Source organism: Amycolatopsis sp. NPDC101161, from assembly GCF_044768185.1.
GTDB lineage: Bacteria > Actinomycetota > Actinomycetes > Mycobacteriales > Pseudonocardiaceae > Amycolatopsis.
The window spans coordinates 1,331,090-1,442,806 of sequence record NZ_JBIWPI010000002.1 but is presented as its reverse complement, the minus strand read 5'-3'; the positions used below and the strand labels follow the sequence as shown (position 1 = coordinate 1,442,806).

General features: G+C 70.6%; 111 protein-coding genes and 3 tRNA genes (2 of these 114 only partly in view). 77 read left to right on the top strand and 37 right to left on the bottom strand.

Going from position 1 to position 111,717, the window contains the following annotated elements:
• The 6 genes from ACIRSS_RS18100 to ACIRSS_RS18075 form a co-directional block, all read right to left on the bottom strand.
• Positions 1-1,523, bottom strand: partial view of an FtsK/SpoIIIE domain-containing protein gene (locus tag ACIRSS_RS18100; protein ID WP_400896158.1) — the 5' portion only. It extends 739 nt beyond the left edge of the window; only the first 1,523 of its 2,262 coding nucleotides appear in the window; it begins with the start codon at positions 1,521-1,523; its stop codon lies off the left edge, out of view.
• Positions 1,523-2,425 carry a hypothetical protein gene (locus tag ACIRSS_RS18095; RefSeq protein WP_400896156.1) on the bottom strand — a complete coding sequence of 301 codons (903 nt, stop codon included), beginning with the start codon at positions 2,423-2,425 and terminating at the stop codon, positions 1,523-1,525. The genes ACIRSS_RS18100 and ACIRSS_RS18095 overlap by 1 nt, the downstream gene beginning before the upstream one ends.
• Positions 2,425-2,628 (bottom strand): hypothetical protein, encoded by a 204-nt coding sequence (locus ACIRSS_RS18090; protein ID WP_400896154.1) that lies wholly within the window; start codon positions 2,626-2,628, stop codon positions 2,425-2,427. The genes ACIRSS_RS18095 and ACIRSS_RS18090 overlap by 1 nt, the downstream gene beginning before the upstream one ends.
• Positions 2,628-2,945 (bottom strand): hypothetical protein, encoded by a 318-nt coding sequence (locus tag ACIRSS_RS18085; protein WP_400896152.1) that lies wholly within the window; start codon positions 2,943-2,945, stop codon positions 2,628-2,630. The genes ACIRSS_RS18090 and ACIRSS_RS18085 overlap by 1 nt, the downstream gene beginning before the upstream one ends.
• Before the next feature lies 1 nt (position 2,946).
• Positions 2,947-3,177, bottom strand: coding sequence for a hypothetical protein (locus ACIRSS_RS18080; RefSeq protein ID WP_400896150.1), 231 nt, complete (start codon positions 3,175-3,177; stop codon positions 2,947-2,949).
• Between the two features lie 122 nt (positions 3,178-3,299).
• The gene (locus ACIRSS_RS18075; protein WP_400896148.1) at positions 3,300-3,593 is read right to left on the bottom strand and encodes a hypothetical protein; all 294 of its coding nucleotides are present in this window, start codon (positions 3,591-3,593) and stop codon (positions 3,300-3,302) included.
• 195 nt (positions 3,594-3,788) lie between these two features.
• On the opposite strand from ACIRSS_RS18075, the gene ACIRSS_RS18070 reads away from it, so the two are divergent.
• Together ACIRSS_RS18070 and ACIRSS_RS18065 are read left to right on the top strand one after the other, a co-directional pair.
• Positions 3,789-4,649 carry a GntR family transcriptional regulator gene (locus tag ACIRSS_RS18070; RefSeq protein WP_400896146.1) on the top strand — a complete coding sequence of 287 codons (861 nt, stop codon included), beginning with the start codon at positions 3,789-3,791 and terminating at the stop codon, positions 4,647-4,649.
• Entirely contained in the window at positions 4,646-5,584 is a 939-nt protein-coding gene (locus ACIRSS_RS18065; RefSeq protein WP_400896144.1) for an NAD(P)-dependent oxidoreductase, read from the top strand. Before ACIRSS_RS18070 ends, ACIRSS_RS18065 begins: the two co-directional genes overlap by 4 nt.
• Before the next feature lie 58 nt (positions 5,585-5,642).
• Here the strand turns inward: ACIRSS_RS18065 and ACIRSS_RS18060 are convergent, their stop codons facing one another.
• Positions 5,643-6,509, bottom strand: a complete 867-nt coding sequence (locus tag ACIRSS_RS18060; protein ID WP_400896142.1) for a hypothetical protein — start codon at positions 6,507-6,509, stop codon at positions 5,643-5,645.
• 389 nt (positions 6,510-6,898) lie between these two features.
• Between ACIRSS_RS18060 and ACIRSS_RS18055 the strand changes: the two genes are divergently transcribed.
• A complete protein-coding gene (locus tag ACIRSS_RS18055) occupies positions 6,899-8,107 on the top strand; it encodes a DUF262 domain-containing protein (protein ID WP_400896140.1) in 1,209 nt (402 codons plus the stop codon).
• A gap of 8 nt (positions 8,108-8,115) precedes the next feature.
• Positions 8,116-8,724 carry a hypothetical protein gene (locus ACIRSS_RS18050; protein WP_400896138.1) on the top strand — a complete coding sequence of 203 codons (609 nt, stop codon included), beginning with the start codon at positions 8,116-8,118 and terminating at the stop codon, positions 8,722-8,724.
• 278 nt (positions 8,725-9,002) lie between these two features.
• On the opposite strand, the gene ACIRSS_RS18045 is transcribed toward ACIRSS_RS18050, so the two are convergent.
• Entirely contained in the window at positions 9,003-9,464 is a 462-nt protein-coding gene (locus ACIRSS_RS18045) for a hypothetical protein (protein WP_400896137.1), read from the bottom strand.
• A gap of 155 nt (positions 9,465-9,619) precedes the next feature.
• Here ACIRSS_RS18045 and ACIRSS_RS18040 point away from each other — a divergent pair, with 155 nt between their 5' ends.
• The 4 genes from ACIRSS_RS18040 to ACIRSS_RS18025 all read left to right on the top strand — a co-directional run bounded on the left by ACIRSS_RS18040 (position 9,620) and on the right by ACIRSS_RS18025 (position 13,579).
• Positions 9,620-10,267, top strand: a complete 648-nt coding sequence (locus tag ACIRSS_RS18040) for a hypothetical protein (protein WP_400896135.1) — start codon at positions 9,620-9,622, stop codon at positions 10,265-10,267.
• The gene (locus ACIRSS_RS18035; protein ID WP_400896133.1) at positions 10,264-12,039 is read left to right on the top strand and encodes a hypothetical protein; all 1,776 of its coding nucleotides are present in this window, start codon (positions 10,264-10,266) and stop codon (positions 12,037-12,039) included. Before ACIRSS_RS18040 ends, ACIRSS_RS18035 begins: the two co-directional genes overlap by 4 nt.
• A 9-nt stretch (positions 12,040-12,048) precedes the next feature.
• Entirely contained in the window at positions 12,049-12,717 is a 669-nt protein-coding gene (locus ACIRSS_RS18030) for an SEFIR domain-containing protein (protein ID WP_400896131.1), read from the top strand.
• Positions 12,718-13,318: 601 nt separating this feature from the next.
• Entirely contained in the window at positions 13,319-13,579 is a 261-nt protein-coding gene (locus tag ACIRSS_RS18025; protein WP_400896129.1) for a hypothetical protein, read from the top strand.
• A gap of 1 nt (position 13,580) precedes the next feature.
• On the opposite strand, the gene ACIRSS_RS18020 is transcribed toward ACIRSS_RS18025, so the two are convergent.
• Positions 13,581-14,732, bottom strand: a complete 1,152-nt coding sequence (locus ACIRSS_RS18020) for a pentapeptide repeat-containing protein (RefSeq protein ID WP_400896127.1) — start codon at positions 14,730-14,732, stop codon at positions 13,581-13,583.
• Positions 14,733-14,871: 139 nt separating this feature from the next.
• On the opposite strand from ACIRSS_RS18020, the gene ACIRSS_RS18015 reads away from it, so the two are divergent.
• The 12 genes from ACIRSS_RS18015 to ACIRSS_RS17960 all read left to right on the top strand — a co-directional run bounded on the left by ACIRSS_RS18015 (position 14,872) and on the right by ACIRSS_RS17960 (position 23,174).
• Positions 14,872-15,693: a lysostaphin resistance A-like protein gene (locus ACIRSS_RS18015; RefSeq protein WP_400896125.1), complete on the top strand. Its 822-nt coding sequence runs from the start codon at positions 14,872-14,874 to the stop codon at positions 15,691-15,693.
• Positions 15,690-16,856 (top strand): sensor histidine kinase, encoded by a 1,167-nt coding sequence (locus tag ACIRSS_RS18010; protein WP_400896123.1) that lies wholly within the window; start codon positions 15,690-15,692, stop codon positions 16,854-16,856. Before ACIRSS_RS18015 ends, ACIRSS_RS18010 begins: the two co-directional genes overlap by 4 nt.
• Complete coding sequence (locus ACIRSS_RS18005) at positions 16,853-17,497, top strand: response regulator (RefSeq protein ID WP_400896121.1); 645 nt, start codon at positions 16,853-16,855, stop codon at positions 17,495-17,497. Before ACIRSS_RS18010 ends, ACIRSS_RS18005 begins: the two co-directional genes overlap by 4 nt.
• Positions 17,498-17,760: 263 nt before the next feature.
• Positions 17,761-17,843 (top strand) — tRNA-Tyr (locus tag ACIRSS_RS18000).
• Between the two features lie 44 nt (positions 17,844-17,887).
• Positions 17,888-17,959: transfer RNA gene (locus ACIRSS_RS17995), tRNA-Glu, on the top strand.
• Between the two features lie 2 nt (positions 17,960-17,961).
• Positions 17,962-18,038 (top strand) — tRNA-His (locus tag ACIRSS_RS17990).
• A gap of 131 nt (positions 18,039-18,169) precedes the next feature.
• Positions 18,170-19,033: an alpha/beta fold hydrolase gene (locus ACIRSS_RS17985; RefSeq protein WP_400896119.1), complete on the top strand. Its 864-nt coding sequence runs from the start codon at positions 18,170-18,172 to the stop codon at positions 19,031-19,033.
• 103 nt (positions 19,034-19,136) lie between these two features.
• Positions 19,137-20,540: an MFS transporter gene (locus ACIRSS_RS17980; RefSeq protein ID WP_400896117.1), complete on the top strand. Its 1,404-nt coding sequence runs from the start codon at positions 19,137-19,139 to the stop codon at positions 20,538-20,540.
• A gap of 14 nt (positions 20,541-20,554) precedes the next feature.
• On the top strand, positions 20,555-21,181 hold the full coding sequence (locus ACIRSS_RS17975; protein ID WP_400896115.1) for a TetR/AcrR family transcriptional regulator: 627 nt from the start codon (positions 20,555-20,557) through the stop codon (positions 21,179-21,181).
• Positions 21,182-21,349: 168 nt separating this feature from the next.
• Positions 21,350-22,381, top strand: a complete 1,032-nt coding sequence (locus ACIRSS_RS17970) for an SEFIR domain-containing protein (protein WP_400896113.1) — start codon at positions 21,350-21,352, stop codon at positions 22,379-22,381.
• Between the two features lie 39 nt (positions 22,382-22,420).
• Positions 22,421-22,636, top strand: a complete 216-nt coding sequence (locus tag ACIRSS_RS17965) for a hypothetical protein (protein WP_400896111.1) — start codon at positions 22,421-22,423, stop codon at positions 22,634-22,636.
• Between the two features lie 271 nt (positions 22,637-22,907).
• The gene (locus ACIRSS_RS17960; protein WP_400896109.1) at positions 22,908-23,174 is read left to right on the top strand and encodes a hypothetical protein; all 267 of its coding nucleotides are present in this window, start codon (positions 22,908-22,910) and stop codon (positions 23,172-23,174) included.
• On the opposite strand, the gene ACIRSS_RS17955 is transcribed toward ACIRSS_RS17960, so the two are convergent.
• On the bottom strand, positions 23,175-25,367 hold the full coding sequence (locus ACIRSS_RS17955; RefSeq protein WP_400896107.1) for an NB-ARC domain-containing protein: 2,193 nt from the start codon (positions 25,365-25,367) through the stop codon (positions 23,175-23,177). It abuts the gene before it with no gap.
• A 38-nt stretch (positions 25,368-25,405) separates the two neighbouring features.
• On the opposite strand from ACIRSS_RS17955, the gene ACIRSS_RS17950 reads away from it, so the two are divergent.
• The 12 genes from ACIRSS_RS17950 (at position 25,406) to ACIRSS_RS17895 (ending at position 39,816) form a co-directional block, all read left to right on the top strand.
• Positions 25,406-26,716 carry a hypothetical protein gene (locus tag ACIRSS_RS17950; protein WP_400896105.1) on the top strand — a complete coding sequence of 437 codons (1,311 nt, stop codon included), beginning with the start codon at positions 25,406-25,408 and terminating at the stop codon, positions 26,714-26,716.
• Between the two features lie 380 nt (positions 26,717-27,096).
• Positions 27,097-27,675, top strand: coding sequence for a TerD family protein (locus ACIRSS_RS17945; protein WP_400896103.1), 579 nt, complete (start codon positions 27,097-27,099; stop codon positions 27,673-27,675).
• Between the two features lie 46 nt (positions 27,676-27,721).
• Positions 27,722-28,813, top strand: a complete 1,092-nt coding sequence (locus ACIRSS_RS17940; protein ID WP_400896101.1) for a DUF475 domain-containing protein — start codon at positions 27,722-27,724, stop codon at positions 28,811-28,813.
• Positions 28,814-28,850: 37 nt separating this feature from the next.
• On the top strand, positions 28,851-29,426 hold the full coding sequence (locus ACIRSS_RS17935; RefSeq protein WP_400896099.1) for a TerD family protein: 576 nt from the start codon (positions 28,851-28,853) through the stop codon (positions 29,424-29,426).
• A gap of 35 nt (positions 29,427-29,461) precedes the next feature.
• The gene (locus tag ACIRSS_RS17930; RefSeq protein ID WP_400896097.1) at positions 29,462-30,682 is read left to right on the top strand and encodes a toxic anion resistance protein; all 1,221 of its coding nucleotides are present in this window, start codon (positions 29,462-29,464) and stop codon (positions 30,680-30,682) included.
• A gap of 4 nt (positions 30,683-30,686) precedes the next feature.
• A complete protein-coding gene (locus tag ACIRSS_RS17925) occupies positions 30,687-31,139 on the top strand; it encodes a hypothetical protein (RefSeq protein ID WP_400896095.1) in 453 nt (150 codons plus the stop codon).
• On the top strand, positions 31,139-31,690 hold the full coding sequence (locus tag ACIRSS_RS17920; RefSeq protein ID WP_400896093.1) for a TerD family protein: 552 nt from the start codon (positions 31,139-31,141) through the stop codon (positions 31,688-31,690). The genes ACIRSS_RS17925 and ACIRSS_RS17920 overlap by 1 nt, the downstream gene beginning before the upstream one ends.
• Positions 31,687-32,565, top strand: coding sequence for a hypothetical protein (locus tag ACIRSS_RS17915; protein WP_400896091.1), 879 nt, complete (start codon positions 31,687-31,689; stop codon positions 32,563-32,565). Before ACIRSS_RS17920 ends, ACIRSS_RS17915 begins: the two co-directional genes overlap by 4 nt.
• A complete protein-coding gene (locus ACIRSS_RS17910) occupies positions 32,565-35,222 on the top strand; it encodes a TIR domain-containing protein (protein WP_400897520.1) in 2,658 nt (885 codons plus the stop codon). Before ACIRSS_RS17915 ends, ACIRSS_RS17910 begins: the two co-directional genes overlap by 1 nt.
• A 21-nt stretch (positions 35,223-35,243) precedes the next feature.
• A complete protein-coding gene (locus ACIRSS_RS17905) occupies positions 35,244-37,040 on the top strand; it encodes a protein kinase (protein ID WP_400896089.1) in 1,797 nt (598 codons plus the stop codon).
• A gap of 5 nt (positions 37,041-37,045) precedes the next feature.
• Entirely contained in the window at positions 37,046-38,926 is a 1,881-nt protein-coding gene (locus ACIRSS_RS17900; protein ID WP_400896087.1) for an ATP-binding cassette domain-containing protein, read from the top strand.
• A gap of 35 nt (positions 38,927-38,961) precedes the next feature.
• Entirely contained in the window at positions 38,962-39,816 is an 855-nt protein-coding gene (locus ACIRSS_RS17895) for an ion transporter (RefSeq protein WP_400896085.1), read from the top strand.
• On the opposite strand, the gene ACIRSS_RS17890 is transcribed toward ACIRSS_RS17895, so the two are convergent.
• Positions 39,805-40,494, bottom strand: coding sequence for a TioE family transcriptional regulator (locus ACIRSS_RS17890; protein WP_400896083.1), 690 nt, complete (start codon positions 40,492-40,494; stop codon positions 39,805-39,807). The genes ACIRSS_RS17895 and ACIRSS_RS17890 overlap by 12 nt on opposite strands.
• A 29-nt stretch (positions 40,495-40,523) precedes the next feature.
• On the opposite strand from ACIRSS_RS17890, the gene ACIRSS_RS17885 reads away from it, so the two are divergent.
• On the top strand, positions 40,524-41,492 hold the full coding sequence (locus tag ACIRSS_RS17885) for an erythromycin esterase family protein (RefSeq protein WP_400896081.1): 969 nt from the start codon (positions 40,524-40,526) through the stop codon (positions 41,490-41,492).
• 57 nt (positions 41,493-41,549) lie between these two features.
• On the opposite strand, the gene ACIRSS_RS17880 is transcribed toward ACIRSS_RS17885, so the two are convergent.
• Complete coding sequence (locus ACIRSS_RS17880; protein ID WP_400896079.1) at positions 41,550-43,880, bottom strand: chitobiase/beta-hexosaminidase C-terminal domain-containing protein; 2,331 nt, start codon at positions 43,878-43,880, stop codon at positions 41,550-41,552.
• A 269-nt stretch (positions 43,881-44,149) separates the two neighbouring features.
• On the opposite strand from ACIRSS_RS17880, the gene ACIRSS_RS17875 reads away from it, so the two are divergent.
• Entirely contained in the window at positions 44,150-45,382 is a 1,233-nt protein-coding gene (locus tag ACIRSS_RS17875) for a peptidase S8 (RefSeq protein WP_400896077.1), read from the top strand.
• On the opposite strand, the gene ACIRSS_RS17870 is transcribed toward ACIRSS_RS17875, so the two are convergent.
• Positions 45,371-46,510 (bottom strand): DUF2716 domain-containing protein, encoded by a 1,140-nt coding sequence (locus ACIRSS_RS17870; RefSeq protein WP_400896075.1) that lies wholly within the window; start codon positions 46,508-46,510, stop codon positions 45,371-45,373. The genes ACIRSS_RS17875 and ACIRSS_RS17870 overlap by 12 nt on opposite strands.
• 77 nt (positions 46,511-46,587) lie before the next feature.
• On the opposite strand from ACIRSS_RS17870, the gene ACIRSS_RS17865 reads away from it, so the two are divergent.
• Positions 46,588-47,208 carry a hypothetical protein gene (locus tag ACIRSS_RS17865; protein WP_400896073.1) on the top strand — a complete coding sequence of 207 codons (621 nt, stop codon included), beginning with the start codon at positions 46,588-46,590 and terminating at the stop codon, positions 47,206-47,208.
• Here the strand turns inward: ACIRSS_RS17865 and ACIRSS_RS17860 are convergent.
• The gene (locus tag ACIRSS_RS17860; RefSeq protein ID WP_400896071.1) at positions 47,197-50,010 is read right to left on the bottom strand and encodes an alpha-L-fucosidase; all 2,814 of its coding nucleotides are present in this window, start codon (positions 50,008-50,010) and stop codon (positions 47,197-47,199) included. The genes ACIRSS_RS17865 and ACIRSS_RS17860 overlap by 12 nt on opposite strands.
• Positions 50,011-50,162: 152 nt before the next feature.
• Between ACIRSS_RS17860 and ACIRSS_RS17855 the strand changes: the two genes are divergently transcribed.
• Positions 50,163-51,041, top strand: a complete 879-nt coding sequence (locus tag ACIRSS_RS17855) for a sigma-70 family RNA polymerase sigma factor (protein WP_400896069.1) — start codon at positions 50,163-50,165, stop codon at positions 51,039-51,041.
• Between the two features lie 294 nt (positions 51,042-51,335).
• Here ACIRSS_RS17855 and ACIRSS_RS17850 read toward each other — a convergent pair whose 3' ends face one another.
• Positions 51,336-54,482, bottom strand: a complete 3,147-nt coding sequence (locus ACIRSS_RS17850; RefSeq protein WP_400896067.1) for a SpvB/TcaC N-terminal domain-containing protein — start codon at positions 54,480-54,482, stop codon at positions 51,336-51,338.
• A 182-nt stretch (positions 54,483-54,664) separates the two neighbouring features.
• Between ACIRSS_RS17850 and ACIRSS_RS17845 the strand changes: the two genes are divergently transcribed.
• The 6 genes from ACIRSS_RS17845 to ACIRSS_RS17820 all read left to right on the top strand — a co-directional run bounded on the left by ACIRSS_RS17845 (position 54,665) and on the right by ACIRSS_RS17820 (position 61,253).
• Positions 54,665-56,287, top strand: coding sequence for a S8 family serine peptidase (locus tag ACIRSS_RS17845; RefSeq protein ID WP_400896065.1), 1,623 nt, complete (start codon positions 54,665-54,667; stop codon positions 56,285-56,287).
• Complete coding sequence (locus ACIRSS_RS17840) at positions 56,284-56,859, top strand: RNA polymerase sigma factor (protein WP_400896063.1); 576 nt, start codon at positions 56,284-56,286, stop codon at positions 56,857-56,859. The genes ACIRSS_RS17845 and ACIRSS_RS17840 overlap by 4 nt, the downstream gene beginning before the upstream one ends.
• Positions 56,856-57,341 carry a hypothetical protein gene (locus ACIRSS_RS17835; protein ID WP_400896061.1) on the top strand — a complete coding sequence of 162 codons (486 nt, stop codon included), beginning with the start codon at positions 56,856-56,858 and terminating at the stop codon, positions 57,339-57,341. The genes ACIRSS_RS17840 and ACIRSS_RS17835 overlap by 4 nt, the downstream gene beginning before the upstream one ends.
• 170 nt (positions 57,342-57,511) lie before the next feature.
• On the top strand, positions 57,512-60,028 hold the full coding sequence (locus ACIRSS_RS17830) for a CHAT domain-containing protein (protein ID WP_400896059.1): 2,517 nt from the start codon (positions 57,512-57,514) through the stop codon (positions 60,026-60,028).
• A 131-nt stretch (positions 60,029-60,159) separates the two neighbouring features.
• Positions 60,160-60,651 carry a DUF4232 domain-containing protein gene (locus ACIRSS_RS17825; protein ID WP_400896057.1) on the top strand — a complete coding sequence of 164 codons (492 nt, stop codon included), beginning with the start codon at positions 60,160-60,162 and terminating at the stop codon, positions 60,649-60,651.
• Between the two features lie 35 nt (positions 60,652-60,686).
• Positions 60,687-61,253, top strand: coding sequence for a DUF4232 domain-containing protein (locus ACIRSS_RS17820; protein ID WP_400897518.1), 567 nt, complete (start codon positions 60,687-60,689; stop codon positions 61,251-61,253).
• Positions 61,254-61,502: 249 nt separating this feature from the next.
• On the opposite strand, the gene ACIRSS_RS17815 is transcribed toward ACIRSS_RS17820, so the two are convergent.
• Positions 61,503-62,810 (bottom strand): DUF2079 domain-containing protein, encoded by a 1,308-nt coding sequence (locus tag ACIRSS_RS17815; RefSeq protein ID WP_400896055.1) that lies wholly within the window; start codon positions 62,808-62,810, stop codon positions 61,503-61,505.
• Between the two features lie 56 nt (positions 62,811-62,866).
• Entirely contained in the window at positions 62,867-64,192 is a 1,326-nt protein-coding gene (locus ACIRSS_RS17810; RefSeq protein ID WP_400896053.1) for a sensor histidine kinase, read from the bottom strand.
• Between the two features lie 64 nt (positions 64,193-64,256).
• Between ACIRSS_RS17810 and ACIRSS_RS17805 the strand changes: the two genes are divergently transcribed.
• On the top strand, positions 64,257-65,093 hold the full coding sequence (locus ACIRSS_RS17805; RefSeq protein WP_400896051.1) for a maleylpyruvate isomerase family mycothiol-dependent enzyme: 837 nt from the start codon (positions 64,257-64,259) through the stop codon (positions 65,091-65,093).
• Here ACIRSS_RS17805 and ACIRSS_RS17800 read toward each other — a convergent pair.
• Positions 65,090-65,284 carry a dihydrofolate reductase family protein gene (locus ACIRSS_RS17800; RefSeq protein WP_400896049.1) on the bottom strand — a complete coding sequence of 65 codons (195 nt, stop codon included), beginning with the start codon at positions 65,282-65,284 and terminating at the stop codon, positions 65,090-65,092. The two genes, ACIRSS_RS17805 and ACIRSS_RS17800, sit on opposite strands and share 4 nt — an antisense overlap.
• A 349-nt stretch (positions 65,285-65,633) precedes the next feature.
• Positions 65,634-66,608 (bottom strand): small ribosomal subunit Rsm22 family protein, encoded by a 975-nt coding sequence (locus tag ACIRSS_RS17795; RefSeq protein ID WP_400896047.1) that lies wholly within the window; start codon positions 66,606-66,608, stop codon positions 65,634-65,636.
• A gap of 146 nt (positions 66,609-66,754) precedes the next feature.
• Here ACIRSS_RS17795 and ACIRSS_RS17790 point away from each other — a divergent pair, with 146 nt between their 5' ends.
• From ACIRSS_RS17790 to ACIRSS_RS17780, 3 genes are read left to right on the top strand one after another with little or no spacing between them, the layout of a single operon-like run.
• Positions 66,755-67,180 (top strand): YciI family protein, encoded by a 426-nt coding sequence (locus ACIRSS_RS17790; protein ID WP_400896045.1) that lies wholly within the window; start codon positions 66,755-66,757, stop codon positions 67,178-67,180.
• A complete protein-coding gene (locus tag ACIRSS_RS17785; RefSeq protein WP_400896043.1) occupies positions 67,180-67,527 on the top strand; it encodes a YciI family protein in 348 nt (115 codons plus the stop codon). Before ACIRSS_RS17790 ends, ACIRSS_RS17785 begins: the two co-directional genes overlap by 1 nt.
• Before the next feature lie 39 nt (positions 67,528-67,566).
• Positions 67,567-68,832, top strand: a complete 1,266-nt coding sequence (locus tag ACIRSS_RS17780) for an RNA polymerase sigma factor (protein WP_400896041.1) — start codon at positions 67,567-67,569, stop codon at positions 68,830-68,832.
• Between the two features lie 294 nt (positions 68,833-69,126).
• Here the strand turns inward: ACIRSS_RS17780 and ACIRSS_RS17775 are convergent, their stop codons facing one another.
• The 4 genes from ACIRSS_RS17775 to ACIRSS_RS17760 are packed head-to-tail and all read right to left on the bottom strand — an operon-like array spanning position 69,127 to position 72,515.
• Entirely contained in the window at positions 69,127-69,477 is a 351-nt protein-coding gene (locus ACIRSS_RS17775) for a hypothetical protein (RefSeq protein WP_400896039.1), read from the bottom strand.
• Positions 69,474-70,040 carry an HD family hydrolase gene (locus ACIRSS_RS17770; protein WP_400896038.1) on the bottom strand — a complete coding sequence of 189 codons (567 nt, stop codon included), beginning with the start codon at positions 70,038-70,040 and terminating at the stop codon, positions 69,474-69,476. Before ACIRSS_RS17770 ends, ACIRSS_RS17775 begins: the two co-directional genes overlap by 4 nt.
• 10 nt (positions 70,041-70,050) lie before the next feature.
• Entirely contained in the window at positions 70,051-71,736 is a 1,686-nt protein-coding gene (locus tag ACIRSS_RS17765) for an L-lactate permease (protein WP_400896036.1), read from the bottom strand.
• Positions 71,733-72,515, bottom strand: a complete 783-nt coding sequence (locus ACIRSS_RS17760; RefSeq protein WP_400896034.1) for an IclR family transcriptional regulator — start codon at positions 72,513-72,515, stop codon at positions 71,733-71,735. Before ACIRSS_RS17760 ends, ACIRSS_RS17765 begins: the two co-directional genes overlap by 4 nt.
• A gap of 687 nt (positions 72,516-73,202) precedes the next feature.
• Between ACIRSS_RS17760 and ACIRSS_RS17755 the strand changes: the two genes are divergently transcribed.
• From ACIRSS_RS17755 to ACIRSS_RS17700, 12 genes are all read left to right on the top strand, one after another.
• A complete protein-coding gene (locus ACIRSS_RS17755; RefSeq protein WP_400896032.1) occupies positions 73,203-74,396 on the top strand; it encodes a MurT ligase domain-containing protein in 1,194 nt (397 codons plus the stop codon).
• Positions 74,389-75,102 (top strand): type 1 glutamine amidotransferase, encoded by a 714-nt coding sequence (locus tag ACIRSS_RS17750; protein ID WP_400896030.1) that lies wholly within the window; start codon positions 74,389-74,391, stop codon positions 75,100-75,102. The genes ACIRSS_RS17755 and ACIRSS_RS17750 overlap by 8 nt, the downstream gene beginning before the upstream one ends.
• 29 nt (positions 75,103-75,131) lie before the next feature.
• Positions 75,132-76,520 (top strand): sensor histidine kinase, encoded by a 1,389-nt coding sequence (locus ACIRSS_RS17745; RefSeq protein WP_400896028.1) that lies wholly within the window; start codon positions 75,132-75,134, stop codon positions 76,518-76,520.
• The gene (locus ACIRSS_RS17740; protein WP_400896026.1) at positions 76,520-77,200 is read left to right on the top strand and encodes a response regulator transcription factor; all 681 of its coding nucleotides are present in this window, start codon (positions 76,520-76,522) and stop codon (positions 77,198-77,200) included. Before ACIRSS_RS17745 ends, ACIRSS_RS17740 begins: the two co-directional genes overlap by 1 nt.
• A gap of 183 nt (positions 77,201-77,383) precedes the next feature.
• On the top strand, positions 77,384-77,713 hold the full coding sequence (locus ACIRSS_RS17735; protein ID WP_400896024.1) for a gas vesicle protein: 330 nt from the start codon (positions 77,384-77,386) through the stop codon (positions 77,711-77,713).
• Between the two features lie 17 nt (positions 77,714-77,730).
• Positions 77,731-78,045, top strand: a complete 315-nt coding sequence (locus tag ACIRSS_RS17730; protein ID WP_400896022.1) for a gas vesicle protein — start codon at positions 77,731-77,733, stop codon at positions 78,043-78,045.
• Positions 78,042-78,773 carry a GvpL/GvpF family gas vesicle protein gene (locus ACIRSS_RS17725; protein WP_400896020.1) on the top strand — a complete coding sequence of 244 codons (732 nt, stop codon included), beginning with the start codon at positions 78,042-78,044 and terminating at the stop codon, positions 78,771-78,773. Before ACIRSS_RS17730 ends, ACIRSS_RS17725 begins: the two co-directional genes overlap by 4 nt.
• The gene (gvpJ, locus tag ACIRSS_RS17720; protein ID WP_086674556.1) at positions 78,766-78,918 is read left to right on the top strand and encodes a gas vesicle protein GvpJ; all 153 of its coding nucleotides are present in this window, start codon (positions 78,766-78,768) and stop codon (positions 78,916-78,918) included. Before ACIRSS_RS17725 ends, gvpJ (ACIRSS_RS17720) begins: the two co-directional genes overlap by 8 nt.
• Positions 78,915-79,130, top strand: coding sequence for a gas vesicle protein K (locus ACIRSS_RS17715; protein ID WP_400896018.1), 216 nt, complete (start codon positions 78,915-78,917; stop codon positions 79,128-79,130). The genes gvpJ (ACIRSS_RS17720) and ACIRSS_RS17715 overlap by 4 nt, the downstream gene beginning before the upstream one ends.
• A complete protein-coding gene (gene gvpJ / locus ACIRSS_RS17710; protein ID WP_400896016.1) occupies positions 79,131-79,448 on the top strand; it encodes a gas vesicle protein GvpJ in 318 nt (105 codons plus the stop codon).
• Positions 79,445-80,002 (top strand): GvpL/GvpF family gas vesicle protein, encoded by a 558-nt coding sequence (locus ACIRSS_RS17705; RefSeq protein WP_400896014.1) that lies wholly within the window; start codon positions 79,445-79,447, stop codon positions 80,000-80,002. Before gvpJ (ACIRSS_RS17710) ends, ACIRSS_RS17705 begins: the two co-directional genes overlap by 4 nt.
• Before the next feature lie 74 nt (positions 80,003-80,076).
• Complete coding sequence (locus ACIRSS_RS17700) at positions 80,077-80,604, top strand: NHL repeat-containing protein (protein ID WP_400896012.1); 528 nt, start codon at positions 80,077-80,079, stop codon at positions 80,602-80,604.
• Here the strand turns inward: ACIRSS_RS17700 and ACIRSS_RS17695 are convergent.
• The 4 genes from ACIRSS_RS17695 to ACIRSS_RS17680 are packed head-to-tail and all read right to left on the bottom strand — an operon-like array spanning position 80,601 to position 82,931.
• Positions 80,601-81,335 carry a dienelactone hydrolase family protein gene (locus tag ACIRSS_RS17695; protein WP_400896010.1) on the bottom strand — a complete coding sequence of 245 codons (735 nt, stop codon included), beginning with the start codon at positions 81,333-81,335 and terminating at the stop codon, positions 80,601-80,603. The genes ACIRSS_RS17700 and ACIRSS_RS17695 overlap by 4 nt on opposite strands.
• A gap of 37 nt (positions 81,336-81,372) precedes the next feature.
• Positions 81,373-81,774, bottom strand: coding sequence for a CoA-binding protein (locus ACIRSS_RS17690; RefSeq protein WP_400896008.1), 402 nt, complete (start codon positions 81,772-81,774; stop codon positions 81,373-81,375).
• 24 nt (positions 81,775-81,798) lie between these two features.
• Positions 81,799-82,371, bottom strand: a complete 573-nt coding sequence (locus ACIRSS_RS17685; RefSeq protein WP_400896006.1) for a hypothetical protein — start codon at positions 82,369-82,371, stop codon at positions 81,799-81,801.
• Positions 82,372-82,427: 56 nt separating this feature from the next.
• Positions 82,428-82,931: a VOC family protein gene (locus tag ACIRSS_RS17680; protein ID WP_400867658.1), complete on the bottom strand. Its 504-nt coding sequence runs from the start codon at positions 82,929-82,931 to the stop codon at positions 82,428-82,430.
• A gap of 139 nt (positions 82,932-83,070) precedes the next feature.
• Here ACIRSS_RS17680 and ACIRSS_RS17675 point away from each other — a divergent pair, with 139 nt between their 5' ends.
• Both ACIRSS_RS17675 and ACIRSS_RS17670 read left to right on the top strand, forming a co-directional pair.
• Complete coding sequence (locus tag ACIRSS_RS17675; RefSeq protein WP_400896005.1) at positions 83,071-83,862, top strand: 2-keto-4-pentenoate hydratase; 792 nt, start codon at positions 83,071-83,073, stop codon at positions 83,860-83,862.
• A complete protein-coding gene (locus ACIRSS_RS17670; RefSeq protein WP_400896003.1) occupies positions 83,859-84,614 on the top strand; it encodes a 2-keto-4-pentenoate hydratase in 756 nt (251 codons plus the stop codon). Before ACIRSS_RS17675 ends, ACIRSS_RS17670 begins: the two co-directional genes overlap by 4 nt.
• Here the strand turns inward: ACIRSS_RS17670 and ACIRSS_RS17665 are convergent.
• The 4 genes from ACIRSS_RS17665 to ACIRSS_RS17650 form a co-directional block, all read right to left on the bottom strand.
• Positions 84,598-85,479 carry an alpha/beta fold hydrolase gene (locus ACIRSS_RS17665; RefSeq protein WP_400896001.1) on the bottom strand — a complete coding sequence of 294 codons (882 nt, stop codon included), beginning with the start codon at positions 85,477-85,479 and terminating at the stop codon, positions 84,598-84,600. The two genes, ACIRSS_RS17670 and ACIRSS_RS17665, sit on opposite strands and share 17 nt — an antisense overlap.
• On the bottom strand, positions 85,479-86,954 hold the full coding sequence (locus ACIRSS_RS17660) for a wax ester/triacylglycerol synthase family O-acyltransferase (protein ID WP_400895999.1): 1,476 nt from the start codon (positions 86,952-86,954) through the stop codon (positions 85,479-85,481). The genes ACIRSS_RS17665 and ACIRSS_RS17660 overlap by 1 nt, the downstream gene beginning before the upstream one ends.
• Before the next feature lie 308 nt (positions 86,955-87,262).
• Positions 87,263-89,200, bottom strand: a complete 1,938-nt coding sequence (locus tag ACIRSS_RS17655; RefSeq protein ID WP_400897516.1) for an ABC transporter ATP-binding protein — start codon at positions 89,198-89,200, stop codon at positions 87,263-87,265.
• A gap of 374 nt (positions 89,201-89,574) precedes the next feature.
• On the bottom strand, positions 89,575-90,042 hold the full coding sequence (locus ACIRSS_RS17650) for a DUF1579 domain-containing protein (protein ID WP_400895997.1): 468 nt from the start codon (positions 90,040-90,042) through the stop codon (positions 89,575-89,577).
• Between the two features lie 49 nt (positions 90,043-90,091).
• Between ACIRSS_RS17650 and ACIRSS_RS17645 the strand changes: the two genes are divergently transcribed.
• Positions 90,092-90,538 carry a MarR family winged helix-turn-helix transcriptional regulator gene (locus tag ACIRSS_RS17645; RefSeq protein WP_400895995.1) on the top strand — a complete coding sequence of 149 codons (447 nt, stop codon included), beginning with the start codon at positions 90,092-90,094 and terminating at the stop codon, positions 90,536-90,538.
• 3 nt (positions 90,539-90,541) lie between these two features.
• Here ACIRSS_RS17645 and ACIRSS_RS17640 read toward each other — a convergent pair whose 3' ends face one another.
• Positions 90,542-90,997, bottom strand: coding sequence for a winged helix-turn-helix transcriptional regulator (locus ACIRSS_RS17640; protein ID WP_400895993.1), 456 nt, complete (start codon positions 90,995-90,997; stop codon positions 90,542-90,544).
• Positions 90,998-91,084: 87 nt separating this feature from the next.
• On the opposite strand from ACIRSS_RS17640, the gene ACIRSS_RS17635 reads away from it, so the two are divergent.
• On the top strand, positions 91,085-91,672 hold the full coding sequence (locus tag ACIRSS_RS17635) for a dihydrofolate reductase family protein (protein WP_400895991.1): 588 nt from the start codon (positions 91,085-91,087) through the stop codon (positions 91,670-91,672).
• Positions 91,673-91,712: 40 nt separating this feature from the next.
• Positions 91,713-92,096 carry a PPOX class F420-dependent oxidoreductase gene (locus tag ACIRSS_RS17630; RefSeq protein ID WP_400895989.1) on the top strand — a complete coding sequence of 128 codons (384 nt, stop codon included), beginning with the start codon at positions 91,713-91,715 and terminating at the stop codon, positions 92,094-92,096.
• 1 nt (position 92,097) lies between these two features.
• On the opposite strand, the gene ACIRSS_RS17625 is transcribed toward ACIRSS_RS17630, so the two are convergent.
• Both ACIRSS_RS17625 and ACIRSS_RS17620 read right to left on the bottom strand, forming a co-directional pair.
• On the bottom strand, positions 92,098-92,802 hold the full coding sequence (locus ACIRSS_RS17625; RefSeq protein ID WP_400895987.1) for an MBL fold metallo-hydrolase: 705 nt from the start codon (positions 92,800-92,802) through the stop codon (positions 92,098-92,100).
• Positions 92,803-93,061: 259 nt separating this feature from the next.
• The gene (locus tag ACIRSS_RS17620; RefSeq protein ID WP_400895984.1) at positions 93,062-93,643 is read right to left on the bottom strand and encodes a TetR/AcrR family transcriptional regulator; all 582 of its coding nucleotides are present in this window, start codon (positions 93,641-93,643) and stop codon (positions 93,062-93,064) included.
• A gap of 74 nt (positions 93,644-93,717) precedes the next feature.
• On the opposite strand from ACIRSS_RS17620, the gene ACIRSS_RS17615 reads away from it, so the two are divergent.
• The 7 genes from ACIRSS_RS17615 to ACIRSS_RS17585 all read left to right on the top strand — a co-directional run bounded on the left by ACIRSS_RS17615 (position 93,718) and on the right by ACIRSS_RS17585 (position 103,210).
• On the top strand, positions 93,718-96,144 hold the full coding sequence (locus ACIRSS_RS17615; RefSeq protein WP_400895981.1) for a beta-glucosidase H: 2,427 nt from the start codon (positions 93,718-93,720) through the stop codon (positions 96,142-96,144).
• 151 nt (positions 96,145-96,295) lie between these two features.
• Positions 96,296-97,198 (top strand): GNAT family N-acetyltransferase, encoded by a 903-nt coding sequence (locus ACIRSS_RS17610; RefSeq protein WP_400895978.1) that lies wholly within the window; start codon positions 96,296-96,298, stop codon positions 97,196-97,198.
• A gap of 91 nt (positions 97,199-97,289) precedes the next feature.
• Positions 97,290-97,727, top strand: coding sequence for a hypothetical protein (locus ACIRSS_RS17605; RefSeq protein WP_400895975.1), 438 nt, complete (start codon positions 97,290-97,292; stop codon positions 97,725-97,727).
• Positions 97,728-97,759: 32 nt separating this feature from the next.
• Positions 97,760-99,379 carry a 2,3-epoxybenzoyl-CoA dihydrolase gene (gene boxC, locus ACIRSS_RS17600; RefSeq protein ID WP_400895972.1) on the top strand — a complete coding sequence of 540 codons (1,620 nt, stop codon included), beginning with the start codon at positions 97,760-97,762 and terminating at the stop codon, positions 99,377-99,379.
• Between the two features lie 5 nt (positions 99,380-99,384).
• Positions 99,385-100,806: a benzoyl-CoA 2,3-epoxidase subunit BoxB gene (gene boxB / locus ACIRSS_RS17595; RefSeq protein WP_400895969.1), complete on the top strand. Its 1,422-nt coding sequence runs from the start codon at positions 99,385-99,387 to the stop codon at positions 100,804-100,806.
• Positions 100,807-100,814: 8 nt separating this feature from the next.
• Complete coding sequence (locus tag ACIRSS_RS17590; RefSeq protein ID WP_400895966.1) at positions 100,815-102,359, top strand: benzoate-CoA ligase family protein; 1,545 nt, start codon at positions 100,815-100,817, stop codon at positions 102,357-102,359.
• Positions 102,356-103,210 (top strand): amidohydrolase family protein, encoded by an 855-nt coding sequence (locus ACIRSS_RS17585; RefSeq protein WP_400895963.1) that lies wholly within the window; start codon positions 102,356-102,358, stop codon positions 103,208-103,210. The genes ACIRSS_RS17590 and ACIRSS_RS17585 overlap by 4 nt, the downstream gene beginning before the upstream one ends.
• 54 nt (positions 103,211-103,264) lie before the next feature.
• On the opposite strand, the gene ACIRSS_RS17580 is transcribed toward ACIRSS_RS17585, so the two are convergent.
• Both ACIRSS_RS17580 and ACIRSS_RS17575 read right to left on the bottom strand, forming a co-directional pair.
• The gene (locus tag ACIRSS_RS17580) at positions 103,265-103,645 is read right to left on the bottom strand and encodes a VOC family protein (RefSeq protein WP_400895961.1); all 381 of its coding nucleotides are present in this window, start codon (positions 103,643-103,645) and stop codon (positions 103,265-103,267) included.
• Between the two features lie 52 nt (positions 103,646-103,697).
• The gene (locus tag ACIRSS_RS17575) at positions 103,698-104,144 is read right to left on the bottom strand and encodes a MarR family winged helix-turn-helix transcriptional regulator (RefSeq protein WP_400895958.1); all 447 of its coding nucleotides are present in this window, start codon (positions 104,142-104,144) and stop codon (positions 103,698-103,700) included.
• A gap of 83 nt (positions 104,145-104,227) precedes the next feature.
• Here ACIRSS_RS17575 and ACIRSS_RS17570 point away from each other — a divergent pair, with 83 nt between their 5' ends.
• The 4 genes from ACIRSS_RS17570 to ACIRSS_RS17555 are packed head-to-tail and all read left to right on the top strand — an operon-like array spanning position 104,228 to position 107,470.
• A complete protein-coding gene (locus tag ACIRSS_RS17570) occupies positions 104,228-105,193 on the top strand; it encodes a ring-cleaving dioxygenase (protein WP_400895955.1) in 966 nt (321 codons plus the stop codon).
• The gene (locus tag ACIRSS_RS17565) at positions 105,190-105,792 is read left to right on the top strand and encodes an alpha/beta hydrolase (protein ID WP_400895953.1); all 603 of its coding nucleotides are present in this window, start codon (positions 105,190-105,192) and stop codon (positions 105,790-105,792) included. Before ACIRSS_RS17570 ends, ACIRSS_RS17565 begins: the two co-directional genes overlap by 4 nt.
• Before the next feature lie 42 nt (positions 105,793-105,834).
• The gene (locus tag ACIRSS_RS17560) at positions 105,835-106,974 is read left to right on the top strand and encodes a dipeptidase (protein ID WP_400895950.1); all 1,140 of its coding nucleotides are present in this window, start codon (positions 105,835-105,837) and stop codon (positions 106,972-106,974) included.
• 46 nt (positions 106,975-107,020) lie between these two features.
• Complete coding sequence (locus ACIRSS_RS17555) at positions 107,021-107,470, top strand: lipopolysaccharide assembly LapA domain-containing protein (RefSeq protein ID WP_400895947.1); 450 nt, start codon at positions 107,021-107,023, stop codon at positions 107,468-107,470.
• A 3-nt stretch (positions 107,471-107,473) separates the two neighbouring features.
• Here ACIRSS_RS17555 and ACIRSS_RS17550 read toward each other — a convergent pair whose 3' ends face one another.
• Positions 107,474-108,295 carry a maleylpyruvate isomerase family mycothiol-dependent enzyme gene (locus tag ACIRSS_RS17550; protein ID WP_400895944.1) on the bottom strand — a complete coding sequence of 274 codons (822 nt, stop codon included), beginning with the start codon at positions 108,293-108,295 and terminating at the stop codon, positions 107,474-107,476.
• Between the two features lie 82 nt (positions 108,296-108,377).
• Between ACIRSS_RS17550 and ACIRSS_RS17545 the strand changes: the two genes are divergently transcribed.
• From ACIRSS_RS17545 to ACIRSS_RS17535, 3 genes are all read left to right on the top strand, one after another.
• Positions 108,378-109,169 (top strand): Abi-alpha family protein, encoded by a 792-nt coding sequence (locus ACIRSS_RS17545; RefSeq protein ID WP_400895941.1) that lies wholly within the window; start codon positions 108,378-108,380, stop codon positions 109,167-109,169.
• A gap of 4 nt (positions 109,170-109,173) precedes the next feature.
• Entirely contained in the window at positions 109,174-110,409 is a 1,236-nt protein-coding gene (locus ACIRSS_RS17540) for a DUF445 domain-containing protein (RefSeq protein WP_400895939.1), read from the top strand.
• A 108-nt stretch (positions 110,410-110,517) separates the two neighbouring features.
• Positions 110,518-111,717: the start of a patatin-like protein gene (locus ACIRSS_RS17535; protein ID WP_400895936.1), read on the top strand. 1,944 nt of this gene lie beyond the right edge of the window; only the first 1,200 of its 3,144 coding nucleotides appear in the window; it begins with the start codon at positions 110,518-110,520; its stop codon lies off the right edge, out of view.

Genomic DNA, 111,717 nt, shown 5'->3' with positions numbered 1-111,717 from the left:
TTGCGTGCGGCCAGCTCCGGGGTGACCTTGTTATCCGGGCACACGGACTCCGGCAGGTTGCGGATCACCTTGGTGCGACGGCGCATCTCCTCGCGCAGCTCCCGCATCTCGACCACCATGCGTTCGATGTCCTCGGGGTCGTCGCCCACGCCGTAGCCGTGCGCGCACTGCCCCAGCGGCGAGAGGTCACCGGTGCCTTTGAGGTCGTAGGCGTAGAGCACCGCGCGCGGGTCCAGGGCGGCGATCAGCAGCAGTTCCCGCAGCGTCACCGTCTTGCCCATGCGCGGGACCGCGCCGATCACCATCGAGGCGAACATCAGCGTGATGGGCACCCAGCGGCCGCGCTGGTCGGTGCCGAACGGCTGAGCCTTGAACAGGTCGACCGTCGCGCCCGGCTTGGCCAGCGCCCACGGCTTCTGCTTGGCCTTGGACATGTCGATGTCCCCGACCCACAGCACCAACCGTCCTTCGTGGACCTTCGCGTCTCCCTCGGGCCACACACACCCGATCTGGCGACGCAGCGCCGAGGACAGCTCGTCGCGCTTGGCGATGATGTCGCCGGCCGTGACCCCCAACGGGAGGTCGACGTCGGCGCGCCAGCCGTCGCCGTCGCGGGCGATCGGGTTCGGGAACTCGATGCGCTTGCCCTTGGCGTAGGCCTGGTTCAGGCCGCCGATGCCGAGTGAGCAGAGCGCGTCCTCGATCATCGACGACGTCAGCTTGGGTGTCTTGACCGAGTCCACGGCGCGGCCGGCGACTGGCTTGTCGGCCGGTGCGCCCCACCAGCCCACGAGCGTCATCGCGACGACCAGGCCGGTCCAGTTCCAGAACGGCGTGACGAACGTGATGCACAGGTAGACGATGGCCAGCAGCACGACCACGGCGAACATCACCGGTCCCATGCGGCGGCGCACGGTTTCGTTGCGGATCTCGCGCAGCTTCATGTACAGCTCGGCGTCGGCGCGGTCGCGGGCGTTCATGCGGACCGGGTGGGACTCCGCGTCGTACACCCAGGCGCGCAGCCGGGCGACCAGGCGGCCGGTCGCGCGGAACGAGCGCAGGAACGCGGTCGGCACGTACACCGGCACCCGCAGCGCGTGGAAGGCGAAGGTGTGGGCGGCGTAGCGGACCAGGAACCGGGCGCGGGAGCGGAACTCTTCGGCGGAGGTCAGCCAGCGCGCGACCAGCGGCCGGGCGGTGGCGTGGCCGGCGGACTCCCACCACGTCGGCTTCGTCGCCGGTGGGTCGACCAGCCGGACGACCGTGTCGGGCTCCGCCGCGTCGCCGGTGGCGGGTCGGTCCTGCTCCGGGATCTCCTCGGGGGTGCGGGCGGTGTCCGGGCGGATCGGGACGACGTTCCCGGCGCGGGTGACGGCGGTGTTCACGGCGTCGTCGCCGGTGGCGTTCACGGGTGCGTCGGCCGGGGTGTTCGTGGACGGGTCGGGCGTGCTGTTCACGGTGTGGGGCCTTTCGGGGTCGGGTCCGTTCACGGACTCGGGGGTGTGGTCGGCGGTGGTGGACATCAGGCGGCCTCCTCCTGGTCGACGGTCACGGGCTGGTGGGCGGGCACCGGCGCGACGGCCGGGCGGGCGGTTTCGGCGATCAGGTCGTCGGCGACGTTCTTGCTGGTGCCGCGCGAGATCTCCGGGCACACGGAACGGACCCAGGACGGGGTGATCTTGATGCCCGGTGCCCACGCGGCGCGGGCGTCGGCTAGGTAGTCTCCGCGCAGCTTGCGCGCCGGCTTCGCGGCCGGCTTGCGGGCCGGACGGCGAGGCGTTCGGGCGACGGGTGCGGGCTTCTCCCCCACGCTGTCCTGCGCCGGAGCAGGCTCGGCCGCTGGAGCGTCGGCGGCGGGCTGTCCGGTGAACGCCGTGCCGGCGGCGGCCATGACGGCCTCGGTGAGCATGTCCCGCAGCACCGGCGCAGTCTCCGCCGCGAGGAACACCAGCACCGGCGGAACCGAGTGCAGCACCACCCCGGCCACGTCGAAGTGCGTCCAGGACTTCCAGGTGTTCATGACGTAGGTGGCCAGGAACCCGAACCACTTCGTCCGACGCGCCCACACCCCGGTCTCGACCTGGTACCGGGCGGTCACCTGCTCCGCCCGCAGCACCGCCACGAGCACCAGCGACACCATCGGGTCCAGCAGCCATCCAACGACCCACCCGAGCGACCAGGCGGCCGCGCCGGCGGCAGCGAAGCTCTGGACGTTGACCATCGTGAACGCCAACCCGAGCAAGATCCCGAGCCAGATCACCACGTCGATCTGCGTACGGACCTTCTCCACTCGCAGCGCCACCACGTCCGGGTGGTTGGTCAGCGCACGGACCTGCGCGGCGGTGGCGGCGTCCTGCGCGAGCTTGTCGGCATCGGTTAGCGGCTGGTGCTTCGCGTCCTGTGGGACAAGGGTGTCGGTGCTCATCAGCTCTCCCCCCACTTCGTGTCGTGCGTGCGGTTCCAGCGGTCCTGGCGGCCTTCCAACTCGGCCTCCAGGACCAGGCGGCGGTCTTCGTCGCTCATGCCCGACAGGACGCCCTGGCGGTGCTCGGGCTTCATGCGGGAGAGCATCAGGTGGACGACGGCGCAGGAGGCTGCTTCGTCTTCGGTTTTCTTCTTGCCGAACATCAGCGACGACCCCCACGGGTGGTGTGGACGATTTCGGTGATGGCCATCAGCCGCACGATCGTGGCGGCGGCCAGCAGGGCCGGGACGAGCAGCGCGATCCAGGTGGCGGTCGTGTTCTGGATTTTCACGATCACCAGCCACTGGACGAACGCGATGATCGCCGTGGCCAGGACCAGCCGGATCGTGTTGCCCGTCATGCGGGTGACCTCGCGGACGCCCCTCTGGGCTCGTACCGCGGATTTGCGGCCGGAGCGCCACACGGAGAACACGCCGACCAGCGCGAGGCCGCCAAGGACCATCAGCATCTGCGTGGACATCTCAGGCCACCTCCGACACGTCGAACAGGTCGGTCTGGCCGGGTGCCTGCCAACCGCCGCCGTGCCAAACCGCGTCGAGCGCGATGCCGTGTTCGGCGCGGATGATCGGCTCGACGTCCGCGAGCCAGGTCTGGCGCATGGCGGCGGGGGCCTTGGCCCACGACCGGCCGGTGTCGGTGAACCGGCGGATCGCCAAACGCTCGATGGCGCGGGGAGTCAGGGTGCTTACCATGGGAGACCTCTCCGAGTAGCTACCTGCGTGGTGGTTGATCGGGAGACCCGACGCGGCGTGCGCGTTCTTGGCGGAGTGAGCCGCCGTGTCGGGGCCAAATGCGGCGATGACGAGTCGGACAGTCATGCGGCCTCGCCCGCCGGTGCCGACGCGGCGGTGTCCAGCCGGACCGGCAGAACCCGGAGCGTCGCCCGATCGGTCCGCCGGCGGGTTCGGTGGGCGCGCTGCGGGTCGGTGAACGCGTACCGGGTGCGGGTCTCCGCCACGGCCGTCGAGGCGGTCAACTCCTGGTCGACGTCGGCGATCAGCGCGTCGATGGCGGCCTCGTCCAGACCGTCCGGGTAGTAGCCCTCACCAGCGGCAAGGCCATCAGCAGCGATCCGGACGACCTGGTTGGTGATGTGTGCCGACTTCATGGTGTGCCCTTCGGTGGGTGTGTTGCGGAACACCATGAACCTAACAGTTGGTTTTTTTACCAGTCAACTGGTTGACTCGAATGGATTAGCGTCATGTCCTCTGAGCTGGGAGAACTTCACCGGTCATCTGGTATGGTCTGATCTGCTAGCCATCCAGATGATTGGTCGCAATGGCGACCCGAAGGAGCTGCACACATGTCCCGGCCGCGCTCTGGGGTCCAGCGGTCCGACCCGCTGCACCAGCAGGTAGCCCGCAACATCCGGAACGACATCGAAGCCGGTCGACTCCGCGACGGTCAGACTTTGCCGACCACGCGCGAGCTGGCGACCGAATGGAACGTCAGCCCGTTCACGATCAACGAGGCGATGGACGTGCTGATCAAGGAAGGGCTTGTCATCAGCAAGCCCCGCGCCGGCCGCGTCGTCAACGCGCCGCATGTGACCGCAGAGACGCGCCCGAAGCCCAGCGCGCCCCACGTCCTGCTGGTCGGCGGGTACGCCGGCAGTGGCAAGACGGAGCTTGGCCGCGTCGTGGCCCGCGAGACCGGCTGGCCAATGCTCGACAAGGACACCCTGACCCGCCCCGTCGTCGAGGCCGCCTTAGAGCTACTTGGCCTGTCTCCCAACGACCGCGAATCCGAGATGTACCTCGGCAAGGTCCGGCCGCGCGAGTACGAAGCGCTGATCAGCGCAATGACCGAGAACGTCCAGTGCGGCAACAGCGCAATCGTGACCGCGCCGTTCATCAAAGAGTTCTCCGACCCGGCGTGGGTCGAACGCATTCAGGCGACATGCCAGGGGATGGGAGCCAAGCTCTCGTTCGTCTGGGTCTACTGCGACGCGGAGACGATGCACACCTACGTACGCCACCGTGGCGCCGCGCGCGACGCCACGAAACTTGCGAACTGGGAGAGCTACCTCGCCGGGATCGACCTCGAGCTACGGCCGCCCGTTCCCCACGTCGTCATCGACAACTCGGCATCCAGCAAGCCTCTGCAGGACCAGGCGAGGAACCTGGTCAGCACCGTACTCAGTCAGGATTCGGAACAGCAGTGACCGCGACAACACGCATCCTCGTTAGCTCGGAGACGGACGACCTAATCGGTCGGGAACTGTTCAGTCAGCTCGACTCCGTCGAGGTCATCCCGTACGACCCCACGACGACGAGCCTGGACGAGCGGCAGCGTCAGGCTGAGATCTTCGTGCCGCCGTACCGGGGCACCAACCGCCCCATGGCGTTGATGGCGCAGATGCCGAATCTTCGGATGGTTCAGATCACGGCGGCCGGCACGGACGAGTGGGTAAACGAAGTCCCGGATGGCGTCGTCCTCGCCGGCGCGCGGGGAGCGCACGCGGGCCCCGTCTCCGAGTGGGTGCTATCTGCCGCATTGACCCAGTACCGCCAGTGGCCGGCGCTGGTGCGGTTCCAGGACGAGCACGTGTGGGCGCACCGGAAGTTCGCCGCTGATACCTTGCGCGGCAAGCGTGCTCTTATCGTCGGCGCGGGCAGCATCGGGTTGGCCGTCGCACGGTTGTTCGCCGTATTCGGCACAGAGTCCACCTTAGTCGCAAGTACGAGACGCGACGGAGTTCACGCGGCAGGCGAAATCCCAGAACTCATCCAAGGGCACGAAATCGTCGTTATCACCGCGCCACTAAATGACCAGACACGCAATTTGGTCGACAAACACTTCCTTGCAAGTATGGATGACGGGTCACTGCTTATCAATGCGGGACGCGGAAAGATAGTCGACACGAATGCGCTCGTGACCGAGCTCCAATCAGGCCGCCTACGCGCGGCGCTAGATGTCACAGAACCGGAGCCCCTCCTCGAAGACCATCCGCTGTGGGCTTGTCCAGGTGCAATAATTAGCCCCCACTCCGCCCGCACTGTACCCGGAACAAACGAATTGTGCTATGGCGTTGCCGTTGAACAAGTAAAGACATTTATGATCGGCAAAATTCCAGCGAATGCAGCGCGCGCACGCTAAGTGCATAACCAAAGCGACTTTGACCGTGTGAGATGGAAGACGTCACCAGAAATTTCTCCTAAATCCTCGGCTGCGGACTGTAGGCATCAACTACGTCGGCGGCGATTTCCATTGCTGCCTTAGCTTCGGATTCGGTGACGCGTCGACCAGCGTGCACGACGGTGTTCCGTACTTGAACCAACTTCTTGTTCCAGTTATTCGGAACTTTCAGGTCCAACTTTTCAGCCATGCCGAATAGGCCGCCCAGCGTCATACTCTTACTCAACAGAAGTCCAGCCACCCGCCCGTCGGCCATACCATTGACCGCATCCGTGACGGCGCGCGTTAAGGCAACCTCGGCGGCGGTCGCGCAGTCAACCACGACCGTCCTCCACTCGCGTTCGTACAGTGCACGACGCGAAGCAATCAACAGAACTCTCGCCATCGGCGGCTCTTCGAGATTTCCTGCTTTCTCCAACGCATACCTCCACTCTTTAGCCACCGCAAGCTTCGGGCTGTGGACATTCACCCCCCGCTCCGTATACGTAGGAATTCCATTTGCGAAGTCGCCAGTCCTGGCGATCGTAGGCGTAAACGAAGAGACAAAAGAGCCGACATCATCCGATAAAACACTCAACCAGCCAATCAAAAGCTCAACCCATAAAGGAAGCGCTGCGGCAACCTTGTCAAGTTGCCTCGAAGTGAGATCCTGATCCTGGGCTATCAAACCAAGGCACTCCACAAAAGCCTTCTTGGAATAATATATCCCCCAAGGTCGATCATCTTTCCAGGAATCAGTGGGCGCGTAGAGAGACTCATCTTCGACACTTCCCCTGGGGGGAACGACCTCGTATGCGACCGATGCAATCCTCGTCGCATAGACCTCTTCCAGGAAATCATTGCTTGAATGTATGCTCGTACCGAGAGCTATTTTCGCGTAGTGCATGTGACTCCTCCATTGCGATGTCTTCGAACATGCCAATGATGCCACCTCTGGCACGGCGCGTCATTTTGTTTGCGTCAGCGATCCCGGCAGTACGGTCTGCGATCAGAAGCCTCCTAGGCGTACGTCGTGGACCTGACTCCCCGCGCTGCGCCGCCTCAACCGTCGACATCTGCCTTCAGACTCCAGGTCGGCGCCCAGAGGCGGTGTCTGTTCATAATCCTCGCAAGCTCGAAGAGGGCCCGCGTATCCATTGTCGCCGCGCGGTTCGGAGCATGCCAAGGCCCAGCGATGTGCTGTGTAGGCTACTCGGCGTTGTCACTTGCTTCTGTAGCATGATATCTTGCTCAGAATTGCATTGGTATCTGTATTTCGGCTTATGGAGGTGTCCTTTGACGCAGGATGACGATATCGCACTCCCCGATGACATCGACGAGGAAGAGGATGAGGGCGCTGCGGTACTGAAAGTTGAAGACGTCCAAGACGTTCTGCTCTATACACTCGATTGGAGTGTGCAGAGTCTGCTTGAGCGTATTGGAAATACTTTTGATATAAATCCTGCATTCCAGCGGCGTGATGCTTGGAATGTGTATAAGAAGAGTCGCTATATCGAATCTCTTATGCTGGGTCTACCGGTTCCTCAGGTTGTCCTTGCCGAGGACAACAAGAAAAAGGGTAGCTTCATTGTTTTGGACGGCAAGCAACGACTTGTGACGATGAAGCAATTCGCGGCGCCGTCCGATCTTTTTCCGGCCTTTAAGCTGCGAAACCTTGAGTTCCTTACTCAGCTCAATAGGCTAAGCTTCAAGCAGATTCAAGGCTCTGCAGAGCACGCGGACTTTGTAGAGAACCTGCTCGCTCAACCAGTTCGTACCATTGTTGTGCGGAACTGGCGCACTCCGGCAGTTCTGTATCAGATCTTCGTACGATTGAATCAGGGAAGTCTCTCGCTCTCGCCGCAGGAGTTGCGTCAAGCGCTTTTTCCTGGTGAATTCAACTCGTGGATTAATGCGCGGTCGGCTGGAAGTTCGCCCATCCATCAGGCGCGCCGGATAAAGAGTGAAGATTTCCGAATGCGTGATGCGGAGATGCTTCTTCGGGGGGTGGCTTTCAATGAGCGAGTCGAGGAATATCAGGGCGATTTGCGCAAGTTCCTTGACGAAATGTGCTCAATAGGCAACTCGGCGTGGGACGCTCGGTCTGAGCACTATGAGGAGCTTGCAACGCAAGTTGAACTAGCAATTGAGCGAACAATTGACATATTTGGTCACCGCGATAGCTTTCTGCGATTCTCAGAAGACGACTATGTGCGTCGATTCAACATCGCAGTGTTCGACGCTATGTGTCTCGTGCTGGGTTCTCCTGAGATTGATGACGCGTCCTTGCGTGACAATGGACCACGAATCGTTGACGGTTACAAGAATCTTTGCGTGAATAACGATAGCTTTCAGTCAGCACTGAAGTCGACGACCAAGACTGCAAAGGCAACGGTTGATCGAGTGGTTCTATTCGGGGGCGTGGTAGAAGAAGTGCTTGGCGTGAAGCTGGGGATCATTGATCGTGTGAAGACCTTGGTTGCGACCAGTGGAAGCGGAGAATAGGTGTCAGAATGCCTTCTCCTCTGTTTGTCTCTCTGCAGGGAACGTTAAACTCCTTACGGCAACACCTAATCGTAACGGGTAAAGAGTATGATAAATATACGCCGGCAGAGCATTCTCAGGCGCTCGGATTTCGCGTTCTTGCGAGTGCTCACCTAGAAGACTACGCGGAGAAGCGCTGCTCGGAAGTGGCGAAGATAGGGATTGATCGACTAAAGAGGGGGCAGCCGACGCGGACCGGCGGGTGTTTAGTGGTGTGGTACCTCGTGCGGAAAGAGAAGCTCGTAATCCCGCTCTCCTCAGGTGAGATTGTTCACGACGAGAAGATCGATCTTGCGCTAGAGGTCTATCAGAACATGGTAGGAAATAAGCATGGAATAGGTGCGTCAAACTTGAAAAATCTCGTTGTTCCGCTTGGTGTGCGCGAGTCGGGGCTTGACGACATCCTTTTTACTCGCCTGGGAGACTTGGCGGAGAAGCGCGGTGCTGCTGCGCATGTCAGGGTAAATCGTGCGAAGGCTATGCAGGATCCAGACGAGGAATGGAAGCAAGTCGATGCCATCTTGCCACTCTTGCAAAAACTAGATGAGCACTTGGACGTTGTGCTTCACGATCGGTAGTGCCAGACCCTGTGTCCTTGGTCTAATGGCCGACAGGCGCAACGTGGCGGCCCACCCCACGTGGAAGGCTGGCCCGGAGCCCGGCTCAATTGTCGTCTCATTCGTGGTAGGTCACCCAAGGCCGTTCGCCGGTGGGCAGCGCCCCTGACCTGCGGGGGATCGGGTGGCGACCTGTGGTGAACCCTGAACCTGACAGCTTGTAAACAGAAGGTCAGGGGTTCGAGCCCCCTTGGCGGCTCAGATCTTTCTTCGCCGGCGCGTTGCCTTCGGCGCCGCTGCTACAAGCCGTTGCGGCAGACGAGCGCCGCGACCCGGTCGGCTTCGAGCTGCCAGCGCCGCGTCCGGTGCCGCAGCGTCACGACGACGAGCGCCGCACTGCTCAGGACACTGGCCGTCGCGACGGCGCCGACGTCGCCGTGCAGACCGCCGGTGACCGTCCAGACGACGCCGACCGACGCGGCCGCCGTGGCGAGCACGAACGCGGTGGCCGGGGCGCGCCACGTCCACACCTCGCCGGCCTGGATCTCCTTCTTGAGCGATCGGGCCGCCGCCTGAACGGCGTCGCCGCCCGCACCGAGCTCGATGATCCGATCGGCCGCGGCCGCGCAGAACTCCCGTTGACCCGGCGTGGTCATGACCGGACGGCGATCGCGGGTCAGGCTCCGCACCCGCACGGTCGATTCCGCCAACGCGCTCGCGAGACGATCGCGGATTTCCGCATCGCCGGGATCTGCGGTCATCGCGTCTTCCAGACGTTGCAAGTCGGCGAAAAGATCTTTCAGGGAACTGTTCACAGGGGGATTCTCCAATGCGTTCACATCGGGTCGGGGCACCATGCTACGGTCTGCGCTCGCGGCGACGCGGCCAGATCACGGTTTTGGGGAGGATCTTGGGAATGTCCGCGAGCAACACCCGGTTCGCAGCCGTTCTCGGTGCGGCGAACTTCCTTGTTTGCGCGGCGGTTGGAACGGTACTGCTGCTGGTGACCGGAAGCGAAGGGCAAACCGTCCAGTCGGTTTCCGCAACGGATCCGGTCACGGCCGGAACCAGCACGGGAAACGAATCGCCGCCGCCGGCCACCGGGATTTACCCGAGCACGCCGACGCCGGTCGGCGACGACTACGAAACCGTCACCGCACCCGACGGTTTCAGCACCGTCGTCCCGCGAGGCTGGCGGAGTGAACCGAAGAACCCGGGCTCCTTCCAGGCCAACGATCCGGCCGACGAATCGCACTACGTCCGCTATGGCGCGACCGAAGCGAGCGGTGATCTGGTCAAAACACACGTCGACGCGGAGAAGAGCGCGGCTACCCGGCTCTCCGGGCTGCACCGCGTCCGGATGGATCGGACCGACGTGCGCGGCAACGAAGCCGTCGACTGGGAGTTCACCTGGGAGTCGTCGACGGAGGGAACGCGGCACGTGCGCGCGATCTACTGGCGCACCGGAGGAGTGGAGTATTTCGTGTACGTTTCCGCATTGGACTCGGCGTGGCAGCCGATGCCGGAACTGCTGACCACGATGGTCGGCCAGAGCCGCCCGTGACCATCCAGGAGCCGTCGACCGACTGGACGCGCTTCGCCGCGGCCGAGCACGCCGAAGCCGAACTGCCACCGCTCGACGACAACACCCGCTACCTCGCCGCGGCAGCCCATCTGGACCGCCGTTACGCCGACGACGTCGTTCGCGAACTGCTGGTCGAAGACACCCGCCAAGTTCCGTTGACGCCCGGTCTGGACACTGCCACGGTGCTGACCGAAGTCGTCGCGGCGCGGACCCGGCGCAAGTTCCGCGACGGTGCTTTGGGGCTGCTGACGATCGCCTTCGTGACGACCAGCTTGGGAAGTACCGGTCTGGGCGCGTGGTTGACCTGGGCCGCGGTGCTGTCGATCAAACCGATCTGGAAATCGGCCCGGTGGGGCCGGCCCGGCTCGGGGTTGTTCGTCTTCGGTAAGTTCCTGGCCGTATTTTCGCTGCTCACGGCCGCCACGCTGCTCCCGTTGATCGGTGAACTGGTCGCCTGGGCGCAGAGTTCTTCGAGCCGGTCCGCCCGCGTCAGCTCCGGAACCGGTCCGTTCGATTTCGCCGACCTGCTTCCCGGCTGGTTCGGACTGGACGCGGAGGTGATCTCCGGCTCCTCGGCCTTGCTGATGCTGATCATCCTGATCGCGGACCGCGTCGTCGTCTGGCAGACCGTCAGGCGGTACTTCGGCCGCCGGGCCCGGGTTCCGGGCGCGGTGCAACGCCCGGCAGCCGATCGCCTCACGCTCATCTGCAGCCCGCCCCGGCTCCGCCGGGCGCTCGACCGCCACCGCGTCGGCCGCGTCGCCGAGTCGCCCGACGCCCGGGTACCGCTGGTCGTCTACCGGGGGCGCAACCCGTTCGTCGGTGCCGGGACCAGCGTCACCCCGTGGTCACTGGCGTTGCCGCTGGAGCGGCTCGGCGACCGCGACCCGTCGGCCGAGGAAGCGCTCACCACCGCGCGGTTCTACGAAGAAGTCGGGAAGGCGGTGGAGGAACTGCAGCGGCACGCGGCACTCTCACCGGACGAACGCCTCCGGGACCTGCGGGTCGAAGGCATGGTGTTCGCTCCGGCCGAAGGCCTGATCGACCGCGTGCACGAACCGATCACAAAGCCTTACCTGCCCGGTGTTTCCCAGCCGCCCGCGCTTTACCTGCCGACGGAGGAGGCGAAGCGGATCTACCACCGCCCGAGGGAGTGGGCGCGGTACTACCTCTGCTTCCAGGTCGAGACGTGGAACCGTGAACTCGTCCTCTCGGCCTTCCTGCACGCGGCCGTCGAGGAAAGCACTCTCTACATCGAGTGGACGCCGTGCGTGCTCCTGCCGATCCGGCAGGAGTTCCGCGCCGGCGACACGATGACCGCGGACTGGTGGCGGCCGGTCTGGCAAGGCGTCCTCCGGTGGCTGAAGCTCCCGGTTACCGGGCCGGGCCGGTTCTGGGCCGCGCTCAAGGTGATCCGGCCGCTGCCGCACGACGGGCACACGCTCAACGCCGATCGCTACGGCTCGGCGCGCACGTTGCGAGAGCTCGGCGCCGCCGAGGCCGCCCGCGACTACTTCCAGGTCGTCGACGCCGAGCGGTACACGAAGCTGCTGGAAAGCCGGCTGGTGCCGGCGATCAGCAAGGTGCTCAGCGATTCCGGGTATTCGCCGGCGTCGTTCGAGCGCCGGGTCGCCGCCGTCACGACGAACAACGTGACCATCCACGGCGGCAACACCGGTCCGATGGTCTTCGGCGGCGTGGTCGAAGGCGATGTTTCCGGCGGAACTCACACCCCGGCACCCCGGATTTGAGGATCCTCCATGCCCGAGCAGAACTCCTTCACGAACACCGGGACGAACACCGGGCCGGTGATCTTCGGAGGCACCGTCCACGGTTCAGTGCGCGGGGGCGACGTCCGGCAGGCCGAAACGTCGCGGGCCGCACCGAGCGCGGAATCGCGGCCCGCTTCCCCGACAACCCCTGGTGCGGGAAAGCCACCCCGGGTGTTCATCACCTATTCCCACGACGATGAACACCACCGCGACCTCGTTCGCGACTTCGCGACCTTCCTGCGTGCGGATGCGGGAATCGATGTCCGGCTCGACCAGTGGGCCGACGACGGTCGCCGAGATTGGTCGCTGTGGGCGATCGAACAGCTCAACGAGGCGGACTTCGTGCTCGTGATCGCTTCGCCCGATTACAAGCGTCGGGCGGAGGGGACCGAGGAGCCGCACCTCGGGCGCGGTGCGCAGTTCGAGGCCGCGATGATCCGGGACAACATCACCAAGGACCTGCCTCGGGCTGTTCGGCGGATTCTGCCCGTGGTGCTGCCGGGTCGACGGGTGGAGGAGATCCCGTCGTTCCTCAACGCCCACTCGACCACGCGTTACGAGATCACGGAATTCACGCTGGCCGGCGTCGAGGAGCTGCTGGTCGCGATCACCGGCGTGGCTCGTCATTCCCTGCCCGAAATCGGCTTCCGGCCGTGAATGTGGCCCGTCCGCCGGGCGGGTTTCAGGAGCCCGGGACGATGAGGATGGGGTACTGGCGCTCGACCACGCAGAGGGCCGTCGTGGCCCACATGGCGAGCGAGCTGCCCACGCACCGCACCCCCGGCGCGGGTGTCGCCTGAGCGGAAGCTGTTCCAGCCGCTCCGACGAGGACTCCGGTCGTCAGAACCAAGGCACCGATCGTGGCAGTGGTGCGTCGCATGGCGATTCTCCTGTCCTTGAGCCGGTTTCCGTTTGGTCGTGCCGCCGGGGAGTGCCCCGGAAACGGTGCGATCCATGCGAAAGCCCCTCGAACGGGTTCCGGAAAAGGGGCGGAATTCCATGACCTTGTAGCTGAGTTGGGTGCACGCGACCCGCGTGGTGGCTTCGGTTCCGGCCACTGTCGTCGAGGCCGAGCGCACTGCCGTGGCGGCGCTGGTTCCGCCGGCCGACCGCCCACGCGGCCACGTCGAAAAGCCCGTCACCGGTGTCGCAGGGGCGGACGACGTCACGCGCGCGCCGGCGAGCGGTGGTCCGCGGGAGCGATTCGCCGCCCTCTCCTCGGCGATCCCGGTTCGCGCAGCGGTCGAGAGTCGGCTGCGTGCAGACCATCATTCCGAGCACGGTGCGGGTAGAATCGGCGGACAGTGAGCTGGCGGCAACCGAGAGGCCGGCCCTGCCGCTGCACGGGACCGTCACCACGCAGCTACCGGCGCTGGGCGGGGCGTCCAACGTGACCCAGCCGGCCGGGAGCACACCGCTGACCCAGGGGGGCCGCTACAACACCAGCGCGGTCACCGCGCCGGTGACCCAGCACGGCCCGAGCGCCCTCGAGTCGGCGACCAAGCTGCTCGGCAAGTAGGTCAAAGCTGCGCCGGCTCCTCGTACCGCAACTGCCGCCAAACGCCGTCGGTGTCCGGTGCCGGCCGGTCCGTCGCGGCGACCGGTGTCCAGGCCGGTGGCCAGTGCGAACGGCTCGACGGGCGGATCCACACGCGTCGGAACATCCTCCGTCGTCGCTCTGCCGGCCAGGCGAACGTCGCGTCGTGAAAGCGGGCGCTGCCCCGGAACACCGCGCCGTCGAAGCGGACGTCCTGCTCGAAGCGCGTCTGGGTGAACCAGACGTCGGCGCGGAAGGTGGCCTCGCCGAGCCAGGCGTTGTCGAGGAACCGGGTTCCGGTGAACCGGGCCTCGTCGCGGAAGTTCGTGCCCCGGAAGCGGGCCTTGCCCCGGAACTCCGCCGTGCGGATCCGAACGTCCTTGACGAAGGTCGCGTCGCTGAAGCGGGCCCGGCCGGTGAACGTCGTGCGGTCGAATTCGGCGCGTTCCAGGAACGTCGCGCCGCCCAGGTCGGCGTCGCCGTCAAACTTCGCGCCGGTGAACTGGGCGGAGCGGACCCGGCAGCGCTGGAACTGGAACTCGAAGAGCGTCGCGCCGCGGAGGTCCAGGTCGACGTCCGGCCAGAACGCGTCGGAGTCCGGCTCCGCGCGTAGGTGCTGCGCGAGGATCCGCTGAGCGGCGATCCGCACGTGCTTCTCCTGCTCGTGGTCGGGTTCGAACGGCATCCGCAGGTAGGCGCACAGCACGTTGAGCACAGTGTGCCGTTGCGCCTGGTTGTTCTGAGCGAGCCGTTCCAGGGCGTACAGCCCGCCCAGCCGGACCGCGGCCTTGTCCGCACCGAGCTGCTCGACGGCTTTCGCGTACAGCTCGGTGATCCGGCGCTCGGCGGCGTCGGCTTCGGTGTGCCGCTGGGCGTGCTCCTTGTGCGCGAGATCGCGGCGCTTCTCGACGAGGTCCTGTTCGGCGGTCTGCTGCCGGCGCGCGGCCAGCAGCAGGCCCACGGCACCGCCCGCGCCGAGCACGATCGTGCCGACGGTCCGGATCGCCTCCAACCCGAGGCCGTACACGGCGAGCAGCGGCCACCCGATCGCGGCCGCGACCACCACCAGCCCGGCCGCGCACCAGGCGATCACGCGGTTCGACAGCACCTTGCCGGGCGTCACCTCGTCGTCCATGCCGCTATCTTCCCGGGCTTGTCCCCCTTGCGAGCTACTCACAACTGTCCACTCCACGGTGACGTCCCGAGCGGCCGAAATCCCTAGCGTTCTCCACGTCCGCAGCACTCCCGCCGCGGGTTCTCGCTAAGGAGTCGTCGTGCGACTGTTCTTGCAGCTCGTCACCGTCGCGGTCGTTGCCTTCGCCGGCAGCCTGGCCGTCAGCGCCGTGCAGTGGAACACCCCTCTCACCCTCGTTCTCGGGCTCGGCAGCGCCGCCCTCGCCGTGCTCGCCTACCGGTGGATCGTCCGGAAGACCGAACACCGCGTTCCGGGGGAGATCACCAAGAACAACGCCGCCCTCGGACGCGGGCTGGTCATCGGTTTCGGGCTGTTCGCCTGCGTCATCGGGAACATCGCCCTCGTCGGCGGCTACGACGTGCTCGGCTGGGGTTCCGTCGGCGGGGCCCTCGCGCTGTTCGGGTTCAGCGCCGCCGCCGCCGTCACCGAAGAGCTCCTCTTCCGCGGCATCCTCTTCCGGTTCGTCGAGCGGTGGACCGGCACCTGGCTCGCGCTGACGCTCACCGCTGTGCTCTTCGGCCTCTCGCACCTCTTCAACGCCCACGCCACGTTGTGGGGCGCCGTCGCCATCGCCGTCGAGGCCGGGGGCATGCTCGCCGCCGCCTACGCCGCCACCCGGACGCTCTGGCTGCCGATCGGGCTGCACTTCGCGTGGAACTTCGCCGAGGGCGGGATCTTCGGAACCGGCGTCTCGGGCACCGATGCTCCCGAGGGGCTGCTCCACGCCGTCACCTCCGGGCCGGCCGCGCTCACCGGCGGGGAGTTCGGGCCCGAGGCGAGCCTGTACTCGGTGGTCGCCGGCGTCGTCACGACGGCCGTCTTCATGGTGCTGGCGCGCCGTCGCGGCCACATCGTTCCGCTCCGCGGACGCACCGCCGCGACCGCTACTGTCGTCGCGTGATCGACCTCTGGCGGCGGCTCGACGTCGCGGTCCGGGACCTCGCGTTCGGCCTGCTGCTCGCCGGCCTGGCGCTGGTCCCGGCCTTCGGCGGCTACGGGACCCAGGTCGGCAACCTGCCGACGCGGCCGATGGACGCCTTCGCGCTCGTGGTGGTCGTCGTCGAGTGCCTGCCGCTGGCCCTGCGTCGGCGGTGGCCGGCCGGCTGCCTCGCGCTCGTGTCGGCCGGCTTCGCCGTCGACCAGCTTTGGGGCTACCACACGGTTTCCGGCTCGGCTTTGCCGATCGCGCTGCTGAGCGCGGCCGCCTACCTGGAGCGGTACCGGTGGACGACCGTGGCCGTCGGTTCGGCGGCGTACGCGGTGCTCGCCGTCGCTCTCGCTTCGCGCGGGTCGACCGAGGGCTGGACCGGATTCGTGACGTTCTACCTGGCGCTCGCCCTGGCGTGGGGCGTCGGCGCGTGGCTGCGGCAGTCGCGCGCCGCCGAGGCGGAGCAGCGCCGTCACGTCGCCGAGACGACCCGCACCGCCGAGCGCACCCGCATCGCGCGCGAACTCCACGACGTCGTGACCCACCACGTGACGGCGATGGTCGTGCAGACGGAGGCGGCGCGCTACCTGACCGCCGCGCCGGAGCGGCTCGACCAGGCGCTGACCGCGATCACCGACACCGGGCGGCTGGCCATCACGGACCTGCGGCACCTGCTCGACCTGCTCAACCCGGACTACGGGACCGAGCCGCGCACGTCCGGCTCGCTGGAGACGCTCGTCGAGCAGACGCGGCGGGCGGGGCAGCCGGTCGAGTTCACCGAAGTCGGCTCGCCCGCGGCGGCGGGGAGTGCGGAGGCGGTGGCTTATCGCGTGGTCCAGGAGGCGTTGACGAACGCGCTCAAGCACGCGCACGGCAGCCGAACCGACGTCCGCGTGGAGCACGGCGCTCACGAGATCGTCGTGGAGGTGACTTCCGGGGCGCCGAAACTGTCGGTGCCGTCCGGTAGCGTGGAAAACGGGGGCGCCCCCGCGGGCCCGGTGGCGTTGCGCGGAAGCGGGCGGGGCTTGGCCGGGCTGCGCGACCGCGTCGACGTGCTCGGCGGGGAGTTCACGGCGGAGCGTCGTGACGGCGGATTCGTCGTGAAGGCAAGGATTCCCGCGGGGAGGGCGTCGTGATCCAGGTGCTCGTCTGCGACGACCAGGCGCTGATCCGCACGGGCTTCGCGACGATCATCGACGCCCAGGCCGACCTCGAGGTGGTCGGCGAGTGCGGCGACGGACGCACTGCCGTCGACCTCGCCGGTTCGCTGCGGCCCGACGTCGTGGTGATGGACGTCCGGATGCCGGTGCTGGACGGCATCGAGGCGACGCGCCTGCTCGCCGGCGCCGGGGTCGCGCAGCCGGTGAAGGTGCTGGTGGTGACGACGTTCAACCTCGACGAGTACGTCTACGAGGCGTTGCGCGCGGGCGCCAGCGGGTTCCTGTTGAAGGACGCCCCGCCGGCCCAGCTGCTGCACGGAATCCGCACCGTCGCGACCGGTGCGGCGCTGCTGGATCCGGAGGTGACGCGCCGGCTGGTCGGCAAGTACGCGGCGCGGATCCGCCCGGCGTCGTCGGCGGAAACCGCGTTGGCGCCGCGGGAACTGGAAGTGCTGCGGTTGATCGCGGACGGACTGTCCAACAGCGAGATCGCGGCCGCGCTGGTGATCAGCCAGGAGACCGTCAAGACGTACGTGTCGCGGATCCTGACCAAACTGGACCTGCGGGACCGGGTGCAGGCGGTGGTGTACGCGTACCGCACGGGACTGGTCGGTTAATGCGTTGACGCCGTTCGGCGGGCAGGTGATGATGTTTCCACACGAACCAAGCCGAGGAGTCATCGTGAGCTATACGCGGGAACACCACCTCCGGGGGCTCCTCGGCATGACGTAGTACCGCGTCGTGCACCGGGAGCCGCCCATCGGGTATCCGATCCGGGCGGCTTTTTTTGTGTGCTTTTCAGAGACTTTTTTCTGCGCTCGTCTTCGCCGTAAGAGTACGGCGGACGCGAGTGCGCCCCGGTCGTCGTGACCGGGGACTCGGTGGAGACGGGGCTGTGGAGCCTCAGCCGGCTGTAAACCGGACGCCCTTGTGGCACAGGGGGTTCGACTCCCTCCTCCACCACGGATCGGTGGGTTCGATGCCCGCCGACCGCTCTTTTTCCGAAAGGCGCGTTGGTCCAGTGGAACGGATGCCCGGTTCTCACCCGGGGGACCCGGGTTCGACTCCCGGACGCGCTGCTGTGGCCGAAGCCGAAGGAGACGAGGCCCCGGGTTGTGACCCCGGGAAAAGCCGGTGCGAGTCCGGCCGGCCACCCCACGCGCGCGGTTCGGCAACCAGCGGGGTCTCATACGCCCCGCCCACGTGGATCGACACCACGGCGCGCGACCACCCGAAACTGTCGGTGCCCCGGTTTACGCTTCCCCCAACGTCCGAAATGGGGAGGCACCATGACCACGCACACACTGGAAACACCCGAGGCCGACATCGTCTACGACGTCCACGGCCCGTTGCCCGCAGACAGCCCGCGGCCACCGCTGCTCATGGTCGGGCAACCCATGGAAGCCACCGGGTTCAGCACCCTGGCGTCCTACTTCCCCGACCGCACCGTCGTCACCTACGACCCGCGCGGGCTCGGGCGCAGCGTCCGCAAAGACGGCCGGGAAGACCACGTTCCCGCCACCCAAGCGGGTGATCTCCACCGCGTCATCGAGGCACTCGGGGTCGGCGCCGTCGAGGTGTTCGGGAGCAGCGGGGGCGCTGTCACCGCACTCGCGCTGGTTACCGCCTATCCCGACGACGTCCGGACGCTCGTCGCGCACGAGCCACCGCTCGTCGGAGTACTGCCCGACGCCGCCGCGGCCGAGCGGGCCGGGAGGGCGATGCGGGACGCCTACCAGGCGCGGGGCTTCGGGGCCGGCATGGCGGCCTTCATGACGATGACGTCGTGGAAAGGCGAGTTCACCGACGACTACTTCGCCCTGCCCGCACCGGACCCGGCCCAGTTCGGCATGCCGGTCGAGGATGACGGCCGCCGTGACGATCCGCTGCTCACCGAACGCTCGCTGGCCGTCACCGCCTACCAGCTCGACGTCGACGCGCTGACTGCCGCGCCGACGCGGATCGTGATCGCCGTGGGGGAGGAGTCCCTCGACGTCATGACCGGGCGCGCCGCCCTCGCCACCGCAGACCGCCTCGGCCAGGAGGCGACGATCTTCCCCAGCCACCACGGCGGTTTCCTCGGCGGCGAGTTCGGCTACGCCGGCCAGCCCGAGGCGTTCGCCCGGAAGCTCCGGGAGGTGCTTGAAGGCTGATAGTCACCCCGCTGGCGAACTGAATCAAACAACTGGTTGACAGAGTAAGTCGACTGGTTGATGCTTGCTGCGTCGAGTTCACTCGTGGAGCGAGGGGGACGTCGTGGGGAAGCACGCGCTCAGGTGGTGGGCACTGGCGGTCGCGGTACTGGCCGTCCTGGTGGACATGATCGACAACCAGATCGTGGCGGTGGCGCTGCCGACCGTCCAGCGGGAGCTCGGCACGGGCGGCGCCGCGCTGCAGTGGATTTCGGCCGGCTACGCGCTCGGGTTCGCGCTGACGCTGATCACCGGCGGCCGCCTGGGCGACCGGCACGGCACGAAGAAGCTGTTCGTGGCCGGCATGGTCGTGTTCACCGCGGCGTCGCTGGCCGCCGGTCTCGCCGGGCACGTCGGCGTGCTGATCGCCGCGCGCGTCGTGCAGGGCGTCGGGTCCGGGCTGATGGTGCCGCAGGTGCTTTCGTTCATCCACGCGGAGTTCGACGAGCGCGAGCGGCCGAAGGCGATGGCCTGGTACGCGGGTGCGTTCCCGGTCGGCGGGCTCGCCGGTCCGCTGCTCGGCGGCGCGCTGACCCAGGCCGACCTGTTCGGCACCGGGTGGCGCGCGATCTTCCTGGTGAACGTGCCCGTCGGCGTGCTCGCACTGGCCGGTGCGGCGGTGACGATGCCGAGCCGGCCCGGGTTCCTCCGGCACCGCCTGGACGTCGGTGGCCTCGTGCTGCTGACCGCCGGGTTGGTCGCCGTGTTCTACCCGCTGGTGCAGGGCCGCGAGCTGGGCTGGCCGGCGTGGTCGGTCGCGCTGCTGGCGGCTGCCGTCCCGCTGTTCGGGGTTTTCGCGCTGTACCAACGGTTCCAGGCGAGCCGCGGCGGCGAGCCGCTGGTCCCGCCGGACCTGGTGCGGCGGCTGGCGAGTGGGCAGGCGGTCCTGTTCTGCGTCAACACCGGGGTCGGCGTGTTCTTCGTCCTGACGCTGCACCTGCAGCTGGGGCTCGGGTTCTCGCCGTGGGAAGCGGCGGTGACGTTCGCGCCGTCGACGCTCGGCATCGTCGCGGGCAACGTCCTGGGGATGCGGCTGGCGCCGACGCTCGGGCGGTCGTTCGCCGCGGGCGCCGTCGTGGTGTTGCTGGCAAGCCTGGTCGTGGTGGCCGCTTTGGTGCTGACGCAGGGCGCGGCGCTGAGCGGGTGGGCGTTGCTGGGGCCCGTGATCGGCGTCGGGCTGGGCATGGGGGCGGTGCTGAACGCGCTGTTCGCGGCGGCGATGGCGGAAGTCCGGCCGGACCAGGCGGGCGCGGCGTCCGGCGTCGTGAACACCACCGTCCAGCTCGGCACGGCGACCGGGATCGCTGTCTTCGGCACGGTGTTCTTCGCTCGGCTCGACGGCGGCTACGCGTCCGCGACGGCGGGTGCGCTCCTGGTCAGCACGGGTGTGCTGGTGCTGGCTCTCGCGCTGACGGCGGCGTTGCCGGCTCGTCACCCATCTGTTCCGCAGAGTCAAGCGGTTGGTTGACGTATAGTCGCTGCGTGACCGCCTCGAAGCCTCGCCGTTCGCCGAAACCCCAAGAGCGGCAACGGGATCCGGAACGCACCCGCCGCCTGATCCTGGAGGCGGCGGGCGCTGAGTTCGCGGCGAAGGGCTACGCGGGCGCGCGGATCGCGTCGATCGCGGGCCGCGCGGGCGTGAACCAGCAGCTGATTTCGTACTACTTCGACGGCAAAGAGGGCCTGTACCGGGCTTTGTCGGAGCAGTGGACCGAGCAGCAACGAGAGCTGGTCGCGTCGGACGTGCCGCTGGCGGAACAGGTGCGCCGGCACGCGCTGTCGAGCCGCGACGGAATGCGGCTGGTGGCGTGGTCGGGCCTGGAGTACGAGGGCGCCGAGACGGATCCCGACCACGCGCCGAGGACGCAGCGCCTGGCCGGGACGGTGGAGCTGATAGCGGCGATGAAGGCCGACGGCCGCCTGCCGGCGTGGGTCGACCCGGAGTGCTTGACGGTGCTGCTGATGGCGGCGGCGATGGCACCGGTGACATTGCCGCACGTCGCCGAGGGCCTGACCCGGACGGCGCCGGACTCCCCGGAGTTCGTGGAGCGGTACGCCGACCAGCTGGCGAAACTGGTGGAACACCTGGGAGCGGACAAGGCAACCTGAGGGCCACCGCGTTCGCGGCGGTTCGTTACTCACCGGCGTCGTTGTCGCCGAGTCATCGCAATACGGACAATGCGCGGACAAGAAGTGGACAGTGCGTCGCGGCGACCTTCTCGGTCCGCGTCCTCGGGTTCAATCGGGGTAAGCACCCGTGGCCGCGAGGGAAACGTCATGACGATGGAACAACAGGAAACCAGCACGCCGGACGCGGGAAAGCCGCCCAGGGTGTTCGTCACCTATTCCCACGACAACGAGCAGCATCGGAAGCTCGTTCGTGAGTTCGCGACGTTTTTGCGCGTCGACGTGGGAATCGATGTCCGGCTCGACCAATGGGCTGACGACGGTCGCCGGGACTGGTCGCTCTGGGCGATCGAGCAGCTCGCCGAAGCGGACTTCGTGCTCGTGATCGCCTCGCCCGACTACAAGCGCCGGGCGGAGGGCACCGAGGTACCGCACCTGGGGCGTGGTGCGCAGTTCGAGGCCGCGATGATCCGCGACAACATCACCCAGGACCTTCCCCGGGCCACCCGCCGGATCCTGCCCGTGGTGTTGCCGGGCCGACGTGTGGAAGAGATCCCGTCTTTTCTCAACGCGCATTCGACCACGCGGTACGAGATCAAGGAGTTCACGGTGGCCGGTGTTGCGGAGCTGCTGGTCGCGCTCACCGGTGTGGCTCGCTTCGCGCTGCCCGAAATCGGCACCTTTGTGGGCGCGCGACCCGAAAGCGGCAAGGCGAAGCCGACGCCGAAGGCGGTGCTGCTGACTTCCGTGCTGAGCCCGGCCAGTTGCAGTTCGGATGTCCGCATGACCGGCGCGGAGATCGACGGAATGCACCGGGGTGACAGCATCGTGTACCGACCCTCGTTGTTCGCGAGCGAGCCGCGTGCGGTCGTCGAATACAACCTCGGCCGCCGCTACACGGGTTTCGAGGCCGTCGCCGGTGTGCTCGACGACGCGGCCGACGCCGACCAGGTCGGCTACTTCCAGGTCTTCCTGGACGGTGTTCCACAGGACCAGGTCGAGGTCCGGCTGGGGCGGCCGGCGTGGATGAGGTACGACGTCATCAACGTGCTGCGGCTCAAGCTCGTCGCATACCGGCCAGGTACCACCGCAAGCCCGCTGTTGGCGGGAGTGCTGGCCGCCGGCGGGCAGTCGAACAAACTCCCGGCCCTCGCGTGGGGCAACCCCGTGCTCTTCGAGTAGCGAGTCCATCGCGGTGGTCAGTGCTCGAGGGGTTCGGAGGTGGACACCGCCGGCCCCTGCCCGGGCGTGCTCGACGGCGCGCTGGGGCTCGCCAACGACAACCCGGCCACCAACGCCACGGTGACGAGGAACAGCGCGGTGCGGGCGAGTGCGGAAAAAGAACAGACGACCATCATGACAGGCTCCTCGGAAATTCCCGGATCATCGGGGGATTTTGGTGATTCCGCAGTGCTCGCGGAATTCGGTCTGCATTGATGGTGCGCTTCGGTGCGCCGTCTCGGCAAGTTGTTTCCGTTGCCGGAAACCGCTTGTTCCGGGAAACCTTCAGCTGCGGAAGGCGTGAGGCGGCCTGCCGAGCGGCTGTCCGATTTGGTCATTTTTCCGGCAGTGAGAACCTCACCATCCGGAAGCCCGGTACCTGCTGAACGCGTCAAATTCCGGACAATGCGTGGTTCGTCGCAACACCATCCGCACGGTGGGCGACTGGCCAGCAGGAATGCCGAATTCACCGTGAAGAGGAGAAGCCATGAGTGCGGAATCGCAGTCACCCGCGGGCCCGGTGCCGGGTCCGCCGACCGAAGTCCACCCGTACAGCCAGGGCCGCCGGGTCGGGTACAGCCTGCTGTGGACGGCGTGGACCGTCGTCCTGGCGGTCGCCGGGTTCGCCATGCTGGGACACGACACGGTTTTCGGCGGACTCATCAGCCTGGCCCTGTCCGTCGTGACCCTCTGCTACGTCTGGCGGATCTGGACCTGGCAGGCGAAGCGGCTCATCTTCTTCATCGTCTACTGATCAGCCGACCGCTACCCGATCCCGGTACTCGGCCTCGCCGAGCACCCTCGAATCCAGCGTGACCCGGTATGCGGCGGCCTCCGCCCACCAGCGAGCCGCCGCCTGCCGGTCGCCGCGGGCCGCTGCAGTGTTGCCCAAACCCGTCAACGCGCGGGAACGCTCGTACTCGCTCCCCGCGTCGTCCGCCAGGTCGGCCGCGCGGCGGTAGCAAGTCTCGGCCTCCGCCCACTGACCCGCGCGGAACCGCACCCACGCCTCGCAATTGACCGACATCGCCCGGTCCACCGGCAACTGAGCGAGCTGGACCGCCTCCTGCGCACTGGACAACGCCGCTGGAAACCGCTCCAGCGCCGTCGAAGCGAGCGCGATGCCGCGAAGCGCGATGACGACGTTGCGCGTCCGGCCGGTCCGGCGGTAAACGGCGAGCACCGTCGTCAGGTCGGTCAACGTCGCTTCCGCCTCGCCTCGGTACAGCCGCGCCCACGCCAGGCTGGACAGCGCGTCGATCGCGCCGCGGTCGTCCCGTGCCTCCGCGAAGCACTCCTGCGCCTGCTTGTGGAGGCGGATCGCCTCGTCGACCCGGCCCGACTCGATGTGCGCCATGCCCAGGTTGTTGAGGATCATGCCGGTCGCGCTCGCGTCGCCGATCGCCTGTGCTGCCTCGAGAGCGCGTTCGTGCGTGCGGATCCACGGCTCGAACAGCTTCTCGCGGAAGAAGTACGCGCGGAGCACGAACGCCAGCTGCCAGCACCGGTCGTGAAACCCGTGGCGGAACGCGGAATCGACGATCTCCACCAGCGTCGGCCACTGCGCCGCCAGCCAGGCTAGCGCGCCGGCCGCGTCGGTGAATGGGGCAGCGGCCGAGGGGAGTCCGGTGGCCGGGCGGAAGCGGTACGGCTCCGCCAGCTCGTCGGCCGCCAGCGTCGTCGCGAGTGCGTGGTCGACGAGGCGGCCCAGTGCCGTCGAACGATCTTCCGGCTCGACGCCCGGCAGCGCATGCGTGGACGCGAACATCCGCATCAGGTCGTGGAGCTCGACGTAGCCGCGCTCGTCGCGGAAGACCAGGTGGGCGTCGTGCAGCCGGTCGACCAGGCGGTCCGCTTCGCCGGGGCCGAGGCCCGCCAGCGCTTCGACCGCCGCGACCTCCGCCGCGGTCGCCGGGTGCAGGGCGAGCAGGCCCAGCAGCCGCCGCTGGTCGCCGGGCAGGGACTCGTACGAGACCGCGAACGCCGTTGCGACGCTGCGCTCGCCGTCGTCCAGCGTGCCGAGGCGGGTCGTTTCGTCGGCGAGGCGGTCGCGCAGCCGCGCCGCCGTCCAGCCGCCGGCGACGAACCGGGCGGCGACGATGCGCACGGCGAGCGGGAGCTGCCCGCAGTACCGGACGATCTCGGTCGCGAGGCCTTCGTCGCCCGGTGCGTGCTCGCCCGCGACCGAGCGCAGGAGCCGCACGGCGTCGGCGAGCGGCAGCACGTCGACCGGGAAGTGCCAGGCGTCGTCGAGCGCGGGGAGCCGGCCGCGGCTGGTCACCAGGATCCGCGACGCCGTCTCACCCGGGACGATCGCGCGGATCTGCTCGGCGGACCGCACGTTGTCGAGCACGAGGATCATCCGGCGGCCGCGCAGCTGGTCGCGGACCAGGTTGGCCAGGCCGTCCTCGTCGGCGGGCAGCTGGTCGGCCGAGACGTCCAGCAGCCGCAGCAGCCGGCCGAGCGCCTCGCCGGCGGACAGCTCGGCCGCGCCGGGCGTGTGGCCCCGGAGGTCGAAGAACAAGCAGCCGTCCGGGAAGGACCGTTCGACCCGCCGGGCCGCGGCGACGGCCAGCGCCGTCTTACCCGCGCCCGCCATCCCGTGCACCACGCCGACCCGGGCGTCGTCCGGGTCCAGCAGCAGCGCCGACAGCGCGTCGAGTTCGGTTTCCCGGCCGACGAACCAGCGGCCGGCGTCCGGCAGGCCGGCGATGCCGCCGGCGCTGCGCCGCGCGGGCGTCCCCGGTTCCGTGACGAGGGCGAGCAGTTCTCCGCCGGCGCCGAGCGCTTGGTCGCAGGCCTTGGCCAGCTCCCGGTTCACCCGGGCCTTGCCGTTCTCCACCTTGCTCAGGTAGCCCTTGGTGAAATGCACGGCCGCCGCGAGTCCGGTCAGGGACATGCCGACAGACGTCCGTCGACGTTTCAATTCCGCTCCAAAGTCCGGCATCGGTCAATCATCCTGTAATCGGCGAACGGGGGGAAGGTGTGACCGGCGGCCCGGGCCCGCCGGCCGGTTCCTGGTCAGCCGAGCAGCGAGACCAGCTGGCCCAGCACGATGACGATGTGCGTGTGCATCGCTTTCCCCTTTCCGCAGCGGATTCCTTGTTTCGCCGAATGGGCTCGGCGGAACAAGCATCACCCGGTGAATGCGGCGCGGACAGGCGTTTCCCGTTGCCCGTCAAGAGGAAACGGCGGATACCGGATCGGCCTGCGCTGTTTCCCGGTTCCGGAAACCGGCCGGAAACGGGTGACGGCGCGGCCGCCGCGGCGCACCATGAGTACACTTCCCCGCAGCGACCAAGACGGAGGTGCGGCTTGGCTCAGGAGGCGGCCGAAGCGAAGATCAACGCTCTCTCAACGGAGCTGAAACTGCTTCGCAAAGGCCTGGGTGTCCAGGCGAAGAACCTGCCTGGAGACGTCGGCGAAGAGCTGCGCGCGGTGTGTGGAGTCCACGAGGGCGACAGTCCGGGAACGGTTCGCGGCAAGGTCGTCGCCACGCTTCGCGCGTTGATCGAAAAGCTGCCCGAACCGCAGCGGGAAACGGCCCGGATCGTGCTGGGTTTCGGCGCCGGCGCGAACGAGCGCTACACCGCACGCCTCGAACTGCTGGGCACCGGCGCCGACCGCAACATCCGCACGATGCAACGCCGTGCCGACGACGTCATCTACCTGATCGCCGAAGCCGCGTACGAGACACCGACGGCGTTCGGCGGTTCGCCGCCGATCAGCCAGGGGCCGTGGCACACGTCTGCGCTGGCAGTGCGGCTGAACCTCGCGGGTGCCGCGGCCGAGGTGTTCGAAACCCGGCAGATCGTCAGCCACGTCGCCGGGCTCGCGGAGATCGAGCACGGGATCTCCCTCGCGCGGCCCGCCAGCACGAACGGCCAGCCTGATCTCTCCGGGCTCGGCATCGACGTCGTCGCGGGCGGCGAGGTGCATTCCGTGCGAATGGTGTCCTCGACCCGGGTGGCTTTCCGCCTGCGGCCACCGCAGCCCCTGGACGCCGGCGACCAGCACGAATTCTTCTTCCGCATCCGGCTGGAAGAGCTTCCGGCGCCGTTCTACTGCTGCACGCCGGAATTCCCCTGCGAGAGTTTCGACCTCAATGTCCGGTTCGATCGTCGTCAACCGCCGCACCGCGTCTGGCGCATCGACGGCGACTTCTCCAAGGACGCCGGCGACCCGACGCCGGCCCGCAAACCCCTGTTCCTCGACAACGCGGGCGAGGTGCACACCGGCTTCCACGACCTGCAGCCCGCGAGGTCGTACGGAGTGGGCTGGCAGCCGGCCCGCTGACCGGCCGCGCGGGGTGCGCGCCATGCTCCTCCTCGTCGTGAGCGCCTTCCTCCACGATGCCGTATCCGGGCGGCGAACGCCGCGTCGGACACACGACAAAAACACGACACTTCGGCCCGGCTGTCCGGCACCGACCGGATGACGTCCTTTCCCGGTCTCGGATCACCATTTCGGAAATGGTGACGATCCGGTCAAGCGACCTGCCGCCGGTAACGTGCCGAGCGGATCCGGCGACTAGGTGCGTATCCGTCGTCGATCGGCGGAACCCGGAAACGCAACGCTCTTCCGGGCAGTAACGCGAAACATTCTTTCGTCGACATCGGCGGGTGCTGCGCATTCTCGTGGCATCGCGCCGCTTTTCGGCGACCGAGGAGGAACAAATGGGCGTGAGCTTGAGCAAGGGTGGCAACGTTTCGCTGACCAAGGAGGCGCCCGGGCTGAGCGCGGTCACCGTCGGCCTCGGCTGGGACGAGCGGACGACGAGCGGCGAGGAGTTCGACTTGGACGCGAGCGCGATCGCGCTCGGGGTGGACGGCAACGCCCTGTCCGAGAAGCACTTCGTCTTCTTCAACAACCTGGCCACACCGGACGGAGCCGTGCAGCACACGGGCGACAACCTCACCGGTGGCGGGGACGGCGACGACGAGCAGATCACCGTCGACCTCGCGAACCTGCCGGCCGACATCGACAAGATCGTGTTCCCGGTCTCCATCTACGAAGCCGACTCCCGCGGTCAGGCGTTCGGCCAGGTGCGCAACGCCTTCATCCGCGTCGTGAACCAGGCGGACGGCGCCGAGCTGGCCCGGTACGACCTGTCCGAAGACGCGTCCACGGAAACCGCGATGGTTTTCGGCGAGCTCTACCGCAACGGCGGCGACTGGAAGTTCCGCGCCGTCGGCCAGGGCTACACCTCGGGCTTGGCGGGAATCGCCAAGGACTACGGCATCAACGCCGCCTGATCCGACGGCCGCGGCCGAAAGGGATTCTCACGGATACGGGAGTGAAATGGTGCTGAAGACATTCGGCGGCTCGTTCGCCATAACGGCGATCGGCCTGCTGCTGGCGTTCTGGTACGGCGGAACCGTCGGGTTGGCCGTCGTCGCCGTGCTCGCGGTGCTGGAGATCTCCCTTTCGTTCGACAACGCCGTCGTGAACGCCGGCGTTCTCGGGCGGCTGAACCGGAAGTGGCAGCGGCTGTTCCTGACCGTCGGGATCCTGGTGGCGGTCGTCGGGATGCGGCTGCTCTTCCCGGTCGTCGTGGTCTGCCTGACCGCGAGGCTGTCCCCGGCCGCCGCCTTTCACCTGGCGATGGCGGGCGGAGACATCCACACCCCGGGCACCTACGCCTTCGTCCTGCACGAGGCGCATCCGGCGATCGCGGCCTTCGGCGGCGTCTTCCTGCTGATGCTCTTCCTGAACTACATCTTCGAAGAGCGCGAGCTCACCTGGCTGTCGTGGCTGGAACGCCCGCTCGCGCGGATCGGCCGCCTCAAGCAGCTGCCGGTGGTCGTCGCGGCCGGGGCGCTGTTGCTGACGGCCGATTTCCTGGCCCCGGCGGGAAAGCCGGTGAGCGTTCTCGTCTCCGGTGCGCTCGGCCTCATCACCTACCTGCTCGTGAGCGGGCTGAGCGAGTTGTTCGAACCGGCCGGCGAAGACAGCGGGAGTCGTCCGGTGGCCGTCGCCGGCAAGGCGGCGTTCGTCCTGTTCCTCTACCTCGAGGTGATGGACGCGAGCTTCAGCTTCGACGGCGTCGTCGGAGCGTTCGCCATCACCTCCGACCCGGTCGTCATCGCGATCGGTCTCGGCATCGGCGCCGCCTACATCCGCGCGCTCACGGTGTTCCTGGTCCGCAACGGCACGCTCAACGAGTACGCCTACCTCGAACACGGTGCGCAATGGGCGATCGGCGCACTCGCCGTCCTGCTCCTGTGCACCATCCGGTACGAGGTGCCGGAAGTCGTCACGGGCCTGGTCGGCATCGGGTTCATCGGCACCGCGCTGCTGTCGTCGGTGATCCGCAACCGGCGGTTGTCGCGGACCCGCTCGTCCACCGCGGAAATCGGGCCCGGGCGGGCCCGGCTCACCTCCGCCCACTGACCACGGGCCATCCGGCCCACCCACGAAAGGACACGAAATGACCGTGACACTGAGCAAGGGCGAGCGCGTCTCGCTGACCAAAGCGGGCGGCCAGACGCTGACGCGCGTCCGGATGGGCCTCGGCTGGGACGCCATGCGCAAGCGCGGCCTGTTCGGCACCCGCGCCCAGACCATCGACCTCGACGCGTCCGCGCTCCTCTTCGACGCCGCCGACCGGCTCGTCGACCAGGTCTGGTTCAAGCAGCTGAACAGCACCGACGGCTCGGTTCGGCACACCGGTGACAACCTCACCGGGGAGGGCGAGGGCGACGACGAGTCGATCCGCGTCGACCTCAGCCGGGTCCCCATCCAGGTCACGACGATCGTCTTCACCGTCAACTCGTTCACCGGCCAGGACTTCTCCCAGATCGAGAACGCGTACTGCCGGCTCGTCGACGAGACGAACGAGGGCGAGATCGCCCGCTACGACCTCTCGGGCTCCGGCCGCCACACCGCGCAGATCATGGCGAAGCTGACGCGCGAACCCGACGGCTGGGCCATGACCGCCATCGGCGCGGCGGCCACCGGCAAGACGTTCCGCGACCTGCTGCCCGCCGTGTCCCGGCACCTCTGACCACGACCGGCGACCCAGACCAAGGAGGTGTTCCGATGTCGGAACTCGAGCTCGGCGGGCCACCGTCACCGCCGGCCGCGACGCAGCCGTCCGGGAGCGGGCTGTTCCTCGCCCCGCCGGCCCAGGTCCGGGTCGTCGAGCAGCAGGACGCGGCCGGTGCCGTACCGCTGGACCCCGCCAAACGCGCGGAACTCCAGCAGAAGGCCCGCGCGTTCGTCGCGGAGCTGGCCGAACTGGACTTCCACTCCCCGGCCTACGCCCAGCGGGTCCAGGGCATCACGACGATGGGCGACCGGGACATGCGGGCGGCGGCGGGGATGTCGAACCGGATGCTCGACCGACCCGCCGCCAAGCTGCCGGGCAAGGGCGGGCACCGCGACGACGCGCAGACCCGCGTGTCCGCGACGCTCATCGACCTGCGTTCGACGATCACCGAGCTGGACCCGAACCGGGCCGACCTCAAGGGCGTGCGCAAGCTCCTGAAGTTCCTGCCCGGCGGTGACCGCGTCGACCGGTACTTCGCCAAGTACCAGACCGCGCAGTCGCACATCGACGCCATCATCCGGTCGCTCGACTCGGGCCAGGACGAGCTCCGCAAGGACAACGCGAGCATCGACACGGAGAAGGCCAACCTCTGGGCCACGATGGGCAAGCTCACCGAGTACAACGAGCTCGCCGGCGCGCTCGACGCCGAGATCGAGCGGAAGGTCTCGGACCTGCAGGCGCTCGGCCGGACCGAGGAGGCGGACACGCTCAAGTCCGACGCGCTGTTCGGGGTCCGGCAGCGGCGGCAGGACATCCTGACCCAGATGGCGGTCGCCGTGCAGGGGTACATGGCCCTCGACCTGGTCCGCCGCAACAACGTCGAGCTCATCAAGGGTGTCGACCGGGCGCAGACGACCACGATTTCGGCATTGCGCACCGCGGTCATCGTCTCGCAGGCGCTGGCCCGCCAGAAGCTCGTTCTGCAGCAGGTCACAGCGCTGAACGCGACTACGTCGGACCTGATCGAGGCGACCTCCCGCCAGCTCCAGCAGCAGGGCGCCGAGATCAACCGGCAGGCGGCCTCGTCCACGATCGAAATCGGGAAGCTGCAGGCGGCGTTCGACAACGTCTTCGCCACCATGGACGCCCTGGACACGTTCCGGGCCCAGGCGACGGATTCGATGGCGGACACGGTGGCCGCGCTGCAGGGCCAGCTCGACCGCGCCAAGCCGTACCTGGAGCGCACCCGCCGGCTCGAGGGCGCGGGGTGAGCCGATGGCCTGGCTGCGCAGGGAAACCGGACTCTTCCCGGTGTCCGCCGAGGCGCCTCCGGACGACACACCGGAGGCGTTGCGGGCCGAGCTCGCGTCGCTGATCCGGTCGGTGAACGCGCGGTCGGGCCGGCTGCCGCCCGCCGCCGCGGTCACCGCGCGCGAGATCACCGACGTGCTGGCCGAACTGGTCGCCGAGGACCGCACGCCGGACATCCGCACGCGCGTGGCGATCGCCGCGATCGTCAACGACCACCTGCCGACGACCCTGGACGCGTACCTCCGCGTCGGCGATGCGACGGGCGGCCCGGCCGGATCGCTGCTCGACCAGCTCGAATCGCTGCTGGACGAGGTGATCTCGCTCCAGGGAGCCGAACACGACCGGGCCACGGACGCACTGCGCACCCAAGAGGCGTTCCTCCGCACGAAGTTCTCGAACTCCGACCTGGACCTGTGATGGCTGCCCTCAGACGCGGCTCGAACGTCGAGCTCACCCGCGAAATCCCCGACCTGCCCGGCATCGTCCTCGGTGTGCGGTGGGAAGCGGGCCCGGAACCGGCCCTGGCCGACAGCCTGGTCATGGCCGCGATCCTCTGCGACAGCGCGCGCCGGGCCCGCTCGGCCGAGCACTTCGTCTTCTTCAACCAGCTGACCGAGCCGACCCGGTCGGTGGCGGTGACGGGGGACGACGCCGAGCAGGTGGAGGTCGTGTTCGCGGCGGTGCCCGCCGAGGTCTCCCGCATCGTGGCGGTGCTCTACGTCAACGAAGGCAACGGGCTGCGCCGGGGGCTCGGCAGGCTCCGGACGCTGACCGTGCGCGGGCTCGACCCCCGGGACGACCGCGAGCTGGTCCGGTCGGAGAACCTCGCGCCGGCCCTCGACGGCGAAACCGCGCTGGCGCTGGGCGAGGTGTACCGGCACAACGGCGGCTGGAAGTTCAAGGTGCTCGGCGACGGCTACCGGGCCGGCATCGCGGCGCTCGCCGAGGACTACGAGGTCCTGCGATGAGCCTCGACTTCACGGCCCCGGGCGGGCCGCCGCGCGCCGACCTGGGATTCCTGCGGCGCCGCCGTCCGGCGGCCGCGCCGGTGTCCGGCGGCGGGACGCTCGATCTCTCCGGCGGCGTGGCGCCGCCCTTCGGTGGTGAGCCGGTGCCCGCGAGCGCGGCGGCGCAGGTCCTCGGCGATGCGCCGATCGAGCGCGGCGGGGGATCGCCTGGCGGTGTCTCGCTCGACCTCGGTGGTGAGCCGGTGCCCGCCGGCGTCTCGCTGAACGTCGCCGCCCGGCCGGTGGTGCCGGATGCCCGGCCCGAACCACCCCGTTGCCGATCCGGCCGGCCCGGACGGCCGGTGGTCCGCGTCCGGCCCCGCGGCCGGTTGCAGCTCGGGCCGAAGACCCCCGCCGTCACCCTGGACCGCAGGCAGAGCGCGATCGGCCTGCTGACCGTCGAAGCGGTGGGCGCGGCCGCGGCGTTCGGCTGCGCGTACGACCTCACCGACGGCCGGTCCGCCTACCTCGGCTCCGGGACGACGGCGACCCGTACCCCGTTCCTGGCGGTGCGACGGCGATCGGTGTCGGCCGACCTGCGGCAGGTGCGGCAGCTCGTGCGGCTGGTCGTGCTCGCGGTGTTCCCGCCGTCCCAAGCGCCGCCCGGCCTGCTCGTCGTGTCCACGTGGGACGGCGCCACGCTCGAACTGCCGCTCGGCAAGCCTGCCGCCGGCCGCGTGACGGTACCGCTCTCGGTCCACAACGTCGGCGGAGAACTCGTTTTGCGGGCGGAGACGGCGGAAGCGTTCACGTCACCGCGCGCCGCAGTCGACGCGTTCGGTTTCCACCGGATCGGCTGGCTGGACGACGCCACTTGCGCGGGGAGCGGTGCGTGATGGGCTACGACATCTTCCTCAGCTTCACGTGGGCCGACAGCGTCGAGGTGAACGCGCTCCAGGACGCCCTCGAGGCCGCCGGGTTGCGGGTCTTCCGGGACCGCGAGATCCGGCGGTTCGAGGGCATCACGGAGAAGCTCGCCGACGCGCTCGCCGAGTCCAAAGTGCTGCTCGCCTACTATTCGCGCCGGTTCCCGACCCGGTACGCCTGCCAGTGGGAACTGACGTCGGCCTTCCTCGCCGCGCAGCGCCACGGCGATCCCCGGCGCCGGGTGCTCGTCGTCAACCCCGAGACCGACGGCAACCACATCGCCCCGGTCGAACTGGAGGACGCGGCCTACTGCGCCCGGCCGAAGAACGACCGGGAACGCGCGATCGCCGTCAGGCGGATCGCCGAAATGGTCCGGGCGGCGGACACTCCGCTGGGCGCGGTGCGCAGCACGGCGCCGGTGCTGTCCCGGCTGCTGCGGCCCCGGCGGTTCGTCGGCCGGTACCGGCAGCTCTGGGCGATCCACAGTGCCTTGCACGCGCGCGAGCTGCCGGCCACGACGCCGCGGACGTCGTCGGCGCTCGCCGTCGTGCGAGGGGTCGCCGGTCTCGGGAAGAGCAGCCTGGCCGAGCAGTACGCGTTCCTCTTCCGGGACGCGTTCCCCGGCGGCGTCCGGTGGCTGGGCCTGTTCGGGCAGGACGCGCGGTTCCACTCCCAGGTCCGGGCGATCGCCGGGGAACTCGGCGCCGACGTCGGTGACCTGCCGCCGGAGGAGATCCGTGCCGTGGTGGCGCGGCACATCGAAGCCGCCGGGAAGCCGCAGCTGTGGATCATCGACGACGTGCCGTCGGAGCTGTCCGCCGAGGCGCTCGATCAGCTCGTCATGCCGACGTCGCTCGTCCGCACGGTGCTCACCACGAGGTCCGGCAATCCGGATTGGCCCGTGCCGGTCGTCGACCTGACCGGCCTGTCCGCGGACGAAGGTTCCGTGCTGTACACGGAAATCGTCGGATCCGACGACCCCGGGGAGCTCGCGGCCGTGCGCCGCCTGGTCGACCGGTGCGGCGGCCACCCGATCGTGCTGACGAGTGCGATCACCACGCTGCGCGACCGCCGGGGCGCGGTGGACGCGGCCGATTTCGCCGAGGTCCTCGACGAGGTCGAGGGCCCGGGTGCGCTGGGGGAGGCGGTGGCCGGGTGCGGGGTGACCGCGCGACGGATCCTCCACATCGCCGCCGCGATTTCCCGCGCGCCCGTGCCCGCCGAACTCGTGCGGCGCGTGCTGCCGGGAGAACCGATCGACAAGGCGGTCGCCGAGCTGGCCCGGCGCGCGCTGCTGATCCACCTCGGGTCCGAATGGGACATCCACGCCTTGGTCCGCGACGCGGCGGGTGTCGATGACGACCTCACGCGCAAGACCGCTTCGGCCGTCCTCGATTCGGCGGCGGACACGGGGTACATCCCCCAGCACGCAGCGGCGCTCGCCGAACACGGCTGCGTGCCCGCCGGACAGCGAGCCCGGTTGCTCCGGATGGGCCTCGACTGGTTCCGCGGCCAAGGCGACGTCGTGGCGGCGCGGATCGCGGCGGAACGGATCCTGACCGCGGACGCCGGCCCGGCCGATCGCATCGCCGCGGCCGAGGCCCTGATCGAAGCCGGTGACTTCGGCGAGGCAGCCGAGGTCTGCCGCCCGCTCGTGGACTCCGGCGACGCGTTCCGCGCCCGGCTCACGTGCGCCCGCGCACTCGACCAGCTGGGCCGGTACGCGGAAGCGGACCCGATCTGGCCGGACTCCGTGCCGGACGGCGAACCGACCGAGACCCGCGTGTTCATCGCTGCCGCGAAGCGGATGCGCGGGCGGTTCAAGGACGCGCTCGCCCTCCTCGACCCCGACGACCCGGACCCGCGGTCCCAGCTCGAACTGGCCCGGCTGCGGATCGTCTTCGGCGACCTCAAGCCGGCGCGGACGATCGCCGAAGCGGTCATCCACGCGCACGACACGCCGGACCACGAGCGGCACCCGCTGCGACTGGAAGCGATCGGTGTGCACGCCGAAGCCGAAATGTCGCTGGACCTCACCGAGCTCAAGGTGCGCGACGAGAACTGGGACGCGCTGGAAGCGCACCTGCGGTCCGCTCGCGACGAGCTGACCGGGCTGTTGGGGCCGGAAAGCCCGCTGGCGCTGGCCGCCGGCGTCCGGTGCGCGCGCACGTCCGTCACGCGCGGCCGGCCGAAACGGGCCCTCCGGGAATTCGCGGAGCTCGAACCGCGGGTGGGGGCGGTCTTCCACGACCACCACCCGCTGCACCACTGGCTGCGCTATTCGACCGCGCAGGCACACGCACAGCTCGGGCAGTACGAGACGGTCGCCGGTGTCCTGAGCCCCTTGCTGGATCGGCAGCGGGAATCCATCGGGCCTTACCACCCGGACACCATGCGGACCCAGCTCGACCTCGGTATCGCGCTCATGCTGACCGGTGACAAGGCCACGGCGGTACCGCTCGTGACCGAAGCCGAGCAGCGGATCGGCGAAGCCCTCGGCTGGCGGGCCGAGCTCCGCAACCGCGCCGGCATCACCCGGCTGCTGATGAACCTGCCGGTCTTCGTCTGGCAGTTGTTTCCCCACCTCGACAACCTCTTCGGGAAGAAAAAGCCCGAAGAAGACTGAACCGTTCTGGAGGTCTTCGACATGGAAAAGGCGTTGGGCAGCCGCTACCGGCTGGGCGACCAGCTGGGCGCGGGTGCGATGGGGCGGGTCTTCGCCGGCTCCGACGAGCAGGGGAAGGCCTATGCCTTCAAGGTGCTGCGGGACGAGCTCGTCGAGGACCCGGAACTGGTGGCGCGGTTCCTGCAGGAACGGTCCATCCTGGTCGGGTTGCGGCACCCGAACCTCGTCGGCGTGCACGACCTGGTCGTCGAGGGCGAGACCGTGGCGATCGTGATGGACCTGGTCGGCGGCGGTGACCTGCGGGCCCGGCTGACCGCGGAGAAATCGTTGTTGCCGGCCGAAGTCGCGCGCATCGGGGCCGGGGTGGCCGCGGCGCTCGCCGCCGTGGACCAGGCCGGCGTCGTGCACCGCGACGTCAAGCCGGAGAACGTCCTGATGGACGGAACCGTGCCGCGCCTGACGGACTTCGGTATCTCCCGCCTCGCGACCGCCACCGACCTGGGCCGCAGGTCGCTCCTGGTCGGGACTCCGCAGTACCTCGCGCCGGAACTGGGCAAGGGCCTGGAAGCGACGCCCGCATCGGACCTGTATTCGCTGGGCATCCTGCTGTACGAACTGTGCTGCGGCGTCACGCCGTTCGCCGGGCAGTCGACGTTCGCCGTGATCCGGCTGCACGAGAGCGCGATGCCGGGACGGCCCGCCGGGGTGCCCGACCAGCTTTGGGACGTGCTCGCCTGGCTGATGGCGAAGCGGCCGGCCGACCGGCCCGACTCGGCCCAGCAGGTCGCGACCATCCTCGACGCGCTGGTGCTGGAGCTGATGAGCCAGCCGCTCGTGCTCCCGCTCACCACTCCGCCGCCCCCGGTGCCGCTCAACGAAACCGGCCTGGGCACGCAGACCGTGTACGGCACCCCGGCGCCACCCCCGCGCCGTCCCGTCGCGACCACTTCGCCGAGCACGCCGACAGGAGCCAATGTGTCCCCACCCAAGCGCCGCCGAAAGGGCCGGGTCGTCCTGACCTTGTTCGTCGTACTGGCTCTGCTGGCCGGTGGCTGGTTCGCCTTCCGGCCGTCGTCGTCGAACGCCGGTCCGGCACCGACGAATGCTGCGCCGACCACCTCCGCACCGGCGAGTGTCGCGCCCGCCGTCGACTCGCCCTCGGTGATAACGACGGCGAAGCCCAGCGTGATGCCCCAGGTCGTGGGCAAGAAGCTCGCCGAGGCCCAGGACGCGCTGCCGGGCATCCAAGTGACCACAGTGGACAAGATCGACGCGACGGCCGACGACGGAACGGTGATCGCGCAGGACCCGGCGGCCGGTGCGGCGATCGGTGACACGGTCAAGCTCACGGTCGCTCGCCAGGCCCAGCTGGTCTACCTCGATTCCGTCCGTCCCGCGTCCGGCGACTGGAACAGCAGCATTCAAAACACCAACATTGCCGGTAAGAACTACCTTCACGCCCTCGGAAGTTCGGTGGAAGTGAGCACCGAAACGCAAGGCATCGAGTACAACATCGCCAAGGGCTTTCGCCGGTTCACCGCCACTGCGGGCATTGACGACAATGCGGGCGACTCGTCGTTGAAGATGCAGCTGGAGATTTTCGCCGACGGTCGCGAGGTGTTCAACAAGCCAGTGCCGTACGGCAGTCCGGTCCCGATCGACCTGGACATCAGCGGGGTCCTCCGGTTGCGGATCCAGTGGGAGGGCGTAACGGGAAATCGGCGGGCTTGCTGCAACGCCAGCTACCTCGTCCTCGGGACCGCGGAGCTGCTGGGCCTCCCCGGCGAGGTGCCGACGTCCCCGACCACGACGAGCTGACCGGCGTGTGGATCGGCAACCGGGTCCGGATCACCATCGGCCGGGCCTCCGACAACGACATCGTGCTCGGCGACCTGCAGGTCTCCCGCCGCCACGCCCGGCTGGAACGCGTCGGCGGGGCGTGGCGGCTGACCGACCTCGGCAGCCGGAACCCGACGCTGGTGAACGGCGTCCCGGTCGCCGGGCGGTCACCGATCGCCGACGGGGACCGGATCACCGTCGGCGCCACCGACCTGCGGGTCGACGGCGACAACCTGGTGGCGACCGGCGGGGAACGCACCCGGCTCGTGGCCGACGACATCGGGTTCGCCGTCGGGGGCCGGTCGCTCCTGTCGGGTGTTTCGCTCGACCTGCGGCCCGGGCAGCTGGTCGCCGTCGTGGGGCCGTCGGGCGCGGGCAAGTCGACGCTGCTCAAGGTCCTTTCGGGCGAGGTCGCGCCGACCAGCGGGCGCATCACCTACGACGGGTACGACATGCACCGGCAGCGGTCGGCGGTCGCGCGCCGCGTCGGCGTCGTGCCGCAGGACGACGTCGTCCACACACGGCTGACCGCGCGCAGCGCGCTGTCCTACGCGGCGAAGCTGCGCTTGCCAGACGACACCGGTGCGGCGGTCCGCCGGCGCCGAGTGGCCGAAACGCTGGCCGAAGTCGAGCTGGCCGAGCACGCGCGCACACCGATCCACCGGCTGTCCGGCGGGCAGCGCAAGCGGGTGTCGATCGCGCTCGAGCTGCTGACGGCACCATCGCTGCTGATGCTGGACGAGCCGACGTCCGGCCTGGACCCGGCGCTCGACAAGCAGATCATGGGCAGGCTGCGGGAACTCGCCGACGCCGGCCGGACCGTCGTGGTCGTCACGCACAACCTCACCTACCTCGAGGGCTGCGACCTCGTGCTGCTGCTCGCACCCGGAGGCGTGCCGGTGTTCAGCGGGCGGCCCGCGGAACTGCGAGCGCGGTTCGGCACCGCCGACTGGGCCGACATCTTCCAGCGGGTGGTTTCGGGGACCGCGCCGCCGCACCAGCCGGCGCCGGTGGGACCGGCACCGTCGTCCGAGCCGGCCGCCGAGCCGCCACCGGTGCACGCGGGCCTCTGGTACCAGGCCGGCACGCTCGCGGCCCGGCACCTGCGGCTCATCTTCGCCGATCCCGGGTACGCCCTGTTCCTGCTGCTCGTCCCCGCCGTCCTGGCCGTGCTCGCGTTGGCGGTACCCGGGCACGAAGGACTCCGGCGGTCGCTGCCGGAACACCCGACCGAAGCAGCGCAGATGCTCGTGCTGATCTTCGTCGGTGCAGCGTTCATGGGCGCGGCGGCGTCGGCGCGGGAAGCCGTCGCCGAGCGGGCGATCTTCCTCCGGGAACGGGCCGTCGGCCTCCGCCCCGGTGCCTACGCGCTGGCGAAGGCCCTGGTCTTCACGCTCGTCGCGGCGGTGCAGTCGGCGGTGCTGGTCGGCGTCGTCACGACGGTCAAACCGGGGCCGGCCGCCGCCGTACTGCTCTCGCGGCCGGTCGCCGAGCTCGCGGTCGCCGTCTGGCTGACCGCGTTGGCGTCCTGTCTGCTCAGCCTGCTCGGTTCGGCTCTGGTGCGATCGCTCGAACAGACGACACCGGTGCTCGTCGTGACGGTGATGGCCCAGCTCGTGCTGTGCGGCGGGATGATCCCGGTTGCCGGGCGGCCGGTGCTGGCTCAGCTGTCTTGGCTCGCTCCCGCCCGATGGGGTTACGCCGCCGGAGCATCCACAGTGGATCTTCCCCAGGCCGGAACACCGGATCGGCTGTGGACCCACGACTGGCCGTGGTGGCTGGGGTCGGCCGGCGCGTTGCTGCTCACGGCGACGGCCTGCACGGCGTTGTTCGCGGTCCGGGGGCGGCGCCTGCGCCGTGGCTGACCGGCTGATCAAGGCGGTGCGTGCCATCATCGGGCATGGCCACCCTTCGCGACACCCGTGAGCCGGAGCTCAACAGCGGGGTTCTGCCCGGGAACGTGCGGGCCGACGACTGGATCATGCTCGTCCTCGCCGCCGGTTCGGTCGGGTTGCTCGGGTTCATGCTGCTGAGCCCGCCCGCTCGGGACGTCGGCCTGGTGATCTTCTACGTCGACTGCGGGATCTGCGGCGTTTTCTTCCTCGAGTTCCTCTGGCGGTGGCGGAAACGGCGGTGGGCCAGGAAGTTCCTCGTGCGCAACTGGTACGAGCTGTTCGCCATGATCCCGTTCGCGCACCCCGTGGTGGCCGCGCACAAGTTCGTCGGGGTCGTGCTGCTGCTGATCCGGATCGGGCGGGCCGCGGACCGGGCCGTCGGGGAGCAGTTCACCTACCGGCTCGTCGACAAGCTGTCCGAGCCGATCGTGAAGGCGATCAAGAAGCCGGTGACCATCGCCGTGCTCGACGAGGTCGTCAAGGTGCTCGAAACCGGGAACTACCCGGAAAACCTCGCCAAGTCCCTCAACGGCAACAAGGACGAGCTGCGAACGATCATCGCCGAGAAGATCGCCGCGGACCCGCAGCTCGGGAAGCTCAAGCGGCTGCCCTTCCACGACGAAATCGTGCGGACCGTCGTCGACACGTCGTTCCGCGTGCTGCTCGAAGTCCTCGTCGACCCGCGGATCGACGACTTCTTCTCCGCCGTCGTGCGCGACAACCGCGAGCAGATCCGGCAGGCCGTCCAGCTCGGGCTCAACGAGGTCGACGACGAGGACAAGGATAAGTCCCTGCGCGTGCGGACCCAGCACTCGGCCGCCCTCGAGTACGACCGGCTGCACCCGAAGTCACGGCCGTGACCGCAGGTACGCGCTGAGCAGGCCCGCCGCGTCGAGCATGGCCACGCCCCGCGTGGTGAGCTTTTCCTGCCAGGTTTCGAGCGTGTCCACCAGGGACTCCGTGCCGCCGGCGGTGCGGACCTGCTCGACCACCGTGGCGATGTGCTCCAGCGGGTAGCCGCCGCGACGCAGCAGGTGGGTCAGTTCCGCGTCCCGGACGTCGGCGGCGGTGAAGACGCGGTAGCCGGTCGCGGGGTTGCGGCGCGGCACCAGGATGCCGGCCCGCTCCCACGCCCGGATCGTCGCCGCCGTGACGTCGAGGCGGTGGGCCAGCTCGCCGATCGACCAGCCGGTCGCGGCCGGCTCGGGGGCCGCGCCGGTGGTCAGGTGGCCGATGGCCTTCCGCACGGTGTTGAGGGTTTCGCGGTCGCGGAGCAGCTGCTCGTGCCCGCGGTCGACGAGCGTCAGCGCGCGACCGAGGTCGTCGTCGTGGACCGCGTTCATGATCCCGCCGGCGGTCGCGTGGCCGTAGGCCGGGACGAGTGCCAGGAACGCACGCAGGGCGGATGCGTGGACCTGCGTGTAGATCCGGTACCCGCTGGCCGTGCGGGACGCCGGCGGGAGGAAGCCGTCCTGCTCGTAGTTGCGCACCGCCTGCGTGGAGATGCCGTGCTCGCGGGCGAGGTCAGCGGGTCTCAACGGAGTGTTCAAGGATACGATTCAACCACATGGACCTCACGGACTTCACCGCCGAACTGCTCGCGTTCGGCGAGCCGACGCACTTCGAACCGGCCTTCGCGCGGACCCGCAACGAACTGTTCGCCCGGCTCGCCGAGCACGGCTTCCGGGCGATCGCGCTGGAGACCGACCGCGTCGCCGCGCTCGACGGCGGGTTCTCGCACGGCTTCGGCGAACTGGCCGCCAACCGGCAGCTGCTCGACTGGCTGCGCGAGTACAACGAGACCGCCGGCGAACCGCTGGCCTTCCACGGCTTCGACGCCCCGACGGAGATGTTCAGCGCGCCCAGCCCGCGCGCCTACCTCGAACACGCCCGCGACTTCCTGGGCCTCGACGTCGACATCGCGGCCCTGACCGGGGACGACGAACGGTGGAGCCGGTCCGAGGCGATCCTCGACCCGGCGGCGTCGCCCGGCGCATCACCCGAGGCCCGCGAGCTGCGGGTCATCGCGGACGACCTGCTCATGGCGCTCGACGCCCGCGTCGAGACCGCGGAGTCGAACCGCGCGCGGATCCACGCGATGGCCGGGCTCGATCTGCTGCGCTACCACGCGGCTTCGGCGCAACCCGGCGATCGGGACACGAGGATCGCCCGCCTCGCGGGCGCCCGCGCGGTCATCATGGCCCGGAACCTCCTCGACATCCACGGTTCGCAACCCGGCCGGACCCTGGTGTTCGCGCACAACGCCCACCTCGGGTCCGGCGCCGGGGCGCTCGTCGCGGCTCGGCTCGGCGACCGGTACGCCTTCGTCGCCGGCAGCCTCGGCCACAGCGAAGCCCTCGGCCTGGGCGAGCCGGCCTCGGACACCTACGAAGGCCGCCTGCAGCGCGAAACGAGGACCTGGAAGCTGACCACGGAAATTCCGGCCGGTCGCACGCGCGAAGACGCCGACTACCGGTACGCACCGCTCACCCGGGAGCTGCTCGAGAACGCCGACGCGATCCTGCACGTCGCTTGAAAACAGCGAGGCCCCGCACCGGGTCGGGTCCGGTGCGGGGCTCGCCGTTCACCCGGGTTACGGGTAGTTCACCACGTTGACCGGCACGGTGCCCGAAGGCGTGACACCGCCCGTGTCGTTGATGACGTGGGTGATCGTGCCGCGGTAGTTGAGCGACACCGTCAGCAGGCTGTGGAACCGGACGCCGCTGTTGTTCGGCACCTCGAACGCGTGGTAGCTGGACACCGCCGGGTTCGTGTCGAAGAAGCAGTAGCTCCCGAGGCCCCACGCTTCATGCGAGGTCACGTTGGCGCCGACCTTGTAGGCGGCGTACCCCGCGACCCCGGAGGGCGCGTTCCACGACGCCTGGTCCGGCACGTCGTACGGCATCTCGTTCTGGAAGAAGATCGTCTTCCCGCCCTGGCCGTTCCAGATCACCTGGTACTTCTGGTAGTGCTCGACGAACAGGCCGGTGGCCAGCACGTTCGCGCCGTTCACCAGGAGCCCGGTGTCGGCCGTGTTCGTGGTCCAGCCGACGGTGCCGCCGTTGCCGTGGTCGGCCCGCCACGCCCAGATGTGGTCGATGATCGTGTTGGCGCTGTTGACGACCAGGCTGTTCGTCGCCTTGCCGGCGATCGAGCCGCCGATCCGGAAGAAGACGTCCTGGACCGTCGTCGGGTTCGAGGAGTGCGACGCCGACGAGCCGGACTGGCCGACCGTGAGCAGCGCCTGCGAGTTCGTCGTGCCCGCGTCGAAGAGCAGGCCCTTGAGCCGCACGCCGTCCACATCGGACACCTGCATCGCGTTGACGCCGTTGTCGGGCACCAGCGTCGGGTAGCCGATGCCGAGGATCGTCGTGTTCGCGCGGGTCACGTTGAGCGTCTGGTTGAGGTGGTAGATGCCCGGCGTGAAGAACAGGTCGCAGCCCGCGGCGAGCGCGTTGTTGATCGACGCGGCCGTGTCACCGGCCTTGACGACGTAGAACTGGCTCATCGGCGCCGACGTGCCGGGGGTGCTGCCGTTCGCCCAGCTCGGGCCGGACGCGTTGGTGCGCAGCGAAGGCAGGAACACGCGGTACTTGCCGGTGCCGTCGACGTAGAGGTAAGGCACGTCGCGCGAGACCGGGGTCGTCGCGAGCGTCGTCTCCGGCGGGTTCGGGAACGTGTTCGCCGGCGCGCCGCTGGTGCCGGAGAAGACCATGTTCCAGACGCCGCCGTTCCAGCTGCCGAGCTGCGAGTCGCGGGTGTACCACTGCTGCTGCGACACCGACGCGGCCTGGCCGGCCACCTTCGTGTCGGCGATGTAGCCGCCGCTGGCGTAGCCGTAGCTCGCCGGGTACAGCTGCAGCCCGCCGCGGACGTCCATCCGGCGGAACGGCGCGGCCTGCGCGACCGCCCAGCGCTCGTTGCCGCCGGAGGGGTTGACCGCCATGTTCTCCGCCGAGCGCCAGAAGTTCTGCAGCGCGACGCCGTTGTCGGAGGCGTTGAAGGCGTCGACCGTGACGTCGCCGTTGATCAGCACGTCACCGGGGTTCTGCCCGAGGCCCGCGACCGAGGTGTAGAAGCCGACGTTGTCGTGCACGTTGTTGTACGTGCCCGGCTTGAACAGGTGGGCGACGCGCCGGTCCGCGAACTGCGCGGTGAGCGTGTCCTTCTGGTTGTTGAAGTCGGTGTCGAGCTGCGCCTGGATCGTCGCCGCCGACATGCTCGGGTCGAAGATCCGCACGTTCGAGCCGAAGTTCGGGGTGTCGGACTGCGTCGGGCAGCCGGCCTGGGTGCCGATCGTGTAGGTCGCGCTCGACACCGCGGAGTCCGTCGAACCGGACTTGAGCGCGATCGCGTTGACCGTGCGGGAGTTCGGGACGCTGATCGGTCCACTGTAGAGCGTCGAGGACGCGGTGGGCGTCGAGCCGTCCACTGTGTACCGGATGGTCGCGCCGGAGGTGGCGCTGCTGATCGTCACCGTCTGGGCGGACGAGTACGTACCGCCGGGCGGGCTGAACGTCGGCGCCGCGACCGTCGTCGTGCCACCGCCGCCGACGGTGTAGCTGAAGTGCGGGGTGTCGTACTGCGGGCCGCTCTTCTCGTAGGTGAACCAGTAGTCGAGGACGTTGCCGCTGCTCAGGCCGCCGACGGTGGTCCGCCAGGTGCCGGAGCCGTTGGTCATCCGGACGTTCTGCTGGCCGAGGCCCGGGACGCCGGTGTAGTGGACGTCCACGTACAGCGCGGGGGTGGTCGGGGTGAAGTTGATCTGCACCTGCGTCGAGCTCAGCTGGCTGACGCTCTGGGTGTAGTCGTCGGCCGCGAGCGCGGCGGGCGCGCTCAGCCCGGCGCCGAGCAGCAGGGCCGCCGCGGTGAGGGCGACGGCGCCGCGCCGGCGCCGTCGAAGCTTGTCCAAGGTCCGGTTCACGCCGTGACACCTCCGCCGTTGGGGATCCACGAGGCTATTTGTTGCCAGTCGCAACAAAGTAGCTCCCGGTCAGCGGTGCTTCGATCACGTTTGGATAACACTTGTCTGGACCAATGCGCAAATGGGTGAAGTGGTTTGTCGCTCTTCGTCAGGTTCCCGCCACGGTGGGCGAATGACTGAACCGAGAAACCTTCTTCTGTCGGGTGAAATCGATCTAGTGACATGCGACGATCCGCTGCCTCACCTCGTCCCCTACCGAGGAGTAGGCCATGGCACCTCCACGGCTGTTCCGGTCCCTCGTCGTCCTCTCCCTGATCGCGGCCCCGCTCACGGTGGCCACGACCTCGACCGCCGAAGCCGCGCCGATGCGTAGTGGCGGCGTCGTGAACTTCGGCTGCGCCACTTCCGGCAAGCTGCACTGCCTCGGCAAGGCGATCCGGTCGCCGAACGGCAACGGCCCGCTGGTCGTCTCGACCCCGGTCGGCTACGGGCCGGCCGAGATCCAGGCCGCCTACAACCTCGGCGGGCTGCACGCCAACGGCCGCACAGTGGCCATTGTGGACGCTCAGGACGCGCCGACCGCGGAGGCCGACCTGGCCAAGTTCCGGTCCGCGCGCGGACTTTCGCCGTGCACCACGGCCAACGGCTGCTTCAAGAAGGTCAACCAGAACGGCGCCGCGAGCCCGCTCCCGGCGCCCGACTACGGCTGGGCCGAGGAGATCAGCCTCGACCTCGACGCGGTGTCGGCGACCTGCCCCGACTGCCACATCCTGTTGGTGGAAGCCAACACGCCGGACACCGACCCGCTGATGACGGCGGTCGACACGGCCGCGGCGACGCCGGGCGTGGTGGCCATCTCCAACAGCTACGGCGGCACCGAGGACTCCACGATCCTGGCCGCGGACGCCCACCTGAACCACCCGGGCATCGCCGTGACGGCGTCCTCGGGCGACTCGGGCTACGGCGTGAGCTGGCCGGCGTCCTCGCCGTACGTCACGGCCGTCGGCGGCACGACGCTCAAGAAGTCGACGAGCACCGCGCGCGGCTGGACCGAGACGGCGTGGAGCGGCAGCGGGTCCGGGTGTTCCACGCTGGAGGCGAAGCCGTCGTGGCAGCACGACACCGGGTGCGCCAAGCGGACGGTCGCGGACGTCTCGGCGGTCGCGGACCCGGCCACCGGGCTCGGCGTCTACGACACGTACAACAGCTGCGGCAGCTCGTCGTGGTGCGACTTCCTGCTGTCGCTGGGCTTCGCGCAGGGCGCGGACGGCTGGGTGCAGGTCGGCGGCACGAGCCTGTCGTCGCCGGTGATCGCGAGCGTGTACGCGCTGGCGGGCAACTCGGTGACGTCCGGGTCGTACCCGTACGCGCACACCAGCGGCCTGTACGACGTGACGTCCGGCTCGAACGGCAGCTGCGGCGGGACGTACCTCTGCACGGCGGGCGCCGGGTACGACGGACCCACCGGGCTGGGCACGCCGAACGGCACCTCAGGGTTCTGAGCGCCGGATCGGTGCGCCGAGCGCGGCGGTCAGCTCCGCGTCGATCCGCGTGAGCAGGTCGCCGAAGACGCAGACCGTCTCCTCCCACGGGTGCCCGAACGTGCCGAGGCGGAGGTCTGGCGTCAGGTGGATGTGGTAGTCCCCGTCCGGGAAGACGAAGCCGGGCCAGCGCGGTCCGGCACCGTCGACCCGGGCGGGGTCGAAGCGGTAGCCGGCGTGGTGCCAGTCGAGCCAGTACAGCTCCTCGCCGTCCACAACGGACTCGCGAAGTCCCTTGTGGACGATGTCCGGGAGGGCGTCGAGCCGCGCGTCGTCGAGGTCGCCGACGTGCCAGGTCGCCGAGTGCGCCGGTTCGGTGATGCCGGGGAAGTCCCGCATGTCGGGCCGGAAGGCGAACTCCTCGGAGAAGCGCGCCCAGATCTCGTCGTGCTCCGGCTCGGCGAACAGCCGGCGGACCGGGCGGGTGCGCGCGGGCTCGCCGGGTGACGGCAGGTGGTACCGGGTGACCGTGGTGACCTCGCGCAGCCCGGCGGCTTTGAACGCTTCACGCAGGGGACCACCTGCCTCGGCACGCAGGAACCGCACCTCGGGCCGGCCCCAGTCGTGGTCGACGAGCGCGGCGGCGAAGCCGGGGTCGGTCACGCCGCCGACGACCATGGCGTCGCCGATCTCCTCCAGCCAGGCGGCCCGGTCGCCGTCGAGGCAGACCTCGGACGACCGGTCCAGGTGGGCCGCGTCGGCGAGGAACTCGGCGTACGGCCGGCGGTGCGGTCCGGTCTCCGCGGCCAGCTCGGCGACCCGCTGGTGCGAGGCCCAGTCGGGCCCGATCCGGGGGAGCGGGGTGGTGTCCGTCCCGATCGGACAGACGAGCACCGAGCGAGCCGGCTCGGCGCCGAAGCCGGCGGCGAGCAGGGCCTCGGCGAGGCGGGCGTCGCCGTACACCGGCCACACGACCGGCTCGTTCCGGCGCGCGAAGGCCTCGACCTGGCGGGCGACCAGCGCGTCGAGGCCGCCCTCGGGCAGCGGCCCGTGGCTCACCTCGCCGTGCGTGCCGTAGTGGGTCCGGACGACGGGGCCGTCCCGCTCGACCACCGCGCCCACCGGCGGGAGCTGCACGACGTTGTTCACGAGTCCGATCTTCCACGGACGGGTGACGTTCGCGCAGCGCATTTTCGCGGGTCGCGGGGCGGGGTAAGGATGACTGCATGCTCGACACCGAAGTCCTCTCGCAGGCACCTTCGAGGGCACTCGACGTGGTCACGCCGCTCGGGGACGTGCGGTTCGCCGTCCGCGTCGCCGGCTGGGACGTGCCCGCGAGACCCGAGCTCACCTGGGGCGTCGGGGCCGGGGCGCGGCTGTGCCGGTGGCGGCACCAGGCCGTCCGGCTCGACGTCCTCTCCGGGACCACCGCTTCGGGGGAGCCCGGGGTGACCCGCGAAACCACGATCTTCCGGGTGCTGGCCCGGGAGGACGTCAGCGAGTTCGTCGTCCAGGCCGAGCTGGCCGGCGCGCCCGGGGACGTCCGCGGTGGGGAAAGCGCCTTCACCGCCGAGACCGCCGAGGCCGCGGTGAGCGTCGGCGGCCCCGGCGTCGAAGAGCTGCGCCACTGTTCCCGCGCCGGGCAGCACGTGCCGCCGTACTGGTCGAAGCAGCTGGCCGACGCCGTCGAGCTCGACGGTGCCCGGCTCACCTGGCAGCTGCCCGGCGTCAAGCGCGGGGACTACGCCGAGCTGTGGGTGTCGGTGGCCTGGAGCGCCGGGGACGGCGACCCGGGCCGGACGATCGACATCGACCCGGCCCGGGTGCTGCGTGAGCTAACCCAGTGAAATCCGGTCCAGATCCGGCGCCCCGCTCCCGTCGTTGCCGATCCGGATCGCGTGGGCGCCCGCGGTCAGCGTCACCGGGACCGAAGTGGTGTACGGCGTGCTGTTGCCGGCGCCGCTGACCTTGACCTCCACCGGCGCGCCGCCGTCGACCGAGACGAAGTACGACCGGTCGCCGTTGACGGTGAAGTCGAGGTACAGCGTGTACTGACCGGCCGCGGGCACCGTGACGTCCGGGAACGTCACGGCCGCGCCCGCGCTGCCGCCGATGTTGCGCACCTTCTGCCCGCCCGAGCACGCCGAGCAGCTCGTGACGCCGGCGTCGCCGATGTCGTTGGCCGAGTCCTCCGCCTCGCGCATGAACACGCGGTCCGCCGGACGCTGCTTCACCTGCACCGGCTTGCTGACCGACTTCGCGCGCCCGAGCGTCGTGAAGGACGCCGTCACCGGGATGGTGACGTCCTGGGCGGCCGTGGCGGTCACCGTCCACGACCCACTGAGGACCTGACCGAGCCGCAGGTTCGCCGCGGTCACGGGGGCGCCTTGGAGCGTCCAGCCCGCCGGGACGACCGGGGCCAGCGAGACCTGGTCGATCGGGTCGTCGACGTCCAGGCGCAGGGAAGCGGTGATCTTCAGGGACTGCTGCCCGGGCGAAACCCATTGCACGCCGGCGGGCTGGACGGTGAGCGTCGTCTTCGGGGTGTAGGACTCGGGTGGCAGCGGCGCCACCGCGATCCGGTCGAGCGCGGCCGTGCCGGACACCTTGACCGTGTTGGCCCCGGCGGTGAACGGCACCGCGATCGCCCCGGGAGCGTTGACGGTGATCGGCGCGGCGCCGTTCACGCTCACCGACAGCGTCCCGGGTCCGGCCGTGTCCAGCTGCAGCCGGGACGGACCCGTGGCCTGGACGTTCCGGAAGACGACGGCGCCGCGGTCGAGGCCGCTGACCGCGGCCGTGCCCGAGCACGCCTCGCACCACACCGGGGACGCCTTGCCCTCGAAGCCGTTGCGGGGTGATTCGGCCTCCAGCGGCATTTCGCCGTGGGGATCGGGGTAGCCGTAGGCGACGTCGATCTCGTCGAGCGCGAGCTGGTGGAAGAACGGCTTGGCCTGCGGGCCGGACCACGTGTTCAGCACCTCGAGCTTGAGGTAGCGCGCGTGCACCTCGCCGACGTCGACGAACTGGACGCCGCGGGTGCTCGGCAGGGCGCCGGTGCGCACCGGCGTGCCCCAGTTATTCCCGTCGTCGCTGGCGTAGACGCGGTAGTCCTTGATCCGCGCGGAATCCTCGGCGCGGCCGAAGGACTCGCGTGCGGTCGTCGGTGACGACTCGCGCTCGTGCACCGCGAGGTAGGCCGTCGATCGCTTCTTGCCGAGGTCCAGCGTCACCGACACCGGCTGCTGCCCGCCGGCGTCCCAGTAGTTCAGGTAGCTGCCGTCGGTGAGGTTCGACGCGGGGTGCCCGGGAGCCGACGCCGACGCGGTCGCCTTGATCGTGCTCTTGTCGTAGAAGTACTGCTGCCCGGCGGTGTCCACTTCGAACACCGTGTCGTAGGTGTCCCAGTCCGTGATGTCCAGAATGGACAGATAACCGCCGGACTGGGCGAACCGCATCGGCTTGCCGGTGCGCACATCGGACACCCGTGTGACGCGGTAACCGTTGTCGCGCAAGCGGACCAGGTTCGTCGACGGCCGCGTGACGACGTGCACGTACTGCGTCTTGGCGCCCGGCTTCACGGTGATGACGCCGTGCGCGCCGTCGTTCCAGAAGCCCGGTTGCATCCCGCCGTACATGTACCCGCCGCCTTCGGTGCCCGCCAGCGTCTTCTTGATCGGCTGGGTCCAGGACGCCATGAAGTTGTTGAACGCCTCCTGCTGCGGCGGGAACTTCCCGTTCAGCATGGCGGTTTCGGCCATCAGCGACTTGATCGACGAGCCCGCGTTCGTGATGTAGCGGCCGGTGGAGAGCCGGACGTCGACGGCCTGGTCGCCGCCGCTGTACCACCAGTCGCCGTTGGTCGGCAGCTTGTAGTCGGCCTCGGTGAGCCGCGGCATCGGCGTGTAGATCGCCTGCGGGTAGTCGTAGGACGGGGTCATGCCGGTCTTCTGCTCGTTGCTGACCGTGTCCATGATCGGCGTGTCCTCGTTGTTGTTGCTCAGCAACCAGGACGGCCGCTTCTCGCGGATGTGCTCGTAGAGCCCGTGCTGCTCCCAGTACTCGTTGTCGTTGTCGATCCAGAAGCCGGCGAGGTCGGAGTAGCGGTCCATGACCTCGTCGAACAGGTCGTAGCTGTACTCGCCGAAGCCCGGGCGCGTGGTGAGGTCGACGGGGTGGCCCTTGTACGCCGAGTAGGCGGCGGAGTCGAGGGACTTGTGGCCGGTTTCGTTGTGCCACTGGGGATCGTCGGTCATGTAGAGCATGACTCGGACGCCCTTGGCCTTGCCGGCCGCGATCAGCTCGCCGAGGAAGTCGCGCTGCGTCGAGCAGCTGCCGGGGATCTTCGACGGCCACGGCCGCGCGTAGCCCAGCCGGCTGTGGAAGGTGGTGAGGACGACGTAGGACGCGCCCAGCTTCGTGGCTTCGTCGATCCAGTAGTCCGGCGTCCAGCCGCCGGCGGTGACGTCGTGCTCCCAGGCGGCGCAGTCGGTGTGCCGCGGCGCGGTGAACATGCCCCAGTGCAGGAACAGGCCGGCCGTCGACGCCCGCAGCCAGTCCTGGCGCGGGTTGTACAGCTCGGCGTGCGCGGGGGTGACCAGGGTCGCCAGCAGCACGATGACCGCGGCGAGGCAGGCTCGGACTCTCATGGGCCGCTCCTTCGTCGGAGAGGTCCGATGATTGTGCGGTGATATATCGTACGTCAAGGGAAGATGCCGCTGAGCGGGATACAGTCGTCAGACCTGTCACATCGGTGGCGCGGGATACGTCAAGGTGGGGACGACCGCGAAAGGACCGACCCGTGAACGACGACCTCCTGGCCCGCAGCTTCGAGACCCACCGGAGCCACCTGCGCTCCGTCGCCTACCGGATGCTGGGCTCGCTGACCGAGGCCGAGGACGCCGTGCAGGAGTCGTGGCTGCGGCTGAGCCGGAGCGACTCGGCCGCCGTCGAGAACCTCGGCGGCTGGCTGACGACGGTCGTCGGGCGCGTCTGCCTCGACATGCTGCGCTCGCGCAAGGCCCGGCGCGAGGAGCCGTGGGACGTCCTGGTGCCCGACCCGATCATCAGCCGCGAGGACGCCGGGCCCGAGCACGAGGCGTTGATGGCGGACTCGGTCGGCCTCGCGCTGCTCGTCGTGCTGGACACGCTCACCCCGGGCGAGCGGCTGGCGTTCGTGCTGCGGGACATGTTCGCGATGCCGTTCGAGGAGATCGCCCCGATCGTCGGCCGGTCCGAGGCGGCGACCCGCCAGCTGGCGAGCCGCGCCCGTCGGCGCGTCCAGGGTGCTCCGGTGGCGCCGGACCCGGACCTGTCCCGGCAGCGCGAAGTCGTCGACGCCTTCCTGGCGGCCGCCCGCGGCGGCGACTTCGACGCGCTGGTGTCGGTCCTCGACCCGGAGGTCGTGCTGCGCGCCGACCGCGGTGCGGCCGGCGACTCGGTGGAGGTCCGCGGCCCGGCGGCGGTGGCGAACCAGGCGCTGACGTTCTCCCGCCTCGGCGCGGGCGGCGGCACGGTCCGCCGGGCGCTGGTCAACGGCGCGGCGGGCGTGGTCGGCATACGCGAGGGGCGGCCGTTCTCGGTGCTGGGCTTCACGGTGGCCGGCGGCCGGATCGTGGAGATCGACATCCTCGCCGACCCGGCACGCCTCGAGCGGCTCGACCTGGCCGTGCTGGACTGACCGGAATTCGCTGGAGGGGAACCGGACCCGTGGCTAGCGTGGTCGCGTCCACGACGTCCGAGCGGATGGAGGTCCTGCCATGTACCGCGACCACGACACCGAGCCGTCCTTTTGAGCCGACGAGCAAGCGCCGCCGGGGGTTCCCTCTAGCGAGACCCGCGTCAAACGCGGCGACCGCACGGTCGGCGAAGACACCGAACTCGTCGAGAAGCTCGGTGGCAACGACCCGTGTCCCTGCGGTTCCGGGCGGAGGTTTTCGCCGGTGCTGCCGCAGCGGCGGCCGGTACGACGGCGTCAACGGCCACTACTACCGGCGCGACTGACCGCGCCGTGCTCGTCGGTGACCAAGGCGACTTCGTCGCGCTCGTCGAAGTGCAGGTACTCGCGGCGGCCGTCCGCGTGGCGGCGGACCGTGCCCGCCACCACGACCACCAAGTCGCCGTCCTCGATCGCGTACAGGTCGTCCGGGGTCAGCACCTCGTGGATGTGCGTGCCGTTCGTGATCAGCGTGCGGACCCGGCGGCCCGTGTGGTCGTAGCCGTACAGCGCGTTGACGCCGTCGTCGCCGTGGACCCCGCGCAGCCGGTCGAACGCGTCCCGGATCTCGCTGCCCGGCCGCGGTTCCGCCGGCGTCCCGGGGGCGATCGACCGCAGCAGGCCGTCCGGGCCCCGGACGACGTGCTCCGGCGTGAAGTGCTCGCTGACGCCGTTCGCGTAGTGCACCGCCGTCCGGCGGCCGCGCAGGTCGTACTGGACCGCGTCGACGAACCCCGGCACGCTCACCAGTCGTCCGACCTCGTCGTACTGGTGGCGGACGGTCAGCCGGCCGTCGCCCGCGTCCGGGTAGACCACTTCGGACAGCCGCCCGTCCGCCCGGCGGGTGACGTCCAGCCGGTACTCGACGGCGATGTGCGCCGGCCGCCAGCGCCGCTCGGCCGGGTGGCCGAGCGGGTCGTAGCCGAACAGCGTCACGCCGGATTCGTCGGCGACGCGCACGAGCCGCCCGCAGCTGTGCGGCCCCGCTTCGAGCGGCACCGGGAGCCCGCCGTCGTGGTAGGTGAACGTCGTGACCGGGGTGCCGCCCGGGTCGTCGACCAGCACCGCGACCACGCGGTCGGCCGCGTCGTGCACGCGGTACACCGTGTGCCCGCTCGCGGTCCGCGTCTCGACCGCGTTGCCGGCGGCGTCCCTCGCGTGCACGACGCCGTCCGCGCCGCGCAGCTCCCGGCCCAGCAGGTCCCGCACGACCGTCGACGGTGTGTCCGATGTGGACGTCCCCAGTGGACGGCCCAGCGCGTCGTAGCGGAACTCCTCGAAGGTCTCCGGCCGATCGCCGGCGCGGAACGCCCGGCTCGTCCGGCACAGCAGGCCGCGCGCGCAGTACTCGTGCTGCTCGTCGACGACGTCGCCGAGCAGCTCGGCGTGCCGGCGCTGCACCAGCCGGCCCGCGCCGTCCCGCAGCTCCGACGTCACGAGCACCTCGGCCTCGCCGGACACCGCACGCTGCTCGGTCGTCACCCGGGCCCCGTCGTAGCGGTACCGGACGGTCGGCAGGTCCGCCGAGTCACCCGGCCGCACCACGGTTTCCGGGCGCCCCAGCGGATCGTGCGTCACCGCGGTCACCGCCCCCGCCGGATCGGTCACCTCGCGCACGCGCGCCACGCGGACGTCGTACCGGGTCGCCGTCACGTTCCCGAGCGGGTCCGAGAACACCTCGGGGAAGCACCGGTCGGCCGAGTACCGCACCTCGTGGGTGTGGCCGTGCGGCCCGGTCGTCGTGGTGCGCAGGCCGGCGACGGTGTCGAGCCGCCCGTGGAACGTCGTCACCCACCAGCCGTCCTCGCCGGGACGGCGGTGGTAGCCGTGGTGCCGGAAGTCGGGCACGACCGGGCCGTAGACGCCGGCGACGAGCGCGTCGGTGAGCGCCAGCTCCTCCCGCGCGGTGAGCAGGCCGTGGGACCCGGCGGTGCCGTCGGGCCGCTCGTCGTACCGGAACACCGTGTCCGACACGACTTTCCCGCTCCCGTCCACCGTCCGGACGCGCGCGGGCAGGGAGCTGAACCGGCGCTCGGGCGCGGTCGCGTACGTCGTGCGGGTATCGCTTATGACCGGCTCGCGGCCCGGACGCTTGACGGTCCGCACCTCCCGGACCGGGTTGCCGACGGGGTCGAAGTCCGTCTCCGTCGTGGTCACCGAGACCGGCCGCTCGTGCCGCTCGAAGTCGGCCGCCACGGAGCGAGTCCACTTCGGACGGCGAGCGTGCTCCACCCGGAGGTACGGCCGGTCCTCCAGCGCGGACCCGTCGAGGCCGTAGACCTCCTCCTTGTCGAGGAGGCCGCCGTCGCCGAACCAGCGCACGGTCCGCAGCGTGGGCGCGTACTCGTCGCCGAGCTCGTCCTGGACGACGCGGCCGAAGCCGGGGAACCGGCCGTTGTGGTAGGCGAACTCCGTCACGCCGGTCTGCCCGGTGACCGCCTCGTGCCGCGTGACGCGCCGGACCACCGGGACCGTCTCGACGGTCGCGTACTCGACCGAGGTGAGCAGCCCGAGGCCGTTGTCGATCTCGCTGAGCCGCCCGGTGCGCGGGAGGTCGGCGGGGTCGAGGGAGTAGGACGGCACGGAGTCGTCGAGCAGCAGCACCCCGCCACTCCCACCGCCGGCCCGCGCCGGAGCGGCGACGTGGATCCGCCGCGGCGCCGGCGGTTCCGCGCGGGCGTAGGCCAGCCGCAGCACCGGCGCCGCCACCTCGGCGCCGTGCGCGTCGAACCCGGTGAGCGCGACCGACGTCAGCAGCGAAGACCCGGTGACGTCGTCCTCGTCGTAGCCGAAGTGCCACCGGCGGACGAGCGGCCGCGCGTCGGCCGGCACCCGCAGGTCGACGCGGGAACAGCGCAACGCCGTCGTGACAAGCGTGCCGCTGCGGCCCCAGCGCAGCACGTCCGGCCGCTCCTCGTAGGTGAAGTCGACTTCGTACGGGCCGTAGGAGACGCGCGCGAGGTACGCCTGCCCGCTGTGGTGCGCCCAGCTGAAGTCCACGGCGTTCCCGAACGCGTCCTCGGTCCGTTCGAGGTACCAGGCCGTGCCGGCGGACCGGCCGCCGTCGGTCGTGCCGAGCAGGTGCCGGACCCCCGACCGGGTGGTGAGCACGAAGCCGTCGCCGCGGCGGACGAGCTTGCCCTCGGCGCCGGAGCCCGCCCGGCCGTCGGTCAGCCGGACGTGCGGCAGCGGCAGCGCGAACCCGCCGCCGAAGACGCCGTTCGGCGCGCCGGTCGTGTAGCGCAGCGCCAGCGCGGGCGCGACGCCGCCGGGACCCGGCGGCAGGTCGAGCGGTACGGCGAAGCAGCCGCCGCCGGTGGCCGGGTCCGCGGTGAAGGGGCCACCCAGCCCCCGGGTCGGCGCGGGCCGTTCCGCCTCCTGCGCGCTCGACCGGAGCACAACCATGCTGATCTCCCCGAATGCATTCGTGACTTCCGGGGGCCAAGTGGGTGAGCAGGGCCCGTCAGATACGTCTTCACCCGTTTGCCGTCGTCGTTACCCATTCGTGATGTTGGTGTCGTATCCCAGTGGCGGCCCACGGGTCTTTCCCGGGTGCCATCAGTGATCAATGGCGGAGGGTGGACCCGATGGTCGTCAAGTTCGTGCGGGACGAGACCGCGGAAGCAGCGGCGGAGGACGCGAGCACGCTCAACGAGCTCCCGACCCCGCCCAGGCAGTTGCTCGACCGGCACGGCGCCCGGGTGCTCGACCCGGCCACGGCGGTCGTCGCCGCCGGGCAGCCGGTCCCGCGCACGACCGTGTACCGGCCGGGCACCTTCCTGCTCCCCAACCGGTACCTGCGCGACCAGGAGACCCTGGCCGCGATCAACCGGGTGCTCGCCCGCATCGGCGTCTACGCCGTCCCCGCCGACCAGGGCGGCGACTCGAAGGGCTACGCCCGCGCCCGGCAGCTGGACGACCTGCCCGCCCGCGCGCTGCTGAACGTCCGCGAGGACTCCGACCCCGTCGTCGTCGACTGCTGGAAGGCGCTGCAGCTGCTGCGCTCGGCCGCGTCGGGCGAGAAGCCCGAGATCGACCCGGAGATCGTCGCGAAGGTGTCGGTCGAGCACCTGCTGTTCACCTCGCCGGTGTTCGGCGGGGTGCCGTGGGAGACCAGCGGTCTCGGCGGCACGCCGTGGGAGACCAGCGGGTTCGGCCCGGGCAGCTCGTACGGGCGCACCCACGGCGTCAACCGGATCCCGGTGACGCTGGCCGCGGACCCGCCCTACCGCAGCGAGAAGCCCGCGCACCGGCGGCCGGTCATCGCCGTGCTCGACACCGGCATCGGCCCGCACCGCTGGTTCGGGCTGGGCGACCGCAGCGGCCCGCCGCCCGCCGGCAGCGGCCTCGCCGTCGCCCCGGACATCCAGGCGGCGATCCTGCAGGCCGAGCTCGCGTCGAGCACCCTGCCGACGCAGCTGCTCGCGGACTACTGGGACGCGCCGACGACCGGCCAGCCGCTGATCGGCGACATCGACACCGACACCGGGCACGGCCTGTTCATCGCCGGCATCATCCGGCAGGCCTGCCCCGAAGCCGACACCCTCGCGATCCGCGTCGTGCACAGCGACGGCGTCGCGTACGAGGCCGACGTGCTGCTGGCGCTGCACCTGCTGGCCGACCGCGTCCGGAACGCGCAGGCGAACCACCGGCCCGAGGACATGGTCGACATCGTGTCGATTTCGATGGGCTACTACGTCGAAGACCCGGCGGACGTCGTGTTCACCGGCCTCTTCGGCGCGGCGATCGCCGACCTGCTCTCCCTGGGCGTGCTGGTGGTCGCGGCCGCGGGCAACGACGCCACCACCCGCCGCTTCTACCCGGCGGCGTTCGCCGACCAGCCGCTCGGCAGCGGCTGCGGCCCGCAGGTGATCAGCGTCGGGGCGCTCAACCCGGACGTCGGCACCAGCCGGGCGCTGTTCTCGAACGAAGGCCCGTGGGTGCGCTGCTGGGCGACGGGCGCCGGCGTCGTCAGCACGTACCCGGACGACGTCCGCGGCAGCGCGGCCGCCGACCACGAGCTGCCCGGCCGCGGTTCCTTCGACCCGGACGACTACAGCGCCGGCTTCGCGGTCTGGGACGGGACGTCGTTCGCGGCGCCGCTCGCCGCCGCCGAGATCGCGAAGGCCCTGTTCCACTCGGGCGACCTGGCCACGGTCGACCGCGACACCGTCGTCAAGCGCGCTTGGACCGCGCTGGGCTCGCTGTGAACGTGGCCAAGACCGATCACAGCCGGGTAGCGGCCCTGTTCGACGCCGCGCGGTCGGGCGACCGCGCGGCGCTGGACGAACTGGTTTCCCTGCTCACGCCGCTGCTCTGGCAGGTCGCGCGCGATCAGGGGCTGGACGCCGATCAGGCCGGCGACGTCGTGCAGACGACGTGGCTGCGCCTGCTCGGCTCGTTCGCGGAGATCCGCTCGCCGGTCGCGCTGACCGGCTGGCTGATCACCGTGACCAAACGGGAGGCCTGGCGGGCTGGGGAAAAACGCCAGGTCGAACGGCCGTTGCCGGAGCTTCCGGAACGGCTGACCGAAGCGTCACCGGCACCCGAGGAGGGGGTGCTGCGCGACGACCAGCGCGCGCGATTGTGGCGCGCGGTCGACGCATTGCCCGAACGCTGCCGCAGCCTGCTGCGGATCGTGGCGTTCGTGCACCGGCCGGACTACGCCGAAGTGGGCGCCCGGCTGGGAATGCCGAGGGGGAGTATCGGCCCGACCAGGGGACGTTGCCTCGCGCGCCTGCGCGAGCAGCTACTCGCCAACGGCGAAGGAGATTGGCTGTGACCACCGTCGAACCACCCGGCGCGAACGAGCCCTTGGACGAGCTCGACTTCCGGCTGCTGACCGGATTGCGCGAGCTGTGGGAAGACGCCGACCCGATGCCCGCCACGCTGGTGGACCAGATCCGGTTCGCGATCCAGCTGGAGGACGTCGACCTCGAAGTGATGCGGATCCGGGAACAGGAGGGATTGGCGGTCGCGCGAAGCGCCGCGGAGCAGGGCCGGCTGATCACGTTCGACAGCGAGAGCTTGACGATCATGGTGAACGTGAGCCCCGAGCCCGGGGGGACGATCCGGCTGGACGGCTGGCTGACCCCGCCGGCGGAGCACCCGATCGAGGTGCGCACGGCGGGCGGCCCGCTGACGACCACATCGGACGCCGAAGGGCGGTTCGCGGTGAGCGGCGTGCCGCACGGGATGGTCCAGGTGCTGGTGCGGACCCTGGGGCGGTCGAGGACGGTGAGCACGCCGGCCGTCGAGCTGTAGGGCGGAAGCGGCCCGGTTGCCGCGCCCACAAGTGAAAATCTGTCCACCCGGCGAAAACCCCCGGACCGCCACGGCCCGGAGGTACGATCCGGGACGTCCTTCTCGGCCGAGGGGGACGGCCCCGGCCGGAAGGGCAGCCTGTGGTCGCGTCGCCGAGGGCGGAAGACCGGGTGCGCGACCTGCATCGGCGTGCGGTCGCGGCGACCAACAACGGCCAGCCCGTCGTCGGCGGGCGGCTGATCCGGTCCGCCGCAAGGCTGCTCGGCCTGCCCGCCACGCAACCGCCGCCGGAATGGCCCGCCTGGACCGATCTCGCCACGCGCGTGCTCGGCACGTACGCCGCCGTCGAAACCGCGCTCGGGAACAGCACCCGCGGCCTGGCCCTGCTCGACGAAGCCGACGTCCTCGTCTCGGACGCCGGGCGCGGGATCCTGCGCCAGCAACGGGGTCTCGTCTTCATCCTGATCGGCCGGATGGACGAAGCCCTGGTCTGCTTCGACGAAGCGATCCCGTTGCTGCGCCAGGCCGGCGAGTTCGTCGTGCTCGCCCGGACGCTGCTCAACCGCGCCATGCTGCACCAGTACGCGGGCCGCGTCCGGCTCGCGCTCGCCGACCTCGACCAGTGCGAGCAGATCGGCGCCGGGCAACCCGAAGAAGAGGGCCTGGCCCGGATCTTCGCCAAAGCCGCGCACGGCCGCGGGCAGGCGCGCGTCCTGACCGGCGACATCCCGGGCGCGCTGCGGGACTTCGACGCGGCGAGCGGGTTCTACGCCGAACAGAGCGTCGGGATGCTGCCGGTGCTGGCCGTCGACAAGGCCCGCGCGCTGCTCGCCGCCGGGCTGCCCCAAGAAGCCGCGGCCGAACTGGACGCCGCCCTCGAGCAGTTCCCGCGGCTGCGGATGAACCAGGAGCACGCCGAAGCCGAGCTGACCCGCGCGCTGGCCGCGCTGGCGAGCGGCGAGCCGTCCACCGCGCGGAGCTGGGCCGGCCGCGCGGAACGGAGATTTCGCCGTCGCGGCAACGAAACCTGGGCCGCGGTCGCGCAGCTGACCGTGCTGCGCGCGGACTACGCCGCCGGTCGGCGGATCGCCCGCGTCGCCGCCGAAGCGACCGCGCTGGCCGACCGGCTCACCGGGCTGGGCCTGCGCAACGACGCCGAAATCGCGGCGCTGCTGGCCGCCCGCGCGTGCATCGCCCTCGGCGACCTCGACCGCGCCCGGGCGGGCATCGCTCCCCGCGACCGCCGGGCCGCACCCCTGGAAAACCGGCTGGTGCGCCGGCTCGCGCTGGCCGAACTCGGGGCCGCGAGCGGCGACCGGCGCATCACCTTCGCGAACGCGCGCGCCGGGCTGACGCAGCTGGAGCGCCACCGCGGCCGGTTCGGCAGCATCGACCTGCTGACCGGCACGACGTCGCTGGGCAAGGAACTCGCCGACGCGGGCCTCGCCGCCGCGCTCGCCCAGCGTTCGCCCGGCGTCGTGTTCCGGTGGCTCGACCGCTCGCGCGCGCAGGCGTTCCGGTTCCGCCCGGTGCGCCCGCCCGCGCACCCCGAGACCGTCGACGCCGTCGCCGAGCTGCGGTACCTCTCGATGCAGATCCGCGCCGGCGAGCTGTCCGGGAAACCGGACGCCCAGGCCGCGAAGCGGTGCGCCGCGCTGGAACGCGAGATCCGCGCCAAGGGCTGGCAGGCCGAAGGCACCGACGTCGACCACCCCGAGGCGAAGCTGCGCGAAGTCGGCGACGAGCTCGCCGAAACCGGCAGCGCGATGGTCTGCTTCCTCGCCGACCACGGCGCGTTGTGCGCGCAGGTGATCGCGAACCACCGGGTCGCGCTGATCGAGCTGGGCCCGGCGTCGGCCGTCGCCGAACCGGTCGCGCGGCTGCACAGCGACCTCGACGCGTTGTGCGGGCGCCAGCTGCCGCCCCAGCTCGACCAGGTCATCCGCCGCTCGGTGCGGACGCAGGTCACCGCGCTGGACTCGATCCTGCTGGCGCCGCTGGCTTCCCGGCTGGGCGACCTCGACGTCGTCGTCGTGCCGACCGGCGCGCTTTCGGCCATCCCGTGGGGCCTGCTGCCGACGTTGCGCGGGCGCCCGGTGACGGTCACGCCGTCGTCCTCGGCGTGGCTGGACGCGGGCCGCCGTCCGCGCCGGGCGGCCGGCGCGCCGCTGCTGGTCGCGGGCTCGGACCTGACCCACGCGGAGACCGAGGTTTCGTCGCTGGCGCCGCTCTACCCGGAGGCCGAGGTGCTGACCGGGCCGGACGCGACGGTCGCGGCGACGCTCAAGGCGTTCGACGGCTGCCGGCTCGCGCACTTCGCCGCGCACGGCCACCACGAACAGGAGAACGTGCTGTTCTCCCGGCTCAACCTGGCCGACGGGCCGCTGATGGCCTACGACGTCCAGCAGCTTTCGACGGCGCCGGAGCAGGTGGTGCTGTCGTCGTGCGACGTCGGCCAGACGGTGGTCCGGGCCGGCGACGAGGTCCTCGGCTTCACGGCGGCGTTGCTCTACGGCGGCAGCCGGACCGTGGTGTCGAGCGTGGCGCGGGTCGACGACCGGACGGCGGGCGGGGTCATGCTGGCCTACCACCGCGCGCTGTCGGCGGGCACGCCCCCTGCGCGTGCCCTGGCCGACGCGGCTCACGCGGAGCCGCTGATGCCGTTCGTCTGCTTCGGCCGCAGCTGACATTCCTTTTGACGCTTGGGGTTCACCGAGGTTGCTTTCCGGTGATCGACCCCATCCCGGCGCATCCCCGGGTGGCCCGTGGGCATCTCTACCGGTGAGTCCAGTTGATCACGGAACGAGGGAGGACGACCATGAAGCGCACTGCGACCGCGTTGCTCACCGGGGGTCTGGTGGCCGGGGGACTCGCGCTGGCGGCGGGGGCCGCGAACGCCATGCCGAGCGACCACCCGTGCGGGGCTTCGGACGTCCGCGTGTCGGTGGCACCGGACCCGTCGAACGCGGCTGGGCACGAGGCTTACGTGCTCACCTACACCGCGTCGTCGCCGACGACGAACTGCAAGCTCGAAGGCGCGCCGACGGCGGTGTCCTTCCTGGCCGGCGGACAGCGGCTGGCCGTCTCGGCGACGCCGGACGGCAGCGAGGCGCTGCCGGTGAACCTGCGCGACGGGCACCCGGCCGAGTCGCGGATCATCCAGCGTTCGGCGGCGGCGCCGTCGGGTGCGCCGGACTTCGTGACGTTCGACCTGCCGACCGGGCCGTTCGGCCAGCCGGTGAGCGTCGCGTGGCCCGCGGGGGCGGCCGTGAAGGGCGACGCCGTCCAGGTCACGCCGGTCGGCAACTGAGTTCGGGGAGGGGAACCCACGTGAAGCGCATTCTGATGGGGATCGGCACGGCGGCGGGCGCGTTCGCGCTGGCGGCGTGCGGGACGGCTCCGGCCGCTGCTCCGGCTGCCGTTCAGGCTCCGGCGGGCGGGTCCGGGGGTGGGGTCGCGGCGGCGTCGACCGCGACGCCGCGGTGCGCCACGGCCGACCTGGAGGTCCTGCTGGGCAAGCCGGCGGAGAAGAACGACGCGCCGGGCCAGTACGACATCCCGCTGACGTACCGCAACAAGACGGACCACACGTGCGGCCTGTACGGCGTGCCAGGGGTCGACCTGGTCGGCCCCGACGACGCGACGTTCGGCCCGGTGTACCACCTGCCGCGCATCGACAACGGGGTGAAGTACAACGAGGTGACGCCGGGCACGACGGCCTCGGCGACGATCACGGTCGTCAAGCCGTCGCCGGGCGAGCCGACGTGGACACCGGCGAAGCTGAACACGATCCCGCCGGGTTCGACTTCCGCACTCACCGCTCGGTGGCCGGCGGACTTGCCGGTGCTGCGCCAAGACGCGGCGACGCACCCGGGGTCGTACGTGAACGGCATCCTCGCCGACCCGGCTTGACGCGGGCCCCGGGGTGGCTCTGGCCGTGGGAGGGGCCGGAGCTGTCTCGGGGGCTTCCGGCCGGGCGCGAGGGCCGGACCCAATCCCGCCGGGTTCGCGGACGGCATCCTCGCCGACCCGGCCCAGTCGTCACTCGATCGGGTGAAGCGGGGGGCCGCGCGTCATTCTTGGCGTGGGGCTCCCTCTTTCTTCGTGCGGCGGTAACCGGCCGGCACGCCCCCCGACTGGCCGGTTACCGCTGCGGCCCCTCTACTCACGGTGCAGCAGCACGACGGAGTCCGTCTCCTCGACGCGCGCATACCCCGTGTCCTCCAGCTCGCCCAAAGCGAACGCCTTCGTCGCCAGCGTCGTCGGCCACGACTGTTCCGGGCGGGCCACCGCCACCCACTCCGGCCGTTCCGCGGTCACGCCGTCGAAGAACAGCACCGTGCAGCGGGACGTCAGCCGCGGGGCCAGCCGGTTCGACGCCAGCACCGTGGCGCCGGACGGGATGCGCTCCAAGACCGCGTCGATGCCGGCTCGCTGCGACGGCGTCCACACCCCGTCCGTCAGGTGCGCCGCCTGCAACCCCAGCGAAGCCAGCCCGGCGACCAGCGCGCACGCCGGCAGCAGCCGGGCCGCTCGACGCGCGCCGTGCAGGCCCGCCAGGAACACGATCGGCATCAGGACCGCGCTGTAGTGGTAGCCCAGGCCCCAGTAGCGGTCGTTCGCCGAGACCAGCCGCCACAGCAGCGTCGGCACCGCCAGCAACAGCAGCGGCGACCGCAGCGCCGCGAACGCCGTCGGCACCAGCAGCGCCAGCAGCATCGAGACCTTGACGATCGCGCCGCCGAACGGGGCGAAGCCGCCGCCGTGCGCGTACACCCCGGCCGGGTTCAGCGCCGGCAGGACCACCAGGAACAGCAGCACCGAGCACGCCACGCCGAAGCCGATCGCCGCCCAGCCGAGCCGTCGCTGCCGGTTGAGCACCAGCACGACACCCACCGCGGCGAGGGTCAACGGCAGGTCTTCCTTGACCAGCACCAGCGGCAGCGCGCACCAGACCGCCGCCCGCCAGCGTTCGCGCAGCAGGTGCTCGGCGGCGAACGCCACCATCGGGACGGCGAAGCAGACCTCGTGGAAGTCGAAGTTCACCGCGGACAGCAACCCCCACGACAGCACGTACCCCACGCCGACGACCGCGCCCCGGCGAGTGCCGAACACCCGCACCGCGCACCGCGTCACGGGGACCGCGGACAGCGCGAACAGGAAAGCCTGCGCGACCAGCAAGCACGCCGGGGACGGCCAGAGCAGGTAAAACGGCGCCAGCAGCGCAAGAATCGGGTGGAAGTGGTCGCCGAGCGCGGGCGCGCCCGCGCCGAGCAGGTCCGCCACCGGCCAGTGCCCGTGGGCGTACGACCGGACGACCTGTTCGAAGATCCCGAGGTCGAAGCCGCTCGCGTCGAACGTCCGCAACCGCTGCAGCGACCAGGCGGCATACCCGGCGAAGGCGACCGCGGCGACGAAGAAGGGGACCGTGCGCGTACGCACCTGGACCGGTGCGAAGTCGATCAGCATGGCGGGATGCTCTTGGGGCCACGCTGAACCGGAGCTTAAGCAAGCTGAAGACGTCTTCAGGCAAGCGGAAGCCGCAGCTCCAGGAGCGCTCCCGACGTGCTGTCCGCGACACGCAGGGTGCCGCCGTGCGAGCGCGCGACCCCAGAGGCGATCGCCAAGCCGAGTCCGGCGCCGCCGTCGTCCTCCCGCGCGCGGTCGGCGTCCAGCCGCACGAAGCGGTCGAAGACGCGCTCGCGCTCTTCGGCCGGGATGCCGGGCCCGTCGTCCTGGACCGTCAGCACGCTCTCGCCGCCGGACGCGGTGAGCGTGATCGTGACGCGGCTCTTCGCGTGGCGTTCGGCGTTGTCGACGAGGTTGCGCAGCACGCGCTCCAGCCGTCCGGCGTGGCCGCGCACCACCGGCGACGCTTCGAGGTTCAGCTCGAGGCCGTCGTACGGGACTCGCGCGGCGACGTGCGCGGTCACCAAGTCCGCCAGCGCCACCGGTTCCGAGCCGGCCGGCTGGTCCGCGTCCAGCTTGCTGAGCAGCAGCAGATCCGCGGCGAGCGTCTCCATCCGCGTCACGTCGAGCACGGCGTTTTCGCAGCTGCGCCGCCAGTCGAGGCGATCCGGGTGGGCGAGCTGCACCTCGAGCTGGGTGCGCAGGGAGGCCAGCGGCGTGCGCAGCTCGTGCGACGCGTCCGCGGTGAACTGGCTCTGCCGCCGCACCGACCGGTCGAGCCGGCCGAGCATCTCGTTCATCGTCACGGCGAGCTCGGTGATCTCGTCGCCGGAGTCCGGCACGGGAACGCGGCGGCCGAGGTCGCCCGCGCGCACGCCGTCGACCTCCGCGCGGATCGCGCCGACCGCGCGCAGCGACCGCCGGACGGCGAACCAGGCGACCCCGCCGACGAGCAGCGCGGCCGCGGGCACCCCGCCCCAGAGGATCCGCTCGGCGGTGGCGACGGTTTCGAGGCCGAGGGGGTCGACCTGCTCTGCCGCCAGGACCGCGTAACGGCGGTCCTTCGTCCGCGCGGTGCTGTAGAGCTGGTCGTCCAAGCCGAACGGCTGGACGATGACGCAGTCCGGCGCGTAGACCCGGACCGGCTCGTCGTCGGCGAACCGCTTCGCCCGGCCGAGCGAGCAGTCGGCCGCTTCCCGGCTGATCAGGTACCCGCCGCCCTTGGCGTACTGCCGCGGCACGTCGGCCGGGGCGACCCCCGAGTCCAGCAGGGCGAGCAGCGTGTCGACCTTGTCGCTCGCCCGGGCCCTGGCGTTGTCTTCGAGCGGGCCTTGCAGCGTCGACACGAACCAGTACGCCCCGAGGCCGAGGAGGAGCGCCGTCGCGAGCGCGGCGAAGAGGGCGACCCGCCACCGGGTCGACCGGGGCAGGAGCCGGATCATGCCCAGAAGATAACCGCACCTTGGGAGATCCGGGACGGGCGTCCGGGCTCCTACCGTCGAACCCGTGACGCTCGAGAAGTGGCAGGCGGTGCGCGCGGCGCTGCCGGAGACCGGCGCCCGGTTCGCGGACCTGGTGGCCGGCGTGCGGTACGGGCACGCGACCTCGCTCGGCGAGTGGACGATCGCCGAAACGGCGTCGCACGTCGGGATGATCGCGCTGATGTACACCGCGATGATCCGCGGCGACGGCGGTCCGCTACCGCTGCCGGGCCTCGAGGAGCCGATCAACGCGGCGAGCGTCGACACGATTTCGCGGATGAACGCGCTGGCACTGGAGCTCTACCCGGAACGCGACCCCGTCCGGCTGGCCGAACGGCTGCGCGCGGACATCGCCGAAGTGCTGCTGGTCAGCGAGGACCTGGACCCGGAGAAGCCGGTGTGGTGGCTCGGCGGCTCGCGCGTGCCGGTCGCCGGGGTGCTCGCGCACCTGGTCAACGAGATGCTGGTCCACGGCCTGGACATCGCCCGCGCGGTCCGCCGCCCGTGGCCGATCCCGGCGGCGCACGAGGCGCTGTTCCTGGAGCTGTTCCTGTTCGGCATGGTGCGCAACGACATGGGCCGCCTGCTCGACGACGCGACGCCGTCCCCGCGCCGGATCGCGGTCGAGTTCCGCTCGGCGTTGACGTCGCCTTCGGTGCTGGCGTTGCAGCACGGACGGTTGCGGTTCGAGGAACCGGACGGCACGGCGGACGTGCGGTTGACGTTCGACCCGGCGGTGCTGGTGCCGATGATGTTCGGCCGGATCTCCCGAGTTCGTGCGGTTTTGAGCGGCGGTGTGCGGATCGGCGGGCCGCGGCCGTGGCTGCTGCCGGCGTTCCTGCGGACCGTCCGGATGCCTTAGCTCAGGACCCGGAAGGTCAGGTGGGTCGCGTTCGGCGTCTCCTCGACGGCCGTGCGTTCCAACTTCACGTGCGCCCCGACTTCGGCGTCGAACAGCCGGACTCCGGCTCCGAACAGCAGCGGGACCACGTGCAGCCGCAGCTCGTCGACCAGCCCCGCCAGCAGGTACTGCCGCAACGTCGTGCCGCCCACCGGTGTTGTCCACAGCCGGGTCGAGATGTGGACAACCGAGCCCCTGCACGGCCTTTCCGGGCCTTTTGTCGGGCCCCACCGATACGCTGGATGCGGGGCCGGACCCCCGGAGAGGGCGGGGGCTGCCTTGGGGCGGCCGTCCTCGGCCTAGGCCGCGCGAATAACGTCCGGCCGGTCGCGAACGCGGCGGTGCCGTCTAGGAACCGGACCGAGGGCGCGCCGGCGGCTTCCGTGCCTCCGACCAATCACTTGTGCCGCAGCTCGCCGTCGCGGCCGAGGCGGTGCTCCGCGCTCATGTCCGGCCCCGCGACGATCCCGTCCGCCGACATGCTGATCTCCGCGATGACCGTCACCAGCCGTCCCCCCATTCCGCGTCGCGGGCCGCTCGGTAGCGCGGGCCCTGCTTCTTCGAAACCGCCACGCCGGGCGTCAACCCGTCGGTGGCCGTGCAGAGATCCAGCGCGACCCAGCCTTTGTGCTTCTTCGGGTGCCGGATGATCCGCGCGTCCGGCCGCTCCGGCGCCGACCGCGAAGCGACGACGTACGCGAACTTCTCGTCCTCGAAGCCGAGCGTGCCCGCCTTGAGCCGCCGGTGCAGGCCCGAGCGGGGGAGCCGCGCGGCGAAGTGGCACCAGTCCTCGCCGGGCACGATCGGGCACGCCGCGTCGTGCGGGCACGGCGCGACGACGTGCAGGCCCAGCTCGATCAGCTGCGCGCGGGCGGCGCGGATCCGCTCGTACCCCGCCGGTGTCCCCGGCTCGATCAGGGCGACCGTTCCCGCCGAGCCGGCCAGCCAGCGCACGACGTCCGCGCGGGTGGCGTCCGGCAGCTCGCCGAGCACGTAGGAGAGCGTCACGAGGTCGGCGTCCGGCGCCGGCGCGGCCGGGTCGACGAACCCGCGCCGCCACTCGGCGTCCCGCACCGCCGGCAGCGACGCGCCCGCCGCGAGCCGCTTGCCCAGCCCGATGGCCCCGGCGACCTGCTCCAGGACCGTGCACCGGGTGAGCGACGGCCAGACGGCGGCCGCTGCCCAGACCGCGGCGCCGGTGCCGCCACCGACGTCGATCTGGGTCCGCGGCTCGAAGCCGGGCGCGCGCGAAGCGGCTTCAGCGAGCACAGCGTGTACGGCGGCGTAGGTGGCCGGCATCCGGTAGCCGGCGTACGCGGCGACGTCGGCTTCGGAGGAAAGGATCGGTGAGGTCGCCGCGTCACCTTGGCGGTAGCGCGTGCTGAGCCGGTCGACGGACTGCGTCAGCCGCGGCAGCGGGTGCCGGGCCAGCTCGTCGTCGAGCGCGGAGGAGAGGTCGTCGGGGAGTACCGCCACGGCTGACGATTCTCCCCTGTCCGAATTGCCCGCCCGGACCGGGCCTGAGCTGCTACTTTTCCGGCGCGAAAGTTTTTTGGCGGACGCTGTCGATCCGGGGCGCGGCCGTTCGACGCGTAGGCAGCAACGAACGAAGGGAGACCGCGGTGCGGTTCATGGTGATCGTCAAGGCGAACGAGGAGTCCGAGGCCGGGCACGGCCCGAGCGCCGAGCTGCTGGCCGAGATGGGGAAGTTCAACGAAGAGCTGGTCAAGGCCGGCGTCCTGCTCGCGGGCGAGGGCCTCACGCCGAGCTCGCAGGGCGCGCGCGTCGTGTTCTCCGGCACCGAGGCCCCCAAGGTCGTCGACGGTCCGTTCGCCGAGACCAAGGAGCTCGTCGGCGGGTTCTGGATCCTCCAGTGCCGCGACCGCGACGAGTGCGTCGAGTGGATCAAGCGGATGCCGAACCCCGACGGCCAGGCCGGCGTGGTCGAGATCCGGCGCGTCGCCGAGGCGTCCGACTTCGAGAACATGACGCCCGAGGTCGAGGAGCTGGAGGGACGGCTTCGCGCGCAGAGCGCGGGGGAGGTGTGATGCGTTTCCTGGTGATGGTCAAGTCGACCCCGGAGTCCGAAGCGGGCGTCGGCCCCAGCCGCGAAGAGCTGGAGACGATGTCGAAGTTCAACGAGCAGCTGCTCGACGACGGCCGGATCGTCTTCGCCGAAGGCCTGACGCCGAGTTCCGAGGGGGTGCGCGTCCTCTTCGAAGGCGACGCCGAACCGAAGGTCATCGACGGCCCCTTCGCGGAATCGAAGGAGCTCGTCGCCGGGGTCTGGGTGCTGAACGGGGAATCCCTCGAGGACGTCGTCGCGCTGATGCGGCGCGCGCCGAACCCCGACGCGAGAGGCGGTGTCATCGAGATCCGGCCGATCGCCGAGTAGTGGGTTGCACCGCACCCGATCACCCTGTCGAATGGCCGGGTGACGGTTGCGGACGCCCAGAGGACGGTCGAGACGGTTTGGCGGATCGAGTCGCCGCGGCTCATCGCGGGCCTGGCCCGCATGGCCCGCGGCGACGTCGGGCTCGCCGAGGAGCTGGCGCAGGACGCGCTCGTCGCGGCGCTGGAGCAGTGGCCGGAGTCCGGCGTGCCGCGCAACCCCGGCGCGTGGCTGATGACCATCGCCAAGCGCCGCGCGATCGACCAGTTCCGCCGCAACGAGCGGTACGCGGAGAAGCTCGAGGAAGTCGGCCGCGGCGAGCGGGTCGGCGAAGGTGTCCTGCCCGACTTCGACGCCGCCCTCGACGACCACATCGAGGACGACCTGCTGCGCCTGCTGTTCGTCGCGTGCCACCCGGTGCTGAACACGCAGGCCCGCGTCGCGCTGACGCTGCGGATGCTCGGCGGCCTGACCACGGACGAGATCGCGCGCGCGTTCCTCGTCCGCGAGTCGACGATCGCGCAGCGGATCGTGCGCGCGAAGAAAGCCCTGGCCGCGGCGAAGGTCCCGTTCGAGGTGCCGGAGGGCGACGAGCGCGTCGCCCGGCTGTCGTCCGTGCTGGAGGTCATCTACCTGGTGTTCAACGAGGGCTATTCGGCCACCCGCGGCGACGACTGGATGCGCCCGGCGCTGTGCGAAGAGGCGATGCGCCTCGGCCGCGTCCTCGCCGGGCTGATGCCTGGCGAGTCCGAGGTGCACGGCCTGGTCGCGCTGATGGAGCTGCAGTCGTCGCGGTCGAAGGCCCGCACCGGCCCGAACGGTGAGCCGGTGCTGCTGCTCGACCAGGACCGCAGCCGCTGGGACCGGTTCCTGATCCAGCACGGTCTGGCGGCGCTGACGTTGTCGGAGCAGATCGCCGACGGCGCGTACGGCCCGTACTCGGCCCAGGCGGCGATCGCGGCCTGCCACGCGCGCGCCCGCACGGCTTCGGAAACGGACTGGGCGCGCATCGCGGCGTTGTACGAGGGGCTCGGGAAGCTCCAGCCGTCGCCGGTGATCGAGCTGAACCGCGGGGTCGCGGTGGCGATGGCGAACGGCCCGGCGGCCGGCTTGGCGGTGGTCGACGCGGTGGCCGACGACCCGGCGTTGAAGGACTACCACCTGCTCCCGAGCGTCCGCGGCGACCTGCTGCAGAAGCTGGGCCGGACGGCGGAGGCCGAGCAGGAGTTCAGACGGGCGGCGGAGATGACGGAGAACGCGCGCGAGCGGGCGCTGCTGCTCGACCGCGCGACGGCGGTGAGCAGCTGACGCCGTGCTCGCCTCGCTGCTGCCGGGTTTCCGGGACGTCCGGAGTGCGCTGGTCGCGGGGTACCTGTGGTTCTGCGCCGGCTGGCTGCTGATCGGCCACTACCACCCGGCGTCGGCCGGGCTGCTGGCCAAACCGGCGGTGGAGCTGCTGGAACTGTTCGGAACGGGCGGGCGGCTCGCGGCGATCAGCGTGCTGTGCCTGCTGATCGGCGAGGTGACGGGCAGCCTCGTCGCGGGGACGTTCGGCCGGCTGAGCCAGGCCTACCTGCACCGGCTCACCGCGGCGGACCTCGATCACCTGCCGGGCGGCCCGCTGGCCGTGTTCCGGCCGGTGAGCGGCCGGACCGTCGAGCGCGTGCGCGGCCGGATCCGGCAGGAGCACCGGCAGCGCCAGGAGCAGATCTCCGACGCCACACCGCGCGGCGTCAACCCGCACGAGGTCGACCGGATCGCCATCGACGCGGTGCGCGAGGTCCTGCACGTGTCGCCGCGGCTGATCGTCGCGAAGCCCGAACTGTTCGCGGAGTACAGCCGGTTCAAGGCGGAGAGCGAGTTCCGCGACGCCATCCTGCTGCCGCTGCCCGTGCTCGCCGTGGCGGTGTGCGTGAACCTGACCGCGCCGGCGTGGCTCGAAGCGGTCGTCATCGCCCCGGTCCTGGGTTCCGCCAGGCCATCGGCGACAGCGTCAACGCGGCTTCGGCGATCCGCTTCGCGGTCTCCGTCGTCAGTCCCTTCCGCGCCGACTCGATCCACTCGTCGACCCGACGCACCCCGACGTCCCGGTACTCCAGCGCCTGCAGCAGCATCTCCAGCTTGTCGGCGTCCTTGGCGCACAACGCTTCCGCCGACTCGCGGGTCTCGTACTCGTCCACGGCGTCCCGCACGAGCTCGCGTGACCGGTCGGGCAGGTGAGCCGTCTGGTCGGCCGTGATCGCCCGCGGCTGCGGCTTCTCCAAGTAGTCGACGGCCGTCAGCGGCAGGTCACCCGTCCGGGTCTCCTGCGTGTCGTGCCACACCGCCAAGAACGCCGCCCGCTCCGGCGACGCCCCCTCCTCCGCCGCGATCAGCGCCGCCAGCTGGGCGGCCCGCAGGCTGTGCTCGCCGACCGACTCCGGGTCGCGGACCCCCGCGTGCCACCAGCCCGACCGCCGGACGCGTTTCAGCAGACCCAGTTCGTACCCGAAGGACGCCAGACCGTCAGCACTCATGCCGCCCAGCCTAGGGCGACGGGATCATCGCCGTCAGGATCGTCGCCTGCAGCAGGGAGATCACGCCGACGACCGCCGTGAGCAGCAGGGACCACAGGAAAGTCTGCCGCAGCAGTGATCCTTCCTTGCCGCTCTGCCCGATCGCCGTCGCGCCGATCGACAGGTTCTGGGGCGAGATCATCTTGCCCATCACGCCACCGGACGTGTTCGTCGCGCCGGCCAGGATCGGGTTGAGGTTCAGCTGCTGGGCCGAAATCACCTGCATGGGACCGAACAGGCTGTTCGTCGACGCGTCCGAGCCGGTCAGGAACACGCCCAGCCAGCCGATGTAGGCCGAGAACAGCGGGAAGACCGCGCCGGTCGTCGCCAGGGCGAGGCCCAGCGTCTGCGTCGCGCCCGAGTAGTTCATCACGAACGCGATCGCCAGGATCATGAAGATCGTCGCGAGCGCCCAGCGCATCTGGAACAGCGTTTCGCGGTACGTCTTGAGCAGCAGCTTCGGCCGCGCGCCCATCGCGAAGCCGGCGATGACCGCCGCGATCAGCGCGACCGTGCCCGGCGAGAACAGGAAGTCGACCGTCAACGTCGCCGCGTACGGCGCGTTCTTCGCGGTGATCGGCGGGTGCTGGACGACGTGGTTGTGCAGCCCCGGCCAGGCGAAGATCCAGTCGGCCTTGTGCAGCAGCTTCGTCAGGTCCAGCCAAGCCGGGAGGTTCTTGAAGATCGTGCCGATCCGGGACAGGAAGATCGCCAGGATCAGGATGATGTAGGGCATCCACGCGTAGAGCGCGCCGCGTTCGGACTGCGCCGCGCCCAGGCTCTTGACAGCGCTTTCTTCACCCTCGAACCGCCACACCGACGCCGGCTGCCAGAACCGCGTCAGGACCCACAGCGCGGCCATCGCGGTGAGCGCGGCGAGGACGTCGACGAGGCTCGCGCTGATGTAGTTGGACGCGACGAACTGCATGGCCGCGAACGCCAGCCCGGCGGTCAGCACCGCGGGCCACACCTCGAGCATGCGCTTCCAGCCGGCGAGCACGACGACCAGGAACGCGGGGATGATCAGCGCCAGCACCGGAACCTGGCGGCCGACGGCCGCCGAGAACAGCTCGGTCGCCTGGTCCTGCTTGAGGTGCATGATCGGCGCGGTCAGCCGGCCGAGCACGATCAGCGGGTTGCCGAGACCGCCGAACGCGACCGGCGCGGTGTTCGCCAGCAGCGCCAGCACGACGGCCTTCACCGGCGGGAACCCGAGCGCGGCCATCATCGCCGCGGTGATCGCGATCGGCGACCCGCCGCCCGCGACGCCTTCGAGCAGTGCGCCGAAGCCGAACGCGATGAGCAGCGCCTGCAGCCGCCGGTCCTCGCTGAAGCCGGCGAGCACGCGCTTGATGGCGTCGAACCGGCCGGTGGCGACGGTGACGTTGTGGAAGTAGACGGCGTGGAACGCGATCCAGGCCACCGACCACACGCCGAAGACCACGCCCATGGCCGCGGCGTCGAACGCGAGCCCGGCCGGCATCCGGTACAGCAGCAGCGCGACGCCGAGCGCGGTGACCAGCGCGAGCGCGGCCGAAAGGTGCGCGGACAGCCGGACGACGCCGAGCGCGACCAGCAGCACGACGATCGGGAGCGCGGCGAGCAGCGCGGAGAGCCACAGGCCGCCCGCGGGCTGGTAGTCCTGGAGCCAGGTCATCCCCGCTGCCCCCGGACGTAGCCGAGCCGCAGCGAAAGGGCGGCGGCGGTCCCGGCGACGGAGGCCCCGAGCTCGTCGAGCCGGCGCAGCACGCGCGGCGCGGGCCCGGCGATGCTGATGGCGGCGATGGGCCGTCCGGAGTGATCGCGCACGGCGGCGGCGACGCACCCGACGTCCGGCTCGTTCTCGACCTCGTCGATCGCCCACCCGCGACGGCTGGTCCGGGCGAGGTCGTCGAGCAGGCGCAGGGGATCGTTGATCGTCTTGAGCGTGAGCGAGTCGAGTTTCATGCGCCGCACGCGCTCGGCCCGATCGGCTTCGGGCAGCGCGGCGAGCCAGGCTTTCCCGAGCGAGGTGGCGTGCTGCGGTCGCCGCGTGCCGAGCCGGCAGGCGAGGGTGACGGCGCTGGCACTGCGTTCGGTGGCGACGTAGACCATGGTGTCGTTGTCCGGAACGGCGAGGTAGGTGGTCTCCCCGGACCGTTCGGCGAGCGACGCGAGGTACCGCGGCGCACAGCGGTGCAGATCAGTGGCGGCCATGGCCCGCGCCCCGAGTTCGACGAGCCGAGTCCCGAGTCGCACCCGCCCGGTGACCTGGTCGGCTTCGAGGTATTCGAGGCTCTTCAGGGTGCCGACGATCCGGTAGGCGGCGCTCCGGGAAAGCCCCAGTTGCCGCGCGATCGCATTGGTGGAAATCTCCTGGTGCCGACCCACGTGCTCGAGCACCGCGAGCCCGCGTTCGAGAGTTCCGCTGTTCTCCAGCCCGCGCTCCGGTCCCACGCTGCCCTCCGTTGGACGTTCCCGGTTTCCGCTCAGCGGTACGCATTTCCGCTGGGTGGGGTTGGACGGTAACACCTCCGATGTATGTGCGGAAGATCTTGAAACGTCTCAGGGAGAATGCGGTTACTTGTGGACGCTAATTGGTACAACCTCCGATGGTTAAGTTTCCTACCTATGGCGGTTGCGGAGGCGTTGACGGGTTCGTTCGACGAGTTCGACAGTTGGGGTGTTCAGATTCGTGAATGGGTTGTGAAGGGAGTAGAGGCTGTTCTTGGCCCGGGTCGCGAATGGCTCATGCGGGACATCCGAAGGCCGGAATGGATCATTCAAGACGCCCGGCGCGGCTCGATCCGCCCGGCTCTGCCGGCCCGGCGCGGCTCGGCCTTGCTCGGCCCGCCCGCCCGCCCGGCGCTGCCGCGGCTCGGCTCGGCCGCGACAGCGCCAAGCCGAACCCGCGTGCGAGGGCGTGAGTTCGGCGGCGCAAGGCATCAACGCCATGACAACTCGTTCATTTCGCCCGGGCGTCGCAGCAAGGTCCCGAACGACTCATTCAGGACGTTTCGGCGACCCCACCCGCGACCCACCCACCCGCCGGTGGCCCGAGTCACGGACTCAGCAAACTCACAGCGCCCGGCGAGCACCATCCGACCGGTGACTGCCCGCAGCCCCCTTCGTACTCGCGCGTCCGTGTCCGCCGGGCGTCTCACCGCCTGGCTCTCGCGCAGCTCCGGCCTCGGCAACGGCGGTGTCATCGGCGGCCGCATCACGCTGGCCCTCGATCCGAAAGCCCTGCAGCGCGTCGGCCGGAACCGGACCGTCGTGCTCGTCACCGGCACCAACGGCAAGACCACCACCGCGCTCATGATCAGCAAGGCCCTCGAAGCCCTCGCCGAGGTCGCCGCCAACAGCGATGGCGCCAACATGCCCGACGGCGTCCTCGCCGCCCTCACCGCGCGCCCCGACGCGCCCTACGCCGTTCTCGAAGTCGATGAAACCTACGTCCCCTGGGTCGCCGACCAGCTGAACCCCGCCGTTCTCGTGCTGCTCAACCTCAGCCGCGACCAGCTCGACCGCGTCGGCGAGGTCCGTTCGACCGAACGAGACCTGCGCAAAGCGATCAAGAACCATCCTGAAACCACGATTGTCGCCAATTCCGACGACATCCTCGTCACCTCCGCGGCGACAGAAGCCGACAAGCAGCTCTGGGTCGGCACCGGACGGCGCTGGACCGGCGACTCGACCGCCTGCCCGCGCTGCGACGGCCTGATCACCCACGCCAAGGACCACTGGAGCTGCTCCTGCGGCCTCGCCCGCCCCGAGCCCGCCTGGACCCTCGACGGCGACCTCGTCCACACCCCCGGCGGCCGCGACGTCGACCTGGACCTCCGCCTGCCCGGCGACGCCAACCGCGCCAACGCCGCCTTCGCGCTCGCCGCCGCGCACCGGCTCGGCGTGCCGCCGCACACCGCCGCCGCGCGGCTGCGGACCATCACCGACATCGGTGGCCGCTACCGGACCATCCGCCGCTCGCGGCACTCCGTGCGGCTGATGCTGGCCAAGAACCCGGCCGGCTGGGTCGAAACGCTGCGCGTGCTCGACGAGGACACCCCCGTCATCGTCGCCGTCAACGCGCAGGAGGCCGACGGCCGCGACCTGTCCTGGCTCTGGGACGTCCACTTCGAACGGCTGCGCGGACGCCAGGTCGTCGTCACCGGCGAGCGCGGCGCCGACCTCGCCGTGCGGCTCTGCTACGCCGAGGTCGCGCACTGGTCCGAGCCCGACCCGGTCGCCGCCATCGACGCGCTGCCGCCCGGCGGCGTCGAGCTGGTCGCCAACTACACCGCCTTCCGCGACCTGGTGAGCAGGCTGCCCGGTGCGTGACTCGATCGTCCAGATCGGACTCCTGCTGCCCGAGGTGCTCGGTACGTACGGCGACAGCGGCAACGCGCAGGTCCTCTGCCAGCGGCTGCGCTGGCGCGGGCTCGACGCGGAGGTCGTGCCGGTCGCGCTCGGCGAGCCGGTACCGTCCACTTTGGACCTCTACCTGCTCGGCGGTGGCGAGGACGGCGCCCAGGCGCTGGCCGCGGCCCACCTCCGGAAGTACCGGCGGGCCCTGACCCCGGAGACGGTGATCTTCGGCGTCTGCGCCGGCCTGCAGGTGCTCGGCACCCGCTTCCGCGGCCTCGACGGCGTCGACCACGACGGCCTCGGCCTGCTCGACCTGACCACCGTGCCCGGCGAGCGGCGCGCGGTCTCCGAACTGATCGCGACGTCGTCCGGGCTGCTGGACGACGCCCCGCTCACCGGGTTCGAGAACCACCTCGGCGTCAGCAAGCTCGGCACCGGCAGCGAGCCGCTCGGCCAGGTCGTGCGCGGCACCGGCAACGGCGACGGCACCGAAGGCGCGGTGACCGACCACGTCGTCGGCACGTACCTGCACGGCCCGGCGCTCGCGCGCAACCCCGCGCTGGCGGATCTGCTGCTCACCTGGACGGCCGGGCACCCGCTGCCGCCGCTCGAGCTGCCGGAGGTCGATCGCCTGCGCGTGGAGCGGCTCACCGCCACGCGCCGGCGGCGGACTTCGTAGTGGCCGCACTCCGTGGTTACGCTGAGTTGGTGAAACTGGGCAGGGTGATCGCCGCGACCGGCGTGCGGATGCGGACGACCGCGGTGGCCGTGTTGGCGCTCGCGCTGGCCATCGCCGCCGCGCTCGCGGTGGTCGTGGTGCTGCTGGAGGAGTCGCTCGACCGCAGCGTCACCGAGAGTGCGCGCAGCACCGGCCGCCAGGTCGCCATCCAGCTCATCCGCGAGGGCGCGCGCGACCTCAGCGCGTCCGACGTCGCCAGCACCGGCGACACCGAGGCCGTCACCCAGGTGCTGAACGCCCGGGGCGTGCCGATCGCGAGCGACCCGGCGATCGTCGGGCACCCGCCGCTGACCTCCGCCCGCCCGGCCGTCGGGCAGGAAGGCATCGAGACCCTCCCGCTCGGGCTCAACGGCGACAGCGCCGACTACCGCGTCGTGTCGCAGCAGGTCAACGGACCGGGCGGGCCGTACACGGTGATCTCCGCGCGGTCGCTGGAGCCGGTGACCGAGGCGTCGACGCGCCTGACGCTGCTCCTCGGCCTGATCGCGATCCCGCTGCTGGCGATCTCCGGCCTCGCCGTCTACCGCGCGGTCGGCTCGGCGCTGCGCCCGGTCGAGCGGATGCGCCGGACCGTCGCCGAGATCTCGACGCGCGACCTCGCCGCCCGCGTCCCGCTGCCGCCGGGCGGCGACGAGGTGCACCGGCTGGCCGTGACGCTCAACGGGATGCTCGGGCGGCTCGCGTCGGCGCAGGCGGCGCAACGCCGGTTCGTCGCGGACGCCAGCCACGAGCTGCGCTCGCCGCTGTCCACGATCAGCACCGCGCTCGACGTCTCCGGGCGGCACCCGGAGAGCGCGCAAGACCTGGTGCCGGTCATCGCCCGCGAGACCGCGCGGCTGCGCGAGCTCGTCGACGACCTGCTCATGCTCGCCCGCACCGACGATGCGACCGACCGGCCGTCGCGCACCGAGGTCGACCTCGACGACATAGTGCGCGCCGAAGCCGAGCGGGTCCGCGGCGAGTGCGCGCTGGACATCGAGGTCCGCGCCAGGCCGGCGAAGGTCCGCGGCAGCGAGGCCCAGCTGCGGCGGGCGGTGCGGAACCTGGTCGACAACGCCCGCGGGCACGCGCGCTCGCACATCCGGGTGGCCAGCTCGGTGCGCGGCGACCTCGCCGTCGTCGAGGTGAGCGACGACGGCCCCGGCGTCGCGGAAGCCGACCGCGTCCGGATCTTCGAACGGTTCGTCCGGCTGGACGCGTCGCGGCAGCGCGAACACGGCGGCACCGGGCTGGGCCTGCCGATCGTGGCGGGCATCGCGGCGCGCCACGGTGGGAGCGCGCGCTACGCCGCTTCGGACGAGCCGGGCGCGCGGTTCGTGCTCGAACTGCCGGTGCTCGAACTGCCCGAGGAGGAGTAGTGCGGCTGCTGATCGTGGAGGACGAGCGCGAGTTCGCGGAGACGCTGCGGCGCGGCCTGGTCGCCGAGGGCTTCACCGTCGACGTCGCGCACACCGGCCGCGAGGGGCTCTGGCGGGCCACCGAGCAGGAGTACGACGTCGTCGTGCTCGACATCATGCTGCCCGAGCTGTCCGGCTACGAAGTGCTCAAGCGCTTGCGCGCGGCCGAAAACTGGACGCCGGTGCTGATGCTCACCGCCAAGGACGGCGAGTACGACGAAGCCGACGCGTTCGACCTCGGCGCCGACGACTACCTGTCCAAGCCGTTCTCCTTCGTCGTGCTGATCGCCCGGCTGCGCGCGCTGCTGCGGCGCGGCGCGCCGGCCCGCCCCGCCGTCCTGGAGGCGGGCGACCTGCGGCTCGACCCGTCGGCCCGGACCGTCCACAGGGGACAGACGCGGATCGAGCTGACCGCGCGGGAGTTCGGGTTGCTGGAGTTCTTGTTGCGGCGCCCGGGAACCGCGCTGACGAAGAACGAGATCCTGAGCCACGTCTGGGACGCGCACTACGACGGCGACGAGAACGTCGTCGAGGTCTACGTCGGGTACCTGCGGCGCAAGATCGACGTCCCGTTCGGCACCCGGACCATCGAGACGGTCCGCGGCGTCGGCTACCGGCTGGTAGACGTTACTCGATCGTGATATTCCGGGGATGATCCCGGAATTGGTGCCGCTGGGTGTCCCTTGTTGCGCCATCTGCCGTCAGAGGTTGCCGCAGATTGCCCAACCGTTCCCGCGAACCGGTGAAAAATACCGTGCCGCTGCTCACCTGCGCGCAGTTGTGCACGTTGCTACGGTGGGCACCCACCCGAGACCAGGAAAGCGATGACGGAATCGCCAGAGCCGTTCCTTGCCCAAAACAACAATATACCGGAAAGCCCCGGGAAATCCGTTTCCCGGCTTCGTGCCGTCGACGCCATCCGCGAAGCGACGGCCCAGTTCGGCGTGGTCACGGGGATGACCCCGCACGCCGTGACCGGGGTCCGGACCCGCGCCGACGGCGGGTGGTCCGTGCTCGTCGACGTCGTCGAGCTGGCCCGGATCCCGGACTCCACCAGTGTGCTGGCCACCTACCGGGTCGACGTCGACGCCGCCGGTGAGCTGACCGCGTGCGAACGGCTGCGGCGGTTCACGCGGGGCACCACCGATTCCTGAAAGGAAGGGTGACACGATTGGCCGCTTCGTCCGATTCATTGGCGGACATTCTGGAGCGCGTGCTCGACAAGGGCGTCGTGATAGCCGGTGACATCGGCGTCAGCGTCGTCGACGTCGAATTGCTGACACTGCGGATCCGGCTCTTCATCGCCTCCGCGCAGACCGCCCGGGAAATGGGCATGGACTGGTGGACGAACGACCCGTTCTTCGCGCCGAACGCCCGGCGCGGAGAACTGGCGGACCCCACCGGGAAAGAACTGGACCTGGCGGCGCGCGTCGCCGAACTCGAGGCTCGGCTGCCCGTGCCGAGCGGGAGGGAAGAACCCCGGTGACCACCCGCGACTGGCTCTGCGCCTACGCGATCACCCGCAACCGCGACGGTCTGGACCTCGGCGCGGCGCCCCGGCTCGTCGGCTACCGCGACCTGGGCGTCGTCGTCTCGGAGGTGAGCCCGGCGCGGTTCGACCGCATCGACACGCTCGACCCGGTGGACGGCGCGCTCGCGGAGCTGGCCCGCGAACACGACGCCGTCGTGCGCGCGGTTTTCCGCCACGAACCGGTGCTGCCGCTGCGGTTCGGCACGGTCCTCGACGGCGAAGCCTCGGTGAAACGGCTCCTGGAGGTCGCCTACGACCAGGCGCGGGACTGCCTCGACGAGGTCGAGGGGCACCGCGAATGGGGCGTGCGGGTGCGGCACACCGAACCCGCCGCGACGACCCGGCCGGACACCGCGGGCCTGACCGGCACGCAGTACCTCGTCCGGCGGCGCGAGCGGCTGAAGGCGCTCCAGCAGGCGCGCGAGGACGTCGTCGGCGCGGCCGGGCGGCTCCAGAACGCGTTGCGCCGGCACGCGGCCGACAGCATGGAACGGGCGCGGCCGCACGGCGTGCTGGTCAACACCGCGTTCCTGGTCGAAACCGGGCGGGAGGCCGCGTTCCACGCGGAGTTCGAGTGGTTCGCCCGCGAGCTGCGCGCGGCGGGCGCGACGGTGGAGACGTCGGGGCCGTGGCCGCCGTACTCGTTCACCGACGTCGAGCTCGGGGTGGCGGCCGATGGCTGACGCCGCCGTGGAGTCCGTCGCCGACCTGCTCGACCGGGTCGTGCACCGCGGCGCCGTCGTGACCGGGGACGTGATCATCTCGCTCGCCGGGATCGACCTGGTCCGGCTCGACCTGCGGCTGCTGCTGCTCGGGCTCGAAGGATGAGCGAGCCCGTCCGGATCCCCGCCGACGCCGGCCGCGGGCTCGGCCACCTGGTCGTCACCGTGCTCGACATCCTCCGCGAAGTGCTCGAACGCCAAGCGCTGCGGCGCATGGAGACCCTCACCCCCGCCCAGGTCGAAGACCTCGGCCAGGCCCTGATCGCGCTGGACGCCCGGTTCGCCGAGCTCCGCGCGGTCCTCGACGAAAGGTTTTAGGTGACCAGACCGGGACAGACCGGCGGAGGCCTCGCCGACACGCTCGACATCCTGCTCGACAAGGGACTCGTCATCGACGCCTCGGTGCGGGTGTCGGTGATCGGGATCGAGCTGCTGGCGATCGAGGCGCGGATCGTGATCGCCAGCGTCGACACCTACATCCGCTACCTCGAAGCCATGCAGCGGCTGCAGAGCACGCCGGTGCCCGGGCAGATCTCCCAGGGGCTCGGGCAGACGACCGGGCTCATCCCGCCCCCGCCGCCGACTCCGGCGGTCGCGGTACCCGTGGAGCCCGCCGTCCCCGTCGACCAGCCGTGACGCTGCAGCTCTACGGCGTCGTGCGGGCCGGGCACCCGCGGGCGCCGCGGACGGTCGGCTGGGAGGACCTGGCGATGGTCGTCGGCGACCCCGAGCCGGACCCGGCCGTGCACTTGGCGGTGGTGTCCGCGCTGGTCGAGGGCGGGCCGGTGCTGCCGGTCCGGTTCGGCACGGTGGCCGACGACGAGGACGCCGTCCGCGCCGACGTGCTGGCGCCGGCGGCCGGCACCTACCGCGCCGACCTCGACCGGCTCGACGGCCTGGCCGAGGTGCACGTCTGCCTGCGGTTCACCGAGCCCGGCTCGGCGTGGCGGGCCGCCCGCTCGGACGTGCTGCTCTCCGAGGTCGCCGAGCGGGCCCGCGACTCCGTGGCGCTGCCGGCCGGCGAGTCCGCCGACGAGCGCTGGGCGTTCCTCGTCGGCCTGGGCGACCTGCTCGTCGTGCGCGACGCGGTCACCGGGCTCACCCGCGGCGGCGTCCAGGCCGACTGGGTCGGGCCGCTGCCGGCGTACAGCTTCCTGGAGCGGCGGACGTGCTCGCGGTGGACGTGGTGAGCGACGGCCGAACAGTCGCTGAACACTCCTTTCGCCACTGGCCGCCGTGGCTCGCGGTCGGCGATCCTGGTGCCGTGGCCACCAGTGAAGTCGCGTCGCTCCCACGCGCGTTCGGCGGGCCCGGCGCCGGGCCGGGCCAGTTCCGCGCGCCGTCCGGGATCGCCGTCGACGTCCGCGGCCGCGTGTGGGTGGCGGACACCGGCAACGACCGCGTCCAGGCGTTCACCCGTGACGGCGCGCTCGTGCGCGTCCTGGCCGGGCGGCTCAAGGCGCCGGAAGGGGTCGCGGTCGACGCGGCCGGCCACGTGTACGTCGCCGACACGGGCAACCACCGCGTGGTGCAGTTCTCGTGGTGGGGCGGGTTCGTGCGCGAGTTCGGCGGCCTGGACCGGCCGCGCGGGCTGGCACTGGACCACGCGGGGCGGCTGCTGGTCGATGACACCGGCCGCGTGGCCCGCTTCGACACCCGCACGGGCGCGGCGCTGTCCGACACGACCGAGCCGATCAGCTCCCCGAGGGACATGGCCGACGACGGCGTGGGCGGGGTTTGGGTGGCTGAAACCGGGAACCACCGCATCGTCCACTTCGGAGCGTCGGCCTAGGGGCGTTCGGCCAGCAGCGGCAGCAGCCGGTCCCAGTGGCGCCGCAGAGCGGCGGGGTCGAAGGCGTCGGTGTCGGACATCGTGAAGCCGTGGACGGTGCCGGGGTAGATCTCGGATGTGTAGTCGATCCCTGCGGCGTCCAGAGTCCGGTTGAGCTCGTTGAGCGCCTCAGGCGTCAGGTCGGATTCGGCGTGGCCGAAGTGGACCCGGGCGGTGAGCCGGTGCAGAGCGTCGGGCCCCGCGGCGTGCACCGGGGCGTGGAACGCGGCGAGGGCGGCCACCTGCTCGGGGTGGGCCGCGGCGGTGCGCGTCGCGAGGAGGCCGCCGATGCAGTAGCCGGTCACCGCGACGGGGCCGGGCCTGACCTCGCGTTGGGTGGTGAGGAACCGGAGGTAGGCGTCGGCGTCACGCAGGACGCGTTCGGCGGTGTGGGCCTCGATCAACGGCATGAGCTCCGCGAAGATCGCGGGCCTGGCTTCTTCCCCGATGTGCTCGGGAAGCTCGAGCACCGGGGTTGGGCCGGTCCGGTAGAAGATGTTGGGGACGAGCACGTAGTACCCGTGACCGGCCAGTTCGCGGGCCATGTCCCGCAGCACGGGACGGATCCCGAAGCCGTCCGGGTACATCAGCACCCCCGGGTGCCGCCCGCCGTCGCCGGGGTAGGCGGCGATGGCGTCGGCCTCGCCGTCGTCGGTGGGAATTCGCAGCGTCTCGGTGAGTGAGGTCGTCATCGCCTCGGAGCATAGGCCGCCGGACGAAGCGCGCCGCCTAGTTCTTCGAGATCGCGGCCGTCGCGCGCACGACCGCCGTGCAGCGGTTCTCGACGTACTCGAGCCCGCCTTCCTCGGCGATGCGGCGCGCCTCGGCGGAGACGATGCCCTGCTGCAGCCACAGCGCCTTCGCGCCGATCTCCACGGCTTCACGCGCGATGCCCGGCGCCTCGGGGGACGGCCGGAAGACGTCGACCAGGTCGACCGGCTCCGGGACGTCCTTCAGCGACCGGTAGACCTTCTCGCCGAGCAGCTCGGTCGCGGTCGGGTGCACCGGGATGATCCGGAACCCGTGCGCCTGCAGCACGGCCGGGACACCGTGCGCGGCCTTGGCCGGGTCGCGGCTCAGGCCCACGACGGCGATGGTCTTCGCGCCTTCGAGGATTTCCTCTGCTTTCATATCGATCAGAACGCCCAGCGGGCGTCAAAGCTTCCAGAGCCGCAGGCCGCGGACGCGGTAGACGGGCCAGATCACGTGCCACGGCTTGCGGCGGGCGAAGGTGGCGGCGCACGTCAGGATGTTGCGGGCGGACGTCGTCGCGACCTCGTGCTGGTCGGGCCAGACCGCGCCCTTGGCGCCGACGGCGATGCGGAACACCGTCAGCAGCCCGCGGCCCTGCAGGTCGTACTTCGCGCCGGTGTCGCCGGAGTCCGGGGCGAGCTCGGCGATCTCGGCGCCGAACGCGCGGGCGGCCTGCGGCGCGACCTCGGCGGGCACGACGCCCACACTGCGCATGATCGCCTTGCCGTGCAGGCGGCGCGCGTAGCGGAACAGCAGCGCGCGCTCCCACCACGGCAGCAGGCGGTGGTGCGCCAGCAGCGCGGCGCACTCGCCGTGCCCGATCGCGAAGATGCTCGTCAGCTCGTCGTACGCGCCGTTCGTCGCCGGCTCGTTGAGGTGCAGGCGGACCTCGAAGCGGGTGCGCGCGGTGAGTTCGTCGAGCAGCTCACGGCGATCGAGCCGGGCCTTCGCGCGGGAAAGCGACCAGTCGGGCATCGGACCTCCAGACGTCGCGCACAGGCTAAACGCCGCGCGGCGCCCGGAACACGCTTTCAGCCGATCTTCTCGCCGTACATCTCACCGAGCGGGTCGGAGATCAGCTCGACGCGGGCACCGTCCGGATCGGACAGGTAGATGGAAGTCTTGCTCTCCAGCAGGTACTGCACGCCGGCCTCGTCGAGCTTGTCCTTGATCGCGCTCCACCGTTCGGGCGTGACGGACAGGGCCAGGTGGTGCAGTCCACCGAGGACTTCCGCGTACGGGCCGAGGTCCAGACCGGGCAGGTCGAAGAACGCGACGGCGTTGCCGTTGCCGACGTCGAAGAAGAAGTGGCTGGAGCCGGGGTAGTCGCGGTTCTCGATCAGCTCGGTGAGCGGGAAGCCGAGGATGTCCTGGTAGAACTCGATGGTCCGCTCGACGTCGCTGGAGATCAGCGCGGTGTGGTGGATGCCGCGCCCGTTCGTCGCCGGTCGGTCGGCGGCCGGGCGCAGGTGGCGCTCGCGCAGCTCGTCGCGGATCTCGGCGAGCTTGGTGACCTCGGCTTGGGTCGGTGCCATGTCCCTCACGTCCCTTCCTGGTGGTGTCGTCGACGCTACGCTTCATTTATCTCGCGCGCAAGAGGTTGCCTGGCGAGAGTTCCGTTGAACGGAACGACGAGGCTTGTGCGCGCGGTGCCCGCACGGCAGAGTCCCGGACGTGGACGTCAGCAAGGTGCAGGAGGCCGCCGCCCTACTGGCGCGGGCCTACGCGACCCGCGAACCGATCGAGCCGCTGATCAAGACCTACCCGGACGCGGGGGTCGAGGACGCGTACCGGATCCAGCAGGAGCAGGTGCGGCAGTGGGTCGACGGCGGTGACGCCGTCCGCGGGCACAAGGTCGGGCTCGCGTCCGCCGCGATGCAGCGGCAGATGGGCGTCGACCAGCCCGACTACGGGCACCTCACCGGCAGCATGTTCCACCTCGAGCACCAGCCGATCCCGACGTCGGCGTTCCTGCGGCCGCGGATCGAGCCGGAGATCGCGTTCGTGCTCGGCTCGGCGTTGCGCGGCCCGGGCGTCACGGTCGCCGACGCGGTGCGGGCGGTCGACTTCGTGCTGCCGTCGCTGGAGATCGTCGACTCGCGGATCCGGGACTGGAAGATCTCGCTGTTCGACACGATCGCCGACAACGCGTCGTCCGGCGGGGTCGTGCTGGGCAGCCGCCCGACGGCGCTGCGCGACACCGACCTGCGGCTGGCCGGCTGCGTGCTGCACCAGAACGGTTCGGTGGCGGCCACCGGCGCGGGCGGCGCGGTGCTCGGGTCGCCGTTGAACTCGCTGGTCTGGCTGGCGAACACGGTCGGGCCGCTGGGCGTCACCCTCGAGCCCGGGCACGTCGTGCTGCCGGGCTCGATGACCCGCGCGATCCCGGTGTCGCCGGGCGACACGGTCGTCGCGACCATCGCCGGCCTGGGCAGTGTCACCGCGGTCTTTTCGGAGGAATCGTGAACGTGCGCGAGGCGGCCGCGGCGCTGCTGGGGACGACTTCGGAGCGTTCGCCGCTGTCGGAGGACTGGCCGGAGCTGGACGTCGACACGGCGTACGCGATCCAGGACGAGGCGCTGCGGCAGCGGCGGGCCCGCGGCGAGACGCTGGTCGGGCTGAAGCTGGGCCTGACGTCCCGGGCCAAGCAGGAGCGGATGGGCATCGACGCGCCGCTGCTGGCCTGGCTGACGGACGCGATGGTGCTGCCGGCGGGCGTCCCCGTGCCGCAGCTGATCCACCCGCGCGCGGAGCCGGAGCTGGTCTTCGTGCTGCGGGACCGCTTGACGGGCCCGGGCGTCACGGCGGCGACGGCACTGGCCGCGGTCGACCGCGTGTACGGCGGCATCGAGATCATCGACAGCCGGTACGCGGACTACCGCTTCACGCTCCCGGACGCGGTCGCGGACAACGGCTCGTCGGCGTACTTCAGCGTCGGACCGGTAGGGCTGCCGCCGGTGGCGCTGGATCTTTCGCTGGAGGCGGCGCTGCTGGAGGTCGACGGCCAGATCGTCGACACGGCAACGGGCGCGGCGGTCCAGGGCCACCCGGCGGAGGCATTGGCGTTGGCGGCGAACGCACTGGGCGCGCGAGGGCTGGCGTTGGAGCCGGGCTGGATCGTGCTGACGGGCGGCATGACGGACGCGGTCCCGCTCCGCCGAGGCTCCCGCGTGGCGGCCCACTTCTCCCACCTGGGTTCGATCACGCTCTCGGGGTGACCTCGGCGCGGTCGGCGATGCGCGAGATGCCGCGCACGATCCGCGGCCAGACCGCGCGGGGCAGGTCGTGGCCCATGCCCGGGACGATGTCGAGGTCCGCGCCCGGGATGGCTCTCGCCGTCGCGCGGCCGCCCGATACGTGGACCAGCGGGTCGCGCGCCCCGTGGATCACCAATGCGGGTACTCGCACCTTCCGCAGCCGCGGGGCGCGGTCGCGCTCGGCCATGATCGCCGCGAGCTGGCGCAGCGTGCCGCCCGGGTGGACGCCGCGGTCGAACGTGCGCTCGGCGCGGTCGCGCATGCGGGCCTCGTCGAACGGGTAGCCCGGTGAGCCGATCAGCCGGAACGTCCGCACGAGCATCTCGACGTACTCCGCCCGGCTGCGCGGCGGCGCGCTGAGCAGCATCGACATCGCCTTGCCGCTCGGGCGGCCGACCAGTCGCCCGCCGGTGCTGGACATGATCGACGTCAGCGACAGCACCCGCTCGGGGTGCCGGATCGCCAGCGTCTGCGCGATCATCCCGCCCATCGACGCGCCCGCGACGTGCGCGGCCGGGACGCCCAGCGCGTCCAGCAACCCGGCGGCGTCGGCGGCCATGTCCGCCAGCGAGTAGGGCGCGCTGTGCAGCAGGTACGCCTGCGCGAGGTTGGCCCGGCCACGCATCCGGCTCGACCGCCCGGCGTCCCGGTTGTCGAACCGGATGACGCGGAACCCTTGTGCGGCAAGGAGTTCGCAGAACTCTTCGTCCCACCAGATCATCGGCGCGCCGAGGCCCATGACGAGCAGCAGCGGCCGGCCGCCCGCGTCGCCGAACGTCTCGTGGCAGAGCTCGACGCCGCCGACCTCGGTGACCTGCTCCGCCATCAGGCCTCCCGGGTGTGCTCGGCGGCCAGCTTCGTGAGCTCGGCCAGCGCGTCGTGCAGGTGGTCGATCAGGTCCCAGACGTCCGGGATCAGCTCGCGGCAGGCGACCAGCCCGAAGTCCAGCTTGCCGTCGTAGGACATCACGGTGATGTTCAGCCCGCCACTCGCGTCGGTGATCGCGGACACCGGGTAGTTCGCGAGCAGCCGCGCGCCCGCGAGGTACAGCGGCTTCTGCGAGCCCGGCACGTTCGAGACGACGAGGTTGACGACGGGCGCGGTGGCCCCCAGGAACTTCATCGTGGCGCGGGCGGCGAGCCCGCCGAGCGCGGCCGGCAGCATCCCGCTGAAGTCGACCAGCCACGACGCGGGCAGCGGCTGGTACCGCTGCTTCGCGGCGACCATCGCGCTGGTGACCTCGGCCAGCCGCGCGGCGGGATCGGCGAGGTGCGTCGGCAGCGGCGCGAGCATGACGGAGACCTGGTTCCCGGCGTCCTTCGCCTGCTCGGGCGTGCGCACCGACAGCGGGACGAGCGTGACGAGCGGCTGGTCGGGCAGGGCGTCGTGATCGGTCAGCCACCGGCGCATGGCGCTCGCGCACAACGCCAGCACGACGTCGTTCACGGTGACGCCGAAGGCGTTCTTGACGCGCTTGACCTCGTCGAGGGGCAGCGAGCCGTACGCGAACCGGCGGTGCGGGCTGATCGGCCCGTTGAACGGCGTGTCGGGCGTGACCAGCCGCGGCCGCGCGGCCTCGTGCCGTCCGGGACCTTGGCGCGTGACGCGGTTGAGGACGCTCCCGGCCTTCGCGAGCAGTCCGACGCCGGGGTAGCGCCCGAGGCCGGGGACGTCGTCGAGGTGCTGCAGCAGCTTCGGTACCTGGAGGGCGGCCTTGACGGGGTGCAGCACGAGCTTCTTCGTCCCGTTGAGGGCGAGCGCGACAGGCGTGGGGATGGGCTCTTTCTGTGGTGTCGTCGGCGGTTCTTGCGGTGGCGGTTCGGCCGTCGTGTCCATGAGGACGCCGATGAGCTCGGCCCCGGAGACGCCGTCGATGGCGCTGTGGTGGACCTTCGTGTAGACGGCTTTGCTGCCGTCCTGCAGGCCGTGGATGAGGTAGGCCTCCCAGAGCGGCCGCCGCCGGTCGAGCGGCCGCGCGGTGAGGCGGGCGATCTGTTCCCCGAGCTGTTTCGGGTCGCCGGGAGCGGGCAGCGCGATCTCGCGGACGTGGTACTCGAGGTCGAACTCCGGATCGTCGATCCAGTAGGGGTGGTCGAGCCCGAGCGGCACGGGCAGCAGCCGCCACCGGAGCGGTTTCGCGAGGTGCAGCCGCGAGCCGATGAGCTCGCGCAGGCCGTCGAGGGTGAGGGTCCGGTCCGGAGCGGTCAGGGGGTCGAGGATCGAGAGCCCCCCGACGTGCCCGGTGGTGGTGGTCGACTCGGCGTTGAGGAACTGCACGTCCAGGGCGGTGAGCTGGCGCATCAGGCCTCCTCGGGCTCGGCAGGCCAGTCTGCCCCGCGGGCTCGGCGGGGTAAATCCGCTGGGCGGGTGCGCGATGCCACCCGCGCACGGGGGAGCCGGCTCACCCGCACCGGTGATCCGGAGCAGCCCGCGTGGCAATGGGACTGCTAGTGCGAAAAGGCTTGTCCCGGTCGCCGACGGGATTCTCTGCGGGTTCGCCGCCGAGGCCTGCCGTGTGCGGACCGCCCCGGGGTGCGGTCCCGGCGCTGCTGGCCGCCGGCCTGGCCCGCGGGTGGTCGGCGAGGCCGCGCTCGCCGGTCAGCGGGCCTTCACGGCGACCTACCCGGTGTTCCTGGTGTGGGGCGTCGCGCTTCTCGCGGCGACGGCGTGCCGGTGACGCGCGGCGAGGGCACCTCCACGCCGTACGCGCGCGCCTGGATTTCGTACAGCTCGTGGTACACCCCGCCCGCTTCGATCAGCTCCTCGTGCGTTCCCTGCTCGATCAGCCTTCCCTTCTCCAGCACCAGGATCCGGTCGGCCGAGCGGATGTTCGCCAGCCGGTGGGTGACCAGGATCGTCGTCCGCCTGCCGCTGTGGGACGCGCTCGCGTGCTGCAGGCCGGCGAACACCCTCGCCTCCGCGCGGGCGTCGAGCGCCGCCGTCGGCTCGTCGGCCACCAGGACCGATGCGTCGCGGTAGATGCCGCGGGCGATGCCCATGCGCTGCCACTGGCCGCCGGAGAGGTCCTGGCCCTCGTCGAACTTCTTGGACAGCACGGTGTTCTCCTTGGCGGGCAACGACTCGATCACCTCGCCCGCGCCCGAGTAGTCGACCGCCTCGCGCCACGCGCGGCCGTCCGGGTCCGCGCGGCCGAGGCGGCCGACCGTGACGTTCTTCGCCGCCGTCATCGGCCACTCCGCGGGCTCCTGCGCGATCACCGCGATGTTCGCGTGCACCGACGCCGGGTCCGCGTGCGCGAGGTCGACGTCGTCCCAGCGCACCACGCCTTCGTCCGGTGGGTAGAGGCCGGTCAGCAGCTTGCCGAGGGTCGTCTTGCCCGACCCGTTCTCCCCGACGAGCGCGACCACCTCGCCGCGCCGGATCGTCAGCGAGATGTCCCGCAACGCCGGCTTCGGCTGGCCCGGGTAGGTGAACGAGACGCCCTCCAGCCGGATCTCGCCCGGGTCGGCCGGCGCGGTCAGCGCCGTCGGCGGTGGCTGCCGCCGCACCGACTCCACCAGCAGCTGGTTGTAGAACCCGATGTAGAACGAGTCCTCGTACAGCGAATTGACCGCGCGCATGGTGTTGGACAGCGCCGTCGACGCCGTGCGCATCGCCAGCACCGCCGTGCCGGCCAGCGCCAGCTCCATCCCGCCGGAGTAGAGCAGCCAGCCGAGCACCAGGTACGCGACGGCGGTGCCGAACCCGGCCGCCGCCCGCCCGGTCGTCCGCACCAGGTTGCTGCGGTGCGCCAGCCGGACCTCCTCGCGCATCAGGCTGCGCGAGATGCGCCGGTACTCGCCGAGCAACGGTTCCTGCAACGTCAGCGCGTGCCGTTCGAGCGCCATCGACCGCCAGGTGGCGACCTCTTCGACGACCGACTTGCGGATGTTGCGCCCGACCGTGTCGATGAAGTGCCGGTAGTTCAGCTTCGCGATGCGCGCGGCGGCGAAGCCGTCGGCCGCCGCGGCGAGCAGCAGGACCGGTGCCAGCCACGGGTTGAGCAGGCCCGCGGTGAGCATCGCCGCCGCCAGCGAGATCGCCGACGACGTCAGGTCGGCCACCCGGCGCAGGCTCGTCTCGATCGACCGGACGCCGAACCGCGCGCCCTGCCGCGCCAGTTCGCGGAAGTCCGCGTCCTCGAACGCGATCAGCCCGACGCGCACGACCGCCGCCGTCACCGCGTCGTCCGCCGCCGCGGTGACGCGTGGCCGCAACGCGCCTTCGACGGCCGCGACGGCGGCGTCGAGCAACGCGCGCGCCGCGTACGAACCGGTGACGACCGCGATCGCGGGCAGCGACTGCAGCACCCGCTCCGGCGTCGGGCCGTGTTCGAGCAGCGCGGTGAAGACGTTCGCGGTGGCGAGCAGCCCGAACGCCGTGACGCAGCCCGAGATGACGTGCACGAAGCCGGCCAGCAGCGTCAGCCGCGGCGACGTGCGCCAGGCCAGCCGCAGCACGACGGCGATCGCGGCCGGCAAGGCGCGCACGGCCTGGCCGAAGCCGGCCGCGGCCACGCGTTCGTCGACGCGTGCCCATTCGGGCATCTTCACGTTCTCGACCCCGATCAGCGGGGGTGGTTCCGTGGCGTCCTGGGGTGTTCCGGCGGGTCTGCGCACCCGTCCATCTCTACTCCGGGGGTCCGACAATTCCGGAGCTCGCGGGCTCGCGCAGGCACCGGTGAGCGGGTGCCTGCGCTAGGCCGTTCGGGTGAAAGTAATCGTTTTCTCTGGGCCTCCGCGAGCTACCGGGACACACTCGCTGCAGAACGCCGAATCGAGCAACACCGAATAACTAATAATTGTTGTGAAATTGACCCACCGCGGGACCGCCCGGGTCGGCAGGTCCGCGGATGTGGTGGCAGAGACCGGAAACAGGTGACGTCCGCGTGCAAGGGGGGAGGGGCGTCGCCTGTTTCCTCCTACCCGTTTTCGCGGGTGTACCGGGCGCGGAGAAATGGGCTGAATTCGCGGTCTTCGCCCATCCGGACGTCGATTTCGTGCGTCAGGGTGTCACCGTCCGGGGCGAGCCGGTGCCGGGCCACTCCGCGGGCGGTCCGCTTCTCCAGGACGAGCGTCGCGCCGGACCAGTCCCCGCGGGCGGGTGACTCGGGCGGGAAGCCGTAGCTGTCGAAGCCGTACCAGAGCGTCTCGCCGCTCTGCGGGTGCACGGTGAAGACGTTGTGCCCCAGGAACTCCGTCCCGTCCTCGCGTAGCTGACGGTAGTCCTGGACGAGCGCGAAACCGTTCAGCTCCAGGCGATAGCGGCACTCGGCGCGCGCGGTCGAGGCCGGCGCCCACGGCGAAGCGGCGAGTTCCTCGGGGCCGGCCCAGTCGCCGGCGAAAGCCTTCAGCGCGTCGTGCGCGGGGCCGAGGGTGGGCATGTCCATGGTCGTCTCCATTTCGACAGGTGCCTGTCGATGTGCGAGAGTAGCACGCATGCGATCCCCTCGAGCCGAGATGTTCACCCGGGTGATCGACGCGGTCTTCGCCTGCAACGGCGGCTTCCTGGCGGCGGGGGACGCGCTGACCGGGCCGGTCGGGCTGACGGCGGCGCAGTGGCAGGTCCTCGGCTTCCTCGAGGACGGCCCGGCGACCGCGGCCGAGGTGGCGCGGCGCCGCGGGCTGCGGCGCCAGAGCGTCCAGGAGACGGTGAACCGCTTGCTGCGCAACGGAATGCTCGACCGCCTGCCGAACCCGGCCGACGCGCGGGCGCCGCTGCTGTCGTTGACGCGGCGGGCGAAAGCGGCGATGCGCGAACTGGGCGCGGCGCAGGTGGCGTGGGCGGAGGACGTGGCGGGCGCGGTGTCCCAGGAGGACCTCGAAACGACGCTGCGGACGTTGCGCCGGCTGCGCGAGGCCGTCGCGCAGCCGCGGTTGCCGTAGCGGCTACCGGCCCGCGCCGGGGCCGGGGAGCGGGTCGACGTTGCCCGCGTTCATCAGTTCGCCGCAGTGGTTGCAGCGGAGTTCGACGCTGCTGATCTCGCCGCAGGTGTGGTGGCGGTAGAGCACCGGTGGGCCGGCCTCGCCGGCGAGCCACTTGTCGCCCCAGCGGGTCATGACCATCAGCATGTCGACCAGTTCGGCGCCCTTTTCGGTCAGGACGTACTCGTAGCGGGGCCGCCGGTCGTACGGCCGGCGTTCGAGGACGCCCTGGTCGACGAGGTGGTGGAGCCGCTCGGTGAGGACCTTGCGCGAGATCCCGAGGTCGGCCTGGATCTGCTCGAACCGGCTGACCCCCGCGAAGACGTCCCGCAGGATCAACGGCGACCACGGTTCGCCGATGACGTCGAGCGTGCGCGCGATCGAGCACGGGGCCAGTTCGCTGAAGTTCGTGCGCTGCATGAGGTCACTTTAGCATTCGGGGTTCCCTTAGGGAACTTGCGCTGCTACGATTACGGAGTCTCCTCAAGGAACTCCGAAAGGATCGCGATGAGCAAGGTCTTCAGCGCCCACGCAGTGTCGGTCGACGGGTACATCACCGGCCGCGGCGCCCGTCCGGGGAACGGCCTCGGCGACGGCGGGACGCTCTTCGACTGGTACACCGACGGCGACACGCAGAGCCGCGTGTTCGACTTCTTCAAGCTCAGCGAACCGAGCGCCCGCGTCTTCGACGACCTCGCCGGGCGCGTCGGCGCGATCGTGGCGGGCCGGAACACCTACGAGGACTCGGACCACTTCGGCGGCGGCAGCCCGCACCCGGGCGCCCGCCTCTTCCTCCTCAGCCACCGGCCGGCGCCCGAACTGACTCCCCAGCAGACGCTGGTCGGGGACATCAAGGAGGCCATCGAGGCCGCTCGCGAGGCGGCCGGCGGCAAGGACGTCGGCCTGATGGGCGGCGGGGTCCTGACGTCGGCGCTGGCGGCGGGCCTGGTCGACGAGGTCGTCCTCCACCAGGTCCCGGTCCTGCTCGGCGGCGGGCGGTCGTTCTTCCAGGAACTGCCTTCCCGCGTGCGGCTGCGGCTGATCGAAGCCGTCCCCGCGCCCGGCGTCACCCACCTCCACTACTCGGTCGCCTGAGCAACCCCGTCAGTCAGCAGTCAGCCAGAAGGAGAAAGCCATGCTGAACGAAGACGTCCGCCGCATCATCTCGACGAACGTGGTGGCGCACCTGGCCACCGTCCTGCCCGACGGGGCGCCGCACTCGGTCCCGGTCTGGGTCGACCCGGAGGGTGACCACATCGCGATCATGACCGGCCCGGACTCGCGCAAGGCCCGCAACCTCCAGCGCGACCCGCGGGTGGCGCTGTCCCTCACCCCGGCGGACAACCCGTTCGAGCCGGTGGTCATCCGCGGCCGCGTGGTCGAGTGGATCGACGGCGACGCGGGCTGGGAGATCGTCGACCGCATCGCCAAGAAGTACATCGGGCAGGGCTACCCGCGGGAGCAGGTGCGGGTGGTCGGGCTGATCGAGGTCGAGCGGCAGAGCGTCGGGATGGGCTGACCTACTTGCGCTTGCCCCAGCGGTCGTCGTCCGGTTCTTCGCCGCGCCGCAGCACTTCGAGGTAGGCGCGGTCGGTGGCGAAGCGGGCCGCGATTTCTTTTCCTTCGGCGACGGCGCCGTGCCCGGGGATCACGACATCGACGTGCCGGGCGGCCTCTTCCAGCCGGTCGAGCGCGGCCGGGTAGGCGTCCTCTTGGCCGGAGCGGCGGGGGTCGAGGAGCGGGATCAGGACGTCGGAGAGCATGTCGCCGACGAGCAGGACACCCCGGTCGGCGAGGAGCAGGGCGGCGTGGCCGACGGCGTGGGCGTCGTGCTCGATCAGCTCGCCGGGCAGGGGGTTGTCGGCGGGCAGCGGGGTGACGAGGGCGACCAGGTCGAGGGGGATGTCGGGCGCGGTCTCCGCCGCCATGGCTTGCGCGCGTTCCCGGGCTTCGGTAGCGATTTGGGCGGTGGCGGGGGTGGCGTAGCGCGGGACGTCGCCGAAGCGGGGATGCCAGAGCAGGTGGTCGAAGTGGGGGTGGGTGCAGAACCCGGCGACCACCGGGAGGCCGAGCTGGTCCAGGTCATCGGCGAGCTCGTTGAGTTCGGCCCCGGTGATGCCGGGGTCGACGAGGACCAAGCCATCGTCCCCGCGCACGACGGTGGTGTTGCTCCAGACCCACTCGCTCTGCCGGACCCAAACGCCATCGGCGACCTGCTTCAGCATCGGAACACCGTGTCAGGTGCTCCCGCTCGGCGCAATCACGCCGGGGGAACGGTTTCGGCGGCCGGGGTGGGCTGCGGCCGGGGCGGGCGGCGCCGGTCGGCTGGGACGGGCGGGCGCGCTGGGCGGCCGGGGTTCGGCACGTTGCCGCTGTGGGGTCGGGCGAGTCGGGGGCTACCGGCGGCCGGAACGGATCCGCCGGCGGTTGGCCCGAACAGAACCCGCGGGTCGCCGATGTCGCACCGCCGCCCGGCGAGAGCCGTCAGTCCGGTTTGATGCCCAGCAGCGTCAAGAACGTGCGGAACCCCGCCGACATGTCGACCTCCGAGGGGTCCAGCAGCCACTGCAGCTGTAGGCCGTCCAGGATCGCGATCGCGATCGGGGCCAGCTGCTCCGGTGTGGTTCCCGGGGGCAGCTCGTCGCGGTGGCGTTCCAGCATCTGCGTCATGCCCGCGCGCACTCGCCGATACCGGTCGTGGAAGTACTCGCGTGCCGGGTGGTCGTCGGTGACGCTGTCCGCCGACAGCACCGTGTACGTCTGGACTATCCCCGGCCGCGTCGCGTTGTAGTCGACCAGGTCGGCCAGCTGGTTGACCGTCATCGCCGACTCGTCGCCCGGTGGGGCGTGCCCGAAGTGCAGCAAGTCCCACTCGTCGCGGGTCTCCAGCACCGCCGTCAGCAAGTCCTCCTTCGTGGGGAAGTAGTGCATCAGCCCCTGCTGCGTCAGCCCGACGCGGTCGGCCACCGCCGCCAGCGAGGTGCCCCGGTAGCCGCGTTCGGCGATCACTTCGAACGCCGCTCGGACGATGCTCGCGCGGCGGTCGGCGCCCCTGGCCCGGGTCATGATCCCGAGCCTACGGGACGCGCTGTCACGAAACCGTAACGTTCGCTACTCGCCGCCAGGTAGAGTAGGCGCCCATGAGCTTCGACGTCGACGCGCTGCTGGCCGGGCTCGACCTGGACGCCAAGGCGAGGCTCCTCGCCGGCCAGGACGTCTGGAGCCTGCCCGCCCTGCCGGACCTCGGCCTGGACTCCCTCGTGCTCTCCGACGGCCCGGTCGGCGTCCGCGGAGTCCGGTGGAGCCCGGACGACCCCTCGGTGACGCTGCCCAGCCCGACGGCGCTCGCCGCCAGCTGGGACCCGCGGCTGGCCGTGCGCGTCGGCCGGCTGCTCGCGCAGGAAGCCCGCCGCAAGGGCGTGCACGTCCTACTCGCCCCGACGGTCAACCTCCAGCGCTCGCCGCTGGGCGGCCGCCACTTCGAGTGCTACTCGGAAGATCCCCTCCTCACCGGGATGATCGGCGCCGGCTACGTCACCGGCGTGCAGGACGGCGGGGTCGCCGTCACGGTCAAGCACTTCGTCGCCAACGACTTCGAGACCGAACGCTTCACAGCCGACGTCCACGTCGGCGAGCGCGCGCTGCGCGAGCTCTACCTCGCGCCCTTCGAACTCATCGTCCGGCGGGCGAAGCCGTGGGGGATCATGGCCGCCTACAACAGTGTCAACGGCACCACGATGACCCAGCACGCCGGCCTCCTCAACGGCGTGCTGCGCGACGAATGGGGCTTCGACGGCTTCGTCGTCTCCGACTGGCTGGCCGCGCGCGACACCGTCGCCTCCGCCAACGGCGGCCTCGACGTCGCGATGCCCGGCCCCCGCACGGTTTTCGGCGAACAGCTCGCGGAAGCCGTGCGCGGCGGCGAAGTCGACGAAGAGGTCGTCGACGACATGGTCCGCCGCGTGCTCCTGCTGGCCCACCGGACCGGCGCGCTCGGCGGCAGCACCGGCGCAATACAGTCCACTATGGATGGTGACGCGATCGCGCGCGAGGTCGCGCACCGGTCGTTCGTGCTGATCAGCAACGAAACCGGCGTCCTCCCGCTCAAGCAGCCGCAGAGCATCGCCCTGATCGGCGCGCTGGCCGCGGACCCCAAAATCCTCGGCGGCGGCAGCGCCACCGTGTTCCCGGACCACGTCGTCTCCCCTCTCGACGGCCTTCGCAAGGCCGTTCCCCCGGGCACCGACCTGGCGTACGCCCTCGGTGCCGATCCGCGAACGACGCTACCGCCGGCCACCGACAATTTCCGGCTCCGCGCGACCGCCAAAGCCGCGGACGGCACCCGATTGGCTGAATTTCCGCTCAGGGAAGCCAAAATCACCTGGATCGGCGAGCTGCCGGAAGGGCTCGACCTGACCACGCTCGCCTCGGTCGAAATCCACGGCACCTACCTGCCGGAACGCGGCGGCACGCACACCTTCGCCGTCACCGGCCCCGGCGACCTGCGCCTCACGGTCGGCGGCCAGACCCTCTTCGACGGCGTCAACCTGCCCGAAGGCGGCGACGTCTTCACGTCGATCATGCAGGTGATCGAGCAGCGCCGCGAGGTCGAGCTGACCGCGGGCGAGCTCGTCGACGTCAGCCTGACGTACTGGATCCCGTCGGAGATGGCGGAGTTCGCGCGCGGCACGTTCGCCTGGGTCACCTTCGCGCTCGGCCACCGCGGCCCGGTCCCCGCCCCGGACGCCGCCCTCGACGAAGCCGTTGCCCTGGCGGGGAAGTCGGACGTCGCCGTCGTCGTGGTCGGCACCACCGCCGAGGTCGAGAGCGAGGGCTTCGACCGGACTTCCCTGGCGCTGCCGGGAAGGCAGGACGAACTCGTCACCCGGGTCGCGCAGGCCAACCCCAACACCGTGGTCGTCGTCAACGCCGGCTCCCCGGTGGAACTGCCGTGGCGCGATGACGTCGCCGCGATCCTGCTCACCTGGTTCCCCGGCCAGGCGGGCGGCGACGCGCTCGCCGACGTCCTCTTCGGTCGCGAAGAGCCCGGCGGTCGCTTGCCGACGACCTGGCCGGCGAAGCTCGAGGACGCGCCGGTCACCGACGTGACGCCGGAGGACGGCGTTCTCGAGTACAGCGAAGGCGTCTACATCGGCTACAGCGCTTGGGCACGCACAGAAACCCGGCCCGCGTACTGGTTCGGCCACGGCCAGGGCTACACGACCTGGGTTTACGAGGAACTCGACGTCTACCCGGACGACGAAGGCGGCGCGCGCGTCCGAGTCCGCGTACGCAACTCGGGAACGCGGAAGGGGCGCGAAGTCGTCCAGCTCTACCTGGCCCCGACCGAGCGCGGTGACCGGCCGCCCCGCTGGCTCGCGGGCTTCGCGAGCGTCGAAGCCGGGCCCGGCGAGGCCGTCGAGACCGACATCGTCATCGCGCCGAGGTCGGCCGAGGTCTGGCGCGACGGCTGGCAGCACATCGCCGGCGAGTACGTCCTGGAGGCGTCGCACTCCTACGACCAGCCGCGGCTGAGCACGCGGGTCGTCCTCCAGAAAATACGTTGACGCGCGGCGGGCCGGCCCCTAACTTCACCCGGGCACCCATGATCAGCGAAAGGAGGTGGGACCGATGATCACCCAACCGATCACGCGCTCCCACCTCGGAACGAGGGTGCCGGGTACCTGACCGGGAGCGCGTACTCCTGGAAGGACCCCCGTGACCGATCTGGTCATCCGCCCGCTCGAAGCGGGCGAAGAAGCACTGTTCACCTCCCTGCCCGACCGCGGTCTCGTCGGCCGCAAGCTGTTCGGCAACGACTTCACCGAGGTGGCGGCGAAGGGCGAGTACCGGCCCGAGTGGGTCTGGGTCGCCCTGCGCGACGACGTCGTCGTGGCGCGGGCCGCCTGGTGGGGCACGCCGAAGGACGAGACGCCGATCGCGCTCGACTGGTTCGACTTCACCGACTTCGACGCGGGTGTCGAGCTGCTGAAGAACGCGCCGCTGCGCGCGGAGTACTCGCTGACCACGCCGCCCGCGTGGCAGGACGACCCGGACGTCGCGCACGAGGTCGCCATCCGCGTCGACGCGGCCGAGAAGGCGGGCTACCGCAAGCTCGTCGAGCGCTACCGGTTCTGCTGGACGCCGGAAAACGGCCTGCCGGAGAAGCCGGGCCGGCTCGAGTTCCGGCCCGAGCCGGACGACGACGTCTTCCTCGACGTCTTCCGGCGCGTGCACGTCGGCAGCCTCGACGCGCACGTCCGCAAGACGGTCGAGGAGCACGGCCTCGAGGCGGCCGCCCGCGAGGACCTCGACATCATGCTGTGGATGCCGGCGCCGCGGGACTGGTGGCGGCTGGCGTACACGCCCGAAGGCGAGCTCGTCGGGCTCACGCTGCCCAGCCGCAACGCGTACGACCCGGTCGTCGGGTACATCGCCGTGGTGCCCGAGCAGCGGGGGAAGGGCTACGCCTACGACCTGCTGGTCGAGGCCACGCACGACCTCGTCGGGTACGGCGCGGAGCGGATCGTCGCGGGCACCGACGTCGGCAACGTCCCGATGGCCAAGGCGTTCGCCAAGGCCGGCTACCCGGTGACGCAGCACCGCATCGACCTGGTGTGACAGACACCGCGGGCGGCCGCGTCTTGCCCGGCGCGGCCGCCGAGCGGTACCGTCGCTAGAGCGATCTATCAAGTCGGACAGGGGGCCCGTGATGGACGTTCTGCAGGAGAAGGGGCTGAAGCCGCTTCGCGTGATCCTCGGCTTCTCGCTGCTCAGCACCACGCTGCACTATGCGCACAACGTCATCCGCGCGGCGGACTACCCGCAGATCCCGGGGATCTCGGTGCCGGTCGCGCAGGTCGTCGTGGCCTTCGGCTGGGTGTTGTTCACGGCGTTCGGCTGGCTCGGCTACCGCGCGTACGAGCGGGGCAGCTACCCGCGCGCGCTCGCGTTCCTGCTGGTCTACTCGCTGTCCGGGCTGGCCAGCGCCGGTCACTTCCTGGTCGGCGTGCCGCGGATCCCGGCCTTCTGGTTCGCCACGATCTTCACCGACTCGGCGGCAGCGCTCGCCCTGTGGGTGTTCGTAACGTGGGCGTGGTCGGTGCTCAACCGGGTGACCTCGCGAGATCAAGTTTCTACACAACATTGACGTTCGTCGGACCTGTGTAGACAATCGGGTGAGTGACCACCACCACACCGGTTACCTTCGACCGTCGTCCGGACGAGTACCGCCATTGGCGCCTCCAGTTCGACGGGGAGGTCGCGTGGCTGGAAATGGACGTCGACGAGCAGGGCGGGCTCGTCGAGGGCTACGAGCTCAAGCTCAACTCCTACGACCTCGGCGTCGACATCGAGCTGTACGACGCCACCCAGCGGCTGCGGTTCGAGCACCCCGAGGTCCGCGTGGTCGTGGTGACCAGCGCGAAGGACAAGGTCTTCTGCGCCGGGGCGAACATCCGGATGCTCGCCGCGTCCGAGCACCACTGGAAGGTGAACTTCTGCAAGTTCACCAACGAGACCCGCAACGGCATGGAGGACGCGACCGCGCACTCCGGGCAGACGTACATCGCCGCGGTGAACGGGACCTGCGCCGGCGGCGGCTACGAGATCGCGCTGGCCTGCGACAAGATCCTCCTGATCGACGACAACTCCTCGACGGTCGCGCTGCCCGAGGTGCCGCTGCTCGGCGTGCTGCCCGGCACCGGCGGTCTCACCCGCGTCGTCGACAAGCGGCGGGTGCGCAAGGACCTCGCCGACGTCTTCGCGACGCGCCCCGACGGCGTCAAGGGCAAGACGGCGGTCGACTGGCGGCTGGTCGACGAGCTGGTGCCGCGCCAGGGGTTCCGCGAGGCCGTGGCGAAACGGGCCCGGGAGATCGCGCGCGAGTCCGACCGGACCGGTGAGGGCGGCATCGAGCTGACCCCGCTGGAACATCGCTATGTCGACATCGAGGTCGGGAAGGACCAGGCCACCATCACCGTCAAGGGGCCCGAGAACGACCCCGGTGACCTGCACGAAGAAGGCGCGAACGGCTGGTTCCTCGCCATGACCCGCGAGCTGGACGACGCCATCCTGCGGCTGCGCACCAACGAGGTCGAAGCCGGCACGTGGATCCTGAAAACGCAGGGCGACCCGGAGAAGGTGCTCGCGCACGAACAGGCCGTGCTGGGCGCGAAGGACTGGCTGGGCAACGAGATCACGCAGTACTTCAAGCGCACGCTCAAGCGGCTCGACGTCACCAGCCGCACGCTGATCGCGCTGATCGAGCCCGGCAGCTGCTTCGCCGGGTCGCTGCTCGAACTCGCGCTGGCCGCCGACCGCCAGTACATCCTCGACGGTCCGCCGATCGACGACGAAGACTCCGAGGAACGAGCCACGATCAGGCTGTCCGAAGCCAACTTCGGCCCCTTCCCGATGGGCAACGGCCTGACCCGCCTGCAGACCCGGTTCTACGGCGACGACGACCACCTCGCCTGGCTCGCGCGCGAGAAGGACCACGAGCTGAGCGCGGCCGAAGCCGTCGAACTCGGCCTGGTCACCGACGCCCCGGACGACCTCGACTGGGAGGACGAGATCCGGATCGCGCTCGAAGGCCGGGCGTCGCTGTCGCCGGACGCGCTCACCGGGATGGAGGCCAACCACCGGTTCGTCGGTCCCGAGACCGTCGAGACCAAGATCTTCGGCCGGCTGGCGGCTTGGCAGAACTGGATTTTCACCCGGCCCAACGCGTCCGGGCCGGAGGGCGCGCTGCGCCGCTACGGTACCGGTCAGAAGGCCGTCTTCGACAGGAAGCGGGTCTAGCGCAGATGCCCGAGAAGATCGACTACGACGCCAAGATCCCGAACAACGTCAACCTCTCCGAGGATCGGCGGCTGCAACGCGCGCTGGAGGGCTGGCAGCCGAAGTTCATGCACTGGTGGGGCGAGATGGGCCCGACGCTGGAGACCCAGGGCGTCTACCTGCGCACCGCCGTCAGCGTCGGCCGCGAGGGGTGGGCGCACTTCGACCACGTCAACGTGCCGGACTACCGCTGGGGCATCTTCCTCGCCGAGCGCGACCCGGACCGGCGGATCGCCTTCGGGGAGCACCAGGGCGAGCCGGTCTGGCAGCAGGTGCCCGGCGAGTACCGCGCCGACCTGCAGCGGCTGATCGTCATCCAGGGCGACACCGAACCCGCGTCCGTCGAGCAGCAGAAGCTCCTCGGGCTCACCGCGCCGAGCCTCTACGACCTGCGCAACCTGTTCCAGGTCAACGTCGAAGAGGGCCGGCACCTGTGGGCGATGGTGTACCTGCTGCACGCCTACTTCGGCCGCGAAGGCCGCGACGAGGCCGAAGGGCTGTTGCTGCGCAACTCGGGTAGCCCCGACGCGCCCCGCATCCTCGGCGCGTTCAACGAGGAAACCGCCGACTGGCTGGCCTTCTACATGTTCACCTACTTCACCGACCGCGACGGGAAGTACCAGCTCGGCACGCTCAAGGAGTCCTCCTTCGACCCGCTCTCGCGCACGTGCGAGTTCATGCTGAAGGAAGAGGCGCACCACATGATGGTCGGCACCACCGGCGTCGACCGCGTGGTGATCCGCAGCGCCGAGCTGATCCGCGAGCACGACACGCTCGACATCGGCCCGCACGGCGGGATCCCGCTCGACGTCATCCAGAAGTACATCAACTTCCACTACACCGTGTCCCTCGACCTGTTCGGCAGCGAGACGTCGACGAACGCGGCGAACTACTACACCGCCGGGCTCAAGGGCCGCTGGCAGGAGACCCGCCGCAAGGACGACCACAAGCTCACCGACGACGCCCGCACGCTGGAGAAGCCGGCCGCCGACGGCACGTGGACGTCCGAGGAGCTGCAGGCGATCCTGTTGCTCAACCTCGACCTGCGCAGCGAGTACGTGGCCGACTGCCAGACCGGCGTCAACCGCTGGAACAAGATCCTCTCCGAGGCCGGCATCGACCACGTGTTCCGGTTGCCGCACCCTGGCTTCAACCGCGAAGTCGGCATAAACTCCGGCCACCACGTCACTCCCGACGGCACCATCGTCGACGAGGCGACCTGGGAGGCCGGCAAACGCAAGTGGCTGCCCACCACCGAGGACCTCGCGTTCGTCCGCTCGCTGATGCACCCGGTGTACGAGCGGGGGAAGATCGCGAGCTGGGTGGCCCCGCCGCGGCAGGGCATCAACGGGAAGCCCTTCGACTACGAGTACGTGTACCTCACGTAGGAGGTCTGGTGGCGACAGCGTTCAACGCCGCGGAGTACCTGCTTTCGGCCGGGCACCCGGACGCGACCGCGGTCGTGTCGCCCCGCCGCACCCTCACCTACGCCGAGCTGGCCGAGGAGTCCCGCCGCGTCGCGGGCGGGCTCGTCGAGCTCGGCGTGCGGCCCGAAGAGCGCGTCATGTTCTGCATGGTCGACGACGTCGAGCTGCTCACCGGCATCCTCGGCGCGATGCTCGCCGGCGCGGTCGCCGTACCCGTGTCGACGATGGTCACCGGGCTCGAGCTCGGCCAGGTGCTGGCCGACTCCCGCGCGCGCGTGCTGTGCGTGTCCGGTGAGTTCGCCGAGCAGGCCGTGACGGCGCTGGGCTTCGCGCCCGAGGTCACCGACGTCGTGCTGGACCGGGCGGACGCGGCGGGGTTCGGCGTCCGGACGCACGGGTGGTCGTCGCTGGCCGGCTCGTTCCGAAGTGGACGGACGTGGGAGGACTCGCCCGCGTTGTGGCTGTACACGTCCGGGACGACGGGACAGCCGAAGGGCGCGATGCACCGGCACGCGAGCATCCGCGCGGTGTGCGAGACGTACGCGCGCGGCGTGCTGGCGACGACGCCGGTCGACCGGTTCCTGTCCGTGCCGAAGCTCTTCTTCGCCTACGGGCTGGGCAATTCGTGCTTCTTCCCGCTGGGCGCGGGCGGGACGACGCTGCTCGAGCCGTCGCGTCCGACGCCGGCGTTGTTCGCCAGACGCGCGCGCGAGGAGCGGCCGTCGTTGTTCTTCGCCGTCCCGACGTTCTACGCGGCGCTGCTCGCCAGCGACGTCCCGGACGACTCGTTCGCCTCGGTGCGGCACGCGGTTTCGGCGGGCGAGCCGCTGCCCGCGTCGCTGTTCGAACGGTTCCGCGCCCGCTTCGGCCTGGAGATCCTGGACGGCATCGGCTCGACCGAGGCGTTGCACATCTTCCTGTCGAACCGGCCCGGCGCGGTGCGGCCGGGCACCACCGGCGTCGCGGTGCCGGGGTACTCCCTGCAGATCCGCGACGAGGCCGGCGCGGTGATCGACGCGGCGGGCAAGCCGGGTGAGCTGTTCGTGGCCGGCCCGTCGACGGCGACCGGCTACTGGGCCCGGTACGACGCGACGAAGCTGGTGTTCCAGGGCGAGTGGCTGCGGACCGGCGACAGCTACGTGCGCAACGAGGACGGCACGTTCACCTGCCTGGGCCGGTTCGGCGACATGCTGAAGGCGGGCGGGATCTGGGTGTCACCGTCCGAAGTGGAGGAACGGCTGCGCCTGCACCCCGCGGTGGCCGAGGTGGCGGTGGTCGCCGCGCCGGACGCCGACGGGCTCGACAAGCCGGTGGCGTGCGTGGTCGCCGCGCCCGGGGTTACGGTGGACCCGGACGAGCTGATCGAGTTCTGCCGCGAGGGCCTCGCGGCGTTCAAGCGCCCGCGAGGAGTGATCGAACTGGCGGAACTGCCGAAGACGGCGACGGGCAAGATCCGCCGCAACGTGATCCGCGAGCAGGTCCGCGACGTGCTGCGGGTGGTGCCCAGTCCGTGATCGACGGGTACTTCGTGGTCGACGCGCACGTCCACACACCGCGCTTGCCGACGCTCAAACCCGCCTGGCTCCAGTGGGCGCACGACTTCGCGGGTTCTTACCCGTGGCGTTCGGTGTACTCCTCCGACGGCTCGGTGGTCCCGTCGGCGATGGACGAGCTGATGGAGTCCGAGGGCGTCGACCGGGTGCTGCTGTTCTGCGAGTACAGCCCGCGGGCGACGGGGATCCAGTCCATCGAGGACAACCTGCCGCTGGTTTCTCACAACCCGACGCGCTTCCGGCTGGTGGCGAACGTCAACCCGTACCTGCACCACCCGCCGGCGGCGGAGGTGGCGCGGCAGCTGGACCTGGGCGCGGTGGCGCTGAAGATCCACCCGGTGCACGGCGCGTTTTCGCCGGCGGACAAGGAGCTGTACCCGGTCTACTCGTTGTGCGCGGAGCGCGGGGTGCCGGTGATCCTCCACTCGGGAACGTCGAGCTTTCCCGGGGCTCGCACGAGTTTCGGGAATCCCGAGCTGATGTCCGATGTGGTCGAAGACTTCCCGTCGCTGCAGTTCGTCTTCGCCCACGGCGGTCGCGGATGGTGGTACGACGTGGCGGCGTTCCTCGCGTTGGCGCGTGAGAACGTGTGGCTCGACTTGGCCGGGTTGCCGCCGAAGAAGCTGCCCGAGTACTACCAGCGGTTCGACTTCGCCCGGTTGGCGGGCAAGTTCGTGTTCGGGACGGACTGGCCCGGCGTGCCGTCGGTGGCGGCGAACGTCCGGACGTTGCTCGGGCTGGGGTTGCCGGAGGACGTGCTGACCGGGGTGCTGTCGGGCAACGCGATCAAGCTGATGCCGTCGCTCGCCTGAGGTTCGCACGCGGGGGTGCCGGTGACACTCCGGCACCCCCACGCCCCCAGAGGCTCAGCCGAGCACCTGGTGCAGGCAAAGCACATTGCCCTCGGAGTCGTTGAACCACGCCGCCCGCTCGTTGCCCAGCTCGGCGATGTGGGCCACCGTCTTCAGGCCCTCCATCTCGAAGTCCTGGAACCGCACCCCGCGGTCCTCCAAGGCTTTGATCTCGGCCGGGAGGTCCGAAACCTCGAAGCTCAGTGCCGTGTTTTCGCTCTGCGCGCCCGCCGGCATCTCGCGGAGGCCGATCGCGCCCGCGCCCGCCGCGAAGTACAGCGTTCCGTCTTCGCCCTTCCCCGACTGCTTCAGGCCCAGGGAGTCCGCGTAGAAGTGGCCGGCGCGTTCGCTGTCGGTCACCGGGAGCATCGTCGTGATCGTCGATTCGGTCAGCATGGACCCATCGTGCGCGCTGCCGAAACGGCTGACCAGCGAAGCTTTTTCAACGTCAGGCGTTGAACGCGCGCAGTGTCCGCATGGCTTCCGCGAGTCCCTCGGCGTCGTCACCCAGCGGGGTCAGCACGATGCGGCGCAGGATCTCCGCCGCCGCGGACCGGGCCTTGTTCGCCATGTCCAGCCCGTGGTCGGTCAGCGCCGCGAACGTGACGCGGCGGTCGTCCGGGCTCGGGACGCGGCAGATCAGGTCCGCCGCGACCAGGCGGTCGGCCACCTTCGTGAAACCGCCGCTGGACAGCGCGGCCTCGGTGGCCAGCTTGGTCATCGGCATCCGGTGCTCGGGCGAGCGGACCAGGCGCAGCAGGATGTCGAACGACGCCGGCGCGAGGCCGAGGCGGTCGGCGATCTCGCCCAGCAGCTTGTCCTGCGTGGCCAGGTAGCCCTCGATCACCAGGCCCCACCACGTGACGATCTCGTCGTCGTCGGTCTTCGGATCCACCGCGCCAGCCTACCCGAAAGTCTGCACGGAATATATCTTGCGCGCGAGAGGTTCTGCGGTTACCTTGGCAACAGGAGGCAACCATGTCGATCAAGACGTCCGGCCTGCACCACGTCACCGCGATCGGCGGCGACCCGCAGCGCAACGCCGACTTCTACCTGCGGACCCTGGGCCTGCGGCTGGTGAAGACCACCGTGAACTTCGACGACCCGGGCACCTACCACCTCTACTACGGCGACAGCTCCGGCAAGCCGGGCTCGCTGATGACCTTCTTCCCGTGGCCCGACGCGCCGAGCGGCCGCCACGGCACCGGGCAGGCGACGACCACGTCGTTCTCCATCCCCGAAGCGTCCCTCGGCTGGTGGAAGCAGCACCTGGCCGCCAACGGCGTCGAGACCGGGCAGGTCCGCAACGCCGACGACGAAGAGACGCTCACGTTCCGCGACCCCGACGGCCTGAAGCTCGCCCTGGTCGCGCACCCGCAGGGCGACCCGCGCGACCCCTGGGACACCGAGCTGGTCCCGGCCCAACACGCCGTCCGCGGCTTGCACTCGGTGACGCTGTCGGTGACCAAAGAGGACGCCACCGCCGGCATGCTCACCGACGGCCTCGGCCTCACCTTCGCCAACCAGGACAGCAACCGCCTGCGCTTCGCCGCCGGTGAAGGCGGGCCGGGCGCGCTGGTCGACGTCCTCGTGACGCCGGACGCGCCGCGCGGGCTGGTCGCCGCGGGCACCGTGCACCACGTCGCCTGGCGCGCGCCGGACGAGGAAACCCAGAAGACCTGGCGCGAAGAGCTCGTCGACCAGGGCGTGCACGTCACGTCCATCCTGGACCGCCAGTACTTCCGCTCGATCTACTTCCGCGAGCCGGGCGGCACGCTCCTGGAAGTCGCGACCGACGAGCCGGGCTTCGCGATCGACGAGCCGCTGCTGGAGCTGGGCCGCGCGCTCAAGCTGCCGCCGTGGCTGGAGCCGCGCCGCGAAGAGATCCAGCACATGCTCCCCGTGCTCAACCTCCCCGCCGAGAACAACCCGGAGCTGTCATGACGCTCGAGCACAAGTACGTCGAAGGCTCGCCGGACGCGCCGCTGCTGCTCCTGCTGCACGGCACCGGCGGCGGCCCGGACGACCTGCTCGGCCTGGCGCGCGAGCTGAGCCCGGACTCGGCTGTGCTGGCCCCGGCCGGCCCGGTGTCCGAACACGGCGCCGCGCGCTGGTTCCGGCGGCTCGCCGAGGGCGTCTTCGACCACGAGGACGTCGTCAAGCGCGCGAACGAGCTCGCGGACTTCGTCGTCGAAGCCCGCGAGAAGTACGGCCTCGGTGACCGGCGGCTCGTCGCCGTCGGGTTCTCGAACGGCGCCAACATCGCGGCGGCGGTGACGCTGCTGCGGCCGGAGGTCGTCCGTGAAGCCGCGTTGTTCGCGGCGATGTCACCGGTGCCTTCGCCTCCGGAGCTGGACCTTTCCGCCACGAGGGTCTTCCTGGCCAACGGCGAACGCGACCCGATGGCGCCGCTGGCGTCGACCGAGGAGCTGATCCGGCTGCTGCGCGAGCGCGGTGCCGACGTCCTCACGCAGCGCCACCCCGGAGGCCACCAGATCACGCTCGACGGTGTCCGCGCGGCCGCGAAGTGGATCATGAGCTGACGTTTGTACGGAGCGTATATCGGGCCGCCCTACGATCGGGCGATGACTAACGAGGCACTACAGCGTGCTACGAAACTGCTGGACGCCGTCATCCTCGCCGACGGGCACAACGACCTCCCGTGGGAGCTGCGCCAGCACGGCGGCCCGAACCCGGTCGAGGCGGTCGCGTCGCTCGACCTGACCGTCCGGCAGCCCGCTCTGCACACCGACTTCCCGAAGCTCGCCGACGGGAAGCTCGGCATGCAGTTCTGGTCGGTGTACGTGCCGTGTGAGTTCGAGGGCCACAGCGCGGTGACCGCCGTGCTGGAGCAGATCGAGGTCGTCCACCAGCTGGCCGAGCGCTACCCCGACCGGCTCCGGCTGGTCGACACCGCCGACGAGGCCGAGGCCGCGTTCGCCGACGGCCGGATCGCGTCGCTGCTCGGCGCCGAAGGCGGGCACAGCATCGCCGAGTCGCTCGGCGTGCTGCGGATCCTGCGCCGCCTCGGCGTCCGGTACATGACGCTGACGCACAACTTCAACACCACCTGGGCCGACTCGGGCACCGACGAGCCGGCCCACGGCGGGCTCACCGAGTTCGGCCGCGACGTCGTGCGCGAGATGAACAAGATCGGCATGATGGTCGACCTCTCGCACGTCGCGCCGACGACCATGCGCGCGGCGATCGAGGTCAGCTCGGTGCCGGTGATCTTCAGCCACTCCTCGTGCCTCGCGGTCAACGACCACCCGCGCAACATCCCCGACGACGTCCTCGCGCTGCTGCCCGGCAACGGCGGCGTCGCGATGACCACGTTCGTGCCGGCGTTCATCTCGCCGAAGGTCAGCGCGTGGGACCAGGAGCTGAAGGCCGCGATGGAGGCCGCCGGCCAGGAGTACCGCAACCTCGCCCAGCGCGGCGAGTTCGTGAAGGAGTGGGACGGCCCGGTCAAGCCGAAGGCCACCGTCGAGGACGTCGTCGCGCACGTCGAGCACGCCCGCGAGGTCGCCGGGATCGACCACATCGGCCTCGGCGGCGACTACGACGGCGTCGGCACGCTGCCGGAGGGCCTGGAGGACACGTCCAAGTACCCGGTGTTGTTCGCGGCTCTGCTCGAGCGCGGGTGGAGTGAGGAAGACTGCGCGAAGCTGGCCGGCAAGAACACGCTCCGCGTACTGCGGGAGGTCGACGGCTTCGCCCGTTAGGGGGTTTGGCACGGCGCTCCCCGCGTGCCGGACGGACACTGGGCACATGACGCACGCGCGCGGGGGCGCGGCCGACCGCCCCACCGGCCCCACCAGCCACGACCTGCCCGGAAGCGGCCGCCATCAGCTGGGTGAGAACGAGGTGCCCGAGGGTGCGCTCGAACCCGCCGAGCTGCGGGCGGGCGACGTCCGGCCCGGCGCCGAGGAGGTCACGCCGGTCCGGCCGGCACCCAGCAGGCCCGCGGCCAGGAAGCCGCGGCCGACGCGGATCAGCGGCACCTGGGTCGCGGTCATCGCCGGCCTGGTCGTGCTGATCGTGCTGCTGATCTTCATCCTGCAGAACCTGGACTCGGTGACCGTGCACTTCTTCGGCGCCGAGGGCAGCCTGCCGCTGGCCATCGCGATGCTGTTCTCGGCCATCGGCGGCGCGGCGCTGGTCGCGCTGATCGGCGGCGCCCGGATCCTGCAGCTGCGGAAGCAGGCGCGCCGCCGCTGAGCCTCAGACGATGATCGACGTCATCGTCAGGACCTGCGCGCAAACGTTTTCGTCCCCGGTGGTCCGGACGCGGCCGAGGTCGGCGGCGTTCCTCGTGCAGAGCCGCCAGAACGTGTCCAGGTCGGTCGTCACGGTGGCCAGCGGGGTGCGCGACGGCGGGGCGCCGCGGTCGAGCGTCCAGCCGTCGCGCTCGCGGCGCGCGTACCACTTGCCGGCGCCGGTTACCGTGTAGCCGACCTGCTTGCCGACGCGCGCGTCGACGTCGCGCAGGGTGTGCGGCAGCGCGCGGACGAACGTGTCGGCGATCGGCTCGGCGTACTCGGCTTCCAGCGGCGTGTGCTCCAGGGCCTCGCGGATCTGGACGTGGTGGACCCAGAACTCCGAATAGTCGCGGGCCGCGTCCAGCCAGCGCGGCGCCGGCTCGTCGCCCGCCCAGCTCACCGGCTCGCCTTCGACGTCGAGATCGAGCTTCGCCCAGTACTCCGTCGTCTGGCCCATGAACTCGTACATCATCGTGAGCAGCACGTCCGTCGAGAGCCGGCGGCACGCGACGACCCACTCCTCGTTGAGCCGGTCGATGAACCGCGGGAAGGCCTCCCCCGGACGGGGGGCTTGCGCGGCGTGCCCGTCGCGGCCGCGGGACAGCCGGCCGACCTTGTCGCCCAGCAGGTGGGCGGCGACGTCCTTGACCGTCCAGCCCGCGCACATCGTCGGGCGCGTCCAGTCTTCGTCGGTCAGCGCGCCGAGCAGCGTCATCAGCGCCTGCTCCTCTTTCGAGAAGTACGGGAGGACGTCGATCGGCGGGCCCCAGCGCGTCGGACTCATGTCGCACATAATGCCGGTCGTCACACCGCTGTTCGGCCTACCCGCAGGTAGCATCAGCCCGTACGCAGAGGGGAGTCCGCCGGTGAACGCAGAGCGACCGAACGGCCGGGGCACCGGCGACGAGGTGGCCGACCTCGCCCGCCGCGCCGGGCAGCTGGCGGGCTGGGCCGCGCGCACCAGCTTCGCGCTCGGGCGCAAGCTCCCCGGCGTCGAGACCGCCGAACGGACGGTGCGGCAGGTGGAGCACCAGCTGCTGGCCGAGCTGCGGCGCCGGCTCGACGAGGTCGACGACCCGTACCACGCGGCGCTGACCGCGGCGTCGGCGATGAACCGCCCGGCGGTGCCCGGGAAGGTCGAAGCCAGCGTCACGCTCGTGCCCGCGCGCGACAACCACGCCGAGCCGCTGCGCGCCGCGATGGCCGAGCTGCTCAACCACTCCATCGGCTTCGGCCGTGAGCGCGCCCGCGAGTACTTCTACGCGATCATCCTGCGCCAGCTGACGCCCGACGAGGCACGCATCCTGTCCGCGCTGTCGGACGGCTCGCCGTTCCCCGCGGTCGACGTCGTCGAGCGGACCGGCATCGGCGGCACGGGCCGGGTCGCGCTGCGCAACGCCTCGACGGTCGGCAAGGCGGCCGGCGTCTCGCTGCCCGACCAGGTGCCCGGGTACGTGACGCGGCTGATCGGGCTCGGCCTGGTCGACCTCGACGAAGAGGTGCCGTCGCTGGAGACGCAGTACGAGATCCTGCTGACCGACGAAACCGTGCGCGACGCTGAGAAGCACGTCAAACGCGCGAAGTACGTCCGGCGGACGATCCACATCTCGCGCCTGGGGGCGCAGTTCTGGCAGGCCTGCGACCCGAGTTTCGCGTAGCCGGATGGGGGCCTTCCTCAACGGCATCGTCGCCGACTTCGCGCAGCACTGGCCCCTCTACGTCTCGATCCCGATCGTGGCCGCGCTGATCGGCTACGGCACCAAGCTCGTCGCGATCCGGATGATGTTCCAGCCGGTGGAGTTCATCGGCGTCAAGCCGTTCCTGGGCTGGCAGGGCATCGTGCCCAAGCGCGCGGCCCGGATGGCGAGCATCGCGTGCGACACGATGACCGAGCAGCTGATCAAGCCGGCCGAGGTCGTGGCACGGCTGGACGCCGGGCGGATCGCCCAGGAGATCGAGAAACCGCTGCTGGCGGGCGTCGAGGACATCGTCCGCGAGGTGGCCGGGCACTACCAGCCGGGGCTGTGGGAGTCGCTGCCGGTCCGCGTCCAGCGGCTGGTGATCGAGCGCGTCCAGCACGAGTCGCCGCGCATGGTCGCGGCCGTGCTCGACCTGATCAAGTCCGATGTGGACAGTGTGTTCGACCTGAAGGGCATGGTGGTCACCAGCCTGGTCAAGGACAAGCGCCTGCTGAACCGCATCTTCCAGGAGGCGGGCGCGAAGGAGTTCAAGTTCATCGCCCGCTCCGGCCTGGTCTTCGGCGGCGCGATCGGCGTGATCCAGATGGTGGCGTGGGTGCTGTTCAAGTTCCCGCTGATCATGCCGCTGTTCGGCCTGTTCACCGGCTGGTTCACCGACTGGCTGGCGCTGCGGATGATCTTCTACCCGATCGAGCCGCGCAAGTACTTCGGCGTCACGTGGCAGGGGCTGTTCCTGAAGCGGCGCGCGGAGGTCGCGGAGGCGTACGGGTCGTTGATCGCGAAGGAGATCATCACCCCGCACAACGTCATCGAGGCGATCCTGCACGGGCCGCTGTCCGACCGGGTCCTGGCGCTGATCCAGCGTCAGCTGGACCGCGAGCTCGGGAGCGTCGCGAAGCCGTTGCTGGTGTTCGCGGTGGGGAGCCGCAAGTACCAGGACGTGAAGCTGGCGATCGCGTCGCAGATCATGTCGCGGTTGCCGGAGACGATGCGGTACATCGAGGACTACGCGGCGGACGCGATGGACATCCGCAACGTGCTGGTGTCGAAGATGAAGCAGCTCTCCCCGCACGAGTTCGAGCGCCTGCTGCGGCCGGCCTTCGAACAGGACGAATGGATCCTGATCGCCACGGGCGCGGTGTTGGGGTTCGCGGTCGGTGAAGGCCAGGTGCTGTTGCTGGAGCACTTGGCGGCCTGAGCCCGGAAGGGCGAGCAACTCCACCCGAACGGCCGTACACCCGGACGTATCCCGATGCTCACCTCGCGCCTCTAGTCTGCGTCAGGACGACGACGGGCGGGGGAGCCCATGGCTGAGACGGAACAAAGCGCCGACGTGCTGCCGCGGCAGGAGATCCGGCTCGCGATGACCATGGTCGGCGGTGCCAGTCTCGCCGTCTGGATGGGCGGGGTCGCGGCCGAGACGTCCCTGCTGCTGCGCGAGGCGCGGGACGGCGCCCCCGCCGGTCTCTACCGGAAGCTGACCGGCCTGCTCCGGGCGGACCTCTCGGTCGACGTCCTGACCGGGACGAGCGCCGGGGGCATCAACGCCGCCTGCCTCGGACTGGCCGAAGCGTTCGGCTCCACCCCGGAGACCCTGCGCGACACCTGGATCTCGACCGGCTCGCTGGACAACCTGACCCGCGACCCCGCCGAGCCCGACCCTCGGTCGCTGCTCGACGGCGACCGCGTCCTGCTCGACGGCGTCCGGGGTGCGCTCGAGCAGATCGTGCGGACCGGGCAGCCGGCCGCGGTGGGCGCCGCCGACCTCACCGTGCTGCTCACCGGGACCATGATCGACGGCGAGAGCACCCGCTACGAAGACGCGCTGGGCAACCTGGTCCGCGACACCGAGCACCGCATGCTCTTCCGGTTCCACGGCGACCAGTTGCGCACGGCGAAGGTGGTCGGCCCGCTCGCCCTGGCCGCCCGGTCCACCGCCTCCTACCCGGGCGCGTTCGAGCTGTCCCGGGTGCCGATCGGCGCGGAGCAGGCGGACGAGCAGCACCCGGACATGAGTCCCCACACCGCCATCAACCGCTCGCACTGGGTGACCGACGGCGGGGTGCTGCTCAACAAGCCGCTTCGCCCGGCCCTGCAGGAGATCTTCGCCCGGCCGGCCGCCGCCGACGTCCGGCGGCTGCTGCTGTACGTCGTGCCGACCGGGGAACGCGAGGCCGAGGCGAAACCCTGTGACGCCAGCGACTTCCCGATGCTGACCAACACGATGGGCAAGGTCGTCACCGCGGTGATGAGCCAGTCCATCAGCTCCGAGCTCGAGGAGCTTTCCCGGCACAACGCCGGGGTCACGCGGACCCGGGACACCCGGGTCATCCTGGCCGGGCTCGGGTTGCGCGGCGGCGCCGAGTCGCTGATCGACCCGCGCCTTTCCCGCGCCTACCTCGAACGCCGGACGGCGGGGGACGCGGCCGAGCTGGTCGAGCTCGCCGCCCGCCGGTACGCGCAGTCCCGTGTGGACAGTCCGGAACTGCAGTGGTTCACGGGGAAG

What these genes read in the sequence shown, in the direction of transcription:
- ACIRSS_RS17820 (WP_400897518.1), top strand. Translation starts at nt 60,687, where the DNA reads ATGGGGATCGGCACGGCGGCGGGCGCGTTCGCGCTGGCGGCGTGCGGG.
- ACIRSS_RS17690 (WP_400896008.1), bottom strand. Translation starts at nt 81,774, where the DNA reads ATGAAAGCAGAGGAAATCCTCGAAGGCGCGAAGACCATCGCCGTCGTG.
- ACIRSS_RS17845 (WP_400896065.1), top strand. Translation starts at nt 54,665, where the DNA reads ATGGTCGTCAAGTTCGTGCGGGACGAGACCGCGGAAGCAGCGGCGGAG.
- ACIRSS_RS17895 (WP_400896085.1), top strand. Translation starts at nt 38,962, where the DNA reads ATGGCCACCCTTCGCGACACCCGTGAGCCGGAGCTCAACAGCGGGGTT.
- ACIRSS_RS17540 (WP_400895939.1), top strand. Translation starts at nt 109,174, where the DNA reads ATGGGGGCCTTCCTCAACGGCATCGTCGCCGACTTCGCGCAGCACTGG.
- ACIRSS_RS17770 (WP_400896038.1), bottom strand. Translation starts at nt 70,040, where the DNA reads ATGAGTGCTGACGGTCTGGCGTCCTTCGGGTACGAACTGGGTCTGCTG.
- ACIRSS_RS17985 (WP_400896119.1), top strand. Translation starts at nt 18,170, where the DNA reads ATGACCACGCACACACTGGAAACACCCGAGGCCGACATCGTCTACGAC.
- ACIRSS_RS17580 (WP_400895961.1), bottom strand. Translation starts at nt 103,645, where the DNA reads ATGCTGACCGAATCGACGATCACGACGATGCTCCCGGTGACCGACAGC.
- ACIRSS_RS17605 (WP_400895975.1), top strand. Translation starts at nt 97,290, where the DNA reads ATGGACGTTCTGCAGGAGAAGGGGCTGAAGCCGCTTCGCGTGATCCTC.
- ACIRSS_RS17650 (WP_400895997.1), bottom strand. Translation starts at nt 90,042, where the DNA reads ATGGACATGCCCACCCTCGGCCCCGCGCACGACGCGCTGAAGGCTTTC.
- ACIRSS_RS17920 (WP_400896093.1), top strand. Translation starts at nt 31,139, where the DNA reads ATGGCTGCCCTCAGACGCGGCTCGAACGTCGAGCTCACCCGCGAAATC.
- ACIRSS_RS17615 (WP_400895981.1), top strand. Translation starts at nt 93,718, where the DNA reads ATGAGCTTCGACGTCGACGCGCTGCTGGCCGGGCTCGACCTGGACGCC.
- ACIRSS_RS17825 (WP_400896057.1), top strand. Translation starts at nt 60,160, where the DNA reads ATGAAGCGCACTGCGACCGCGTTGCTCACCGGGGGTCTGGTGGCCGGG.
- ACIRSS_RS17865 (WP_400896073.1), top strand. Translation starts at nt 46,588, where the DNA reads ATGCTCGACACCGAAGTCCTCTCGCAGGCACCTTCGAGGGCACTCGAC.
- ACIRSS_RS17630 (WP_400895989.1), top strand. Translation starts at nt 91,713, where the DNA reads ATGCTGAACGAAGACGTCCGCCGCATCATCTCGACGAACGTGGTGGCG.
- ACIRSS_RS17930 (WP_400896097.1), top strand. Translation starts at nt 29,462, where the DNA reads ATGTCGGAACTCGAGCTCGGCGGGCCACCGTCACCGCCGGCCGCGACG.
- ACIRSS_RS17910 (WP_400897520.1), top strand. Translation starts at nt 32,565, where the DNA reads ATGGGCTACGACATCTTCCTCAGCTTCACGTGGGCCGACAGCGTCGAG.
- ACIRSS_RS17915 (WP_400896091.1), top strand. Translation starts at nt 31,687, where the DNA reads ATGAGCCTCGACTTCACGGCCCCGGGCGGGCCGCCGCGCGCCGACCTG.
- ACIRSS_RS18075 (WP_400896148.1), bottom strand. Translation starts at nt 3,593, where the DNA reads ATGAAGTCGGCACACATCACCAACCAGGTCGTCCGGATCGCTGCTGAT.
- ACIRSS_RS17560 (WP_400895950.1), top strand. Translation starts at nt 105,835, where the DNA reads ATGACTAACGAGGCACTACAGCGTGCTACGAAACTGCTGGACGCCGTC.
- ACIRSS_RS17775 (WP_400896039.1), bottom strand. Translation starts at nt 69,477, where the DNA reads ATGACGACCGCTTCGAGCCACGCCGGCGCGGTCAGGTTCACGCACACC.
- ACIRSS_RS17685 (WP_400896006.1), bottom strand. Translation starts at nt 82,371, where the DNA reads ATGCCCGACTGGTCGCTTTCCCGCGCGAAGGCCCGGCTCGATCGCCGT.
- ACIRSS_RS17555 (WP_400895947.1), top strand. Translation starts at nt 107,021, where the DNA reads ATGACGCACGCGCGCGGGGGCGCGGCCGACCGCCCCACCGGCCCCACC.
- ACIRSS_RS18070 (WP_400896146.1), top strand. Translation starts at nt 3,789, where the DNA reads ATGTCCCGGCCGCGCTCTGGGGTCCAGCGGTCCGACCCGCTGCACCAG.
- ACIRSS_RS17565 (WP_400895953.1), top strand. Translation starts at nt 105,190, where the DNA reads ATGACGCTCGAGCACAAGTACGTCGAAGGCTCGCCGGACGCGCCGCTG.
- ACIRSS_RS17785 (WP_400896043.1), top strand. Translation starts at nt 67,180, where the DNA reads ATGCGTTTCCTGGTGATGGTCAAGTCGACCCCGGAGTCCGAAGCGGGC.
- ACIRSS_RS18050 (WP_400896138.1), top strand. Translation starts at nt 8,116, where the DNA reads ATGCCTTCTCCTCTGTTTGTCTCTCTGCAGGGAACGTTAAACTCCTTA.
- gvpJ (WP_086674556.1), top strand. Translation starts at nt 78,766, where the DNA reads ATGGCTGACGCCGCCGTGGAGTCCGTCGCCGACCTGCTCGACCGGGTC.
- ACIRSS_RS17875 (WP_400896077.1), top strand. Translation starts at nt 44,150, where the DNA reads ATGGCACCTCCACGGCTGTTCCGGTCCCTCGTCGTCCTCTCCCTGATC.
- ACIRSS_RS17620 (WP_400895984.1), bottom strand. Translation starts at nt 93,643, where the DNA reads ATGACCCGGGCCAGGGGCGCCGACCGCCGCGCGAGCATCGTCCGAGCG.
- ACIRSS_RS18085 (WP_400896152.1), bottom strand. Translation starts at nt 2,945, where the DNA reads ATGTCCACGCAGATGCTGATGGTCCTTGGCGGCCTCGCGCTGGTCGGC.
- ACIRSS_RS18090 (WP_400896154.1), bottom strand. Translation starts at nt 2,628, where the DNA reads ATGTTCGGCAAGAAGAAAACCGAAGACGAAGCAGCCTCCTGCGCCGTC.
- ACIRSS_RS17905 (WP_400896089.1), top strand. Translation starts at nt 35,244, where the DNA reads ATGGAAAAGGCGTTGGGCAGCCGCTACCGGCTGGGCGACCAGCTGGGC.
- ACIRSS_RS17645 (WP_400895995.1), top strand. Translation starts at nt 90,092, where the DNA reads ATGCGATCCCCTCGAGCCGAGATGTTCACCCGGGTGATCGACGCGGTC.
- ACIRSS_RS17660 (WP_400895999.1), bottom strand. Translation starts at nt 86,954, where the DNA reads ATGCGCCAGCTCACCGCCCTGGACGTGCAGTTCCTCAACGCCGAGTCG.
- ACIRSS_RS17550 (WP_400895944.1), bottom strand. Translation starts at nt 108,295, where the DNA reads ATGAGTCCGACGCGCTGGGGCCCGCCGATCGACGTCCTCCCGTACTTC.
- ACIRSS_RS17885 (WP_400896081.1), top strand. Translation starts at nt 40,524, where the DNA reads ATGGACCTCACGGACTTCACCGCCGAACTGCTCGCGTTCGGCGAGCCG.
- ACIRSS_RS17955 (WP_400896107.1), bottom strand. Translation starts at nt 25,367, where the DNA reads ATGCCGGACTTTGGAGCGGAATTGAAACGTCGACGGACGTCTGTCGGC.
- ACIRSS_RS18040 (WP_400896135.1), top strand. Translation starts at nt 9,620, where the DNA reads ATGTCCGCGAGCAACACCCGGTTCGCAGCCGTTCTCGGTGCGGCGAAC.
- ACIRSS_RS17655 (WP_400897516.1), bottom strand. Translation starts at nt 89,200, where the DNA reads ATGCCCGAATGGGCACGCGTCGACGAACGCGTGGCCGCGGCCGGCTTC.
- ACIRSS_RS17860 (WP_400896071.1), bottom strand. Translation starts at nt 50,010, where the DNA reads ATGAGAGTCCGAGCCTGCCTCGCCGCGGTCATCGTGCTGCTGGCGACC.
- ACIRSS_RS17570 (WP_400895955.1), top strand. Translation starts at nt 104,228, where the DNA reads ATGTCGATCAAGACGTCCGGCCTGCACCACGTCACCGCGATCGGCGGC.
- ACIRSS_RS18060 (WP_400896142.1), bottom strand. Translation starts at nt 6,509, where the DNA reads ATGCACTACGCGAAAATAGCTCTCGGTACGAGCATACATTCAAGCAAT.
- ACIRSS_RS17695 (WP_400896010.1), bottom strand. Translation starts at nt 81,335, where the DNA reads ATGACGACCTCACTCACCGAGACGCTGCGAATTCCCACCGACGACGGC.
- ACIRSS_RS17850 (WP_400896067.1), bottom strand. Translation starts at nt 54,482, where the DNA reads ATGGTTGTGCTCCGGTCGAGCGCGCAGGAGGCGGAACGGCCCGCGCCG.
- ACIRSS_RS17735 (WP_400896024.1), top strand. Translation starts at nt 77,384, where the DNA reads ATGACGGAATCGCCAGAGCCGTTCCTTGCCCAAAACAACAATATACCG.
- ACIRSS_RS17925 (WP_400896095.1), top strand. Translation starts at nt 30,687, where the DNA reads ATGGCCTGGCTGCGCAGGGAAACCGGACTCTTCCCGGTGTCCGCCGAG.
- ACIRSS_RS18095 (WP_400896156.1), bottom strand. Translation starts at nt 2,425, where the DNA reads ATGAGCACCGACACCCTTGTCCCACAGGACGCGAAGCACCAGCCGCTA.
- ACIRSS_RS17945 (WP_400896103.1), top strand. Translation starts at nt 27,097, where the DNA reads ATGGGCGTGAGCTTGAGCAAGGGTGGCAACGTTTCGCTGACCAAGGAG.
- ACIRSS_RS17960 (WP_400896109.1), top strand. Translation starts at nt 22,908, where the DNA reads ATGAGTGCGGAATCGCAGTCACCCGCGGGCCCGGTGCCGGGTCCGCCG.
- ACIRSS_RS17680 (WP_400867658.1), bottom strand. Translation starts at nt 82,931, where the DNA reads ATGGCACCGACCCAAGCCGAGGTCACCAAGCTCGCCGAGATCCGCGAC.
- ACIRSS_RS17970 (WP_400896113.1), top strand. Translation starts at nt 21,350, where the DNA reads ATGACGATGGAACAACAGGAAACCAGCACGCCGGACGCGGGAAAGCCG.
- ACIRSS_RS17765 (WP_400896036.1), bottom strand. Translation starts at nt 71,736, where the DNA reads ATGACCTGGCTCCAGGACTACCAGCCCGCGGGCGGCCTGTGGCTCTCC.
- ACIRSS_RS17935 (WP_400896099.1), top strand. Translation starts at nt 28,851, where the DNA reads ATGACCGTGACACTGAGCAAGGGCGAGCGCGTCTCGCTGACCAAAGCG.
- ACIRSS_RS17635 (WP_400895991.1), top strand. Translation starts at nt 91,085, where the DNA reads ATGAGCAAGGTCTTCAGCGCCCACGCAGTGTCGGTCGACGGGTACATC.
- ACIRSS_RS17625 (WP_400895987.1), bottom strand. Translation starts at nt 92,802, where the DNA reads ATGCTGAAGCAGGTCGCCGATGGCGTTTGGGTCCGGCAGAGCGAGTGG.
- ACIRSS_RS18030 (WP_400896131.1), top strand. Translation starts at nt 12,049, where the DNA reads ATGCCCGAGCAGAACTCCTTCACGAACACCGGGACGAACACCGGGCCG.
- ACIRSS_RS17940 (WP_400896101.1), top strand. Translation starts at nt 27,722, where the DNA reads ATGGTGCTGAAGACATTCGGCGGCTCGTTCGCCATAACGGCGATCGGC.
- ACIRSS_RS18020 (WP_400896127.1), bottom strand. Translation starts at nt 14,732, where the DNA reads ATGGACGACGAGGTGACGCCCGGCAAGGTGCTGTCGAACCGCGTGATC.
- ACIRSS_RS18045 (WP_400896137.1), bottom strand. Translation starts at nt 9,464, where the DNA reads ATGACCGCAGATCCCGGCGATGCGGAAATCCGCGATCGTCTCGCGAGC.
- ACIRSS_RS17665 (WP_400896001.1), bottom strand. Translation starts at nt 85,479, where the DNA reads ATGGCGGAGCAGGTCACCGAGGTCGGCGGCGTCGAGCTCTGCCACGAG.
- ACIRSS_RS18080 (WP_400896150.1), bottom strand. Translation starts at nt 3,177, where the DNA reads ATGGTAAGCACCCTGACTCCCCGCGCCATCGAGCGTTTGGCGATCCGC.
- ACIRSS_RS17810 (WP_400896053.1), bottom strand. Translation starts at nt 64,192, where the DNA reads ATGATCCGGCTCCTGCCCCGGTCGACCCGGTGGCGGGTCGCCCTCTTC.
- ACIRSS_RS17640 (WP_400895993.1), bottom strand. Translation starts at nt 90,997, where the DNA reads ATGCAGCGCACGAACTTCAGCGAACTGGCCCCGTGCTCGATCGCGCGC.
- ACIRSS_RS17815 (WP_400896055.1), bottom strand. Translation starts at nt 62,810, where the DNA reads ATGCTGATCGACTTCGCACCGGTCCAGGTGCGTACGCGCACGGTCCCC.
- ACIRSS_RS17715 (WP_400896018.1), top strand. Translation starts at nt 78,915, where the DNA reads ATGAGCGAGCCCGTCCGGATCCCCGCCGACGCCGGCCGCGGGCTCGGC.
- boxB (WP_400895969.1), top strand. Translation starts at nt 99,385, where the DNA reads ATGCCCGAGAAGATCGACTACGACGCCAAGATCCCGAACAACGTCAAC.